Origin of the sequence: Aromatoleum anaerobium (assembly GCF_012910705.2) — a bacterium.
Classification (GTDB): domain Bacteria; phylum Pseudomonadota; class Gammaproteobacteria; order Burkholderiales; family Rhodocyclaceae; genus Aromatoleum; species Aromatoleum anaerobium.
In genome coordinates this window covers 447260-562602 of the sequence record NZ_WTVG02000038.1, presented here as the reverse complement: position 1 = coordinate 562602, position 115343 = coordinate 447260, and the positions used below count along the sequence as shown (strand labels likewise).

Genomic DNA, 115343 nt, shown 5'->3' with positions numbered 1-115343 from the left:
GCAACGCGACGATGGGCAGCGGCGTCGACAAGCGCGCGGTGGCGAAATCGGTGTACCACGTGCTCGTCGGCCTCGCGACGCTCGACGAGGCGCGCGTCGCGTCGCCCTCGGGCGGCTACGACGTGCTGCCGGCGAACCGCGACCTCGCCGGTGCCGAAGTCGAACTCGTCGGCCTCGAACGGCGCGAGAACCGCCTGCGCGACGCGCTCAGGGACTTCGGCGCCGACTACGACCTGGTCCTGATCGACTGCCCGCCGTCGCTGTCGATGCTGACGTTGAACGGACTGTGCGCGGCCCACGGCGTCATCATCCCGATGCAGTGCGAGTATTTCGCGCTCGAAGGCCTGTCCGACCTCGTCAACACGATCAGGAAAGTGCATTCGAACCTGAATCGCGAACTGGGCATCACCGGCCTGCTGCGCGTCATGTTCGATGCGCGGATGACGCTGCAGCAGCAGGTTTCCGCGCAGCTCGAGAGCCATTTCGGCGACAAGGTGTTCCGCGCCATCGTGCCGCGCAACGTGCGCCTCGCCGAAGCGCCAAGCCACGGCATGCCGGGCGTCGTGTTCGACAAGGCAGCCAAAGGGACACAGGCCTACATGGCCTTCGCCGCCGAGATGATCGAACGTGTCAGGACCCTGTGATCGATCATGAAACCGAGCGAAGCCCTGCGCCGCCACCGTGTCGAGATCCTCGCGCTCGCGACCCGTCATCGTGCGTACAACGTACGCGTGTTCGGATCGGTGAGCCGCGGCGACGACCGCGACGACAGCGATCTGGACCTGCTCGTCGAATTCGGTCCCGACGCGAGTCTGTTCGATGCTTTCGCGCTTCAGGAGGAACTCGAATCGCTGCTCGCGCTGAAGGTCGAAGTGGCAACGCCGGGCGGCCTGCACCCGTTGATCCGGACCGAAGTGATGCGCGAGGCGAGGCCGCTGTGAGCCGAAAGGAGCTCATTCATGATTATTTCGAGGTCGCCTGGACCTGGTGTGGAACACCGCGACCCGCGAGATTCCGGCATTGATTCCGTTACTGGAAAAACTCGGCAACCTGCCCATTAAAGACGTTTGAAGATGACCCGACCCAAACTCAAAGGCCTCGGCCGCGGCCTCGACGCGCTGCTCGCCGGGAACCAGGACGACGACGCCGAGCGCGGCGAACTGCAGGCGCTCGCGGTCGGCGACCTGCGGCCCGGCAAGTACCAGCCGCGCACGCGCATGGATCCGGGCTCGCTCGAGGAGCTCGCGGCATCGATCAAGGCGCAGGGCGTGATGCAGCCGATCCTCGTGCGGCCGGTCAACGGCTCGGCGTACGAGATCATCGCCGGCGAGCGGCGCTGGCGCGCGGCGCAGATCGCCGAGCTCGCCGATGTGCCGTGCCTGGTGCGCGAGATCCCGGACGAAGCGGCGCTGGCGATGTCGTTGATCGAGAACATCCAGCGCGAGGATCTCAACCCGCTCGAGGAAGCGGGCGGCATCCAGCGCCTCATCGACGAGTTCGGCATGACGCACCAGCAGGCGGCCGATGCGGTCGGGCGCTCGCGGCCGGCGGCGTCGAACCTGCTGCGTCTGCTCAATCTCGCCCGCCCGGTGCAGGAGCTGCTGATGGCCGGCGACATCGACATGGGCCATGCGCGCGCGATGCTGCCGCTCGACGGCGCCGGCCAGATCCAGCTCGCGAACCACGTCGCGGCGCGCGGGCTGTCGGTGCGCGACACCGAGCGCCTCGTGCAGCAGATCCTGAATCCGCGGCAGAAGAAGGCCGAGCGCGAGCCCGATCGCGACCTGCTGCGGATCGAAGAGGAAATCGCCGACGTGCTCGGCGCGACCGTCAGGATCAAGACGAACAAGAAAGGCGCCGGCGAAGTGACGATCCGCTTCGGCAGCCTCGACCAGCTCGACGGACTGCTCGAGAGCCTCGGCACATCGAAGCGGGGCGGGTAGTAGGCGGCCGCCCGGTCGCCCCGGGGCGCGCGGAGATGGGCAGAGATACGGCTCCGCATTGACTTGCTCGGGGCGTGTACCAGAATGTCAGTGGCACGGCCCGCGCGGGGTGCCGCGCCGAAGCGGCAAGCGGCAGAAGGGCGCACCTCAATTCCGGCATGGAGGACGGCGATGATCTTCCGGCAGCTCTTCGAACCGCTGTCGAGCACCTACACTTACCTGCTCGGCTGCGAGGATACCGGCGCGGCAGTGCTGATCGACCCGGTCGTCAACGCGATCGAGCGCGACCTCGCGCTGGTCGCCGAACTGCGGCTGCGGCTCGAACTCACGCTCGACACGCACATCCACGCGGACCACATCACCGCGGCGCGTCATCTGAAAGAGCGCGTCGGCAGCCGCATCGCCGCGCCCGCGATCGACCGGCTGCCGTGCGTCGATGTGCCGGTCGAAGAGGGCCGGCCGGTCGCGGTCGGCAGCGTCCGGCTTGCGCCGCTGCACACCCCCGGTCACACTGACGGCCACTTCGCCTACGTATGCGGCGACCGGGTCTTCACCGGCGACGCGCTGCTGATCGACGGCTGCGGCCGCACCGACTTCCAGAGCGGCGACCCGGCGGCGCTGTACCGCAGCGTGCACGAGAAACTCTTCACGCTGCCCGACGAGCAGCTCGTCTATCCGGCGCACGACTACCAGGGCCGCCGCGTGTCGTCGATCGCGCAGGAACGCGCCCGCAACCCGCGCCTCGGCGGCGAGCGCACGCTCGACGAGTTCCGCCGCATCATGGCCGAATTGAAGCTGCCCTACCCGAAGTTCATCGACTACGCCGTGCCCGGCAACCGCGAGTGCGGCGTCTGTCCGCAGGGCCTGCCCGATGAACTGAAGGCCTACTGCGGGCGCATGACCGAAAGCCGGCAAGGCTGAACCGCCGCCGGCGGCGCGCGCACCCCGGCCCCCAGCGGCCGGTGCACATTGACGGGCGGCAGTGCCGCCGTCTCCGGCACTCCCCGCAACTCCCGCAACTCCCGCAACTCCCGCAGCCGCGGCGCGCTTCGGTCGATGGCGGCCGTGCCCTCGTTGCCGCCGTTCGAGAAATCGCTTGACTTCCCCTCCTTGAAGGCCACAATACCATCCATATGGATGGCGGGGAGATGGTAATGAGCGTGCATGAGCTGCGCCCGAAGGCGGGAGAGACGACCGAGAAGATCACCATCAATCTCGGGGTCGTCGACCTCGGGCAGATCGATCTGCTGGTACAGGAGGGCTTTTATTCGAACCGCACCGACTTCATCCGCACGGCGATTCGCAACCAGCTCGTCACGCATAACGAAGTGATCCGCGACACGGTCGCGCGCAAGGCCTTCGTCCTCGGCCTGCAGCACTACACGCGCCGTGATCTCGAAGCGGTGCAGGCGGCCGGCGAGCGGCTCGACATCCAGGTGCTGGGGCTGGCGAGCATCGCCGCCGACGTGCCGCCCGAACTCGCGCTCGCGACGATCGAATCGATCGTCGTGCTCGGCGCGCTGCATGCCAGCGCAGCGGTCAAGGCCGCGCTGGCGGACCGGATCAGGTGACCGCTTTCGCGGTCCGCAAGGAGATTCAACCCATGAATGCCCGACTCAACCCCAATCTGCTCAACCCCGACCTGCTCGAAGCCACGCGGCTGACGCGTGCCGGTCAGCTGCTCGAAGCGACCGCACTGATCCAGCGCGCTCTCGGCGGGCGGTTCGCGCCGTCGCCTGCCACCGAGGCGACGCCAGCCACCGGTACGCCGGCCGCGCACCGGGCGACCGAGCCGCCGCTCGAAGGCAGCTGCCGCGTCATCGACATCGGCCCGTTCGTCGCGGACGCCGAGCCGGCGCAACGGGAACCTGCCGACGCCGCAGCCAAAGCCGGGGAGCCGGCGGCAGAAGCTGTCGTCCCGCCGCTGGCTGAGCGCCTGGGTGCTACGCTGCGCGACAAATTGTTCAAGCTTCGCGGCGCTGTCCCGGCGTTCGAGCCGATCGTCCCCGGCCATGTGCCGGGTCATGTTCCCGAGGCGGTGCCGGACGGCGCGCGCTTCATCAGCGCCTCCTACACGAACGCCGCCGGCACGCGCAGCTACAAGCTGTATGTGCCGAGCAACTATTGCGGCGAGCCGTTGCCGCTGGTCGTCATGCTGCATGGCTGCACGCAGAACCCGGACGATTTCGCCGCCGGCACGGGCATGAACGAGCTTGCCGAGCGGGAGCCTTGCCTCGTGCTTTATCCCGCGCAGTCGGCGGGGGCGAACGGGTCGAAATGCTGGAACTGGTTCAAGCCTTCGGACCAGCGCGCGGAGCACGGCGAGCCCTCGCTGATCGCCGGGATGACGCGCGAAGTCGCCGCAAGCTACAACGCCGATCGGCGACGCATCTACATCGCCGGCCTGTCGGCAGGCGGCGCGATGGCGACGACGATGGCGGTGGCCTACCCGGATCTCTACGCTGCTGCCGGCATCCATTCGGGCCTGCCGCATGCGGCCGCGCACGATCTGCCGTCGGCGCTCGCCGCGATGCAGCAGGGAAGCGCGCGCGCGGCCGGTATCCGGGCGACGGGCGCCGGGACGGGCCGGGAAACGCCTCACCCGGTGCCGGTCATCGTCTTCCACGGCGACCGCGACACGACGGTTCATCCGCGCAACGGGGAGCAGGTGATCGTCCAGTTTGCGCCCGCGGGTGTGCGCACCGGATCAACCGGAGCAGGGTCGAAACCGCGAGCGAGCATCGAACGGGGTCAGGTGCCGAACGGGCGTGCCTACACCCGGACGACCTATCACCATCCGAACGGCTCGCCGCACGTCGAGCAGTGGACGGTGCATGGCGCCGGCCACGCGTGGTCCGGCGGCAGCTCGCGCGGCTCCTACACCGACCCGCAGGGCCCGGACGCGGCGAAGGAAATGCTGCGCTTTTTCCTCGCCCATCCGGCTGGCGGCAAAGCGGCGCCGGAAGGGGGACAGCCCCAATAATCGACGGTCCGCACCCCGGCGCCTGCTTATTCGGCGTCGGTGACTTCCTGTTTGCGCGGACGGCGACTGCGCGAAGCGGGCTTGCGCGCCGCCTGGGCGAGCGTTTCGGTCGTCGCTGCGGGAGCAGGCGATTCCGCGGGCACCGGGTTTTCGATCGGCACGCCAGCTTCCGCAGGGGGCTCGGCGACCGCCGGCACGGGCGTTTGGGTCTTCTTTGCCGCCGGCTTGCGCGGGCCGCGTCCCTTGCGCCGTGCTTCCGGCTCGCGATGCGCTTCCACCGGCACTGGAGTTCCCTCCGCGACTGCCGGTTCGGTCAATTCCTGCGCCGGGATCGTCGCAGGTTCTTCGGCCACGATGAGCGGCGGCTGCGCGGCGAACGGCTGTGCCTGCACCGGTGCGGCAGGCGTTTCCGGCTCTGCGGCCTCCTGCGCCAAGGCCGGCGCCGCCGGCTTTACGGCCGGCTTGCGACCGCTGCGCGTCCGGCGCCGCGGCTCGTGCTGGACGGCCGGCTCCGCGAGGGCCGGCTCCGCGACGGCCGGCTCCGTGACGACGTCGGGCGAAACCGGCACTTCGAGCGATGCGACGTCAGCCGCCTTGCGGCCTCCGCGCCCGCGTCGCGACTCGTGCCTGCCGGCGCTCGCCGGGGCGCGCGCCTCGGTGACGACCTCGACGACGACCGGCGCCGGCTCGGCCCCCGCCTCGTGGGCTGCGGCGCCGCCGTTGCTGCGATAGACGTAGGCGCCGGACTTCTCGTCGCGGCCGAATTCGAGCAGGCCGCGCGCCTGCGCTTCTTCGAGCAGGTTGCCGAACGCGCGGAAGCCGTAGTACGACTCGTTGAACCCGGGTTTGCGGCGCTTGATCGCTTCCTTGAGCATCGACGCCCAGATCTTGCCGCTGTCGCCGCGTTCGGCGACCAGCGCGTCGAACGTATCGACGGCAAGTTCGATCGCCTGCGTCTTGCGTGCTTCCTGCTCGTCCTTGCGGCCTTTTTCCTCGTCGGGCGAGCGCTTCGCCGCGGGCTGCGCTTCACGCGTGTCGCGCTTGGCCGCCGCACGCTGGCTCTCGCGCACCAGGTCGTCGTAGAAGATGAATTCGTCGCAGTTCGCGATCAGGAGGTCCGACGTCGATTGCTTGACGCCGACGCCGATCACCTGTTTCGCGTTCTCGCGCAGCTTCGACACCAGCGGCGAGAAGTCGGAGTCGCCGCTGATGATGACGAAGGTGTTGACGTGGGATTTCGTGTAGCACAGGTCGAGCGCGTCGACAACCAGCCGGATGTCGGCCGAGTTCTTGCCCGACTGGCGCACGTGCGGGATCTCGATCAGCTCGAAGTTCGCCTCGTGCATTGTCGCCTTGAAGCCCTTGTAGCGGTCCCAGTCGCAATACGCTTTCTTGACGACGATGCTGCCCTTGAGCAGCAGCCGCTCGAGCACGCGCTTGATGTCGAACTTCTCGTAATTGGCGTCGCGCACCCCGAGCGCGACGTTCTCGAAGTCGCAGAACAGCGCCATGCTGGCGGTTTCGTGCGGTGATGCCATGATTTTCTCCAGTGAAGCCCGTGGCGGTACGGTGATAAACGCTGTTTTCGCGATTATCTCCGAAGCGGGCCTGCCCGGTGACGGCGATCGCTCACCGGCGCCAGCGGCGCGGCGGGACCGCAGAGGGCGGTGTCTCCCTCCTCAGCGCGTGGCCCCGGCCTTCTGCCCGAGCATGTCGGCGAGGCCGCCCATCACGGCGAGGTTGGCCGATTCCATCGCCGCGAGCGCGCGCAGCGCTTCGTCGAAGCGGCCCGCATAATACAGGCTGATTGCGCTGCGTGCGTGCGTGTGGACCGCGCGGTGCGGCGCTTCGAGCGCGGCGTAGCCGGGCAGGCGGGCGAGGCGCGACTTGCCCTCGCCGTCGTAATACCACTGGCCGAGCCGGCATTCGGTTTGATCCGGCAGGTTCTCCGGGCTGACGCGCGAGAGGCCGAGAAACACCTTGTACACTTCGAGCTTCAGCGTGAGCTCTTCGAGGTTCGCAAGCTCGACGTTGGCCAGCAGCGCCGACTCGGCAACCGCGCTTTCGATGCGCTGCGACAGCCCGAGCAGGTGCTGCATGCTGTGCATCGCCTGCTCGCTTTCACTGGAGAAGCGCGACGCATCCTGCGCGCCCAACTGCATGACGCGGCGCGCGGTCTCGGTCTCGGTCTGGATCGTGCCGACCAGGCCGGTGATTTCGGTGGTCGCGTTCGCGGTGCGTTCGGCGAGCTTCTTGACCTCGTCGGCGACGACGGCGAAGCCCCGGCCCGCGTCGCCGGCCCGTGCGGCCTCGATCGCGGCGTTCAGCGACAGCAGGTTGGTCTGGTCGGCGATCTCCTTGATGAGGCGCACGATGCCGCCGATCTCGCCGGCGCTGCGGTACAGCCCTTCGACGTTGCGCGATGCGTCGCCGATGCGCGTGACCATTTCCTGCAGGTTCGTCGCCATGCGCTCGAACGCGACGCGGTTCGCGTCGGACCGTCCGGCCGCTTCGGTGGCCGAGAGCTTCTGGTCGTTGAGCGTCGCGGTCAGGCCGAGAAACGACTGCCGCACGCCGCCGAGCGACTCGCCGAACGAGCCGAGGTTGCGGAACACCTCGCCGAGGGTGGCGCGCTCCCGCCGCAGTTCCGACAGTTCGGCCGCAAGGGTGGTGCGTTCGGTTTCGACCGCCGCGAGCCTCGCCTGCAGGCGGGCGTTCTCCTCGGCAAGCGCTGTCCGTTGGGTTTCGGCCTGATGAAAGGCTTTCTTGTGGGTCGCAAACAGCATGGCGTTTTTCCGCGATCGAAAAAAAATGGGCAATAGCTGAGCAGTCTAGTCAGCTATTGCCGGAGTGTCTTGACCGCGCGCAATAATCGCCCGATGTCCGTGATGGAACGCACAGAGGCGGAATTTGACGTCCGCCCGGCGGAGCGTGCGCGAGCATCGCGAGGGGCGGCATACGTGCGACAAGTCGTCCGCGGCGAGGTCAAAAGGCGTGCGCCTGCATCGGGCGGCGCGGGACTGGAGCGAGGAATGCGGAAACTTTCCGAGTACGTCGAGATGGCGGCCACCGAATACCTGCACGAGACGGGCAGGGTCGAACTCGATCCGCACTGGATCGCCGAGTTCTTCCAGGACCAGGGCGTGTTCGACGCCTATCCGCTGCTCGATCTCGTTGCGTTCCATGCGCTCGTGCAGAAAGCGCTGGACGTCAAGTCGGAGCGCGCGAACAAACAGGCGCGGCGGCACATCGAGAAAGTCATGGAGGTCGTCAAGCGCCGGCGGCGCAAGTGACGGCCCGTGGGGTAGTGCGAACGCGAGTGGCGAAAAGCGCTCGTAGACGACTACGGGATGCACGATAGACTGGCTGGAAGGCGACGCGGACCGAGTTCATCAGTTGCTGTCGCGCCAGAAGGAGATGACCCAGGGTGAGCCGATCCGGAATATTCGGACTTTTTTCTGTTTTCCTGAGCCGCGTGGCGGGTGCGGGACGCGGGCGCGCGGTGGTTTTCTGCCTCGCGGTGCTGGGGGCGGGGGCAGCGGCGGCCGAGCCGCTGTGGTTCGACGGCCGGCGGCCGAATGCGCAGGCGTGGCAAGCCGTCGAGATTCTGGCGGCCGCTGCCGAGGATGGGCTCGACGCGCGCGATTACGATGCCGAAGCGCTGCGCCGCGCCGTTGCCGATGCGGCCGACGGGTGGGCGTGGGCAGACGAGGACGTGGCGCGGCTCGACATCGCGCTGACGGCAGCGATGCAGCGGTACCTGACGGACTTGCGTTTCGGTCGCGTCGACCCGCGCCAAGTCCATGCGAATTTCGTCGCGCCGGCAGCGGACGGTTTCGATCCCCTCGCCTACCTGTACGCCGCCGTGATCGAGCGCCGCCTGCCGGACGCGGTGCGCCGTGCCGCGCCCGTGCTGCCGCTTTACGCGAACGTGCGCGAAGCGCTGCGGCGCTACCGCAACCTGGCGCGCGATCCGTCCGGGACTGCTCCGTGGCTCGCCGCGCTGCCGCGCCCGCCGCAGCGCAAGCTGGAGCCGGGGCAAGCGTATGCAGGCATGCCTGTCCTGGTGCAACGCCTGGTCGCGCTCGGTGACCTGCCGGCCGCCACGCCGGTGCCGCTGCGCTACGAGGGCGCGGTCGTCGAAGGCGTCAAGGCTTTCCAGCGGCGCCACGGACTCGTAGAGGACGGCGTTGTCGGCAAGGCGACGCTCGAACAGCTCGACGTGTCGCCGGCCGCGCGGGTGCGGCAGATGGAGCTGACGCTGGAACGCCTGCGCTGGACGCCGCTGCTGCAGGGGCCGCGCATGATCGTCGTCAATGTCCCGGAATTCGTGCTGCGGGCCTACGAGGCGCGCGATGGCCGGGTCGAAGTCAAAGCGAACATGAAAGTCATCGTCGGCAGCGCGCTCGACACGCGCACGCCGCTTTTCGACGAGGACATGCGCTTCATCGAGTTCAGTCCCTACTGGAACGTCCCGCCCTCGATCGCCCGGACGGAGACGATTCCCAGGCTGCGCCAGGATCCGGCCTATCTGCACCAGCAGGGCTTCGAATTCGTCGCCGGCGACGGGCAGGTGATCACGACGTTCGCGCCGGAATACCTGGATGCGGTGCTGCGCGGCGAGATGCGCATCCGCCAGCGGCCGGGACCGGCCAACGCGCTGGGCGACATCAAGTTCATTTTTCCGAACAACGACAACATCTTCCTGCACCACACGTCGACCCCCCGCCTCTTCGGCAAGGACCGGCGCGATTTCAGCCACGGCTGCGTGCGCGTCGAAGAGCCGGTGGCGCTGGCGAGATTCGTGCTGCAGGATGACCCGGAGTGGAGCGAAGAGCGCATCCGCGCGGCGATGGCCGAGGGCGTGTCGAAGACGCTGCGGCTTCGCGAACCTTTGCCGGTGGTGATTGCCTACAGCACGGTTCTGGTCAAAAGCGACGGTCTGGTCTATTTTTTCCGCGACATCTACGGGCACGACAAATTGCTCGATGCCGCCCTGCAGCAGCCCGCCCGCAGCGGCCAGCCGCCCTTGGCGCAGCACCAGGGGCGCGACACCCGATACTGATACTGATACTGATACTGACCCTGGAACTTCGAAGATGAAGCAGACCGTGCCTTCCCGACGCCATTTTCTCCGTCAATCCGCCAAACTGGCCGTCGCCGGCGCGGCGCTGCCTTTCGCGCGGCCGGTGAGCGCTTCGGTGCGCGACGCGCGCAGCCTCGCGTTCGACCACACTCATACGGGCGAGCGCGTCTCGGTCGTGTATGCCGTCGGCGAGCGATACGTGCCCGAAGCGCTGACGACGCTCAACCGTTTCATGCGCGATCATTACTCCGGCGAAGTCGGCCACATGGACCCCAGGCTCTTCGATCTCCTCTACCGGCTGAAGCTCACGCTCGGCTCGCGCGAGTCGTTCCAGGTGATTTCCGGCTACCGCTGTCCGGCCACCAATTCGACGCTGCGCAACACGCGCGGCGGCGGCGTCGCCAAGCGCAGCCTGCACATGGACGGCAAGGCGATCGACGTGCGCATCGCGGACACGCCGCTTGCCGATCTGCGCGACGCGGCGCTGTCTCTCGGGGTCGGCGGCGTCGGCTACTATCCGCACGACCAGTTCGTCCACCTCGACACGGGCCGCGTGCGCAGCTGGTAAGCCGGCGGCGACGGGGCGGTGGCGCATCGAACGGGGCCTCGGTGGATAAGCATCCGCGCGACGATATTTCGGCGAGGGCGGGCCGTGACAGCGAAATGCTGCGCTGCGGTGGTTATCATGCGCCACGTCCAACGAAGGCCCGCCCATGATCACGCTCAAGAACGTCACGCTGCGCCGCGGTGCCAAGGTGTTGCTCGACACCGCTTCCGTCACGCTCAATCCCGGCGAAAAGATCGGCCTCGTCGGCCGCAACGGCGCCGGCAAATCCAGTCTGTTCGGGCTGCTCACCGGCGTGCTGCACGAAGACGCCGGCGATTATTCGATCCCGTCGCAGTGGCGCATGGCCCAGGTCGCGCAGGACATGCCCGAAACCGCGCAGAGCGCGACCGACTTCGTCATCGACGGCGACACGGTCCTGCTGGCTGCCCGCGCCGAGGTGCACGCCGCCGAGGCCAGCGACGATGGCATGCGCATGGCGCATGCCTACATGGCGCTCCATGACGCCGGCGCGCACGATGCCGAAGCGCGGGCGCAGGCGCTGATTCTCGGGCTGGGTTTTCGCAGCGCCGAGCTCGCGAACCCGGTCAACAGTTTTTCCGGAGGCTGGCGCATGCGCCTGCAGCTCGCGCGCGCGCTGATGTGCCCGTCCGATCTGCTGCTGCTCGACGAGCCGACGAACCACCTCGACCTGGACGCGCTGGTGTGGCTCGAAGCGTGGCTCAAGCGCTACGCCGGCACGCTGGTCGTGATCAGCCACGACCGGGAGTTCCTCGACGCGGTGACGCAGGTCACGCTGCACATCGACAACGCCCGGCTGCTGCGCTACGGCGGCAACTACAGCGCTTTCGAGGACATGCGCGCCGAGCAGCTGGCCTTGCAGCAGTCGGCGCTGGCCCGGCAGCAGGACAGGATCGCCCACCTGCAGAAGTTCATCGACCGCTTCAAGGCCAAGGCGAGCAAGGCGAAGCAGGCGCAAAGCCGCGTCAAGGCGCTGGAGCGGATGGAGCGCATCGCGCCGGTCCTCGCCGATGCGGAGTTCAACTTCGAATTCCAGGAACCGGCCAACCTGCCGAACCCGATGCTGTCGATGCACGACGCGAGCTTCGGCTATCTGCCGCCGCCGGATGCAGCGGCCGGAACCGCGCCTGTCGTCATCGTGCGCCACATCAACCGCTCGGTGCACGCCGGCCAGCGCATCGGCATCCTTGGCGCGAACGGCCAGGGCAAGTCGACGCTGGTCAAGACCGTCGCCCGCACGCTCGACGTCATCGGCGGCGAGATCACCGAAGGCAAGGGCCTGAACATCGGCTATTTCGCCCAGCAGGAACTCGACGTGCTGCGCCCGCAGGACACGCCGCTCGAGCACATGATACGGCTTGCGAAGGAAACCCTCGCCAGCGGGCGCAGCGGCTGGATCGCCGCGCGCGAACAGGATCTGCGCAACTTCCTCGGCACGTTCAACTTCAGCGGCGACATGGTCAAGCAGGCGGTCGGCACGATGAGCGGCGGCGAAAAGGCGCGGCTCGTGCTGTGCATGATCGTCTGGCAGCGCCCCAACCTGCTGCTGCTCGACGAGCCGACCAACCACCTCGACCTGGCGACGCGCGAAGCGCTCAGCGTCGCGCTCAACGAGTTCGAAGGCACCGTCATGCTGGTCAGCCACGACCGCGCGCTGCTGCGCGCAGTGTGCGACGAGTTCTGGCTGGTGGCACGCGGCGGCGTCGAGCCGTTCGACGGCGACCTGGACGACTATCAGCGCTACCTGCTCGACGAGGCACGACGATCGCGCGACACATCGGCGAGCGCGCGGCAAAAACGGGCCGCGTAGCCCACCGCACGATTCCCGCATCCGCTTTGCAACCACGACAGAGGCAAGCCATGTTGATGACCACGACTCCGACCATCGAAGGCAGGACGATCCGCAGCTATCACGGCGTCGTCGCCGGCGAAGCGATCATCGGCGCGAATGTCTTCAAGGACATGTTCGCCGCCGTGCGCGACATCGTCGGCGGGCGTTCGGGCGCGTACGAAAAGACCTTGCGCTCGGCCCGCGAAACCGCTTTCGCGGATCTCGCCGAAGCGGCCAGCCGGCTCGGCGCGAACGCCGTCGTCGGAGTCGATATCGACTACGAGGTGCTGGGCGAAAAGAACGGCATGCTGATGGTCGCCGTCAGCGGCACGGCGGTGACGCTCGAGTAGGCGCTTCCGCCGCCGCGAGGGCCTCGCCGATCGCCGCGAGGCCCGATCCAAAAAAGAAAGCCCGAGCGCTTGCGAGCCCGGGCTGAAATCCACACCAAAGGAGGAGGGTGGAGGAGACAGGCGAAGAATAGCCGAGCGGATTGTGCGACGCAACATAAAATTTCTGTTGGCTCGATTAGCTGGATGTATGGCGATACGCGCGGCGACCAGGGCAAGAAGACAACTCCGATGCTGCACCGCAACCCGAATGCCGCCAGCTCTCGCCGGGCATCGCGCTTGCCTTGCTTCCTCTCCCGACGAAGGGGAGCAAATCACCTTGGAGACGGCCATGACAAGCCAGGCGGAAAAGTCATCGGGAGCGGGACGGGCGGTCGAGATTCCGGTCGGTGCGGTGCGGTTGGCGGGCGAGCTGACGATTCCGCAGGGCGCGGCGGGCATTGTCCTTTTCGCCCACGGCAGCGGGAGCAGCCGTCACAGCCCGCGCAACCGCTTCGTCGCGCGCTTCCTGTGCGATGCGGGGATCGGCACGCTGTTGTTCGATCTGCTGAGCCTCGACGAAGAGGCCGTCGACGCGCGGACGGCCGAACTGCGCTTCGACATCGGGCTGCTCGCCGGCCGCCTCGGGGAAGCGACGCGCTGGTTGCGGCGCCAGCCCGACACGGGCGATCTTCCGTTCGGCTATTTCGGCGCGAGCACCGGCGGGGCCGCGGCGCTGGTCGCGGCCGCGGCGCTCGGCGACGAGGTGAGGGCGGTGGTGTCCCGCGGCGGCCGGCCGGATCTGGCGGGCGACGCGCTCGAAGCGGTGCGCGCCGCGACGCTGCTCCTCGTGGGCGGACGGGACGAGCCGGTCATCCGCATGAACCAGGAAGCGTACGCCAGGCTCTCCTGCACGAAGACGCTGACGATCGTCCCCGGCGCGACGCACCTTTTCGAGGAGCCCGGCACGCTCGAGGTGGTCGCGCAGCACGCGGCGGCGTGGTTTCGGCGGCACTTGCCGCAACCGGTGTGAAAGGATGCAGCACGAACGAGCGCTTTCGGAGCGGCGGGGACGACGGGTTCCGGCCGTGCGATTCCTGCTCCGCGCCCACGCTGTCCCGGCAAAGGCAGTGAAACTCACCGGATGCGATCAGCGCCCTGTCTTGGCAAGGTGATGACCGTGCCTTCGCTTCGTTGGTCGGCGCCGCCGTAGCGCCTGCCGTTTTGCACGTCGACCACGACCGCCTGTACGGATCCGATCGATTCGTTGCAGAAAGGGACGCCCGCCACCTCGGGCAGGTCATGACCGAGCTCGGCGAGCTGCCGCAACGAATCGGGCGGCAGCCCGCTCTCGCACCGCACCGCTCCCGCTGCGGACGTGACGGACAGTCGGGGCGCGTCGATCGCCTGCTGGATGTCCATGCGGTGATCGACAAGATTCAGCGTGATGTTCAGCACCGTGTTGATGATCGTCGGCCCTCCTGACGCGCCGTAGGCAACGAGCGGTTTGCCGTCCTTGAAGAGGATCGTCGGCGCCATCGACGAGAGCGGCCGCTTGAACGGTCCCGCATCGTTGGCGCCCGGATTGCCGGTGGAGGCGCTGAATTGCGGCGTGAAGTTGAAGTCGGTCAACTGGTTGTTGAGCAGAAAACCATAGCCCGGAACGAGGATGCCGGTTCCCCACGTGTGCTCGGTCGTGCTCGTGTAGCTGACGAAGTTGCCGGCTGCGTCGACGACCGAGAAGTGGGTTGTGTGCATGCCTTTCTCTTCCTCCACCGGCACCTGCGGCAGCTCGCCGTGAGAGCGGGGGGTCGGCGCATCGCAGGCGCGGGGGTCACCGGCGAGCGGCGTGGCCATGCGCGAACCGGCGCCAATGAAGGCGCGCCGCGTCGCGAGAAAGCATTCGGACAGCAGTCCTTTCACAGGCACGGCAACGAAGTCCGGATCGCCCATCCATACCGCCCGGTCGGCAAACGTCAGCCGCATTGCCTCGATCATCGCGTGCAGCGCATGGCGCCCGCCGAAGCGCCAGCCTTTGCCGCCGCTGCCGATCGGGAACGGCTCGAGGAGCTCGAGCATCATGAGCAGCGACAGCCCGCCGGACGAGGGCGGTGGCATCGACTTGATCGTGTACCCGCGGTAGTTGCCTTCGACCGGCTGCCTCACGGCGACGTCATAAGACGCGAGATCGCCGGCCGTCATGCGCCCCGCGCCGGCAGGGCCGATCTGCGAACGCAGCTGCACGTCGAGGATGGCGCGGGCGATGTCCCCCCGGTAGAACGGGTCGATGCCGTCGCGGGCGATCAGGCGGAACGTCCGCGCCAGCGCCGGCTGGACGAGCAGATGCCCTGCGGGCAGCGGGCTGCCGTCCGGCAGGCGGAAAATCGCCCGCGTCTCCGGCTGCAGCGTCGTGCGTACGTTGTACGTGTCGGCCGCGAGGACGCGGTTGATGCGGAAACCCTCTTCCGCGAGCCGGATCGCCGGCGCGAGGGTGGCGGCGAGCGTCATGCTCCCCCACTGGCGCAGCGCGTAATCGATCCCCTTCAAGGTGCCGGGAACGCCGATCGAATGCCCGCTGGTGGACGCGGCGAGGAAAGTCTGTCCGACGAACATGTCGGCGCTGGCCCCCGCCGGAGCTTTCTCGCGCGAGTCGACGATGAACGTGCGGTTCTCCGCGGCGAGATGCACCATCATGAAACCGCCGCCGCCGATTCCGGAAAATTGCGGCTCGACGACATTCAGCGCGAACTGGATCGCGGCCGCCGCGTCGATCGCGTTGCCGCCGGCTGCGAGAATCCGTGCGCCGGCTGCGGCGGCGAGCGGATGCGACACGGAAACGACGCCGCGGGAAGAACCGGCGCTTCCCGCCGACGGGTCGGCAGCCCGCTCGGCGTCGATTTGCGGTACGCCGATCGACGTTGCGGGCCCTGCTCCGCCCTCGGCCGCGAGCGCCAGCGGGGGCAGCACCGCAGTGGCGACGAACAGTGCTGCGCCGAGCCGGGCAAGGTACTTTGCCAGGTTCATTCGCTTCATCGTTTCCTCCTCCGCCGGATGGCGTGGCCTGTCCCGACTCGAAACGGACGTCGTTAAAGAGTAGCCCCTTGGTGGAGAAGCGGAAGCATGGCTTGTCACACGATAGCGATCTTGGACTGCGGACGCAGCTGGGCATCAACACCAGTGCTGCGATCGACGCCGGCGCCGGTGATCAACAGCATTCTTGTTGTTCCTTTTCCGTAGTTTGCGAAGAAAACACCCGCTCCAGCGTCGCGGGCAGCAGCGCGGCGTTGGCTTTGCGGATGGCAGCGTGTTTGGCCTTGAGGGCGGCGACCTCGGCCTGCAGGCGGTCAAAGGTTTGCTGCGTGGCCAGCGGGGGCATGGGTACTTCGATGGCCATCAGCTTTTCCAGCCCCAACGTGCGGTTGCGACCAGCCCCACCAGGCGACGCCTCTCCGACCTTCAGCATTCCTTCGTCGGTCAAGAAGTAGTACCGCAGGAACTCGGCTGTAGTCAGATCGGAGGCTGCCCGGCAGGTGATGAATCGATGGGAGCCGAAGCGGCCAGTATCTTCGGGTTGGGCGATGGCAATCGCACCTTCCCAGGCGAACACGTTGGAGAACAGGAGGTCGCCCGGTTCGATTCGATACAGTCGCTTGGTGCCGACCTCGCTGCCGGACAGTGGCGGCTTGTGGAAGGTGCCTTTGCCAAAGGAGCGGATGCCCAGTTCGGGGTAGCTGCCATCGAGGGCAATGGACTGCTCACGCCGAACCAGCGGCGCCACCTCCGCCATCGGCCGCAGCGGTGCGTCGGCAATGGCGTCGCGGAAACGCAGGGCTAGCAGGTGCTCGGCGTCGCGCTCGACGGCATCCAGATGCGCTTCGACCTGCCGGGTTTTCTCGGCCAGCGCGTCGAGGCGGGTGACGAGGGCTTGTTGTTCGGCCAGGGGCGGCAGGGGAACTTGAATCTGCCCCAGCTTTTCTACGCCCAAGGTTCTGTTTCGCCCCGCACCGCCAGGCGATGCTTTCAGAACCTGCTCGCGACCCTCCGGTGCTGTGGTCAGGTAGAGCTTGAGGAAAGTGGCGTTGGCTCTGTCGGCATCAACGACGCAGGTAATGAAACGATGCGATCCAAAACGCCCGGCATCCACTGGTGAGACTACCGCGATGGCGCCCTCCCAAGCGAATACGTTTGAGAAGACCAAATCACCCGGCTCGATTCGGAACAATCGCTTGGTGCCGACATCAGCTCCGGAAAGTGCTGGTTTGTGGAACGGCCCACGACCGAACGAGCGAATGCCCAGTTCGGGATATGCCTGGTCTTCGCGAATGTCCACCGGGCGCCGAACAATCGGCGCAATGTCTCCAAGGGCGACTTTGGGCCACGCCTTCATTCGCCGCCCTCCGCATCGCCACTGCGCCCGATCCGCCGCGCCTCCAGTTCCCGCCGCGTCTTGTCCAGTTCCTCGGCCAGCAGCTTTTCATCCGGCAGCACGGTCTGGTATTCGGCGGCCAGCACCTTGTTGGGCAGGCCCTCCAGCGCGTAATGCGCCTCGTTGCTGCCTTTGCTTGCGCACAGGATCAGGCCTACGGGCGGGTTTTCATCGGGCTTCATCCAGTGCTCGCGGGCGTAATTCAGGTACAGGTGCATCTGGCCGGCATCGGCATGGCTGAACTTGCCGATCTTGAGGTCGATGATCAGCAAGCACTTGAGCCGGCGGTGGAAGAACAGCAGAACGACACGAAACCAGGAATCGTCCAGCCGCAGGCGGCGCTGGCGTCCGACGAAGGCGAAGTCGTCGCCCAGTTCGAGCAGAAAATCAGCGAGGTGCTGGATCAGCGCTTCTTCCAGCTCTGCTTCGGAGTATTCGTCCTTGAGGTTGAGAAACTCCAGCACGAACGGGTCCTTGATCGCCTGTTCGGGGGTAACGAGGTCTTCCGGCTGGGCCACTTCGGCTTTTTGCAACATTGCTGCCTTGTTGCGCGACAAGGCGATGCGTTCGTAGAACTGGCTATTGATCTGGCGATCCAGTTGCCGCACGGACCAGCCGCAGCGCAAAGCTTCGGTTTCGTAGAAGGCACGGCCTTGCGGGTTCTTGACCGACAGCAGGCGCACGTAGGCTGACCAAGGCAGTGGGAAGGCACGGGCCAGAGAGGACAAGTCGATGGAATTCCGAGACAGCGATTCGGAAATCTCGTCTTTGACCGATCTTACAGACACTGCCTGCAAGATCGGGGTGGTGGCGGATTTGCCAGACAGTGTCTGGCGAATCTGGTCCAGGGACCAAGTCATGTAGAAAAGCCGCATTTGCTGCAAGTTCTGTCGGCTGAACCCCCGCCCAAAGCGGCTGGAGAGATCCGCGGCGAGACGAATAAGCAGCGCTTCACCATAGATGGCCCGCTCCTGCCCCCCCTGTTCAAACTCGACGATGCGCCGGCCGATTTCCCAGTAGGTGGCCGTCATCAGGGCATTCACGCTGCGGGCGGCGGCGCGACGGGCGGCTTCCAGCAGGGCGACGATGTCGCCGTGGATGCCGACGTAATCGGCGCTGGCCGGGGTCAAATCAGTCATGCCTGCACCTCGTTGACCAGTGCCTCGATCTCGCCCAACAGGCGCATCACTTCGGCCTCGTGGCTGCGCATGGAGGCGATCAGGTCTTTCGGATCGGCATGCTCGAGACCCGATTTGGCATTCGGGTTCTTCAGGTCCAGGTTGTAGATGGGCCAATAGAGGGCATCGCCCTCGGCCTGCGCGGCTCGGGCGGTCTGATCAAAGGCTTGCTGCTCAGCCTTCAAGGCGCGCAGTTGTTCTTGCAGTGCGCGCTTTTCGCCATTGGCTGCCGCTTGAACCGATTGCTCCAGCTCGCGGATGGGCTTGCCCAAGGCCATGGCCGCATTGCGTTCGCTTTCCGCTCGCTGCCAGTGCTTTGTTGCGGCTTCGACGGCGGCGGCACGTTTGGTGGCGAAATCCACTTTCCACGCCTGCGGCCCCTCCTGGCGGTCGTTCCACCAGGCTAGCGCCGGCGCGAATTCTTCGAACTGCAGGGGCGCGGTCTTGCTGTACTTCTTGCGGCCCTCGGGTAGCGGCAGCTCGTAGTACCAGATGGTGTCCGTGGGGCCGCCACGCTCGAAGAACAACAGGTTGGCGGGGATGTCGGTGTAGGGCGCAAACACCCCTTGCGGCAGGCGCACGATGGTGTGCAGGCGGAATTCCTTGAGCAGCTCCTCCTTGATCACGGCGCACACGCCATCGCCAAACAGGGTGCCGTTGGGCACGACCACGGCGGCGCGGCCCCCGCGTGCGGCAGGTTTGCCACCGGGCACCAGCGCGCCAGCCACCCTGAGCTTCCTCATGATGTATTGCAGGAACAGCAACGCAGTTTCCGCCGTCTGCATATTGGGCGGGAAGTTGCGCTTGATACCGACCTCTTCCTCGCCGCCGAAGGGCGGGTTGGTGAGGATCACGTCCACGCGCTCGCTGTGGCCGATTTCGTTGATCCGGCGGTCCAGCGTGTTGCCGTAGGCGATCTGCGGCGCCTCCAGGCCGTGCAGCAGCAGGTTCATCTGCGCCAGCATGTAGGGCAGCGGCTTGGCTTCCTGCCCGTAGAGGGTGTCGCGCTGCAGGCGACGGCGCTCGTCGGGCGTGGTGACTTGGGGCGCAACGTGGTCGTAGGCTTCCACCAGAAAGCCGCCGGTGCCGCAAGCGGGGTCGAGGACGGTCTCATTCAGGCGTGGACCGGTGACCTGCACCATGAAGCGCACCACTGGGCGCGGCGTGTAGAACTCGCCGGCATCGCCCGCCGCGTCGCGCATTTCGCGCAGCATCGACTCGTACAGATGCGACAGGGTGTGGATTTCCTCGCTGGCGGAAAAGTGGATGCCGTTGATCTTGTTCAGGATGTCACGCAGCAGGTAGCCGCTGACCATGCGGTTCTGCACGCCCTTGAACACATTGGCGATGACTTCGCGCTGGCTGCCTTTTTCGCCTTCACCGGCCAGGCCGCGCAGGTAGGCGAACAGGCCCTTGCCTGTGCTGCCATCGGCCCGGACGGTGATGTCCTGGCCGATGAAGGCCAGCAGTTCGTCACCGGCGATGCCGTCTTCTCGGGCGGCCCAGTCACGCCAGCGGTACGGGGCTTCGATGATGGGCTGGTAGCGCTTGCCGTCGAGTTCGGCTTCTTCCTCGTGAACGATTTCAAGATCGTCGAGGAATTTGAGGAACATCACCCAGGTGAACAGCGGCAGGCGGTCCACATCGCCATTGAGGCCCTTGTCTTTGCGCAGGATCTTGCGGGCAGTGCCGATCAGTGCCGAGAGGTTTTCGCGGGTGGTGAGAGGCGCCTTGGCCAAGCGCTTCGCGGGGGGCTTCTTTTCGGCGGTGCTGGAGGATGCGGCTTTGGCCATTGGTTCGGATTTTCGTTATGGGTACAGGGCGGTCTGCAGTCGGGAGACGGCGTCCTTCATGCCGCGCACGCCGCCGAAGTGGCGGGCGGCGATCTCGGAAGGGCTACCGTAACGGTCGAAGGGCTGGACTTTCATCAGCTCGGACAGCGCATTGAATTGGAGGATGCCGCGCTCGATGTAACGGTCGAGCAGCAGCGTCAAAATTTCGCGGGCGGTATCGCCGTAATGCGAGAACAGGTCTTGCGCCTCCCGAGTTCGACGTGCGCCGTGCAAAGTCGGCGCTTTTCCAGCGGGTGCGAATCCCGCCCGGCCTCTTTCGCTCCGGCCGGAAGCAATCGGAGCAGTCATGGAGGTAACGAAATGGCTGAAGCCTTCGGTGTAGAGGGTCACTAGGTGACTTGGCGAGCACGCAGGCCGCAACGTGAGTGAACGCTGAGCACGCCTCGAAAAGGGTGATGCACGGGCCGACCTGCCAGTCGATGCGGGGAAGGTTGCCACTGCTGGAGAAGTGAGCGAAACATGCATCCAGCAGCCGTGCCGGGGTATTGGCGGTGGCATGCGTGAAAGAGGAAAGGCGCACGAAACACGGGAAGTCCTCGGTTGCGGAGGTGGGAGCCTCCAGCAGGGTGCCGGTGACGGCAGGACTTGGTGACCGAGGATGGCGGAGGGGCCCGTAGTACCGGGGAAGCCGGGTAATGCCGGTGGAGGGAAGGGGCCCTGGTTCAGGATCAACGCAGGAAGTGGCGAGGGCAGGAGATTGGGAAACCTATCAACTCCGATCAGCGTTCAGAAGCTGCAGGCGGCGTTACATGCGAAAGCGAAGGCAGAACCCGAGTTTCGATTCTACGCACTGTACGACAAGCTGTATCGACTCGATGTGCTGACCCATGCGTACGATCGGTGCCGCGCCAACAAGGGCGCTCCGGGTCTGGATGGGCAGACGTTCGGCGATATCGAGCGGTACGGTCGGGAACGATGGCTGGGGGAACTGGCGCTGGCGCTCAGGGATGAGACGTACCAACCGGAGGCAATCAAGCGGGTCTTCATACCGAAAGCAAATGGGAAGCTGCGGCCGCTGGGCCTCTCGAACCTGCGGGATCGGGTGTGCATGATGGCCGCGGTTCTGGTGCTCGATCCGATCTTCGAAGAGGATCTGGCGCCTGAGCAATATGCTTACCGGGCGGGATGCAGTGCGCACGATGCGCTGTCGGCGGTCAAGACAGGGTTGTGCAATGGCTTCCCGGAAGTGGTGGATGCGGATCTGTCCGCTTACTTCGATACCATTCCCCATCACGAACTGATGTTGTGCGTGGCACGTCGCGTCGTTGACCGAAAGGTACTCGGGCTGGTCAAAAGCTGGCTTGAATGCGCCGTAGTCGAAATCGATCGACAGGGCCGGATGACACGCACGACGAACAGTCGTGACGGTGGGCAAGGTATTCCACAAGGGGCGCCGATCAGCCCTTTGCTGGCCAATCTTTATATGCGCCGGTTCATCCTTGGATGGCAGCGCTGGTCAGCCAGTCGGACACTGGACGCTCGGATCGTCAATTATGCCGATGATCTCGTGATCCTGTGCCGCAGGGGCACCGCCGACAAGGCGCTTGCAGCGATGCGAGTGCTGATGGGGCGCCTCAAGCTGACGGTCAATGAAGAAAAGACTCGCACCTGCCATGCTGGACGGGCGTACTTCGATTTCCTGGGTTACACCTTCGGACGGTATTACTCACATCGGACTGGCGGCGCCTACCTGGGCCTGCGACCTTCGAAAAAGAGTATCCGGCGTCTCATCGAAAAGTTGAGGCACCTCACCGATCCAAGGTTTGGCTGGCAGGAAACCACGGAGCTTGTACAGAACCTCAATCGGACGCTGACGGGTTGGGCCAACTACTTCAGTATCGGCACGACCAGCAGCGCATACCGTGCAGTCGAGGCGTACTACGTAACGCGGTTTCGCCGGTGGTTGCTCAAGAAACACAAGTCTCGACGCAATGGAATGCTCGCCTATCCCTACGAGTACCTGTTCGAAACTTTGGGTCTGGTCCGGCTATCCGGGCGAACGAGCAACCTGCCGTGGGCGAAGGCATGATGTCCTGTCCGAGAGCCGGATGCGGGAAATCCGCACGTCCGGTTCGATGAGCGGGATGTGGAAACGGGGTTATGGCAAGGCTACTAGGGCACCGTCAGACGAAAGGGACGGACAACAGACAAGCCGATCCTACTGCCACCGCGCCACATCTCGACTCTACAGTTCAGGCCCAAAATGCCCGTTTTTGAGAAACCCGCCCCAGTAGTCATGCGGGTTTCAGCCCGATTTTCCCGAAAGTTTTGTGGTGGCACGTTTGTAACAGAAACAGCCTTTCTTGACGTCGTATGCAGTACTGCTAAAGTGGCGGCATGTTCGTCAAGATCACCACCTCCGGCGGCCGCCGCTACGTCCAACTCGTCGAGTCCTACCGGGATGATGCCGGCCGGGTGAAGAAGCGCACTGTGGCGACCCTTGGCCGACTCGACCAGGTGGCCGGTGAGCTGGATTCCGTGATCAACGGACTCCTCAAGGTCTCCGGCCGGGATCCAATGGGCGAGCGCCCTTCGGCCCCTTCGGTCGCGTTCGAATCGGCCCGCGCGCTGGGCGACGTGTGGGCGCTGACCGAACTGTGGAAGGATCTCGGGTTCGGCGCGCTGCGTCGCGTGTTTCGCCGTACGCGCCACACGACCGACGTCGAGGCGCTCATCCGCGTGATGGTGCTCAACCGCCTGTGCGATCCGGACTCCAAGCTCGGCGTGCTGCGCTGGCTCGAGACGGTGGCGCTGCCCGAGGTCGACGTCAAAACCGTTACGCATCAGCAACTGCTGCGCAGCATGGACGCGCTGATGGATCACCAGGCGGCGGTCGATGCGGTGGTGACCGGCCTGCTGCGCCCGCTCGTCGATCAGGACCTGTCGGTCGTCTTCTACGATCTCACCACGATCCGCGCCGAGGGACTCACGACCGTGGCCGGTGACGTGCGCGCCTTCGGCATGGCGAAAGAGGGGCTCATTGCCCGCCAGTTCATGCTCGGCGTGGTGCAGACGGCCGAGGGGCTGCCGATCTATCACGAGGTGTTCGCGGGCAACGCCGCGGAGACGACGACGCTGCTCCCCACGCTCGCCACCGTGCTCGAGCGCTTCCCCGAAGTGCGCCGGCTCATCCTCGTGGCCGACCGCGGGCTGCTGAGCCTGGACAACCTGGAGGCGCTGGAGGCGGTGCGACTGGCGAACGGCGCACCGCTCGAATTCATCATCGCCGTTCCGGGGCGCCGCTATCACGAGTTCGCCGCGTTGCTCGACCCCTTCCAGCGCGCGCACTGCGCGCAGGCCGCCGAGGAGGTGACCGGCGAGCTCGCCTGGCAGGCGCGCCGGCTCATCGTTGCCCACGATCCGGCCACAGCGGCGCAGCAGACGGCGCGGCGCAACGAGCAGATCGCCGCGCTCGTCAGCCAAGGCGAAGCCTGGGCGGGCAAGCTCGTCGAGCAGGACGGCGGGGTCAAGCAGCGCGGGCGCAAGCTCTCGGACAGCGGCGCGAAGGCGCGCTTCTACCACGCGGTGTGCGAGGCGCACCTCTCCAGGATCATCCGCGTCGACCTCAAGGCCGAGCTCTTCTGCTACGAGATCGACGAGACGGCCCGCGGGCTGGCCGAACTCATGGACGGCAAGCTCCTGCTCGTCACCAACACGAAAGATCTCGCCCCCGTCGAGGTCGTGGCCCGCTACAAGGCGCTCGCCGACATCGAACGCGGCTTCAAGGTGCTGAAATCCGAGATCGAGATCGGGCCGGTCTATCACCGGCTGCCCGAGCGCATCCGCGCGCACGCCTCGATCTGCTTCATGGCGCTCATCCTCCACCGGATCATGCGCACGCGCCTTCGTGCGGCGCGCGCCAGTCTCACCCCCGAGCGGGCGCTCGAGCAGCTGCATCGCATCCAGCATCACCGCATTCGCCTCGGCGGCGCCGAGCCGGTGACGGGCGTCTCTTCCATCAACGCACACCAGAGCGAGGTCCTCAGTGCCCTGCGGGTGAAGAAGCCGGTCGCACCGCAGCAGCTGACGCTGTTGTAGGGGCACGTTTGAAAATCGTTCTTAATGAAATCAGATAGTTACGAGATTAACTGTCGAACTCGGGAGGTCGTGGCCCGCTACAAGGCGCTCGCCGACATCGAACGCGGCTTCAAGGTGCTGAAATCCGAGATCGAGATCGGGCCGGTCTATCACCGGCTGCCCGAGCGCATCCGCGCGCACGCCTCGATCTGCTTCATGGCGCTCATCCTCCACCGGATCATGCGCACGCGCCTTCGTGCGGCGCGCGCCAGTCTCACCCCCGAGCGGGCGCTCGAGCAGCTGCATCGCATCCAGCATCACCGCATTCGCCTCGGCGGCGCCGAGCCGGTGACGGGCGTCTCTTCCATCAACGCACACCAGAGCGAGGTCCTCAGTGCCCTGCGGGTGAAGAAGCCGGTCGCACCGCAGCAGCTGACGCTGTTGTAGGGGCACGTTTGAAAATCGTTCTTAATGAAATCAGATAGTTACGAGATTAACTGTAGAGTCGAGATGTGGCGCGGTGGCAGTAGGATCGGCTTGTCTGTTGTCCGTCCCTTTCGTCTGACGGTGCCCTAGTAGCCTTGCCATAACCCCGTTTCCACATCCCGCTCATCGAACCGGACGTGCGGATTTCCCGCATCCGGCTCTCGGACAGGACATCATGCCTTCGCCCACGGCAGGTTGCTCGTTCGCCCGGATAGCCGGACCAGACCCAAAGTTTCGAACAGGTACTCGTAGGGATAGGCGAGCATTCCATTGCGTCGAGACTTGTGTTTCTTGAGCAACCACCGGCGAAACCGCGTTACGTAGTACGCCTCGACTGCACGGTATGCGCTGCTGGTCGTGCCGATACTGAAGTAGTTGGCCCAACCCGTCAGCGTCCGATTGAGGTTCTGTACAAGCTCCGTGGTTTCCTGCCAGCCAAACCTTGGATCGGTGAGGTGCCTCAACTTTTCGATGAGACGCCGGATACTCTTTTTCGAAGGTCGCAGGCCCAGGTAGGCGCCGCCAGTCCGATGTGAGTAATACCGTCCGAAGGTGTAACCCAGGAAATCGAAGTACGCCCGTCCAGCATGGCAGGTGCGAGTCTTTTCTTCATTGACCGTCAGCTTGAGGCGCCCCATCAGCACTCGCATCGCTGCAAGCGCCTTGTCGGCGGTGCCCCTGCGGCACAGGATCACGAGATCATCGGCATAATTGACGATCCGAGCGTCCAGTGTCCGACTGGCTGACCAGCGCTGCCATCCAAGGATGAACCGGCGCATATAAAGATTGGCCAGCAAAGGGCTGATCGGCGCCCCTTGTGGAATACCTTGCCCACCGTCACGACTGTTCGTCGTGCGTGTCATCCGGCCCTGTCGATCGATTTCGACTACGGCGCATTCAAGCCAGCTTTTGACCAGCCCGAGTACCTTTCGGTCAACGACGCGACGTGCCACGCACAACATCAGTTCGTGATGGGGAATGGTATCGAAGTAAGCGGACAGATCCGCATCCACCACTTCCGGGAAGCCATTGCACAACCCTGTCTTGACCGCCGACAGCGCATCGTGCGCACTGCATCCCGCCCGGTAAGCATATTGCTCAGGCGCCAGATCCTCTTCGAAGATCGGATCGAGCACCAGAACCGCGGCCATCATGCACACCCGATCCCGCAGGTTCGAGAGGCCCAGCGGCCGCAGCTTCCCATTTGCTTTCGGTATGAAGACCCGCTTGATTGCCTCCGGTTGGTACGTCTCATCCCTGAGCGCCAGCGCCAGTTCCCCCAGCCATCGTTCCCGACCGTACCGCTCGATATCGCCGAACGTCTGCCCATCCAGACCCGGAGCGCCCTTGTTGGCGCGGCACCGATCGTACGCATGGGTCAGCACATCGAGTCGATACAGCTTGTCGTACAGTGCGTAGAATCGAAACTCGGGTTCTGCCTTCGCTTTCGCATGTAACGCCGCCTGCAGCTTCTGAACGCTGATCGGAGTTGATAGGTTTCCCAATCTCCTGCCCTCGCCACTTCCTGCGTTGATCCTGAACCAGGGCCCCTTCCCTCCACCGGCATTACCCGGCTTCCCCGGTACTACGGGCCCCTCCGCCATCCTCGGTCACCAAGTCCTGCCGTCACCGGCACCCTGCTGGAGGCTCCCACCTCCGCAACCGAGGACTTCCCGTGTTTCGTGCGCCTTTCCTCTTTCACGCATGCCACCGCCAATACCCCGGCACGGCTGCTGGATGCATGTTTCGCTCACTTCTCCAGCAGTGGCAACCTTCCCCGCATCGACTGGCAGGTCGGCCCGTGCATCACCCTTTTCGAGGCGTGCTCAGCGTTCACTCACGTTGCGGCCTGCGTGCTCGCCAAGTCACCTAGTACCTCTGCACACAGAATTTGACAGGTTGATGGTCGGGCGAGCGCAGGAGGGGCAGGGCTTCGGGCGGGGCGAGGAGTCGGATGCTGCGTGCGACTCCAGGCTGTCGGCTGAGGAGTCCCAGGCGCTCGAGCGTGAGCACCATCTGATGCACCGAGGGTGGCGTGATGTGGAAGTAGCGTTGCAAGTCGGCTTCGGCCGGCGGCCGGCCGAGCACCTGAGTGTACGCATAGATGAAGGCGAGGTACTGCCCTTGCACCGGTGTGAAGCGCGGTGACGAAGGGGTGAGTTCCGCGTCGGAGTTCTGGCTCATTTGTTGTCTCTCCAGATTTTGGAGGGGCCGCGATGAATGTACGCTACCGGGTCGAATTGAGCCAAGCCGAACGCGACGAATTGAGGATGCTGCTGGGCGGCGGCAAGGCAGCGGTGCGCAAGGTGAAACGCGCGCAGATCCTGCTGGCGGCCGATGCCGGAGCCGGCGACGAGGAGATTGCCACGAACGTCGGAGTGGGCAGCTCGACGGTCTATCGGACCAAACGCCGCTTCGTGCTGGGCAGCATCGAAGCGGCGCTCAGCGACGAGCCGCGCCCCGGGGCGGAGCGCAAGCTCACCGGCAAGGAAGAGGCGCTGCTGGTCGCCACGGCATGCACCAAGCCGCCAACGGGGCGGTCGCGCTGGACGCTCGAATTGCTGGCGGGGGAGATAGTCAAGCTCACCGAGCACGCGAGCCTGTCACGCGAGACGGTGCGCCGCCGCCTGGCGGAGAACGAGCTCAAGCCTTGGCGCCAGAAGATGTGGTGCATCCCGCAGGTCGACGGTCACTACGTTGCCCGGATGGAGGACGTGCTCGACCTCTACGCTGAAGTCCCCGATCCCGAGCGCCCGGTGGTCTGCTTCGATGAAAGTCCCACCCAGCTCATCGGCGAGGCGCGCCAGCCCATCCCGGCGATGCCCGGACAGCTCGAGCGCTACGACTACGAGTATCGCCGCAACGGGACCGCCAACCTGTTCGTCTTCCTCGACGCGCACCGGTCCTGGCGCCGGGTCAAGGTAACCGAGCAGCGCACCGCGCGCGACTTCGCCGAATGCATGCGCGAACTGGTCGACTGCCACTATCCGCAGGCCGAGCGTATCCGTGTCGTCCTCGACAACCTGTCGACCCATACGCCCGGCGCGCTCTATGAAGCCTTCCCGGCGCCCGAAGCTCATCGGTTGCTGCATCGTCTGGAATTCCATTACACCCCCAAGCACGCCAGCTGGCTCAACATGGTCGAGATCGAAATCGGGGTGCTGCGCAGCCAGTGCCTCGACCGGCGCATCGGCGACCGCGACCGACTCGTCAGCGAAATTGCAGCTTGGGAGCAGCAGCGCAACGCCATCGGCGCTCGCATCCACTGGATGTTCACCACCGACCGCGCCCGGAGCAAACTGGCCCGCGCTTACCCGCACCCAGCCAAACAGTCATAACCTCTGTGCAGAGGTACTAGTACCTCTGCACACAGAATTTGACAGGTTGATGGTCGGGCGAGCGCAGGAGGGGCAGGGCTTCGGGCGGGGCGAGGAGTCGGATGCTGCGTGCGACTCCAGGCTGTCGGCTGAGGAGTCCCAGGCGCTCGAGCGTGAGCACCATCTGATGCACCGAGGGTGGCGTGATGTGGAAGTAGCGTTGCAAGTCGGCTTCGGCCGGCGGCCGGCCGAGCACCTGAGTGTACGCATAGATGAAGGCGAGGTACTGCCCTTGCACCGGTGTGAAGCGCGGTGACGAAGGGGTGAGTTCCGCGTCGGAGTTCTGGCTCATTTGTTGTCTCTCCAGATTTTGGAGGGGCCGCGATGAATGTACGCTACCGGGTCGAATTGAGCCAAGCCGAACGCGACGAATTGAGGATGCTGCTGGGCGGCGGCAAGGCAGCGGTGCGCAAGGTGAAACGCGCGCAGATCCTGCTGGCGGCCGATGCCGGAGCCGGCGACGAGGAGATTGCCACGAACGTCGGAGTGGGCAGCTCGACGGTCTATCGGACCAAACGCCGCTTCGTGCTGGGCAGCATCGAAGCGGCGCTCAGCGACGAGCCGCGCCCCGGGGCGGAGCGCAAGCTCACCGGCAAGGAAGAGGCGCTGCTGGTCGCCACGGCATGCACCAAGCCGCCAACGGGGCGGTCGCGCTGGACGCTCGAATTGCTGGCGGGGGAGATAGTCAAGCTCACCGAGCACGCGAGCCTGTCACGCGAGACGGTGCGCCGCCGCCTGGCGGAGAACGAGCTCAAGCCTTGGCGCCAGAAGATGTGGTGCATCCCGCAGGTCGACGGTCACTACGTTGCCCGGATGGAGGACGTGCTCGACCTCTACGCTGAAGTCCCCGATCCCGAGCGCCCGGTGGTCTGCTTCGATGAAAGTCCCACCCAGCTCATCGGCGAGGCGCGCCAGCCCATCCCGGCGATGCCCGGACAGCTCGAGCGCTACGACTACGAGTATCGCCGCAACGGGACCGCCAACCTGTTCGTCTTCCTCGACGCGCACCGGTCCTGGCGCCGGGTCAAGGTAACCGAGCAGCGCACCGCGCGCGACTTCGCCGAATGCATGCGCGAACTGGTCGACTGCCACTATCCGCAGGCCGAGCGTATCCGTGTCGTCCTCGACAACCTGTCGACCCATACGCCCGGCGCGCTCTATGAAGCCTTCCCGGCGCCCGAAGCTCATCGGTTGCTGCATCGTCTGGAATTCCATTACACCCCCAAGCACGCCAGCTGGCTCAACATGGTCGAGATCGAAATCGGGGTGCTGCGCAGCCAGTGCCTCGACCGGCGCATCGGCGACCGCGACCGACTCGTCAGCGAAATTGCAGCTTGGGAGCAGCAGCGCAACGCCATCGGCGCTCGCATCCACTGGATGTTCACCACCGACCGCGCCCGGAGCAAACTGGCCCGCGCTTACCCGCACCCAGCCAAACAGTCATAACCTCTGTGCAGAGGTACTAGTGACCCTCTACACCGAAGGCTTCAGCCATTTCGTTACCTCCATGACTGCTCCGATTGCTTCCGGCCGGAGCGAAAGAGGCCGGGCGGGATTCGCACCCGCTGGAAAAGCGCCGACTTTGCACGGCGCACGTCGAACTCGGGAGGTCGTGGCCCGCTACAAGGCGCTCGCCGACATCGAACGCGGCTTCAAGGTGCTGAAATCCGAGATCGAGATCGGGCCGGTCTATCACCGGCTGCCCGAGCGCATCCGCGCGCACGCCTCGATCTGCTTCATGGCGCTCATCCTCCACCGGATCATGCGCACGCGCCTTCGTGCGGCGCGCGCCAGTCTCACCCCCGAGCGGGCGCTCGAGCAGCTGCATCGCATCCAGCATCACCGCATTCGCCTCGGCGGCGCCGAGCCGGTGACGGGCGTCTCTTCCATCAACGCACACCAGAGCGAGGTCCTCAGTGCCCTGCGGGTGAAGAAGCCGGTCGCACCGCAGCAGCTGACGCTGTTGTAGGGGCACGTTTGAAAATCGTTCTTAATGAAATCAGATAGTTACGAGATTAACTGTCGAACTCGGGGCGCCTGCTTTCTGGCGAGCTCGGCGCGTTGGCGGCGCGTGAGCAGCGGTGCATTCCAGGCCAGGTGGCACAGCACAGCAGGTCGAAAGGGTCGGCATCGGGTTGTTCGCCGCTGGCGGCCAATTCTTCGAAGCTGATGCCGCGCTCGGTCAACTCGCGCAACACTTCGCTGCGCGTATCCGGATTGGCCCAGGCCGATTGCAAAGCCTCACGCGTCGGGTACAAGGTGCGCACGGCACGGCCGGAGTACTCGGTATACTTCACCACCTGCAGCTTCTTGCCGTCGGTGTCGAGGTCATAGACGAGATGACCAATGACCTCGACCTCGGCTGGGGCCGTTGAGCGAAATGTGCGTAATGCAATGCCTTCAACCATGAAGCTCAATAGCGGCAATGGAACACAACGGAATTTCCGCCAGCGCAGCTGGTTATACTTTTCCCACACCTTCCGCCAACTCGTTGGCAATCATTTCCGCCTGTTTCAGCACCGTTTCCGTCGCCAGCAATTGCATGTCGGGCGGGTAGCCGAACTGGCGCAGGGTGCGCTTCACGATCACCTTCAGCTTGGCCCTCACGCTCTCCTTGATCGTCCAGTCTATGCTCGCGTTCTCGCGTACCCGCTGGGTTAGCACCACGGCCAGTTCCCGCAACTGGTCCTGCTGCATCAACTCGCGGGCACTGTCGTTGTTCGCTACGGCGGTATAGAAGGCGTATTCAAAATCGGATAGGCCCATCTGCCGTGCCTCGCCATCCGAGGTCACGATCTCCTTGCTGATCTTGATCAGCTCGTCCATCACCTCGGCGGCGGTCAGGATCTTGTTCTGGTATTTCTTGATCGCCGTCTCCAGCATCTCCATCAGCGAGCAGCTCTGGACCAAATTCTTGCGGGCGCGGCTTTTCAGCTCTTCGGTGAGCAATTTTTTCAGCACCTCGAGCGCCACGTTCTTGTGCTGATAGCCCTTCAACTCGGCCAGGAATTCGTCCGAGAGGATGGAAATGTCCGGCTTCTTGATACCGGCAGCGTCGAAGACATCGATGACCTGTTCCGAAACCAGCGCCTGGTCGATCACCTGGCGGATGGTGGTTTCGATCTCTTCATCGCTGCGCCCTTCGCCAGTGCTGTCGAATTTGACCAGCCGTGCCTTCACCGCCTGGAAGAATCCCACCTCGTCTTTCGCATCCAGCGCCTGCTCATGGGGCACGGCGATGGCAAAGGCTTGCGATAGGGCCGACACTTCGTTGAGGTAGCGTTTGCGGCCATCCTCCAGCCCGAGGATGTGTTCCTCCGCCGCCAGGATCAGCGACAGCTTTTGCGCGGTTTCGGCCTCGAAGTAATTCTCGTAGGCGAAGCCGTGATACATGGCCGAGATCACCTCGATTTTCTCCAGCATCAGGGCTACCGCCTGCTCCTGCGCCAGGGTCGGGTCGCCCTTGCCGCCGGCATCGGAATAAAACGACAGTGCCTCCTTGAGATCGGCGGCAATGCCCAGGTAGTCCACCACCAGCCCGCCGGGCTTGTCCTTGTGCACCCGGTTCACACGGGCAATGGCCTGCATCAGGTTATGGCCCTTCATCGGCTTGTCGATGTAGAGGGTGTGCATGCCCGGCGCGTCGAAGCCGGTCAGCCACATATCCCGCACGATCACCAGCTTCAGCGGATCGTCATCGTCCTTCATCCGCTCCGCCAGCAACCTCCGCTGTTCCTTGGTGGTGTGGTGCTTGGCCAGCACCGGGCCGTCACTGCTGGCTGCCGTCATCACTACCTTGATGGCACCCCGGGCCAAATCGTCGGAATGCCAGTCGGGCTTGAGCTTGACGATCTCCCCATACAGTTCGGCGGCAATACGCCGCGACATGCTCACCACCATGCCCTTGCCGGCGAATACCGCCTGCCGCGCCTCGAAGTGGCTGACGATATCCCGGGCGATGTTGCCGATGCGCGCCTCGCTGCCGATCAGCGCCTCCATCCGGGTCCATTTGGCCTTGGCCTTTTGGGTCTCGGTCAGTTCGCCCTGATCCAGTTCCTCGTCCAGTTCGGCGATCAGCTTCTTGCCTTCGTCGCTCAAGCCCACCTTGGCCAGGCGACTTTCGTAATAGATGCGGACCGTCGCGCCGTCTTCCACCGCCTGGGCGATGTCGTAGATGTCCACATAGTTGCCGAACACCGCCTGCGTGTTCACGTCGGATTTCTCGATGGGCGTGCCGGTGAAACCCAGATAGGTGGCATGGGGCAGCGCATCGCGCAGGTATTTGGCGAAACCGTAGACCACCTTCTTGCCGATCACTTCGCCGTCGGCATTCTTCTCGTCCACGGTCTTGGCGGCGAAGCCGTACTGGGTGCGGTGTGCCTCGTCGGCGATCACCACGATATTGCGGCGTTCGGACAAGCGCTCGTAGACGTTGCCCTCCTCGGGCTGGAATTTCTGGATGGTGGAAAACACCACACCGCCCGCCGCCACCTTCAACAAGGCCTTCAAGTGCTCCCGGCTCTCGGCCTGCACCGGCTCCTGGCGCAAGAGCTGTTTGGCGGCGGCGAAGGTATCAAAAAGCTGGTCGTCCAGGTCGTTGCGGTCGGTAATCACCAGCACCGTCGGGTTATCCAGCGCCAACACGATCTTTCCGGTGTAGAACACCATCGACAGCGACTTGCCCGACCCCTGAGTGTGCCATACCACGCCAGCCTTTCGGTCTCCCCTGGGCTGCTTGGACACCCCCGGCAGGCCGTAACTGGCTGGCTCCTGCCGCGCGGCAAGCGGCTCGCTCATGTCGGCCGCCCGCATGGTGGAGGCCACTGCCGCATTCACCGCGTAATACTGGTGATAGGCCGCCAGCTTCTTCACCGTGGAAATTGTCACCACACCGGTTTTCGGGTCTTCTTTCCGTCCCTTCTCGAAGACGATGAAATGGCGCAGCAAATCCAGCAGCGTGGCCTTGTTCAGCATGCCGATGATCAGGGTCTCCAACTGGCTGACCAGATGGGAGGCCTCCGCCTTGCCGTCGGCGCTCTTCCAAGCCATGAAGCGCGACAGCCCCGCCGCAATGGAGCCCGCCCGGGCCTCCAGCCCATCCGAGATCACCGCGAAAGCATTACAGGCAAACAGGCCGGGAATGCTCTGCTTGTAGGTTTCGATCTGCTGCCAGGCCGCCTTGATGGTGGCGTTCTCGTCGGCGGCGTTTTTGAGTTCGATCACCACCAGGGGGATGCCGTTGACGAACAACACTAGGTCGGGCCGCTTGTTCTGGTGGTTCTCGATGACCGTGAACTGGTTGACAACGACGAATTCGTTGTTCTCCGGGCGGGCGAAGTCGAACAGCGATACTCGCTCTCCCCGTTCGCCGCCATCCTTGTGCAGGCTCACCGGTACTCCTTCGGTGAACAAGCGGTGGAGCGTCTCATTATTGGTCAGCAGATCCGGCGAGTGGACGCGCCGCAACTCCTTGATCGCCGCTTGAAGCACATCCGCCGGCAGCCTGGGATTGATGCGCTCGACCCCCTGCTCCAGCCGCCCGATCAACAGCACCTCGGCGTAGTCGCTTCGCTCCGGCCTGTCGCCGTCGGGAGCGATATCCGGCCCGTGGAGGCAGGCGTAACCCAGATGCTCGAACTGCTTGATGGCGAACGCCTCGATGGCGGATTCGGTCAGTTTGCCCGTCATGCCCGGCCCATCCCCTTATTGTTTTCTCTTGGCGCACAAGGCTAGAAGAGAAGAATGAATGGCTAAGTGACTGTTATTTCAAGTGTCTGCAATGTATCTTCTTGTAAGGTTCTCGTAAATTCTCATCCCCGTCCTGCATTTACGAGAGCCCACGACGGTTGTGCATCGCTGCCCCGGTTGACGATCCTGTTCTGCCGCCGCAGTTCGCTGATCAGGTTCCCCACCTTGTTCTTGCGCTGCTTGTCGTCCATCCAGTCGGGCAGCTTGTTCCACAACAGTTCGTCGATGTCCTTGCGCGTCAGCGAGCCATGCTCTCGCGCCGCCTTGCAGATCAGATCCAGGTAATACTGCTTGTCGAACGCCCGGTTCTTGCTGTAGTTCGCCTTCTGACCGGTCTTTTGCGCGACGGGCTGGGCGATGTAGAAATTCGGCTTGCGGCCCTCGATGAGCGCCTTGGCCTTCAACAACTTCTCCTCGCCGTCATCCAGCGGCTGGCGCTTCTGCACCTTGTCCAGGGCCATGATCTCCTGCAGCGACAGCGCCCCGTTGCCTGCCAGCAGGCGCGCATAGTCCATATCCAGCACCTTGCCGGTCAGCGTCACCTTCACCCGGGTGTCGGACAGGTCGTAATCCGGCATGGGGAAAAAGCGCTGCCGCTGGAAGAGGAACAGCTTGCGGATGCCGCCGCCCGCCGTATCGACCATCTTCAGGTTGAACATGGCGGTGGCCAGGAAACGGTTGCGGTAATGCTCCTCCGGCGCGTCCTCCATCACCACCCGCCGCACGTCGCCGGGCACGAAGCTGCCCAGGTTGGTGAAACTCAGACTCTCTTCCCGTTCGACGACGTTGATGCGGCCGGCCAGCGTGTAGTCCTGATGGGCAATGCAATTGTTCAGGGCCTCGCGGATGGCATAAGGCTCGTATTGGTCGATTTCCTCGGGAAACAGCGTGCCTTCGCGGATGTAGCGGTATTTCAGGTTGCGGATCTTGGCGTACACCTTGTCCACGGCCAGCAATAGCGGCATGCCGAACAGCGCGTAATCGCGGTCGTTGCCCTGATGGTCCTTAAGCAGCCAGCGGATCTTGGCCTCCGCCGGCAGCAGAAAATGCTCGGCCTCTTCCTTCCCCAGCAGCAACAGCGCGGCGCGGGTGATGCGCCCCTTGATGGTCAGCTTCGCCTTATTCAGGAAGGTCGCGTCGTCCCAGCCGTCCACTTCGACGGCCTTGTCCGGGAACTTGCTCTTGAAGTTCCGCCGGGCCACCCGCAACGCCTCTTCGTCCAGATCGGCCAGGCCCGCATCGGGGACGAGCACCGCGCTCCAGTCCTCCACCGTCGACTGGGCGCGGATGCGCTCGATTTCCTCCAGGTTCAGCGGCGACAAGGCCTCGCCGTCCCGGCCGTAGTAATGTCCGTCGAAAGCGACGGGCAGTCCCCTGGGTGCGGCGGGAATCTCGAACAGGACCACCCGCCCCCGGGGATGCTGCACCTCATGGATCTCGACGAAGGTGATGCGGTTGGTGGTCTTGTTGGCGATTTCCTCTTTCAGGCTGTCCAGATCCTTGCGGGCGGGACGGAAATTGGAACCCACCACCTGACAGTGGTTGTTGACGCCGAACACCAGCCAGGCCGCCGGCTGGCGCTTCAGATTGGCCTCGTTGCAGAGCGCCGAGAAATACTTGCCCAGCTTGGTGAAGTCGTAGCCGTTCCTGGCTTCCTTGAACTCCACCACCTCGTTCTCGGCGGGCAGGGCCAGCAGGGTATCGAGCTTGGCGGCGGGGTCCATGGAATGGGCTTTCATTTCCCCGCCTCGGTTTCTTCTTCCGGCTCAGATGCCAGGAAGGACTTGTATTCGGTTTCGTAAGCCTGGAAATCCACGTTGAACAAGATTTCACTGGCGGGGTACGAGTAATCGCCCATTTCGAACTCGCCGTAGGCTTCATCCCAGAATGTGTTGAAGTCTTCCGCCGTGCCGTAGTCGAGCGGCGGAACCGCGTCGGCATTTTTACTCGTGGCTATCTCATGGTCTTTCCGCTCTTCGAAGGCGCGGATCAAGAAGACCGCCACGGCCAAGGTGCTGGCAATCAGAAACTCTCGCGTCAGCAAGTCGACCTTGTTGTTGCGTTCTCGCAGTTCATCGAGAGACTTACCGTGCGAGGTCGGGCTGATTTCATTGCGGAGATTGCCAAGCTCCTGCCCGATGTTTGCCAATGATCCCGAAACCTTGCTCACCAGGCTTTCGCCCGGGTAGCCCAGCGCCACGAATGCCCGCTTCAGCACGGCATTGATGCTGGGCGAACTCCCCAACTCAACCACCTTGGCACTGCAGATCTCTTTCCCGATGCTTTCCAGCAAGGCCTTGGCGTTCTCGACCGAGATGCTGAAATCCGATTCGAGGTGACCTTCCATCCTGTCAATGTACTGACCGAGCTCCTTCCAGCGGCCATATTGCTCGATCGTGGCGCGTAGCTTTTCCATCAGTAGGCCACTCTTACTTCACCGCTCATGAGTCTGGGGAGAAGGCCGTCGCGGAGGGTTTCAAGAGTATCGATCTGCTGGCAGTTAAATATGACTTTGTCATTTATCTGCTTGGCCTCACTTTCAAACTTATCAACCAAACCGTCAGCCGAAATCGTGATTGACAAGGCATGAAAGTCCGACTTGCTGATTGATCCGAAAACTGTTCCCTCATCATCGAATTGCCTGATATCAGACATTAATGATCGGAGTTTGAAATACGTGTATGTATAGTAGGAGTTATCTCGCTTATAGCGAAAAGCGGCCACTCCTCGGCCAATACAACACTTAGTCTTTGCCATATTCTGAGCACCAACCGGTGCGCGAACACTAATCAGAGTGTCCAATGGATTAGCGAATCTCGTTGGCTCACTCGTATAGATGCGCTCTTTCGGAAAGCGAAATCCAAAGTCGGCGTTTCCTTGGAACATGGGCACGCCAATCCCATCCTCGTTGAAAGAGTTTCCAGACGGCGATTGACCCATGGTGAAATCAAATTCATCACCTAGAGTTCCTTCTCTTGCATCTTCTCCAGAGCCTTCATCTAACCACTGGCGGAACAGGGTTTCGGCCATGGCTTCGAGGGTTTTGTTCTGACGGTGCAGCAGGTCGATTTTGTTGTCGAGGCTGCTGAGCACTGCTGCGATCACTTCTTGTTCCGTGGGCGACGGCACGGACGCCGGAAGCAGATGGACGTGGTTTCTATTCAGCGTTGGGTTTGAGGAGCCAACGTCATAAACGCCAAGATCAAGAGACTTCAGATAATAGAAAATGAATCGAGGCACATTTCCATGAAAGTCTCTTACCCAAAGAGTGGTGTCATGCGGCCAGAAGTTGTTCTCCAAGTAAAACACTGAGCCTAGTGTTCCCTTGCGCCCGATCACAACACCGGGTCCTCTCACCTGCCATTCCCGGTGATAGCTTTTCACTCCGGACGAGGAAACGACAGGATATTTACCGTCTGTTTGTTGGGCTTGCGTGATATCAAAGCCTCTCTGAAGAGTAACAACTTGACCCAGCGTGCACGGTTGCCAGCCACTCATACCGTCACCTTTGCCAAATTCTCGACAATGGCGTGGTTCAACTTCTCTTCCTCCACCAACTGCGCCTCGAACTCCGCCTTCAGCGCCGCAAAGCGTTCAGCGAAGTTAAAGTCGTCCTCCTCGTCGGGCAATCCGACGTAGCGCCCCGCCGTCAGCACGTAGTCCAGTTCCGCCACCCGTGCCAGGGGCACGGAAGCACAGAAGCCCTTCTCGTCCGCGTACTCGCCCGCTCCGGTGCGCCAGGCGTGGTAGGTAGCGGCGATCTTGCCGATGTCGTCGTGGCTGAGCTCGCGGGTGCGGCGGTTGATCAGGTGGCCCAGGTTGCGGGCGTCGATGAAGAGGATTTCGCCCTTGCGCGGGTGGCCATTGCCGCGGGCTCGGTTCATGAACCATAGGCCCGCCGGGATCTGGGTGTTGAGGAAGAGCTTGGCGGGCAGGTTGACGATGCAGTCGATGAGGTTGCCGTCGGCGATCAGCGCCCTACGGATGTCGCCTTCGCCACTGGACTTGCTGGTCAGGGCGCCCCTGGCCAGCACCACGCCGGCCTTGCCGTTGGGCGCGAGATGGTGGGCGAAGTGCTGCAGCCAGGCGAAGTTGGCGTTGCCCACCGGCGGCACGCCGTATTGCCAGCGGCCGTCCTTGCGCAGCAGTTCGCCGCTCCAGTCGCTGACGTTGAAGGGCGGGTTGGCGATGATGAAGTCGGCCTTCAGGTCCTTGTGGGCGTCGTTGAGGAACGAGCCTTCATTGTTCCATTTCACCTGCGAGGCGTCGATGCCGCGAATGGCGAGGTTCATCTTGGCCAGCCGCCACGTGGTCTGGTTGCTCTCTTGGCCGTAGATGGAGATGTCGCTGACTCTGCCCCGGTGCTCTTCGACGAAGCGTTCCGACTGCACGAACATGCCGCCGGAGCCGCAGCAGGGGTCGAAGACTCGGCCCTTGTAGGGTTCCAGCATCGCCACCAGCAGTTCGACGATGCTGCGCGGGGTGTAGAACTGCCCGCCCTGCTTGCCTTCGGCCAGGGCGAATTCGCCGAGGAAGTACTCGAATACGTGGCCCAGCACGTCCCGGCTGCGGGCCTTGGCATCGCCCAGAGCGATGTTGCCCACCAGGTCGATCAGCCCGCCCAGGCTCGCGGGGTCGAGGTTCTGCCGGGCAAAGACCTTGGGCAATACGCTGCCATCTTTTCTGAGGACCGGATTTTCCTTCTCGATGGCGTCCATGGCGGCATCGACATGGGTACCGACGTCTGGCTGCTTGGCCTTGGCCAAAAGATAGGACCAGCGTGCCTCGGGCGGCACGAAGAAGACGTTTTCCGCCTTGTATTCGTCCTTGTCCTCTGGGTCGGCCCCGGCGTAGTCGCCCTCGCCGGCCTGGAGTTTGGCGAAGAGCACCTCAAAGGCGTCGGAGATGTATTTGAGGAAGATGAGGCCCAGCACCACATGCTTGTACTCGGCGGCATCGATGTTCTTGCGCAGCTTGTCGGCGGCTTTCCAGAGCTGTTTTTCGAGCGGTTCTTCCTTGGTTTCTCTTGCCGCGTTGCTTTTTGCCATCGGGATTTTGATCCATCAATTCAGTTATTCGTGTACTAAAAAACGGGGGTTGGCCGATGCATCCTGAATGCAAGTTCGAGAAGCATCAATCCCGACTTCAAACGCTCGACTTCGCGCAATCATACTTGCCCGAATCAAATTTTGGCAGGTAGATGAATGACAAGAAGTACCCGAAAATGACAGCTTTCGGGCCGAAGTTATATGAGCGGCCAATTGCCGCTATTCGGGATCGATATTGCAATTCACCTCTTACGGGGCGCGGCGTGCCAAAAAAAAGAGGTCCGTTTTCTGGACCTCATTTTCGTTGGCTTCAATATTCCAAGAAGCCTGCAGCAGCACCATCAGACATCGATATTCCTCGCATACAACGCATTCCCCTCGATGAACGCCCTTCTCGGCTCGACGTTGTCGCCCATCAGCGTCGTGAAGATCTCGTCGGCGGCGATGGCGTCGTCGATCTGGACTTTCAGCAGGCGGCGCACGGCCGGGTCCATCGTCGTTTCCCACAGCTGCTCGGGGTTCATTTCGCCGAGGCCCTTGTAGCGCTGCTTCGTCAGGCCGCGTTCGACTTCACTGAGGAGCCAGCGGATCGCTTCGGAGAAGCGGGTGATCGGGTGGCTTTTTTCGCCGCGGCGGATTTCGGCGCCGGGGCCGATCAGGTCGGAGATCGCTTCGGCGGCGGTGCGGATGCTGCGGTAGTCGCCGGTGACGAGGAATTCCTCGTCGATCCACGCGAGGCGCAGGTTGCCGTGATGCATGCGCTCGATCGCGAGGCGCCAGCTCTCGGCTTCGTCGTGGTATTCGGGGCGGATCGTCACGCTGGCCGGCAGGTGCGGCTGGATGCGGGCGGCCGAGTCGCGTGCGGCGGCTTCGTCGTCGAGGCTGACAGCGAGGTTCTGCGCGAGCATCGCGTGCAGCACCGCGGGGTCGACGTAGCCGGCGAGGCGGTTGATGACGGCTTCGGCGAGCAGGTAGCTGCGCGCCAGCCCGCCGAGGGCTTCGTCGGCGATCGGCGCGGCGCCTTCGCGCGGCAGCAGCACCGCGCCGTCGAGTGCGAGCTTCAGGAGGTGCTGGTTGAGCGCGTTCTCGTCCTTGATGTACATCTCGTTCTTGCCGTGCTTGATCTTGTACAGCGGCGGCTGCGCGATGTAGATGTGGCCGCGCTCGACGAGCTCGGGCATCTGGCGGTAGAAGAAGGTCAAGAGCAGCGTGCGGATGTGCGCGCCGTCGACGTCCGCGTCGGTCATGATGATGATGCGGTGGTAGCGCAGCTTCTCGGGCTTGTAGTCGTCCTTGCCGATGCCGGTGCCGAGCGCGGTGATCATCGTCGCGATTTCCTGGCTCTGCAGCAGCTTGTCGAAGCGCGCTTTCTCGACGTTGAGGATCTTGCCCTTCAGCGGCAGGATCGCCTGGAACTTGCGGTCGCGACCCTGCTTGGCGGAGCCGCCGGCGGAGTCGCCCTCGACGAGGTAGATTTCGCACAGCGCGGGGTCTTTCTCCTGGCAGTCGGCGAGCTTGCCCGGCAGACCCACGCCGTCGAGCAGGCCCTTTCTGCGCGTCATTTCGCGCGCCTTGCGGGCGGCGTCGCGCGCGCGTGCGGCTTCGACGATCTTGGCGCAGATGGTTTTCGCGTCGAGCGGGTTTTCCTGCAGGAAGTCGGTGAGCTTGCTGGCGACGACTTCCTCGACCGCCGGGCGCGCCTCGCTGGAGACCAGCTTCATCTTGGTCTGGCTGGCGAACTTCGGGTCGGGCATTTTCACCGACAGCACGCAGGCGAGGCCTTCGCGCATGTCGTCGCCGGTGATGTCGACTTTCGCCTTCTTCGCGATCTCGTGTTCTTCGATGTACTTGTTGATGACGCGCGTCATCGCCGCCCGGAGGCCGGTGAGGTGGGTGCCGCCGTCGGCCTGCGGAATGTTGTTGGTGTAGCACAGCACCTGTTCGGCGTAGCTGTCGTTCCACTGCATCGCGACCTCGACACCGAGCTCGGCGTCGTGGCCGTGGCCGGTCGGGATGCGCGTCGTGCCCGCGGCGTAGAACACGGTCGGATGCAGCACGGTCTTGGTGCGGTTGATGTATTCGACGAAGCCTTTCACACCGCCGGCGAAGGCGAAGTCCTCTTCCTTGCCGGTGCGCTGGTCGATGAGGCGGATCTTGACGCCGTTGTTGAGGAACGACAGCTCGCGCAGGCGCTTGGCGAGGATGTCGTAGTGGAACTCGATGTCGCCGAAGATCTCGTCGTCGGCGAGGAAATGCACTTCGGTACCGCGCTTCGTCGTCTCGCCGGTGACGCGCAGCGGGCTGACCTCGACGCCGTCGACGATCTGGATCAGGCGGTCCTGCGCGACGCCGCGGTGGAACTCGATCTGGTGCTTGCGCCCGTCGCGGCGCACCGTCAGGCGCAGCCACTTCGACAGCGCGTTCACGCACGACACGCCGACGCCGTGCAGGCCGCCGGACACTTTGTAGCTGTTCTGGTTGAACTTGCCGCCCGCGTGCAGCACGCACATGACGATCTCGGCCGCCGAGCGCTTCGGCTCGTGCTTGTCGTCCATCTTCACGCCGACCGGGATGCCGCGGCCGTTGTCGGTGACGGAAATCGAGTTGTCGGAATGGATCGTGATGACGATGTCGTCGCAATGGCCGGCCAGCGCCTCGTCGATCGCGTTATCGACGACTTCGAACACCATGTGGTGGAGCCCGGTGCCGTCGGAGGTGTCGCCGATGTACATGCCGGGGCGCTTCCTGACGGCCTCCAGCCCTTCGAGCTGCTGGATGCTGGATTCGTCGTAGGCGCCGGGTTCGGGGGTTTGCGGTAGGACTTGCGGTTCGGACATGGTCATCTCTGTGATTCATCAAAGAACGCGCCCCCGGCCGCACGGGGGCGAAAAAGTCTGCGGGCGGCGGGGCGCCGGGTCGGTCAGATCCGCATCGGCATGACGACGTACTTGAACGTGGCGTTGCCGGGCAGCGTCACGAGCGCGCTCGAGTTGCCGTCGTTGAAGCGCCACTCGATCTTGTCGTTGGTGACGTTGTTCAGCACGTCGAGCAGATAGGTGACGTTGAAGCCGATGTCGAGCGGGTCGCCGTGGTAATCGACTTCGAGCTCTTCGAGGGCTTCTTCCTGTTCGGCGTTGGTGCTGGCGATCTTCAGGCTGCCGTCGCCGAGCACGAGGCGCACGCCGCGGAACTTCTCGTTGGTCAGGATCGCGACGCGCGACAGCGTCGCCAGGAGCGGCACGCGGTCGAAAGTCAGCAGCTTCGGGTGGTTCTGCGGGATCACGCGCTCGTAGTCGGGGAACTTGCCGTCGATCAGCTTCGACACCAGTTCGATCGGGCCGAAGCGGAACACGACCTGGTTGCCGGCGAGGATCACTTCGAGCGGGTCCTCGCTGTCGGCGAGCTGGCGCGCGAGTTCCATGACGGTCTTGCGCGGCAGGATCACTTCGGTGTGCGGGACGTCGGCGGCCAGCGGGTTCGACGCGAACGCCAGGCGATGGCCGTCGGTCGCGACCATGCGCAGTTCGCTGCCGCTGGCAATCAGCAGCAGGCCGTTGAGGTAATAACGGATGTCCTGCTGCGCCATCGCGTAGGCGACCTGGGCGAGCTGGCGCTTGAAGCTCTTCTGGCTCACCGAGAAGCGCGTCGCGTCGCCATCGGGCAGGTTCATGCGCGGGTAGTCGGCGGCCGGCAGCGTCTGCAGCGCGAAGCGGCTGCGGCCGGCTTTCACGGTGAGGCGCTTATCGTCGAGCGTGACCGTCACGTCGCCTTCGGGCACCGCGCGCAGGATGTCCTGCAGCTTCCTTGCGGCGACGGTGATCGAGGCGTCTTCGCCACCAATGTGGCCGGCCGTGGTGGTGCGGATCTGGATCTCGATGTCGGTCGCGAGCAGCGTCAGCTGGTCGCCGTGCTTCTCGATCAGCACGTTCGACAGGATCGGCAGCGTGTGGCGTTTTTCGACGATGCCGGCGACCGACTGCAGCGGGGCGAGGAGCGCGTCGCGGGTGGTGGTGAGCAGAAGCATGGCGTCAGAGTCTTTCCGGTTTGGATTAGGTTGTTCCGGGCTTGGCGCGGGGCGCAATCAAAAGGGCTGGGGCTGGGGCTGCGGTGTTCATCCCCTGAGGACCTGGGTGAGCACGTGGACGTCGTGGTTCAACTGGTGATCGCCGAGGCGCAGCTCGGCGATCGTGCGGCAGGCGTGCATCACGGTGGTGTGGTCGCGCCCGCCGAACGCTTCGCCGATCGCCGGCAGCGACATCGGCGTGAGGTCCTTCGCGAGCCACATCGCGACCTGGCGCGGACGGGCGATGACGCGCGTGCGCTTCTTCGAGTGCATGTCGGCGACCTTGATCTTGTAGTAGTCGGCGACCGTCTTCTGGATGTGCTCGATCGTCAGCTGGCGGTTGTGCGCGTTCAGCAGATCCTTCAGCGCATCCTTCGCGACTTCGAGCGAGATACCGCGGCCGTGGAAGCGCGCGAACGCGACGACCTTGTTCAGCGCGCCTTCGAGCTCGCGCACGTTCGAGCGCAGGTTCTTCGCGATCAGGAAGGCGACGTCGTCGTGCAGGTCGACGCGCAGCGCCTCGGCCTTCTTCTGCAGGATCGCGACGCGCATCTCGAGCTCGGGCGGCTCGATCTGCACGGTGAGGCCCCAGTCGAAGCGCGAGATCAGGCGGTCTTCGAGGCCCTGGATGTCTTTCGGGTAGGTGTCGCAGGTGATGACGATCTGCTTGCGCGCTTCGGTCAGCGCATTGAACGCGTGGAAGAACTCTTCCTGCGTGCGGTTCTTGTTGTTGAAGAACTGGATGTCGTCGATCAGCAGGAGATCGAGCGAGCGGTAGTAGCGCTTGAACGCGTCGAAGCTCTTCTGCTGGTAGGCGCGCACGACGTCGGCGTAATAGTCCTCGACGTGCACGTAGCGGATCACCGCGCGCGGGTTGTGACGGTACACGGCATTGCCGATCGCGTGCACGAGGTGGGTCTTGCCGAGGCCGACGCCGCCGTAGACGAACAGCGGGTTGTACGACGTGCCGGGGTTCTGCGCGACCTGCATCGCCGCGGCGCGCGCGAGGTCGTTGGCGCGGCCGGTGACCAGCGTGTCGAACGTGAAGTCGGCGTTCAGACGCGTCTTCTCGTAGGCGAGGGCTGCCGCGGTGACGACGGATTCGGGCTCGGCCGGGCGCGTGACGACGGCCGGTGCGGCAACCGTGGCTGCAGGCGCCTGCGAGGGAGCCGGGGCAGGGGCGGGGGCAGCGACGGGCGCGCTGCCGACGGCCGGGCGCGCGGCCGGGCGTGCCGCGCCGGCGGCGGGCAGCACGAGTTCGATTTCGATCGGTGCGCCCTGGAACTCGGCGCCGAGTTCGCCGATCCGGCGCAGGTAGCGCTCCCGCACCCACTGCAGCACGAAGCGGCTCGGTGCGACCAGCCGCAGCGCGGCGCCGGCGCCAGCCTGTTCTTCATCGGCGTGCAGCGTCTTGATCCAGGTGTTGAACTGCTGCGGCGGCAGTTCGTGTTCCAGGCGCGACAGGCAGAAGGACCAGAGATCTTGGCTCACGGATTCGACGGTTTGGGCTTGCGGCACGGTTTTCAAAGCGTACCCTCTCCACTGTTCACCAAGGCGGCGAAAAGACGGCGGCAGCTTGATGTGGGTTATAGGGACGCTTTCGCGGAAGTGAAGGCAGAGCGCGGTGCAGGGACGCTGCTCGTGCTCTGTGATCGACCGAAAGCGGAAACGCGGATTCTACCCCCCGCGGCAAAAGTTATCCACAGGTCGGGGCAAAAATTGTGCTTGACAAACAGTGCATTATCCAATTAAATCTCGCGTTTGACCCAAATACTGGCAGACCGAAATGAAACGCACCTATCAGCCTTCCGTCGTCCGTCGCAAGCGCACCCATGGATTCCTGGTCCGCATGAAGACCCGTGGCGGTCGCGCAGTGATCCGCGCCCGTCGTGCAAAGGGCCGTCACCGTCTCGCCGTTTGAGGTGAGCAGCCGGCCGGGCGTTGACCAGCGATTCCTCGACGCCTACAGGTTACGAAAAACGGATGAGTATTCATCCGTTTTTGCTTTTCGGCGGGCCTTCAAGGGGCGGTTTTTCATCGCCCATTATCGTCCCAACGAACTCGGGACGGCGCGCCTGGGCGTCGTCATCGCGAAGAAACTGGCGAAACGGGCCAACGTGCGCAACCTGCTGAAACGCATCGTGCGCGAACAGTTCCGCAAGGCGCGGCCCGCGCTTGCGCACCATGACCTCATCGTGCGGCTGCATGCGCCGGTGAAGATGGCGACGCGTGCGATGATCAACGACGATGTCGTGAATCTGCTCGGGCGGTTTCGCGAGTGATGAAAGCGCTGGTGCTCGGCCTGCTGCGTGTTTACCGGTACGGGATCAGTCCCATGCTGGGCCGTAACTGCCGTTTTCATCCCTGCTGCTCCGAGTATGCGCAGGAAGCTGTCGAGCGCCATGGCGCGATGCGTGGCGGCTGGCTTGCGCTCAGGCGGGTGGGCCGTTGCCACCCATTCCATCCCGGCGGGTATGATCCCGTCCCCTGAACAATTTCAGATCGAACAATAATCCGATGGATCAGCGCCGCCTCGTACTCTTCCTCGTCTTCTCCCTTTCCCTCGTGATGCTGTGGAATGCCTGGCTGAAGCAAAGCCAGCCCGCGCCGGTCGCCGTCACTGCGACCGCGGGTGTCGAGGGTGCCGGCGTGCCGACTCCGACGACCGGTGTTGCGCCGGGGGCGGCGACCGCCGTGCCGGGCGTGCCCGGCGTGGCGACCGCTTCGACCGCGCCGCGCATGGTGGTGCGCACCGACCTGATGGTCGCGGAAGTTTCGGCGCAGGGCGGCGACATCGTCCGGCTCGAACTGGCGAAGCACAAATCGACAGCCGACAAGACGAAGAACTTCGTGCTGTTCGACGACGGCACGATCCACCTGTATGCGGCGCAGTCCGGGCTGATCGGCGAGGACCTGCCGACCCACAAGACGACGTTCAGTCTGCCGCAGGGCGAACAGGTCATGAAGGAAGGCGAGGACCGTCTCGTCGTGCGGCTCGAGGCGCCGGAGCAGGATGGCGTCAAGGTCACGAAGGTGATGACTTTCCATCGCGGCAACTATCTCGTCGAAGTTGCCTACGAGATCGTGAACAGCAGCGAGCGCACCCTTTCGCCCCACGCGTATTACCAGCTCACGCGCGACGGCAAGCCGGCCGAGTCGGTCGAGGCGTTCGGCGTCACGACGTTCACCGGCCCGGCGTTCTACACCGAGGCCGAGAAGTTCCAGAAAGTCCAGTTCGAGGAAATCGCCGAAGGCAAGGCGAAGTTCATCAAGAAAGCCAGTGACGGCTGGATCGCGATGGTCCAGCATTATTTCGTCAGCGCGTGGCTGCCGCAGGGCGGGGCGGAACGCGAGTTTTTCGCGCAGAAAGTCGGCAACGACCTGTATTCGGCCGGGGTGATCGTGCCGGTGGCGGCGATCCCGCCGGGACAGAGCGGACGCGTCGAGGCGAGCCTCTACGCCGGCCCGCAGGAACAGGACAAGCTCGAAGATATCGCGCCCGGGCTCGACCTGGTCGTCGATTACGGCTGGCTGACGGTGATCGCCGCGCCGCTGTTCTGGGTGCTGTCGTGGATCCACAGCATCGTCGGCAACTGGGGCTGGGCGATCATCATCGTGACGATCCTGATCAAGCTGATGTTCTTCCCGCTGTCCGCCGCGAGCTACAAGTCGATGGCGAAGATGCGGGTGCTCGGCCCGCGCATGCAACGCCTGAAGGAGCTGTACGGCAACGACAAGGCGAAGATGCAGCAGGAAATGATGGAGATGTACCGCAAAGAGAAGATCAATCCGCTCGGCGGCTGCCTGCCGATCCTGGTGCAGATCCCGGTGTTCATCTCGCTGTACTGGGTGCTGCTCGGCAGCGTCGAGATGCGGCAGGCGCCGTGGCTCGGCTGGATCCAGGACCTGTCGGCGAAGGATCCGTACTTCATCCTGCCGGTGATCATGGGCGCGTCGATGCTGATCCAGATGAGGCTCAACCCGACGCCGCCCGATCCGATCCAGGCCAAGGTCATGATGGCGATGCCGGTCATTTTCACCTTCATGTTCCTGTGGTTCCCGTCGGGCCTGGTGCTGTACTGGGTTGTGAACAATATTCTGTCGATCGCACAGCAATGGCAGATCACGCGGATGATCGAAGGTGAGAAGTCCGGCGCCAAGCCTGCCTGACACCATCGCGGCGGTCGCGACCGCGCCGGGGCGCGGCGGCATCGGAGTCGTTCGCGTCTCCGGTGCGGCGCTCGCGCCGTTCGCCCGTGCGCTGACGGGCCGGCTTCCTGAACCCCGCCACGCGGCGTTCACGCCTTTCGTCGACGCCGGCGGCAAGCCGATCGACGAAGGCATCCTGCTCTATTTCCCGGCGCCCCATTCGTTCACGGGCGAGGACGTCATCGAACTGCAGGGGCACGGCGGGCCGGTCGTGCTGCAACTCGTGCTCGCGCGCTGTCTCGAACTCGGCGCGCGGCTGGCCGAGCCCGGCGAGTTTTCGCGCCGCGCATTCCTCAACGGGAAAATGGACCTCGCCCAGGCCGAGGCGGTCGCCGATCTGATCGAGGCGTCGACGGTCGCGGCGGCGCGCTCCGCGGTGCGTTCGCTGTCGGGCGCGTTCTCTGACGAAATGCACCGGCTCACCGACGCGCTGATCGACCTGCGGATGCTCGTCGAAGCGACGCTCGATTTTCCCGACGAAGACGTCGAGTTCCTCGAAAACGCCCGCGCCCTGGAGCGGCTCGACGCGATCCGCGTCAAGCTCGAAGGGGTGCTCGAGCGCGCGCGTCAGGGAGCGCTGCTGCGCAGCGGGATGAACGTCGTCCTGGTCGGCCAGCCGAATGTCGGCAAGTCCAGCTTGCTGAACTGCCTCGCCGGCGACGAGCGCGCGATCGTCACCGACATCGCCGGCACGACACGCGACGCTGTGCGCGAGACGATCGCGATCGAGGGCATTCCGATCCATGTCATCGACACGGCCGGGCTGCGCGAAACAGCCGATCCGGTCGAGCGCCTGGGGGTCGAGCGGACCTGGCGCGAGATCGCGCGCGCCGACGTCATCCTGCGCATCGTCGATGCGCGAGTCGGTCCGCAGCCGGGTGACGAGGCGATCGATGCGGCGCTGCCGGAAGGGGTGGAGCGGATCACGATCTTCAACAAAATCGATCTGTGCGGGCTCGAGCCGGCGCGACTGCAGCGGGACGACGGCGTTGCGATCCATCTGTCCGCACAGCTCGGGCTCGGCGTCGATCTGCTGCGCAGCGAGCTGCTGAGGGTGGCCGGCTGGCACGCGCATGGCGATGACGTCGTGCTTGCGCGGGAACGCCATCTTGTCGCATTGCGCGAGGCGCTGACGCACGTGGTCGCGGCGCGATCGCAGTGCGGCGCGCTGGAATTGTTCGCGGAGGAACTCCGGCTGGCCCAGGTCTCTATCGGCGAGATAACCGGAGAGTTCTCGTCCGACGACCTGTTGGGAGTGATTTTTTCGCGGTTCTGCATCGGCAAGTGATCGGCGTGCAGTGCCGGTGCCGAGCGGCCAATCGATTCGACGCGGCAGCCGTTTCCATGCATCTTGCTGTTCCACGTGAAACAGGCCCGCATTGATGGGCGAGCTCGAAACGCTGCTGTTCTTTCTCGGGCTTGCCGCTTTTCTTGCCGGCTTCATCGATGCGGTGGTCGGTGGAGGCGGGCTGGTGCAGATCCCGGCGCTGTTCACGGCTTTCCCTGCGAGCCTGCCGGCGACGCTGTTCGGCACCAACAAGCTCGCGAGCATCGTCGGCACGAGCAGTGCGGCGATACAGTACGCGCGGCGGGTTGCGATTCCATGGCGGGTCGCGTTGCCGGCTGCGGCGTCCGCGCTCGCCGGAGCATGGTTCGGGGCGCGTGCCGTAGCGTATCTGTCGCCGGCGGTGCTCAAGCCCGTGATCCTGCTGCTGCTGATACTGGTTGCAATCTACACGTTCATTCGCAAGGACTTCGGCACAGCAGCAGATGCAACGGTCGAACCGCAACACGCGACCGCACTGGCCGTGCTGATTGGTGCGAGCGTCGGGTTCTACGACGGGTTCTTCGGGCCGGGAACCGGAAGCTTTTTGATCTTCCTGTTCGTCCGCTTCCTGGCGATGGACTTTCTCCGCGCGTCCGTGACGGCGAAGATCGTGAATGTCGCGACGAACCTCGCAGCGATCGCGTTCTTCACTTCGCACGTCGCAATCCTGTGGCAGGCCGCCGGTGTAATGGCGTGCGCCAATCTCGCCGGCGCGCTCGTCGGTTCGCGGCTCGCGCTGCGTCACGGCGCGGCGTTCGTACGAAAAATGTTTCTCGGGATCGTGGCAACGCTGATCGGAAAGATGCTGTTCGATATCGTCGTCGCAGGGTGATGGGGGGTATGAAGGTTTCACGTGGAACACGTTTCTGCGCTTCGTCCGGTCAGGCCCGAATGGTGGACATGTCATTGCCTGGTCATATTGCTCCCCAGCGTGCGAGCGAGGCCGAAGGATTGTCCTCATTCAACGACGCACGGATAAACGCCTTGCCGGGCGCGGAATTATCGCCCTGCAGTATTACAATGGCGCGACGCGCTGCATCACACAGATGTTGCCAAATTACCTGCGCACTTCGCCTCGCGTAGCTTGCGGGGCAGAGTGCCATCCAGCAAAGTTCCGATTCCCGTGACCATTTCCTCCCGACCGGCCAAAGGCCGCCCCGTGCTTCCGAGCGACGGTCTCGGCTATGCCCTGTTGCAGGCGGCGTCTCTCGTCGAGGCGGTCCTTGGGGGCGCCAATCTGACCGAGGCCTACGAACGGCTGCTGCGCGCGAATCCCGGCTGGCCGGATGCAACGCGCGGCGCGGTTCGCGATCTGGCGTGGGGGACGCTGCGCGACTACGGGCGCGGCGATGCCGTCCTGCGCCGCCTGTTGCACAAACCGTTGCCGGTCGCGCTGCACGCTCTGCTGCTGGTTGCGCTGCACCGGCTCGAGCACCGTCCGGATCAGGCGCACACGGTCGTGGACCAGGCGGTCGATGCGGCCGCGGTGCTCGCGCCGGGCCTGAAAGGCGTCGTCAACGGCGTGCTGCGCAAGCGCCTGCGCGACGAACACGAGCTGGCGTGCCTCGTCGAGGCGGACGAAGCGGCGCGCTACCGCCATCCCGCGTGGTGGGTGGCGCAGCTGCGGGCTGCCTGGCCCGACGACTGGGAGGCTGCGCTCGAAGCGGGCAACCAGCGCCCCCCGATGGCGCTGCGGGTCAATCGCACGCGAGCGAGCGTGGAGGCCGTCGAAGCGGAACTGCGCGAAGCGGGAATCGGCTGCCGGCGGCTCGCGAACGACGCGCTGGTGCTCGACAAGCCGGTACCGGTGGCGGGCCTGCCCGGTTTCGCGAGCGGGCGCGTCTCGGTGCAGGATGCGGGAGCGCAGTGGGCGGCGCGGTGGCTGGATCTGGCGCCCGGCCAGCGGGTGCTCGACGCGTGCGCGGCGCCTGGCGGCAAGGCTGCCCATATCCTCGAGACGATGCCGGTCGAGCTTGTCGCGCTGGAGCTCGATCCGAAACGCGTCCAGCGCATCCGCGACAACCTCGAACGCCTCGGCCTGCACGCGCAGGTGCTGACTGCCGATTGCCGCGCCCTCGACGCGTGGTGGGATGGCCGGCCGTTCGACCGCATTCTTGCCGATGTTCCCTGTTCGGCGTCGGGTGTCGCGCGGCGGCATCCGGATATCAAGTGGTTGCGGCGACGCGAGGATGTCCGCCGCTTCGCCGCCCAGCAAGCCGGGATCGTCGACGCACTGTGGCCGACGCTGGCGCCCGGCGGCAGGATGCTTTACGTCACCTGCTCCGTTTTCGATGAAGAAAATACAGCCCAGATCACGCGGCTGAGTGCGCGCCATCCCGATCTCGAACGGCTCGAGATCGACGGCAGCCTCGAGCGACAGTTGCTGCCCGGTATGGATCATGACGGTTTTTTCTACGCGCTCCTTGGCAAGCGTCGCTAAGCTGCTGCGGGCCGCGCTGCTCGCGCTGCTCCTGGGCCTGCTGCCGCTGCCGGCAGTCGCGGAAGGGGATATCGGCTACGCCGAGATCGTCGCGAGCGAAGAGGGCTACGTGGTCAACGCCGACATCAACCTCGACCTCAACCAGCGCCTGGCCGATGCGGTGACCCATGGCGTGTCGCTGTATTTCACCGCCGAATTCATCGTCGAGCAGCCGCGCTGGTACTGGTTCGACGAGGCTATCGTCGAGCGCGCGCTGAACTTCCGCCTCTCGTACCACGCGATTACGCGCAGCTTCCGCCTGTCGGTCGGCAATTTCCACCAGAGTTTCGACACGCTGGATTCGGCCGTGAGGACGATGCTGCGGATCCGCAACTGGCAGATCGTCCCCGTCGACGAACTCGATGCGGGCGAATCCTATCGCGCGGCGTTGCGCTTTTTCCTCGACACGAGCCTGTTGCCGAAGCCGTTCCAGGTCACCGCGCTCGGCAGCCGGGACTGGAACCTGGGAACGGACTGGATGCGGTGGACGTTCCTCGCCGGCGGCCCGAGATGAAACGTGTCCTGCTGATCGTCGTCGCGGCGGTCGCCGGCATCTCGCTGTTTCTGCTGGCGTCGGCGAGTTCGAACACCGATCTGTTCGCCAAAAGCTATCCGTATCTGCTCGCGATCAACGGCGCGGTCGCCGTCGCCCTCGGCGGGCTGGTCGGTTTCCAGCTGCGCGCGCTGTGGCGCGAGTACCGCGATCGCCAGTTCGGTTCGCGGATCAAGTACCGGCTGATGCTGATGTTCGCCCTGATGGCGCTGGTCCCCGGCATCATCGTCTATGCGGTATCGCTGCAGTTCGTCGTCCGCAGCATCGAGTCGTGGTTCGATGTGCGGGTCGATTCCGCGCTCGAAGGCGGCATCGCGCTGGGGCAGAACGCGCTCGACTACCTGGCTTCGCAGATCGGTGACAAGGCCCAGGACATGGCGCTGGAACTCGAAGGCATGGCGCCCGTTTCGCCAACCTTGCTGAATCGCCTGCGCGAACGCGCCGGTGTCAGCAGCGCCTCGGTGATCGGCTCCAACGGCCAGGTGCTGGTGACCGTGTCGGGCGAATTCGGCGGTTTCCTGCCTGATCTCCCGACCGTCGCGCAGCTGCGCCAGGCGCGCCAGACGCAGCGCTATCACATCGTCGATACCCGGCCCGGGGACGGGCTGAGGATCCGTGTCGTGGTGCCGATTCCGTCGCGCATCCTCAGTGCCGAGTCGCAGTATCTGCAGCTGACGCAGCCGGTCCCCGAAACCTTTGCGCGCCACGCCGAAGCGGTCCAGGAAGCGTACCGCGAATACCAGCAGCTCACGCTCGGCCGTAGCGGACTGAACCGCATCTACACGCTGACGCTGACGCTGACGCTGCTGCTCGCGCTCCTTGCCGCGGTCGCGGTCGCGTTCATCCTGTCACGCCGCCTCGTCGCGCCGCTGCTGATCCTCGCCGAAGGCACGCAGGCCGTGGCGCAGGGTGACTTCAGCCCGCGCCAGGCGCTGCCGGCGCACGACGAGCTCGGCGTGCTGACCCAGTCGTTCAACCGCATGACGCGCCAGCTTGTCGAGGCGCGAGATTCTGCCGATCGTAACCGCGCGGCAGTCGAGTCGGCGCGGGCCTATCTCGAAAGCGTGCTCGCGAACCTGTCGACCGGCGTGCTGGCGTTCGCCGGGGACGGCACGCTGCGTGCCGCGAACGCCGGGGCAATGGCGATCCTCGAGGACGAACTGACGGGGTTCGAGGAGGTGCCGCTGGCGCAGTGGCCGCGCCACCAGAGCTTCCGCGATGCGCTGCTGAAAGGTTTCGATGAACATGACGGCGACTGGCACGAGCAGGTGGAACTGCCCGGCGCCGACGGCAGCACGCAGACGTTGCTGATCCACGGCGCGCGCCTGCCGACCGCCTCAGGGGGCGGTCTCGTCGTCGTCTTCGACGACATTTCCCGGCTGGTCGCTGCGCAACGCACCGCCGCTTGGGCGGAGGTCGCGCGCCGGCTCGCGCACGAAATCAAGAATCCGCTGACGCCGATCCAGCTGTCGGCCGAACGCCTGGCCTACAAGCTCGCCGACCGGGTCGATGCGGAAGGGCGGGAGATACTCGAGCGGGCGACGCGCACGATCATCAACCAGGTCGAGTCGATGAAGAATCTCGTCAATGGGTTCCGCGATTATGCGAGACTGCCGGGCCCGGTCATCGGCAGCGTCGACCTCAATGCGCTGATCGCCGAGATCCTGAATCTCTACGAGAGTTCGCCGGTGCGCGTGCGCGCCGAACTCGAGCGCGGCCTGCCTGCCGTGGCGGGCGATGCGACCCAGTTGCGCCAGGTCATCCACAATCTGCTCCAGAATGCCGAGGATGCGCTGGCCGAGCAGGGCGACGGCGTCGTGACGCTCGTCACGCGCGGGGAAGGGGACAGCGTTGTGTTGCTGATACGGGATAACGGCCCGGGCTTCCCGGCGACCGTGCTGGCCCATGCGTTCGAGCCGTACTTCACGACGAAGAGTCGCGGGACGGGCCTCGGCCTCGCGATGGTGAAGAAGATCATCGACGAACATGGTGGAGAAATCCGCCTGATGAACAGAGACTCCGGGGGCGCCGAAGTCCGCATTCGCTTGCGGCTCGCATCTCCGACCAGCGACAAGTGAACAATGGCGAACATACTCATAGTTGACGACGAAGTCGGCATCCGCGAGCTGCTCTTCGAAATACTCAGCGACGAAGGGCACGACATCGTGCTCGCGGAGAACGCTGCCGCGGCCCGCATCGCGCGCAACGCCGCGCGCCCGGACCTGGTGCTGCTCGACATCTGGATGCCCGACACGGACGGCATCACGCTGCTGAAGGAGTGGTCCGCCAACGGGCAGCTGACGATGCCGGTGGTGATGATGTCCGGCCATGGCACGATCGACACCGCGGTCGAAGCGACGCGCATCGGGGCGATCGACTACCTCGAAAAGCCGATCGGGCTGCAGAAGCTGCTCGCCGCGGTCAAGCGCGGGCTGCAGCGTCCGGCCGCACCGGGCGCGCCGTCGCCGCTGACGCTCGCGGCCTTTACCCGTTCAGTGCCGCTGCGCGAGCTGCAGCGGCTGGTCCAGCAGGTCGCGGTGACGTCGCGCGTGCTGCTCTTGCGCATCGGCGCCGGCAGTCTCGCGGAGCTCGCGGCGCGCAGCTTCCAGGCGAAGGGGGCGCCCTGGCTGGATCTGTCCACGGTCTCGCCGCCGCTCGACGTCAACCAGCTCCAGGCCTGCCAGGGCGGCGTCCTGTTCGTGCCCGAACTGTCGCGGCTCGCGCGTACGCAGCAGAAGAACCTCGCGTTCGCGCTCGAGCGCCTCGAGCGCTACGACCTGCGCCTCGTCGTCGCGACCGACCACACGCTCGACGCGCTGGTCCGCGAGGGGTGGGAGGAGTCGCTCGTGGCGCGCCTGTTCGAGGTCAGCCTCGCGCCGCCGTCGATCGCCGATGTGCGCGACGACCTGCCCGAACTCGCATCGCAATTGCTGCTGCATCTGGTCGAGGCGGGCGAGGTGCCGCGCCGGCAGTTTTCGACCGGAGCCCTGAACACGTTGCGCGCGCAGCCCTGGAGCGGCGGATACAACGAACTGCGCGCCGCGGTGAAGTCGCTCGCGCTCGGCACGCTCGAAGAGGAGATCGGCATCGCCGACGTTCGGCGGCTGCTGATCCCGTCCACCGAAGGTCATGTCGGCGTGTCCCTCGACCAGCCGCTGCGCGAGGCGCGCGAAGCGTTCGAGCGCCTGTATTTCGAGCATCACCTGCGCCTCGAAGGCAGCAACATGACCCGGCTGGCCGAGAAAAGCGGGCTCGAACGCACCCACCTGTATCGCAAGCTCAAACAGCTCGGCCTGCAGGCCGGACGCCGGAGCGAGGAAAATTGAACCCGGTCGGCGCGGCGAAATCCGGCTTCCCGGCCGATGACGGGCGCGTGCCCGCAATGCGCCACAGGAGATCCCGGCGGTGAAGATCATCATCCTCGGCGCCGGGCAGGTCGGCGCTTCGGTCGCGGAAAACCTCGTTTCCGAAGCCAACGACATCACGCTCGTCGATACCAACGCCGAGCATCTCGAAATCCTGCGCGACCGCCTGGAACTGCGCACCGTGCTCGGCAACGGGGCGTCGCCGCAGGTGCTGCGCGACGCCGGTGCCGATGACGCGGACCTGTTGATCGCGGTGACGCAGTCGGACCAGACGAATCTCTGTGCGTGCCGCGTCGCGAAGACTGTGTTCAACCTGCCGACGCGCATCGCGCGACTGCGCTCCAGCGATTTCGTCGAGCATCCGGAGCTGCTCAACAGCGACAACTTCGCGGTCGATTTCTCGATCTGCCCGGAGCAGATCGTCACCGACTACATCAAGCGCCTGATCGCGTTTCCGGAGGCGCTGCAGGTGCTGGAATTCGCCGACGGGGTGCTCAGCCTGATCTGTGTCAGCGCGTTCGAAGGCGGGCCGCTGGTGGGCCATCCGCTGAAGGCGCTGCGCTACCACATGCCGAATGTCGAGGTGCGGATCGCCGCGATCTACCGCCATGGCGAACCGCTGCTCCCCGAAGGCGATACGACGATCCTGCCCGGCGATGAAGTGTTCTGCCTCGCCGCGACGGTGCATATCCGCCAGGTGATGCGCGAGTTGCGCCGCTCGGACCGGGTGACGCGCCGCATCATGATCGCCGGCGGCGGCAACATCGGGTTGCGGCTCGCGCGCTCGATCGAGGCCGACTACAACGTCAAGGTGCTCGAAGTCGACAAGCACCGCGCCGAGGCCATCGCGACGCAGCTGAGGCGGGCGCTGGTGCTGCGTGGCGACACCACCGACGAGAAGCTGCTCGAGAACGAAGGCATCGACGAGATCGACCTGTTCCTCGCGCTGACCAACGACGACGAAGACAACATCATGTCGACGTCGCTCGCGAAGCGGATGGGCGCGCGCCGCACGCTGGCGCTGATCAACCGCCGCAGCTATGCCGACCTGGTGCAGGGCGGGCCGATCGACATCGCGATCTCGCCGGCGCAGACCTCGATCGGCTCGCTGCTCGCGCACGTGCGGCGCGGCGACGTGGTGGCCGTGCACAGCCTGCGCCGTGGCGCGGCCGAAGCGCTGGAGATCATCGCGCATGGCAACGAGAAGGACTCGAACGTCGTCGGCCGCGCGATCGAGAACATCGCGCTGCCGAAGGGCGCGACGATTGGCGCGATCGTGCGCGAGGAGCGGCGCCCCGACGGCAAGGTGATGCGGCGCGGGGTCGTCATTCCGCATCACGACACCGTGATCGAAGGCGGCGACCACGTGATCGTCTTCTGCACGCACAAGAAGCTCGTGCGCCAGGTCGAGAAGCTTTTCCAGGTCGGCTTCACGTTCCTGTAGACCATGCGCAGCTATTTCCCGGTCCTCAGCGCCCTCGGCCTGATCGTGACGATGTTCGGCGTGCTGATGGGCTTTCCGCTCGCAGTGTCGTTTTTCCTCGACGACGGCGCGACCCGCGCGTTCGATGACGCAGTGCTTCTGACCTGCGCCGCCGGGGTCGTGCTGTGGGCGCTGACGCGCCGCGTCAAGCGCGACCTGAAGCCGAGCGACGGCTTCCTGCTCGTCGCGCTGACGTGGGTCGTGACGCCGGTCTTCGGCGCGATTCCGCTGTTCGGCTATGTGCCCGGTCTGTCCGTCATCGACGCCTACTTCGAGGCAGTGTCGGGCCTGACCGCGACCGGCGGGACGGTCCTCAGCGGCCTCGACCGGATGCCGATCTCGATCAACCTGTGGCGCACCTTCATGCACTGGATCGGCGGCATGGGCGTCATCGTGCTGGTGGTCGCGATCCTGCCGCTGCTGGGTATCGGCGGCCGGCAACTGTTCCGCGCCGAAGTGCCGACGCCGATGAAGGAGTCGAGCCTCACGCCGCGCATCACCGAGACGGCAAAAGGCTTGTGGACGGCGTACATCCTGCTCACCGCCGCCTGCGGGCTGAGCCTGTGGCTCGCCGGCCTCGACGGCTGGGAGGCGCTGATCCACGCGTTCTCGGTGACGGGCCTCGGGGGTTTCTCGAGCAAGGACGCGTCGCTCGGCCATTTCAACAGCGTGCCCGTCGAGATGGTCGCGATCGCGTTCGCGCTGCTGGCGGGACTGAACTATGCGACGCACTACCTCGCGCTGGTGCGTCGCAACCCGCGCCCGTACCTGTCCGATCCCGAGTTGCCGTTCTATTTCGGCGTGCTGCTCGCGAGCGTCGCGGTGCTGACCGCCTACCTGATGAGCGTCGAGGCGCATGCCGATTTCCTGACGACGCTGCGCTACGTCGCGTTTCATGTCGTGTCGATGTCCACCTCGCTCGGGCTCGCGACCTACGACTACACGCTGTGGCCGATGTTCGCGCAGATGTGGATCCTGTTCCTCGGCAGCTTCATCGCCTGTTCCGGTTCCGCCGGCGGCGGCATCAAGATGATGCGGGCGATCATCCTGTACAAGCAGGTGTACCGCGAGATCGTCCGCTCGCTGCATCCGAACGCGGTGCACCCGGTGCGCCTGGGGATCCAGCCGGTGTCGGAGGACATCCTGCACGCGGTGCTGGGCTTCAGCTTCATGTACATGGTGAGCATCGTCGCGTTGACGCTGGTGCTCGCGGCCACCGGCCTCGACATCATCACCGCCTTTTCCGGGGTTGTCGCATGCCTCAACAACACCGGCCCCGGACTCGGCGCGATCGGCCCGGCGTCCAATTACGCGGGCCTCAACGATTTCCAGACCGCGACACTGGCGTTCACGATGATTCTCGGGCGGCTCGAAATCTTCACGCTGCTCGTCGTGCTGACCCCCGTTTTCTGGCGGCGTTGAGGCGGACCCGCCGCGCCACAGCAGACCGGGGTCGGCATGACGCCGCAAAACGCGGATAATCGCGCTTTGCCTCGAACCGGCAGACTAAAGGATGTAACCGTGAGCCGTCTCCAGAACGATACCTTCCTGCGCGCGCTGCTGCGCCAGCCCACCGACTACACGCCGCTCTGGATGATGCGCCAGGCCGGGCGTTACCTGCCGGAATACTGCGAGACGCGGCGCCGCGCCGGCAGTTTCCTGAACCTGTGCAAGAGTCCGGCGCTCGCCTGCGAAGTCACGCTGCAGCCGCTGGCACGCTACGACCTCGACGCGGCGATCCTGTTCTCGGACATCCTCACGGTGCCGGATGCGATGGGACTGGGGCTGTACTTCGCCGAAGGCGAAGGCCCGCGCTTTGAGCGCCCGCTGCGCGACGAATGGGAAATCCGCAACCTGGTCGCGCCCGACCCGCACGCCGAACTGCAATACGTCATGGATGCGGTCGCCGAGATCCGCCGTGCGCTCGGTGGCAGCGTGCCGCTGATCGGTTTCTCGGGCAGCCCGTGGACGCTTGCCTGCTACATGGTCGAAGGCGGTTCGTCCGACGACTATCGCCGCATCAAGACGATGGCCTACACCCGGCCCGACCTGCTGCATCACGTGCTGCGCGTCACCGCCGACTCGGTCGTCGCCTACCTCAACGCGCAGATCGAATCCGGCGTGCAAGCGGTCATGGTGTTCGATTCCTGGGGCGGCGTGCTGTCGGAAGCGGCTTATCGCGAGTTCTCGCTGCCGTACCTCGAGCGCGTCGTCGCCGGCCTGATCCGCGAGCGCGATGGCGAGCGCGTACCGAGCATCGTGTTCACCAAAGGTGGCGGCCTGTGGCTCGAGAGCATCGCCGCGATCGGCTGCGATGCGGTCGGCCTCGACTGGACGATGGATATCGGCCGCGCGCGCGCGCTCGTCGGGGACAAGGTCGCGCTGCAGGGGAATCTCGATCCGGCGATCCTGTTTGCGCCGCCCGAAGTGATCGCGACCGAGGCGAAGCGGGTGCTCGACGCGTTCGGCCCGCACCCCGGGCATGTGTTCAACCTCGGCCACGGCATCTCCCAGTTCACGCCGCCCGAGGCGGTATCGGTGCTCGTCGACACCGTGCATCAGCACAGCCGCAAATTGCGCGGCGGACGCTGAGGGCGGTAGCGGAAACTGCCGCGCACCCGCCCGCCGCGCTGCTTCGGGCGGTTTCCGTTCTGGGCAGCGGCGGCCATCGATGACATAGGAATGGCCGGTTCTGCCTTACGTCGAGCGGCTGCTGTCAAGGAGAAAATATTTAGAAACAGCTTGACTTATGCACACCGCACCGTTCCGGATTGAAACTACACAACAAGCGTTCGCGATATTACAGGTCGCTAATAAGTCCATGAAAAATATGAAGAAAAATTTTGCCCACTGTTAAGGCAAAGTGACTGAATGGCTTGTGGCGTACCGGTTTCAGGACATTTCACCCAAGCTGTTCACAAAGTTATCCACAGAATATGTGGACAAGCCGATTAAGGGTTATCCGGTAGATATTTAGTTGGGTTTTCCATGTGAAAACTTAGCTATCTCCAGCAAGCTTTTGATTTCAAAAGAAAGACCTATGAAGGTATGAATCAGACATGCGGATCGTTCGCGTTTCCCTGCCGGTTCCTCTGCCGCAACTCTTTGATTACACGTCTGAAGATGCGACCGAAGGGGATATCGGACGCTGCATCCGCGTACCGTTCGGGCGCGGCGAGAAGAGCGGCGTCATCGTCGCGATCGCCGACGATTCCGCGATCGACCCCGCGCGGCTGAAAGCCGTACGCCACATCCAGCGCGAAGTCGCGCCCCTGCCACGCGACTGGCTCGAACTCGTCGCGTTCGTCGCGCGCTATTACCACGCGCCCCCCGGGGAAGTCATCGCGCTGGCGCTGCCGCCGGGCCTGCGCCGCGCGGACGCGGTCAGCGACCGCGAATCGGATCCGCTGCTCGACGTCGGTGATGTAGGCCGCGCCGCCCTTGCGGCGCCGCGGCGGCCGAGCCGGGCGCTCGCGCTGCTGCGTGATTTGGTCGCGCTGGGCGTCGTGCGGCACAGCGTGGCGCGGGCGCTGCCGTCCGGTGACGCGCTCGCCGACGCGCTGCGCCGTGGCTGGATCGTCCCCGTGCGGCGCGCCAATCCCGCCGACGCCGCAGGCGAACTGCCGCAGCTGACGGCCGAGCAGGGCGCGGCGATCGACGCCGTGCTCGCCGCCGGGCCGGGCTTCGTGCCGTGGCTGCTGCAGGGGGTCACCGGCAGCGGCAAGACCGAGGTCTATCTGCGCCTCGCCGCCCGCACGCTCGAGGCCGGGTGCCAGGTGCTGATGCTGGTGCCGGAGATCGCGCTGACGCCGCAGCTCGAAGCGCGGGTGGCCGGCCGCTTCCCGTCGGCAACCGTGATCAGCCTGCATTCGGGACTCGCCGCAGGCGCACGTTCGCGTGGTTTCGTGCAGGCGCTCGAAGGCCGTGCCGACATCGTGCTCGGCACGCGGCTCGCGGTGTTCGCCGCGCTGCCCCGGCTGGGGCTGATCCTCGTCGACGAGGAGCATGACGCGTCGTACAAGCAGCAGGAAGGCGTGCGCTATTCGGCCCGCGACGTCGCCGTGTGGCGCGCCCGGCAACGCGACGTGCCGATCCTGCTCGGCTCGGCGACGCCGTCGCTCGAGAGCTGGCAGCACGTGCGTGCCGGGCGTTACCGCGGCCTGCGCCTATCCGCGCGTGCGGTGGCGAGCACGCTGCCGGCGGTGCGGCGCATCGACACGCGGCGCGTGCGCCTCGACGAGGGCCTCAGCCCGGCGCTGCAGGCGGCGATCGGCGAGCGCCTCGCGCGCGGCGAGCAGAGCCTCGTGTTCATCAACCGTCGCGGTTACGCGCCGGTGCTGTCGTGCCCCTCCTGCGGCTGGGTCAGCCAGTGCCCGCACTGTTCGGCGAACCTGGTCGTGCATCTCGCCGACCGCCGGCTGCGCTGCCACCATTGCGGCTGCGACAGCGCGATCCCGCGCGTCTGCCCGGTATGCGGCAACCAGGACATCCAGCCGTTCGGTCGCGGCACGCAGCGCGTCGAAGCGCGGCTGGTCGAGCTTTTTCCCGGCGCCCGGGTGCTGCGTGTCGATCGTGACTCGGCGCGCACCCGGAAGCAGTGGGAGGCCATGCTCGCGACGATCGCCGCCGGCGAGGCCGACATCCTGGTCGGCACGCAGATGATGGCGAAAGGGCATGATTTTCCGCAGCTCACGCTGGTCGGCGTGGTCGGCGCCGACGCCTCGCTGCACGCGGCCGACTTCCGCGCGCCGGAGCGCCTGTTCCAGCAGCTGATGCAGGTTGGCGGCCGGGCCGGACGTGCGCACCTGCCCGGCGAAGTGCTGATCCAGACCGAATATCCCGAACATCCGCTGTACCGCTGCCTGGTGCGCCACGATTTTGACGCCTTTGCCGCGCGTGCGCTCGATGAGCGCCGCCAGGCGGGGTTCCCGCCTTTCACCCATCAGGCGATGCTGCGCGCCGACGCGCCGGCGCTCGACGACGCGATGAAGTTCCTCGCCCATGCCCGCCGCCTCGCCCAGGACAGTGCGCCGGAAGGTGTGCAGGTGTTCGACGTGGTGCCGATGCGCATGACCCGCCTCGCCCGCCGGGAGCGCGCGCAGCTGCTCGTCGAGGCCGGGGAACGGGCGCGGCTGCAGGAATTCGTCGGTCGCTGGATCGGCGTGCTGCGGGCCCAGCGGCTGACGCGTGAGCTGCGCTGGCAGCTCGATGTCGATCCGCTCGACGTCTGACGAGGCTGCCCGGCAGGGCTTCAGCGGGGATTCGTGCGCAGCGCGCTCACCGCGTCGCGGTAACGTTCCAGCGCTTCGCTGCGGCACGTCGCGCTGACTCCGAGATCGCGCACCAGCCCGTCGCACAGGCCGTAGCACCAGCCATGAATCATCACCCGCTGGCCGCGTTCCCAGGCTTCGCGCAGCACCGAGGTCTGGCTGACGTTGACGACCTGCTGCATCACGTTGAGCTCGCACAACTGGTTGATGCGCTGCAGCGGATCCTCGATCGCTGCCAGCATCGTCTCATGCAGGTCGCGCACGTCCTGCACATGGCGCAGCCAGTTGTCGATCAGGCCGAGCCGGCTGTTGTTGAGCGCCGCCCCGACGCCGCCGCAGCCATAGTGGCCGACGACGAGGATGTGCTTGACCTGCAGCACGTCGACGGCGTACTGGATGACCGACAGCGCATTGAGATCGGTATGGACGACCACGTTTGCGACGTTGCGGTGAACGAAGACCTCCCCCGGCGCGAGGTCGATGATCTGGTTTGCCGGTACGCGGCTGTCGGAGCAGCCGATCCACAGGTATTGCGGCGACTGCTGGTTCGCGAGGCGGCGGAAATAGGCGGGATCCTCGCTGCGGATGCGCTCGGACCAGTTGCGGTTGTTGGTGAACAGCTGATCGATTTCGTGCATCGTTTCGTCTCGGCAGTGATTAGGGGGTCCAGATGTCGAGTGCTTCGAGCTGGCGGGTCGCCGCTTCGGCCCAGCCGCGGTTCGCGGTCGGGTTGGCCGGGCTCGGGTGGAGGATGCGCGCGATGCGCAGCGCCCGGCCGGCGAGCACTTCCGCGGCCCGGTTTTCCGCCCACGCGCCGACGCCGATCACCCATTCGGGCTCCAGCGCCTCGACGACGCGGCGCAAATGCTCGTCGCAGGCCGCGAGCAGGGGCCCGGATTCGGCGGGGGGAAGCTTGTCCGGCGTGAGGTTGCGGCCTTCGGCGAAAAACGCCAGCGGACAGTAGTTGGCGACGAAGTGGCTGGCGAAGAACGCTTCCGGCGTGCCGAAGCGTTCGCGGAACAGGCCCCACAGGCGACGCCCGCTGACTTCGGAGCGCGGGCACGCGAAGCCCTCGATCGGACGCTTCGGGTTTTCCACGGCCGGTTTGCCGACCGGGCCGGCGAGGCCGAGCCAGTCGCGCACCGCCGCGACTTCGCCGAACGGCACGCCGGTCTGGGTCATGCCGAACGGGCCCGGATTCATGCCGATGAACAGCACCCGCTTGCGCCCGGCGCCGTAGCGGCGCAGGTAGCTCTCGTGGATCGTCCACGCGTAGTCGAGCGGGTTGTAGACGTGGCTGACGGGAGGCGCGAAGCGCAGGCCGTCGACGTCGCGGGCCAGCGCGCGGGCCGCGGCGATCAGGGCGCGGACGGAAGGGTCGGTGGTCATGGCGTGTGGCCTGTCAGGCGCGGCCCGGCATCGCGGCGACCGCTTTCGCTTCGCCGTTCCACGGCGCGACTTTAAGTAGCAGCAGCATGCCCGGAATGGCGAGGAAGAAGCATGCCCAGAAGAAATCGTACCAGCCCATGCGTTCGACGAGCCAGCCGGCCGAGGCGTTGATGAACGTGCGCGGCATCGCCATCAGGCTCGTGAACAGCGCAAGCTGCGTCGCAGTGTAGGCCGGATGCGTCGTGCGCGCCATGTACGCGACGAACGCGGTCGTGCCAAGGCCGACGCCGACCGCTTCGCCGGCGATGACGATCGCGAGCACTGCGAGGCGGCCCGCGTCCGACGGCATCGGCCCGAGCCACGCGAGCCAGACGAAGCCGAGGATCGTGACGACCTGCACGAGGCCGAACAGCCACAGCGCGCGGTTGATGCCGAGCCGCAGCATCCACAGCCCGCCGAGGATGCCGCCGATCACCGACGGCCACAGGCCGGCGTTCTTCGCGACGATGCCGATGTCGGTCTTGCTGTAGCCCATGTCGAGATAGAACGGCGTCGCGAGCGCGGTGCACAGCGAGTCGCCGAGCTTGTAGAGGAACAGGAACGCGAGCACGAGCAGCGCCGAGCGCACGCCGTGGCGGCCGAAGAACTCGCGGAACGGCTCGACGACGGCCGCGCGCAGCGTGCGCGGCGTGCCCGCCGCTTCGCGCGGCTCGGCCGAGAACATCGTCATCGCGACGCCAGGCAGCATGAACAGCGCGGTGATCACGAACACCGGCCCCCACGCGAGGTGGTCGGCGAGGATCAGCGACAGCGAGCCGGGCACGAGGCCGGCGACGCGGTACGCGTTCACGTGGATCGCGTTGCCGAGGCCGAGCTCGATCTCGGGCAGGATCTCGCGCCGGAACGCGTCGAGCGCGATGTCCTGCGTCGCCGACAGCAGCGCGATCGCGGCGGTCAGCCCGACGACGAGGCCGAGGTCGGTGACGGGCGACAGCTGGCCGAGCCACGCGATCGCGGCGACCAGCCCGAGCTGCGACACCAGCATCCAGCCGCGGCGCCGGCCCAGCCACGGCAGGATGCCGAAGCGGTCGAGCAGCGGTGCCCACAGGAACTTCCACGTGTAGGGGAACTGGATCAGCGCGAACGCGCCGATCGCTTTCAGCGACAAGCCTTCGGTCTTCAGCCACGCCGGCACGAGGTTCAGCAGCAGGTACAGCGGCAGCCCCGACGCGAAGCCGGTGAAAATGCAGATCAGCATGCGGCGGTTGAGCAGGACTTCGAGCCAGGCGGGGCGGCGCAATTCGGACACGAGGGGACACTCGGCGAGGGGTGGCGGGCATTATCCCAGATTGCGCCGGCGATCCGCGTTGCCGTGGCGGGGGTGGAGACCGAAGCCCGGTCAGGCGGTCCGCCACACGCTGCGCAGCGAGTTTTCCACGACGTCCGCCGTCACCGGGCGGCTGAAATGGAAACCCTGCAGCTCGTCGCAGCCGAGTTCGCGCAGGCGCGCGACCTGGACTGCGGACTCGACCCCTTCGGCGATCACCGAAAGCCCGAGGTTGTGCGCGAGCGACACGGCCGCGGCCACGATCATCGCGTCGTTCGCGTCGTGCTCGATGTCGGACACGAAGGAGCGGTCGATTTTCAGGTGATCGAGCGGGAACAGCTTGAGGTAGGACAGCGACGAATGCCCGGTGCCGAAATCGTCGATCGCGATGCGCACGCCGAGATCCTTCAGCGCTTGCAGCAGCGCGACCGCTTCGTCCGGGTTGTCCATGACCGCGCTTTCGGTGATTTCGAGTTCCAGCAGTCCGGGGCGCAGGCCGCTCGCCGCAAGAATTGTCGACACCGTGTCGACGAGGCATTTTTCGCGCAGCTGGCGCACTGACAGGTTGACCGAGATGCGCAGCTGCGGCAGTCCCGCGTCGAGCCACTGCCGCGCCTGCCGGCAGGCCTCGCGAAGAACCCACGTGCCGATCTCGACGATGACGCCCGTTTCCTCGGCAAGCGGGATGAAGCGCAGCGGGGCGATCAGCCCGTCCTCCGGGTGACGCCATCGCACCAGCGCTTCCAGCCCGGTGAGGTGCCCGTGGCGCGAGTCGAACTGGGGCTGGTACCACAGCTCGAATTCGCCGCGTGCCGCGGCGCCACGCAGCTTGCGCTCGAGATCCAGTCGCGCGGTCGCGGCGCGGTTCATCTCGTCGGTGTAGAACTGGAACTTCGCGCGCCCGGCGGCTTTGGCGTGATACATCGCGGTGTCGGCGTTGCGCATCAGCGCCGCCGGGTCGGCGCTGTCGTCGGGAAACAGGCTGATGCCGATCGACGGTGTCGTATGAAGTTCGGTGGTGTCGACGCAATACGGGGCGGAGAGCCGCGCGAGCAGCTTCGCCGCAACGTGCGTGACGTCGTGGGCGCCGCCGATGCCTTGCAGCACGACGACGAATTCGTCGCCGCCGAGGCGCGCGACAGTGTCCGTTTCGCGCACCGCGTCGCGCAGGCGCAGCGCGACCTGCTTCAGCAGTTCGTCTCCGACCGGATGGCCGAGAGAGTCGTTGATGTGCTTGAAGCGATCCAGATCGAGGAACATCACCGCCAGCCGCTGGCCGTTGCGGCGCGCGTCGGCGACCGACTGCTGCAGCCGCGCGGTCAGCGAGAAGCGGTTCGCGAGGCCGGTCAGCGTATCGTGGTAAGCCAGATGCTCGATATCCGCCTCGGCGCGCTTGCGGGCGGTGATATCCGAGAAAATCGCGATGAAATGCGTGATCTCCCGCGTCTCGGGGTCGCGCACGCCGTTGATCATCAACGTGCGCGGGTAGCGCTGCCCGTCGCAGCGCAGGCCTGTCGTTTCCCCCGACCACGAACCGTGCGCGCCGACGATCGCCCACACCGTGCGCGAATCCGGCCCGCCTGCGCCTGCGCCCTCGCCGTCGTCACTGCCCGGGCGGAAGCAGGTGCCTTGTGCCGCGGCTGCCGTGACCCCGGTGATCTCGGTGTAGGCAGGGTTGACCGAAACGATGCGATGGCCGAGGTCGGTGATGACGATCGCCTCGGGGCTGTTCTCGAACACCTTGTCCGCGAGCTGGAGCCGCTCTTCGTCGCGCTTGCGGGCGGTGATGTCGGTGTAGGTCGTGACAAAGCCGCCCTGCGGCAGCGGCTGGCCCTGGACGAGCAGTACCGTGCCGTCGCGCCGGCGGCGCTCGAAGCTGTGCGGAGCCGGATGAAGCGCGCGGGCGAGAAGATCGGTGACGATCTGGTCCGGGTCGCCGGGGCCGTACTCGCCGCGCGCGGCGTTGTAGCGGAACAGCGTTTCGAGCGACGGCAGACCGCCGGCAAACAGGTGTGGCGGGAAATCGAGCAGGCGCTTGAATTCCTCGTTGCAGGCGACGAGTTGCTGCTCGTGGTTGACGAGCGACACGGCGCACGGAATGTTGTCGAGGATCGTCTGCAGCATTGCCGCACGCTGCACCACTTCATTTTCGCCGGAGTCGTCCGCGGCGACGGGGGCGTTGGCTGTCATGAAGGTGCCCGCCTTGGCCGCGCCGGAAAGCCGCCCGGCAGTGACGGCTTCGCGGCGGCGACGGTAACGGCGATATATCGGCAGTCCTCCGCCGAGCAGCGCCGCCAGCGTCAGCACTCCGGCGCCAAAACCGGCGACGGCCGGCGCGGGAACCGCCGGGGCACCGCTCTCCAGGGTCGCTGCGGCCGATGCGAGCACGAGACCGGCCGGTGCAGCGAGAACGATGGACAAGGTGAACGAAAGGAGAACCGTCTTGTGCGAAAACATGCCGGGAGGTTATGAGCGGTTGGGAGGTGTTGCCATCCGGAGCCCATCCGCGCAGGACCAGCCCAGTCCGGGGCGATTCTGACAGCCCGTTTCCAGGCTTACAATCCTGCACTGCAACGATACGTTTGCGTATGGGCTTGCCGGCGGCACAGCGGCGCCCGAGAATGCGGATTCGCGGCAATCCAATAACCATTGAGAGGGGAGACGAACATGAGCCAGCACGTCCTTGTATCGTTCGGCGCGGGACACGAATACGAATTCACGGTGCACGAGGCCGACACGGCGGGCCTGGCGAAGGATCAGGCGCGTGCCTGGCTGTCGCAGGAGTTCGAGACGCTCGAATGCACGCCGTCGAACCCGATGGGGAAGATTCTCGCGCTCGACATGATCCTCAACGTCGCGAAATATGGTGGCGAAGAGCGCTTCAGGCAGGCCGGCGAGTGGGCCCGGCGCTTCGCGGCGGTCACTGCTGTCGCGCTCGGGCGCCCGGTGGTCAAGGTGGATGTCGCGAACTTCGTCGTCGGCTGAGCACTTGCGCTCTGCCGTAGCGGCCGCGCCGTACGTCCGCGCCGCCGCGCACGGCAGCCGGTTCAGTCGGGGCGGCCGAGCCGATACACGGCGACGCTGGCGAGGAAGTTGGGCTCTTCCTCGATCAGCCTGCTCTCGTCGAAAGCCAGGCGCTCGCGCACGACGATGCCGTTCATCGCGCACAGCGCGTCGAAGTCCGCGATCGTGAAAAAGCGCACGTTCGGCGTGTTGAACCACTGGTGCGGCAGGCTTTCCGAGACCGGCATGTGGCCGTTGAGGATGCTCTGGCGGTGGCGCCAGTAGCCGAAGTTCGGAAAGCTGACAACCGCTTCGCGCCCGACGCGCAGCATCTCGGCGAGGATTCCCTGGGTGTTGTGCATCGCCTGCAGCGACAGGCTCATGATGACGTGGTCGAAGAAACCGTCCTCGAGGCCGGCGAGGCCTTTTTCCATGTCCATCTGGATCACATTGACGCCGTTGCGGATGCAGGTCAGCAGCTTGTCCGCGTCGTTCTCGACGCCGTACCCCTGCACTTGGCGGACTTCGGCGAGGTGCCTGAGCAGGCTGCCGTCGCCGCAGCCCAGATCGAGCACCCGCTCGCCCGGCGAAATCCACTTCGTGATCACTTCGTAGTCGTAGCGGTAGGCCATCGTCAAACCTTGATGCGGTCGAAATAGGCCGCAAGCAGCCCGTGGTAATGCGCGTCGTCGAGCAGGAACGAGTCGTGCCCGGCGTCGCTCTCGATCTCCGCGTAGCTGACGTTGCGGCGGTTGTGCAGCAGGCTGTAGACGATCTCGCGGCTTCTCGCCGGCGAGAAGCGCCAGTCGGTCGAAAACGACACGACAAGGAAGTCCGCCGTCGCGCGCGCCAGCGCCGCGCGCAGGATGCCGCCGTGCTCGAACGCGGGGTCGAAGTAGTCGAGCGCCTTGGTCGTCAGCAGATAGGTATTGGCGTCGAAGAAGCCGGCGAACTTGTCGCCCTGGTAGCGCAGGTAGGACTCGATCTCGAACTCGACGTCATAGCTGTACACCGCCTTGCCGTGGCGCAGCGTGCGGCCGAATTTGTCGGCCATCGCGTCGTCGGACAGGTAGGTGATGTGGCCGAGCATGCGCGCGAGCTTGAGCCCGCGTGCCGGTACGACGCCGTGCTCGTAGTAATGCCCGCCATGAAAATCGGGATCGGTCAGGATCGCCTGGCGCGCGACTTCATTGAACGCGATGTTCTGCGCGGTGAGCCGCGGCGCCGACGCGACGAGCACCGCGTGCGCGATGCGCTCCGGGTACTGCAGCGCCCACGACAGCGCCTGCATGCCGCCGAGGCTGCCGCCGACGACCGCGGCGAAGCGTTCGATGCCGAGCCGGTCGGCGAGCCGTGCCTGGGCGGCGACCCAGTCCTCGACGGTGACGAACGGGAAATCCGCCCCCCACGGTTTGCCGCTCGCCGGATTGATCGCGGCCGGGCCGGTGGTGCCGTAGCACCCGCCGAGGTTATTGACGCCGATGACGAAGAACTTGCGCGTATCGAGCGGCTTGCCGGGCCCGACGAGGTTGTCCCACCAGCCGACGTTGGCGGGGTCGTCCGCATAGTGGCCGGCGACATGGTGCGAGCCGGACAGCGCGTGACATACCAGCACGGCGTTGCTGCGCGCGGCGTTGAGCTCGCCGTAGGTCTCGTACACGAGTTCGTACTCGGGCAGGGCATCGCCGCTGCGCAGCGGCAGCGGCTCGGCGAAATGCGCCCGCTGCGGGACGACGGCGCCGACGGATTGGGGTTGGATCATGTTGTTCGCTGTAGACAAAAAAACCCAGCCGGCTGGGAAACGCGGACTGGGTCGCCCTCGCTTTAGCCGGATTTATTGAGCGCCCGCAAGCTGTGGTTCAAATCGGCGCGTGAAGGCGAAAAATTAGCGTGGCCGTGCGCAATTGTCAAATTCGCCACACGAGCGGCTCATGCGGCGAACGCGATGCGGTCGCGCCCCTCGTGTTTGGCGAGGTACAGCGCATCGTCGACCCGTTTCATGAATTCCGTCAGATCCTCGCCCGGGTGGTAGCTGCCCACGCCGAGCGAAACGGTGATGCGCAGCTCCCGGCCGTCGATGGTGAACGGATCGCTGCCGACGCAGGCGCGCAGCCGCCGGGCGTTGTCGCCTGCGGCGCACGGGTCCGTGTCCGGCAGCATCACGAGGAACTCTTCCCCGCCCCAGCGCGCGCATACGTCGTACTCGCGCACCGACGCGGCGAGGCGCGCGGCGACGGCCGTCAGCGCCTGGTCGCCGAACTCGTGCCCCCAGGTGTCGTTGATGTCCTTGAAGTGGTCGATGTCGATGATCATGATGACGAACGAGCGCCCGCCCCGCTGGGCGCGGACATGCTCCTCGCGCAAGCGCATCAGCGCATGGCGCCGGTTCGGCAGCCCGGTGAGGGCGTCGCGATGGGACAGCCATTCGAGGCGCTGGTTGAGTTCGCGCAGCATGCCCTGGTACTGGTCGCTGATGCGCACGATCTTTTCGAGCCTGCGCAGCTGGCGCCGGTAATTGACGGCATGGTTGGCGCCGCGGTCGCGCTCCGCGGCCTGGTAGTGGTCGCTGATGCGGGTGATGCGCTCGAGTTGGTGGAGGTGGTCGGAAAAGGCGTTGTAGAGCTCGGCGAGCGGCGCGCGCAACGGATTGTCCCGGTGTTCGGCATCGGTCAGCAGCGCATCGATGCGTTCGGTCAGCGGGCGTTCGCCGGGCGGCAGGGGAAATCCTGAACTCATCGCTAGGAACCGGGAATGATCTCGAAGGGGAAGCTGTAGTCTTCCTTGAATTCGGCAGCCAGATCGGCGACGCGCTCGTTGTCACGGTCGTAGCGCCAATTCACCTCGACCGGCTGCCCCCGATCGTGCGCGTCCTGGAGGGCGTCGAAGATGTCCATCATCGCACGCACGCTGCTCGTGTTGAGATACAGCAGTTTCAGCTCGAGCGTCAGTGGCTGCAGGAGCTGGCCGAGAAAGCCGGCGATCCAGTCGAGGACCGGCTGGAACAGTTCGAAGGAATTTTCCGGATAGGAATCGCCGCTCATTTCCAGCCGCCCGGCTGCGCGGTCGGTGCGGATGAGGGGAGTCGATTCGGTGGCGGGAATCTCGAAATCGTTCACTTCGGACCTCAGTTCAAATCACCACGCGCAGGCTGAAGAAGGCGTGTTGGGAGTCAAGGGGTTTTACGCCGCAGGCGAGCGGCTGGCTCGCGCGGCGCGCCAGGTCGATCAGCCCGAGCCCGGCGCCGGTCTTCGCCTCCGGGTCGCGGGGCTTGCGCATCTGGGTCTTGAACGCGGCTTTCAGCGCGGCCTTGTCGAGTGCGGCGAGTTCGCCGATGCGCGCGACCAGCGTCTCGCCATCGTCATGGAGCACGACATTGCCGGCACTGACCACGTAATGCCCCGCATCGTCGCGGGAAACGATGATCGTCGCTTCGGCTGCGGCCCCGCTCACGCCGCTCGAGGCGGCGTAGTGGCGGATGTTCTGGCTCAGCTCGATATATGCCGAAAAAACGTCGGTGATCGCCGAGGGGGATTCGGCGAGCCCCTCCATGTGCTTGCGCAGGGCCTTGCCGATCTCCTCCATCAGCGTGGCCGAGAACGGGCCGTTGAAGCCCAGCATGATTCCCTGGCGCGAGAACGCTTCGCGCAGGGACAACACATCCACCTCTTCCATTCTCACCCCCCGGAAACAGGGTCGGGCGCGGCGGCCCGACCGGGAACACGAAAACCGATCACCGCGATGTCATCGCGCTGCGGACAGCTTCCCTGGTGATCGGCGAGGCGTCGCCGCAGCGCTTCTTCCTGGCTCTTCATCGGCTGCGCCGCGATCCCGCCCAGCGCGTCTGCGAAGCGGCGATTGCCGAAGCCGTAGCCGCGTTCGCCCCCGGCCTGGTCGAGGAACCCGTCGGTAGTCAGATAATACGTGCAGCCGGGGCCGTCGGCGAGGACGACATTCTCGTGAATCGCGCGCCGCCGCTCGCCGATGCTGCGCCGGCTGCCGCGAATCTGCTCGCACCGCGTGCCCTCGCAGCGGTAGAGGTCGGCGTGCGCGCCGGCGAAGGTCACGCGTCCGGTCGCGAGGTCGACGTGGCACAGGCCCACGTCCATGTTGGTCGCGAGGTGGCGGTCCGGCGCATCCCCCGGCAGCAGCGTGCGCGTCGCACTGTCCATGCGCTTCAGCAGGGCGGCGGGATCCGACAGTCCGAGCTCCTGGACGGCCAGGTCGAAGCCGGCGTGCGCGATCATCGTCATGAACGCGCCGGGCACGCCGTGCCCCGCGCAATCGACGATGCCGACGAGGAACTGTCCCGGCGCTTCGCGGAACAGGTAGAAATCTCCGCCGACGGTGTCGCGCGGCTGCCACAGCACGAAGTGGTCGTCGGGCAGCGCGCGCAGCAGCTCGCGGTGCGGCAGCATCGCGTGCTGGATCAGGCCGGCGTAGCGGATGCTGTCCTGGATCTGCCGGTGGGTCGCGGCAATGCGGTCGCGCGCCTGGGCGAGATCGCGGGTGCGCTCGGTGACGCGGTTTTCGAGCTCGCTGGTGTGAGCATCGATCTGGCGCGCCATGCCGTCGAAGGCGCGCGTCAGGGAGCCGAGTTCGTCGCTGCGGCGCGTGTGCAGGCGCTGGCGGTAATCGCCCGCGGCAATGCGCCGCGCGGAGTCGGTCAGCCGCACCAGGGGGCGCAGGATCAGCCGGTCGACGCCCATGCTGACGGCAGCCGCGAACAACAGCAGCAGCGCGATCGCGCCGAGCGCGAGCGGCCACAGCACGGTTTCGTCGATGACCTGCGCGGCGCCCAGGTCGACGGCGGTGATCACGTACCAGTCGAGCTCCGGCACGTAGGCCGCACCGAGGACGCGCGGCTGGCCCTGCAGATCGACGCGCAGGACGTCGCCACCGCTGCCCGGCGCCTCGCGCAGGCCCGCGAGCATGCGGTCCAGCGCTTTGCGCTCCGCGCCGTCCTCGACGAGCCCGTGCAGCGTGCGCCGGGGGGCCGCCTTCGTCAGCGCCGCGTACTCGATCAGGGACTGGTCGGGATGGGCGAGGATCGCGCCGTCGCCGTTGATGATGAAGTTCGTGACGCCCGAATCGACGGTGCCGACGAAGGTGGCGAGAAAGCGCGTGAGGTCGAGGCCCGAGCCGGCCAGGCCGAGAACACGCCCGCCTTCGTCTTCGCGCACCAGCACGTTGAACCAGACTTTCGTGACCTTGAGCTTTTCGTCGACGTTGACGTTCAGCGCATACGGGCGCGCGTCGCGGACGGTGGCGAAATACCATCCATCCTTGGGGTCGCCGCGCTGCAGCGTGTAGCTCGGCTTCACCCAGGCATCGGGCGCGCTGCCGTCGCTGAAGTAGTAGTGCCCGCTGTCATGGGCGATGAGGAACACCGAAGCGTCCGCGAACGCCCGCCGGAATCGTTCCGCATCGATGCCCGCCTGCCCCGGGTCGTTCCCGTCGCGCAGGAAGCGCCGCACGCTTTCGAGTTCGGCGAGCCGCTGCGACAGGCTCAGTTCGCGCGTGATCAGCGTCACCAGCTTCTGCGCCTGCAGCAGCGCGTGGTTGCGTGCGAAGCCGGCGCCGAAATGATCGCGGAAGGCGTCGAGGCCAGCCCGTCCTGCCAGCAGCGCGAACAGCAACAGCAGCGCGAGCAGCGCCGCGAGCCACAGGCCCGATTTCCACCGCAATCCCAAATCCGCTCCCCCCTGTTGTCGCGGTAGTGCGCCGCCTTACCCTGCCAGTCGCAGCACGGCTTCGCGTATCTTCGACTGCTCGTCCATCTTCAGGATGCGCTGCACGCGCGGCGCGAGTTCGCCGACGTCGGCGCGCAGCACCTGCTGCTTGATCTCGAGGATGTTGCCCGGATGCATCGAGAAATTGCGCAACCCCATGCCGAGCAGCAGCAGCGTATAGACCGGGTCGCCGGCCATCTCGCCGCACACCGACACCGGCAGGCCGAAGCGCGCGCCGGCCTGGATCGTGCCGCTGATCAGCTTCAGCACTGCCGGGTGGAGCGGGTCGTACAGATGCACCACGGCCTCGTCCGAGCGGTCGATCGCGAGCGTGTACTGGATCAGGTCGTTCGTGCCGATCGACAGGAACGACAGGCGGCGGATGAACATGCCCAGGGCAAGCGCGGCCGCCGGCACTTCGATCATGCCGCCCACGGCGAGCCGTTCGTCGAACTTGACCCGTTCGGCGCGCAGTTCGACCTTGGCTTTTTCGATCAGCGTCAGCGTCTGGTCGATTTCGTGCGCGTGCGCGAGCATCGGGATCATGATCTGCAGCTGCCCGTGCGCCGAGGCGCGCAGCAGCGCGCGCAGCTGCGTCTTGAACATCTGCGGTTCGGCGAGCGAATAGCGGATCGCGCGCAATCCGAGGGCCGGGTTCGGTTCGAAGCGCGCGCCGACGCCGTTGAGCGCCTTGTCCGCGCCGACGTCGAACGTGCGGATCGTCACCGGCTTGCCGGGCATCGACTTCAGCACCGCGCGATACGCTTCGTACTGTTCCTCCTCGTCGGGCAGCGCGTCGCGGCCGATGAACAGGAACTCGGTGCGGTACAGGCCGACGCCGTCGGCATTGACGGCCTTGACCTGGTTGAGGTCCTTCGGCCCCTCGATGTTCGCCAGGAGGTTGACGTTCTCGCCGTCGAGCGTCGTCGCGCGCGTGTCCTTGAGCCGGTTGAGCTTCGAGCGCTCGACTTCGAGCTCGGTGCGGCGCAGCCGGTATTCCTCGACGATATGTTCGTCGGGTCCGACGATGACGACGCCGCGCGTGCCGTCGATGATCAGCAGCTCGTCCTCCTCGACGAGCTGGCGGATGTGGTGCAGGCCGACCACCGCCGGGATGCGCAGGCTGCGCGCGACGATCGCGGTGTGGCTGGTCGGGCCGCCGACGTCGGTAACGAAGCCGCCGATGTTGTGGTCGCGGAAACCGATCGTGTCGGCCGGGGACAGATCGTGCGCGACGACGATCGTGCCGAGCCCGTCGCGGCGTTTCGGCGGCAGGTGCCCCGGATGGCCGAGCAGCACCTTGACGAGGCGTTCGACGACCTGCACGACGTCGGCCTTGCGTTCGCGCAGGTACGGATCCTCGATCTGCTCGAACTGCTCGACGACGTGTTCCATCTGCTGAACGAGTGCCCACTCGGCATTGCAGCGACGCGCTTCGATCAGTTCGCGCGCGGCGTCGACGAGCATCGGATCGGACAGCATCATCAGCTGCAGATCGACGAAGGCGCCGACCTCGCTGTGCGACTGGCCGGCGGTCGCAGCGGCCTTGAGGCCGATCAGCTCGCCCTGCACCGTCGCCACCGCTTCGTCGAGGCGGTCCATTTCCTCGGGCAGGTATTTGCTCGCGACGTGGTAGTGATTGACCTCGAGCATCGCGTGCGAGACGAGATGGACGTGGCCGATCGCGATGCCCTGTGAAACCGGCAGGCCGTGGATCGTGAACGGCATGGCTTACTCTCCCTCGCCGAATCGGTCCGCGATCAGCTCCAGGATTGCCTCGAGGGCGGCGTCCGCATCCCGTCCCGACGTATCGACGACGATCCGCGATCCTTGCGCGGCGGCCAGCATCATCACCCCCATGATGCTTTTGGCATTGACGCGGCGGCCGTTGCGCTCGAGCCAGATGTCCGCGCCGTAGCTGCTCGCCGTCTGCGTGAGTTTCGCCGACGCGCGCGCGTGCAGGCCCAGTTTGTTGATGATTTCGGTTTCAGCTCTCGGCATCGCGGGTCCGCCTGGTCACTGGATGTGCACCACGCCGTCGCAGCCGCCCGAGACGGCGCGCTGCACCAGCGTGTTCATGTCCCGTTCGCGGTAGGTCAGCACGCGCAGCAACATCGGCACGTTGACCCCGGCGATGATCTCGATGCTCCCCGGCACCGCCAGCTTTGCCGCGATGTTCGACGGCGTCGCGCCGAACACGTCGGTCAGCACCAGCACGCCGTTGCCGCTGTCGGCCCACGCGAGCATCTGGCGCGCGAGCGGCAGCATGTCGACGGGATCGTCCTGGGCGGAGACGCCGAGCTGTACGGTTTGCCTGGGGCGTTTGTTGAGCACATGGCTCGCACACTGGATCAGCGATTCGCCGAGCGTGCCGTGCGTGATGAGGAAGATGCCGATCATGATGGACGAGGGAAGTGTTTCGGCGATTGTAGCCGACGAAGGCGCAGCTGCTGCGAATGCCGTCGTGAAGCCTTCCGGCCCCGGCGCTGCGGCGCATTGCCGGGACACAAAAAAACCGCCCTCGCGGGCGGCTGTCGTCCGGTCGCGAGGCCGTCGGCGCTCAGCTCACTCGAGCCCCTGGCTCGCGAGGTATTCCTCGTAGGTGCCGCGGTAGTCGGTGATCGTGCCGTCGAGCCGGATCTCGATGATGCGGGTCGCGAGCGAGGACACGAACTCGCGGTCGTGCGAGATGAAGATCAGCGTGCCGGAGAACTTCTCGAGGCCGGTGTTCAGCGACTCGATCGATTCCATGTCGAGGTGGTTCGTCGGCTCGTCCATCAGCAGCACGTTCGGCCGCGACAGCATCAGCTTGCCGAACAGCATGCGGCCCTGTTCGCCGCCGGAAATCACGTTGACCGGCTTTCTCACGTCGTCGCCGGAGAAGAGCAGCCGGCCGAGCGTGCCGCGGATCAGCGTCTCGAGATCGCCGCCCTGCGAGTCGATGGTGACGCGGGCGTACTCGGCGATCCATTCGGTCAGGCTCTGCGTGCCGGCGAATTCGGATGCATGATCCTGCGCGTAGTAGCCGGGTTTGGCCTTCTCGGCCCATTTCACGGCGCCTTTCTGCGGCGTGAGGCCACCCGCCTCGCCGCCGACGAGCAGCTTCATCAGCGTCGTCTTGCCGACGCCGTTCTCGCCGATGATCGCGACCTTCTCGCCGGCCTCGATTGCGATCGAGAACTTGTCGATCAGCGGTTTCATCATGCCGTCATAGGCGAACGACAGGTTCTGCACTTCGCAGGCGAGGCGGTGCAGCTTGTCCTTGTCGTCGTAGTCGAAGCGGATCCACGGGTACTGGCGGCTGGACGGCTTGACGTCTTCGGGTCTGAGCTTGTCGATGAGCTTGAGGCGGCTCGTCGCCTGCTTGGCCTTCGACTTGTTGGCCGAGAAGCGGCGCACGAATTCCTGCAGATCCTGGATCTTTTCCTTCGCGCGGGCATTGGCGGACTGCTGGCGCTGGCGCGCGAGGGTTGCCGCTTCCATGTAGTCGTCGTAGTTGCCGGCGTACACGGTGATCGTGCCGTAGTCGAGGTCCGCCATGTGCGTGCACACCTGGTTCAGGAAGTGGCGGTCGTGCGAGATGATCACCATCGTGCTGTCGCGCTGGTTCAACACGTCCTCGAGCCAGCGGATGGTGTTGATGTCGAGGTTGTTCGTCGGTTCGTCGAGCAGCAGGATGTCCGGGTTCGCGAACAACGCCTGGCACAGCAGCACGCGCAGCTTCCAGCCCGGCGCGACGTTCTTCATCGGGCCGTTGTGCAGCTCGGTGCCGATGCCCACCCCGAGCAGCAGCTCGCCGGCGCGCGCCTCGGCGGTATAGCCGTCGTACTCGGCGAACTTGCCTTCGAGCTCGGCGGCGTGCATGTAGTCGTCTTCGGTCGCCTCGGGGTTCGCGTAGATCGCGTCCTTCTCGACCATGCAGGCCCACATCTGCTCGTGGCCCATCAGCACCACGTCGAGCACGCGCACGTCCTCGAAGCCGAACTGGTCCTGCCTGAGGTAGGCCATGCGTTCATGCGGATCCTTCGACACGTTGCCGGCGGACGACTCGAGTTCGCCGCACAGGATCTTCATGAACGTCGACTTGCCCGCGCCGTTGGCGCCGATCAGGCCGTAGCGGTTGCCCCCGCCGAATTTGACGGAGACATTCTCGAACAGGGGCTTGGCCCCGAACTGCATGGTGATGTTGGCTGCAACGAGCACGGCGAATCCTGATTTTCAGATAAAACAAAGCTTTGCATTATAGCGCAGAAGGTTGCGACGTGCCGGAGCCGCCGCCGCAGTGTGGAATCTGAGCCCATTTTTTGCATACGGATCTGGTGCCGCGGCGTTGTCGGCGTCAAACTTCCAGCATGTCGCCGATCCGCCAGCTGCCGCCCTCCCCGCTTGCCGCGCTTCGCACGGTGGCCCTGGGCATCGGGCTGCCCCTGTTCGGCGTCGGATTGCTGATGGCGGGGCTGCTCGGGATCGTGTCGTATGGCGTCCTGCCCTCGGTGGAGTCGCTGCGCAGTCGCGACTGGCAGCCGGTCGAGGCATCGATCGAATCCGTGAGCCTGCATGGGCCGCCGTCGAGTCTGCATCCGCCGCTCGATTCGGTGCACATCCGCTATCGCTACCGCGTCGGGGACACCGACCATGACGGCGTCCGCTACGACCCGCACGACGGGCAGTACGCGCACGACTCGAGCCAGTCGATCGTCGCCGGCCTGCAGGCTTCGCCGAGAATCACGGTGTGGGTGAATCCCGCCGACCCGGGCGATGCGATGGTGTTCCGGGAGCTGCGGTGGGCGGTGTTCCTCTTCACGTTCCCGGCACTCGCGCTCGCGCTGGCGGGCGGGCTGATGCTTTTCGTTGGCATGCTCGTGTGGAGCCAGGCGAAGCCCGGCGGGCGGCCGGGCAAGCCCGACCAGCCTTAGCCGGGCGAGTACGCTACAAAAAACGGGCGATGAAGCACGGTGCCGCGCCGCGGACAGCAGCCGGCAGCGGCAGCCATACGCGCCGCCCGGCGCCGGGGACGCGTCCGACAGCTGCGCCGGCCGCATCCTCGAGACGTTCGAGGCGCACCGTGTCGTTGCCGCCCGGATGCACGAACTCGATCCGGTCGCCGACGCCGAAAGCGTTTTTCACCTCGACTTCGGCGAGGCTGCGCGCCATATCGAAGCCGAGTACTTCGCCTACCAGCAGGCTGCGCCCGGATTCGGAGTGGCCGCGCAGGTAGTTCTGGTGGTCGGGCGTGTGATGCCGCTCGTAGAACCCGTCGGTGTAGCCACGGTTCGCCAGTCCTTCGAGCTCGCCGAGCAGGCGCACGTCGAACGGCCGGCCGGCGACGGCGTCGTCGATCGCGCGGCGGTAGGCCTGGCTCGCGCGCGCGACGTAGTACGGGCTTTTCGTGCGGCCCTCGATCTTCAGCGAATCGATGCCGATCGCGACGAGCCGCGCGACGTGCTCGACCGCGCGCAAGTCCTTCGAGTTCAGGATGTAGGTGCCGTGCTCGTCCTCCTCGACCGGCATCAGCTCGCCGGGCCGCGTGCCTTCCTCGATCAGCCACACGCGCTCACTCGCCGCGTGCCGCGGGCCGCCGCCGAGTCCCGCGAGCTGCGGCACGCGGCGCACGTCGCCGCTGTCGTCCTCGGCCGCATCGTGGACCTTGTAGTCCCAGCGGCAGGAGTTCGTGCAGCTGCCCTGGTTCGGGTCGCGGTGGTTGAAGTAGCCCGACAGCAGGCAGCGGCCCGAGTAGGCGACGCACAGCGCGCCATGCACGAACAGCTCGATCTCGACCTCCGGGCAGGCGTCGCGGATCTCGGCCACTTCGTCGAGCGACAGTTCGCGCGACAGGATGATCCGCTTGACGCCGACCGAGGCCCAGAAGCGCACCGCTGCGTAGTTCGTCGTGTTCGCCTGCACCGACAGGTGGATGTCGATCTCCGGCCAGCGCTCGCGCACCATCATCATCAGGCCGGGGTCGGCCATGATCAGCGCGTCGGGGCCGAGCGCGACGACCGGTTCGAGGTCGGCGAGAAAGCTGCGGATTTTCGTGTTGTGTGGGTAGATGTTGTTGACGAGGTAGAAGGCCTTGCCCGCGGCGTGCGCCTCGTCGATGCCCTGCGCGAGCGCCTCGATCTTGCCAAAGCTGTTGTTGCGCACGCGCAGCGAATAACGCGGCTGGCCGGCGTAGACGGCATCCGCGCCGAACGCGAAAGCGGTGCGCATCATCTGCAGCGAACCGGCGGGGGCAAGGAGTTCGGGGACGGGCGTAACGGGGCTGGCGGTCATGGTTTGGGCGTCTGGCAAACCGGCATTCTAGTGGTCCGCAGGCATGACGGAAATCGGCGCTCCGATCCTGAACGCTCCGGGGCCCGGCCAACGGCCGCGCCACGACGGGCGCCTGCGCGCCTGCGCTCTCCGTCAGTGCCGGGTGACCGGCACCGACAGCGGTTCGGCCGGCCACACGCCGCGTGCGATCGTGCGGGCATCCTGCAGCACCAGCCAGCTTTGCTGGCGGTAATGCGGCAGCGGCCGGGTCGCGTTGGCGAGTGCCTGCGCGCTGTCGGCGGCGACGATTCCCAGCGGGGTGCCGGATGGCAGGCGCAGCGTCCAGGCGCGGACCGTACCGCGGTGCGCGACTTCAGGCGGCGCGAGCGGCAGATCGTGGCGCGCGAGCCAGCGGCCGATCCAGGTTTCGTCCCCGATCACGAGCAGCGGGTCGGGGCCGGGCGCGACGTCGGCCGCGTGCGGGGAGGCGGCATGATCGAGCAGCCGGTCCGCGAGTGCGTGTGCCGCCGACGTGAACTCGTTGTCGCCGAGCGTCAGCAGTTCGGTGCGCCGGTCGAACTGCAGTTCGCGCAGGGTCGGCGGCGTTTCGCGGCGATCGAGGCGCCGCAGGATCAGGCTGTCGGGGTCGAGCGTGACGCGCATCGCGCTGTCGCCCGGATCGAGCTCGATCTCGAAGTCCTGCCGTGCCTGCTCGAGACGCACGCGGCGCAGCGTCGGCCCGGCGCGGGTGTCGATCCGCAGCGGAACCTCGAGCACGTACGGCGGGACGTTCTGCGCGAGCGTCACACCGACGCCGTCGCCCGCATCGCGTCCGCCGCTCAGCGCGATTTCGGCGAGGCCGGTGCGATCGAGCCACTGGGTGAAGAAAGGTTCGAGCAACTGGCCGGAGGCCGCTTCGAACGCGACGCGCAGGTCGTCCCAGTCGGCGACACGGAAGCGCTGCGTCTGCCAGAAGCGCCGGATGGCGCGATCGAACGCCGGCTCGCCGATGCGGTCGCGCAGCATCACGAACATCATTGCCGCCTTGCCGTAGCCGACCGCCTGGTCGAGGCCGTGCGTGCGCGAGGTGAAGGCCGCCAGAGGCCGGTCGGCGCCCGATGGAATACCCGACAGGTCCCTCAGCCAGCCCTGGCGCATCGCGCGCGCCTTGTCGGCGCCGGCGCGCTCGGCGTAATGGTAGTCGGCCATGAAGGTCGTCAGCCCTTCGCTCCAGTTGCCGCTCGCGTAGTCGGGATAGACGCCGTTGCCCCACCAGTTGTGCAGCACCTCGTGGCCGAGCGACGTGTCCTTGATGAACGGCAGCTTCAGCACCTCGATGCCGAGATAGGTCAGCGTCGGCATGCCGAAGCCGGTCGGCGTCGGACTCGACACGACGGCGAAGCTAGTGAAGGGATAGGGGCCGATCCAGCTTTCGTACAGCGCGAGATAGTCGCGTACCGCGTCGAGATAGCCGGCGGCGAGCGGCGCGAGCTCGGCATGGAAATAGGTGCGCAGCACGATCGGCCGCCCGTCGCTCGAGCGCACGTGGCGCTCGGTGATGCGGTACGGGCCGGCGATCAGGTCGATGCCTTCGGCGGGGTGCGGGAAGTCGAACCGGGCGACAACCCGCCCGCCGCGCGCGGACTCCGACTGCAGATGGCCAGCGACGAGGCCGTGCTGCCCTGCGGGAAGATCGAGGTTGAGCGTGAACGCGTGCAGCAGCCCGCGCCCCCCGCGCACGACCAGCGGATACCAGGCGCTGGACGACGGCAGGAAGCTCCCGCGAGGATCCGCAACGGGTTCCTGCGTGTCGAGCGTATCGCGGTGTTCGACGCCGGGCGCAAGGCCTGCGAGCGTGCCGTGCCAGGACAGCGCAAGGGTGCGTCCGGCCACTCCCGCGGGAACCGACCATTGTTCCACTGCGCCGTGACGGTGCGGCCGGAGCTCGACGGGCTCACCGTCGATGCGCAGCGGGCCGGCCTCGAAGCGGATGTTCAGCAGCAGCTCGAACGCGGCTTCGCTGTCGATCGTGATCTCGGCCTCGCCGGACAGTTCCTGCCGGCCGGGGTCGAGGCGCACGGCGAGCCGGTAGGAGGCGGCCGGTTCGCTGGCCGCAGCCGCCCCGATCGGCGGCATCTGCGCCGAGGCGGGATTCAGGATCACCGGAAGCGGCAGCATGATCAGCAGTGAAAGGGCGTGAAACATTCGTCGGCGGCTCGCAGCGTCGCTCAGCATCCGTGCAACCGGGCAGAAACACCCGGCGCGCGTTCCCCTGCGGGACACGGACGGTGCTCCGGCATGCGCACGACGCGGGCGGTGTTGCTGGGCGCGGAGTGCGCCGATGCGGTCTGCTGGGTCACGGTCGCGCTCCTGACGAGGCAACATCGGGCAACGAGCCCGACCAATTTTGACGCAGGCGGAAGCGGGGAGGTTCCGGCCGATGATTGTCCAGCCGGAAAAAGCTCCGGCGCCCGAAGGCGCCGGAGGGTCGAACGCAGAGGTGCACGCAGCTGAGGACGACAGCCGCGAGGCCGCCGTCGCGGGAAAATCAGGCGCTCTTCTTGTGCGTTGCAGCGGCGTTCGTTTCGATCGCCTTGATCGCCGCGTCGGCCGTCGCGGCGACGTTGGCTTCGGTGATTTCGACTGCCTGCCGGGTGGCCTTCGTCACGCTGTCATAGGTCGAGTTCGCCGCCGCAATCGCCGAGCGCATCGCGGCGACTGCCACCTCGCCACCCCCCGGCACGGCCTGGGCCGCTTTCTCGATGGCAATGATCGCAAGCTTGTTCGCTTCGGCGAACTGCAATTCGTAAGGCTTGAGGCACTCTTCGAGGCTCTGCGCGACGATCTCGTAGCCGCTGCGATAGTACGCGAGCGATTTTTGCGCGAGCGGCTGGGCGAACGACGACTGCAGGTCCAGAATTTCCTTCGGATTCTTCGCCGCAAGCAGTGCGCGGACGAATCCGCTGCCGTCTTCCAGCGCGGAACGCGCCGTGTTCAGGTTCAGGGCAATCAGGCGTTCGACGGACTCGAAGGCGGTGGTCGCGGATTTCAGGTACGTGTCGAGCGCGGGCTTGGCGAGGGCGCTGAGCTGGTCGGGGGTCTTGGTCATGGCAGGCTCCTGGAGGGGTCGAAACATTCGGCAATCGCAGGCAGGCCCGACGTCGGGGAGGCTCATCCTGCTGCAGTGCACAATTCCATTGTAGTCGCAAGGCGCGACGGGTCAAGATGTTTTGTGCATTGCAACATTTGTTAACGAAGTACCGGTTCAGGCGTTGCTGCCGAAACCGATCGGCGCCGGCGCCAGCTTCAGGATCCGCTGGTATAACGCTTCGGCTTCTTCCCGCGGCTTGATGCCGAACAGCGGGTTGTCGTTCTCGCGGAACGCGACCGCGATCTGGGCCCACTGCTCGGCATCGAGCACCCGTTCGGCGATCGGCAGAAAGACGTCTTCCTCGGTGCGCAGGTGCTCCCATTCCAGTTCCGCGTAGCGGTCGGCGGCAGCGAAGAACGCGTCGCGCGCCTCGCTGTCGCCACCCTGGAAAGCGACGAGCTGCTTCTTCAGCTCCTCGACCATCGGATAGCCGAGCGCATGCTCGCGCTCGAGCCGCGCGATCAGGCCATCGGCTTCGCGCGTGCGGTGCCGCACCGCGGCGAACAGGTACTTGTCTTCCTTGGGATGGTGCCAGCGGTCCGGATAGGACACGATGTAGTCGAGGATCGCGCGCAGCACCGCGAAATTCGGCGCCGCTCCCCGGCGCATCTCCTTGACGAGGTAGCGCAGCGAATACAGCACCGCGCTGATCGCGAGGTGCTCGTCCCTGATGATCTGGATGGCTTCCGGTTTCACGGCTGGACCTTTTTTCCCGGGCGGGACGGATTACACCCGCTCGATCGCGAGCGCGATACCCTGGCCGACGCCGATGCACATCGTCGCCAGGCCGAACCGCCCGCCGGTGGTTTCGAGCTGGTTCAGCGCGGTCGTCACAAGCCGTGCGCCGGACGCGCCGAGCGGATGGCCGATCGCGATCGCGCCGCCGTTCGGGTTCACATTCGTGCCGTCGTCCGGCAGGCCGAGCTGGCGCAGCACCGCCAGTCCCTGCGCGGCGAACGCTTCGTTGAGCTCGATCGTGTCGAAGTCGCGCACCGACATGCCGAGTCGCGCGAGCAGCTTCAGCGTTGCAGGCGCCGGGCCGATGCCCATGATGCGCGGCGCCACACCGGCCGCGGCGCTGCCGAGGACGCGGGCGCGCGGCGTGAGGCCGTGGCGCTTGACCGCCGCTTCGGAAGCCAGCAGCAGCGCACATGCGCCGTCATTGACACCGGAAGCGTTGCCGGCGGTGACGCTGCCGTCGGGGCGCACGACGCCCTTGAGCTTTGCGAGCGTCGCCAGCGTCGTGTCCGGACGCGGATGCTCGTCGGCGGCGAGCACGAGCGGCTCGCCTTTCTTGCGCGGCACTTCGACCTTCACGATCTCGCGCTCGAAAAAACCGCGTTCGGCAGCGGCGGCCCAGCGCTGCTGGCTGCGCAGCGCGAATGCGTCCTGGTCGGCGCGGCTGACGCCGAAGTCGGTGGCGACGTTCTCGGCGGTCTCGGGCATCGAGTCGATGCCGTATTGCGCTTTCATCAGCGGGTTCACGAAGCGCCAGCCGATCGTCGTGTCCTCGATTTTCGCCGTGCGCGAGAACGCGCTGTCCGCCTTGCCGAGCACGAACGGCGCCCGGCTCATGCTCTCGACGCCGCCGGCGATCATCAGCTCGGCCTCGCCCGCAGCGATCGCGCGCGCGGCCATGCCGATCGCGTCGAGGCTGGAGCCGCACAGGCGGTTGATCGTGCTGCCGGGCACTTCGACCGGCAGGCCGGCGAGCAGCGCGGCCATGCGCGCGACGTTGCGGTTGTCTTCGCCGGCCTGGTTGGCGCAGCCGTAGAGCACGTCGTCGACGGCCTGCCAGTCGACGGCGGAGTTGCGCTCGACGAGCGCCTTGATCGGCAGCGCGGCGAGGTCATCGGCGCGCACGCCGGACAGCGTGCCGCCGTAGCGGCCGAACGGGGTGCGGATCGCGTCGCAGATATAGACGGGGCGGGTCATGGCGGCTTTTCCTTCGGGGGTCAGTAGGTTTCGACGTGGAAGCGTGCGTTGGCCAGCAGCTTCGGCCGCAGCGCCTCCCAGTCCGCGCCGTTCGCGCGACAGATGTCGCGGAACGCTTCAAGCACGCCCGATTCCATGCCTTTCAGGCCGCAGATGTAAATGTAGCAGTTGTCGTCGTTGAGCATCCGGAACACCTTGTCGGCGCGCTCGCGGATCGAATCCTGCACGTATTTCTTCGGCTCGCCGGGCACGCGCGAGAACGCGAAGTTGATGTCGATGAAGTCCTTCGGCAGCTTCTGCAGCGGGCCGAAGTACGGCAGCTCGGCCGGCGCGCGCGCGCCGAAGAACAGCACCAGCTCGCCGCCTTCCTGCTGCGCGAGACGGCGGCGGCGGCGCTCGGTCATCGCGCGCATCGGCGCCGAGCCGGTGCCGGTGCAGATCATCATGATCGACGAGCCGGGATGGTTCGGCATCAGGTAGGTCGAGCCGTAAGGCCCGGTGACCTGCACCTTGTCGCCTTTCTTCAGGTCGCAGATGTAGTTCGACGCGACGCCGCGCGCGGGCTTGCCTTCATGGTCCTCGGTGACGCGTTTGACCGTCAGCGCGAGGTTGTTGTAGTGCGGACGCTCGCCGTTGCGCGGGCTCGCGACCGAGTACATGCGCAGCAGGTGCGGGCGGCCCTTGTCGTCGGTGCCGGGCGGGATGATGCCGATCGACTGGCCTTCGAGCACCGGGAACGGCGTCGAGCCGAAATCGAGCACGACGTGATGGATGTCGCTCGAAGCGTCCGCGTCGGTGAGCCGGTAATTGCCGGTGACGGTCGCCGTGATCGGGCGCGTCGGCGCATACAGGTTCACGTACGGATGCGACGCGGACCACGGCGCGAGCGCCGGGCCGCCCTGGCCGGCAGTGGCGACGTCGGTGATGTGCTGCACTTCGGCCGGCAGTTCGTCGTCGGGGCGCGCGACGGCGAACGGCGCGTCGACCTTGTCGAGCTCGGTGGTGTCGGGCAGCACGTCCCACTTGAACTGTTCTTCGAGGCTGTACGGCTTGACGCGTTCGACGTTGCGCCATGAATCGATCGCGCCGGTGGGGCACGGCGGCACGCAGGCGAGGCAACCGTTGCAGATATCGAAATTGACGACGTAGTTCAGGTTGTCGTGCGTGATCGCATCGACCGGGCAGGTCTCCTCGCAGGTGTTGCAGCGAATGCAGATTTCCGGGTCGATCAGATGCTGCTTGGCGATTGCGTGCTCTACGGGCGCGTTCATGGCTGTCTCTCTCCACTGGGGCGGGGGCGGGCCTGCGCCCGTCCCCGTTTTTGCGATGGCTTAGTTGAAACGCACGTACTCGAAGTCGATCGGCTGGTTGTTGATGCCGCGCCCCGGCGCCGCGATCCAGTTCGCGAACTTGCCGCGCTCGACGCATTGGCCCATCAGCGAATGCACGTACAGGCGGTCGCTCTCGGTCGGCAGCCAGTTGCTGTGCTGGTGCGTCCATTCGGCTTCGGACAGCAGGCGGCCATCCGGGCTGACATGCGAACCGGCGAACATGCCGATGCGGCGGTTGAAGCCCTTGTGCGGCAGCGTGAAGCGGAAGTTGAAGCCGAATTTCGCCGGGATGCGGTTCCAGCGGTCGATGCCGGCCTGCACGTCCGCGATCCAGTCGTCGCGCAGCCGCTCGTTCAGCGCCGACAGCGCCGGCACCTGGCGGGTCAGGATCTGGTCGCCGGCGACGTCCATGACCTGGTATTCCGAGTTCTGCAGCGTGTGGTCATCGGCGATCTTCTCTTCCTCGAAGCGCCCTTTCAGACCGTTCGTGTAGTAGGTCGCGGCGTTCGACGAGATCTCGGCGCCGTACAGGTCGCTGGTGACGCTGTAGTGGAAGTTCAGGTATTTCTGCAGCGTCGGCAGGTCGATGACGCCGGCGGCGCGCAGCTTCGCAGGATCGTCGGTGCCGAGTTCCTTCATCATCTCGCAGGTGCGCTGGATCACGCGGGCGACGCCCGATTCGCCGACGAAGAGGTGGTGCGCTTCCTCGGTCAGCATGAACTTGCAGGTGCGGGCGAGCGGGTCGAACGCCGATTCGGCCAAGGAGGCGAGCTGGAACTTGCCGTCACGGTCGGTGATGAACGTGAACATGAAGAACGACAGCCAGTCCGGAGTCTTCTCGTTGAACGCAGTGAGGATGCGCGGGTTGTCGGCGTCGCCCGAACGGCGCTCGAGCAGCGCTTCGCCTTCCTCGCGGCCGTCGCGGCCGAAGTGCGCGTGCAGCAGGTACACCATCGCCCACAGGTGGCGGCCTTCCTCGACGTTCACCTGGAAGAGGTTGCGCAGGTCGTACAGCGACGGCGCGGTGAGGCCCAGGTGGCGCTGCTGCTCGACGGATGCCGGCTCGGTGTCGCCCTGCGTGACGATGATGCGGCGCAGCGTCGAGCGGTATTCGCCCGGCACTTCCTGCCACACGTCCTGGCCTTTGTGCTCGCCGAAAGTGATCTTCTTCTGGCCGTCCTGCGGCGCAAGGAAAATGCCCCAGCGGTAGTCATGCATCTTGACGTGGCCGAAATCCGCCCAGCCTTTCGGGTCGACGCTGACCGCGGTGCGCAGGTAGACCTCGTAGTTCGTCGAGTTCTCCGGGCCCATGTCGTCCCACCAGTTCAGGAACGACGGCTGCCACTGCTCGAGCGCGCGCTGAAGCGTCTTGTTCTCGGACAGGTTGACGTTGTTCGGGATGCGTTCGCTGTAGTTGATCATCTCTGTGCTCCTCGGGGTGTTTTGTAAGTATGGGCTGCGTTGTGTTTAGACGCGGTTCCAGTCGAATTGCGCCTTCTTGCCGGAACCGAAGAGCTTCAGCGCGCCGGTCGGGCCGACCGCGTTCGGGCGGTTGAAGATCCAGTTCTGCCACGCCGACAGGCGGCCGAAAATCCGCGTGTTCATCGTCTCGACCGGGCCGAAGCGCAGATTCGCTTCCAGGCCGGTCAGCGCGTCCGGCGACAGCGCGGCGCGTTCCTCGATCGCGATGCGGATCTCTTCGGCCCAGTCGAGATCGTCGGGGATCGCGGTCACGAGGCCGAGCTCCATCGCTTCGGCGGGGCTGAGCAGGCTGCCTTCCTTCGCCTTCGCGGCCGCCACCGGCGCTTCTTCCTGGTAGAAGCGCGCGTCGATGCGCGACAGGCCGTTGGCCATCGGCAGTGCGCCGAAATTCATCGCCGACAGGCCGATGCGGTTTTCGGCGTCGGCGGCGTCACGCATGTAGCTGCGGTCGGCGGCGAGCGCGATCTCGAGCAGCGTGCCGGCGAAGCACGAGCCCGGCTCGATCAGCGCGTACAAGCTGCGCGACGACACGTCGATCCGCGACAGCGTGCGGCGCAGCATGCCGAGAGTTTCGCGAACGAACCAGTTGTCCTGGTTCTCGATGATCGTCGCGTCGATGTCGAGCACGACCTGGGCGTCGCCCGTCGTGCGCAGCTGCCACAGGCCGATGTCGAGGTGGTTCGTGCGCAGGTTCAGGATCGCGTCGTCGAGTTCGCGTGCCATCTTGAGCGGCCACCAGTTGATGCCTTCGGCTTCGATTTCGGCGGCGGTCTTCGCGGTCACGGATGACGGGGCGCGCACGGTCAGCGTCACGGTGCGGGCGGCCGCATCGATCGCGGCATCGACGAATTCGTAGTGGTAGCCGTTTTCGTCGTCAGTGCGCTCGAGGCGGGTCAGCTGCACGCCTTTCGCGTTGGCCGGGCGGTCGGACTGCGCGGCGAGCGCTTCGGCGCGCGCCTTGATATGCTCGGCGAACTGCTGCTGCTTGACGACGTCATCGACGAGGCGCCATTCCTTCGCGCGGTTGCCGCGCACGCCTTCCGAGATCGTGCAGAAGATGTCGGCGTGATCGCGGCGCACACGGCGCTTGTCGGTCACGCGCGTCAGGCCGCCGGTGCCGGGCAGCACGCCCAAGAGCGGCACTTCAGGCAGCGACACCGACGAGTTGCGGTCATCGACCAGCACGATCTCGTCGCATGCGAGCGCCAGCTCGTAGCCGCCGCCGGCAGTCGTGCCGTTGCACGCGGCGAGGAACTTCAGGCCCGAGTACTGGCTGGAATCCTCGATGCCGTTCCTCGTCTCGTTGGTGAATTTGCAGAAGTTCACTTTCCACGCGTGGGACGACAGGCCGAGCATGTAGATGTTCGCGCCGGAGCAGAAGATCTTCGGCTTGCCCGACGTGACGACGACGGTGCGCACTTCCGGATGCTCGAAGCGCACGCGCTGCAGCGCGTCGTGCAGCTCGATGTCGACGCCGAGGTCGTACGAGTTGAGCTTCAGCTTGTAGCCCGGCCGGATGCCCGCGTCCTCGTCAATGTTCAGCGTCAGCGTGGCGATCGCGCCGTCGGTCGCGAGCGACCAGTGGCGGTACTTCGACGGCTCGGTACGGTAATCGACGCGCTCGACGGCGGTTTCCTGGTTCTTCGCGATTGCTTCCATCTCTGTCTCCTCTTCTCTCGTGGGGGGGTCAGCTCAGTACGAGCTGGCGCAACTTCATGAAACTTTGATCGACCGTCTCGCCCGTCGTATCGAGGACGGTGTCGGCCTTCGCATACAGTGGCTCGCGGGCGTCGAGGATGCGCTTGAGGTCATCCATCGCCTCGTCGTTGCCCGCCATCGGCCGCAGGTCGCCCTGTGCCATGACGCGCGCCATGTGTTCTTCCGGCTGCGCCTTGACCCAGATCGTCAGGCAGTTCGACAGCAGCAGTTCGAAAGTCTCGGGCTGCGACACGACGCCGCCGCCGATCGAGATCACGGCGCGCGGATGCTCGCGGATGACGCGTTCGAGCGTGCGCTTCTCGATGCGGCGATACCCCGACTGGCCGTACAGCGCGAAAATCTCGCGCCCCGGGATGCCGGTTTCCTTCTCGATCTCGCGGTCGAGTTCGACGAACGGCATGCCTTCTTCGCGCGCCAGCCGTCCGCCGAGCGTCGACTTGCCGGCGCCGCGCAGGCCGATCAGCGCGATGCGCTTCCTGCGCACCGCTTCCTCATGGCCGAAGTCGCGCATCAGCCGGAACACCACTTCTTCGAGGCGGTGCTGCGGCAGGCGCTCGAGAAAGCGGCGGATCAGGCGGCGTTCGACGGTGTCTTCGGTCTCCGGTGCGAGCAGGTCGGTCAGCGACACATCCAGCGCCCGGGCGATGTTGTCGAGCAGCACGATCGACACGTTGCCTTCGCCGCCTTCGAGGTGCGCGAGGTGACGTTCGGAGACGCCGGCCTCGCGGGCCACGAGCTTGCGGGTCATGCCGCGCCGGTCCCGGATCTCGCGCACCCGCCGGCCCAGCGTCGGCAGCAGCGTGGAGGTGCCGGCGACGCTGTCGTCACGGTGATCCACTGGGTTCGCATCAGGGTCGGTCTTGAAGCTCATTTTGGTTCCTGTCGTGCAGTTGCCGGTGCTGTTGGGTTGAACAATAGTGCAGGCGTTAAGGAGCGTCAAGAGGTAAAGTGCATTTTGTTTTGTGTGATGATGAAATCGATTGCCGAAACACTATAGCAACAATCAGAAAATAGCGCTGCCTTGACGAGGAAAAGTGCAGTCTGGAATGAGCTATCGAGCAAAATGATGCAGTAAAGTTCTTGACGAAGGATAAGGCGCGTGTATTCTATTTCCACGAGTTGCGCCCGGCGCGCGACCACCCAACCCGTCATCGACCCTTGAGCATCCGGGTGCGATGCACAAACAAGAGGACGAGGAGACAACGTGAAACTGGCTAATTACGTATACGGGCAATGGCTCGAAGGCGCCGGCGACGGCATCGCACTGCAGGATCCGGTCACCGGCGAGGAGCTGGTGCGGGTCTCGTCCGAAGGCATCGATACCGCGCGTGCGCTGGAATTCGCCCGCAGCACCGGCGGACCCGCGTTGCGGGCGCTCGGGTATGAAGATCGTGCGGCGCTGCTCGGCGCGATCATCGAAGTCCTGAGCGCGAAACGTGCAGAATATTTCGACATTGCGCTGCGCAACTCCGGCTCAACGGAAGCGGACGCCGCGTTCGACGTCGATGGCGCGATCTTCACGCTGAAAAGCTACGCGCGTGCCGGCAAGGCGCTCGGCCCGGCGCGTCACCTGAAGGAAGGCGCGCGCGTCGCGCTGGCGAAGACCGACGCATTCCAGGGCCAGCATTTCCTGATGCCGCTCTCCGGCGTCGCGGTGTTCATCAACGCGTTCAACTTCCCGGCGTGGGGCCTGTGGGAAAAAGCCGCCCCGGCGTTGCTCGCCGGCGTGCCGGTGCTCGTCAAGCCGGCGACGCCGACGGCGTGGCTGACGCAGCGCATGGTCGAGGACGTCGTCAAGGCCGGCATCCTGCCCGCGGGCGCGCTGTCGATCGTGTGCGGCTCGGCGCGCGACCTGCTCGACCACGTCGGCGAATGCGACGTGATTTCCTTCACCGGCTCGGCCGACACCGCGGCGCGCATGCGCACGCATCCGAACGTCGTCGCCCGCTCGGTGCGCATCAACATCGAAGCCGACAGCATCAATTCCGCAATCCTCGGGCCCGATGCGCAGCCCGGAACGCCCGAGTTCGATCTCGCGGTGAAGGAGATCGTGCGCGAGATGACGATCAAGACCGGGCAGAAATGCACCGCGATCCGTCGCGTCTTCGCGCCTGCATCGACAAGCCGGCCGCTCGCCGATGCGGTCGCCGCGAAGCTCGCCTCGTACCGCGTCGGCAATCCGAAGAGCGAAGGCGTGCGCGTCGGGCCGCTCGTCAGCCGCGCGCAGCAGGCCGCGGCGCTCGAAGGCCTGGCGAAGCTGCGTGAGGAATGCGAGACGGTGTTCGGCGGCGGCGCGGATTTCACCCCGGTCGATGCCGATCCGGCCGTCTCGGCGTTCGTGCAGCCGACGCTGCTGTACTGCGACAAGGGACTCGACGCCCGCCACGTCCATGACATCGAAGTGTTCGGGCCGGTCGCGACGATCGTGCCGTATGCCGACACGGCAGCGGCGATCGCGCTTGCGCGCCGCGGCCGCGGCTCGCTCGTCGCGTCGGTATATTCGGGCGACGCGGCGTTCCTCGCCGAGCTCGTCCCCGGCATCGCCGACCTGCACGGGCGCGTGATGGTCGTCGATGCGGCGGTCGGCGCGAACCACACCGGCCACGGCAACGTCATGCCGACCTGCCTGCATGGCGGGCCGGGGCGCGCCGGCGGCGGCGAGGAGCTCGGCGGCCTGCGCGCGCTGGCAACGTACCACCGCCGCTGCGTCGTCCAGGGTGGCCCGGCGCTGCTCGAAGCGCTGTCGCGCGACGCGGCCGACGCCGCGCTGCTCGGCAGCTGAAACCAGCTATAAATAATAAGATTTGCACCTCCAATCCCGACAGGAGACCCCGACGATGATGACAGCCGAAAACTTCCGCGCGCTGATCGCGAACGTGACCGCACAGATCCAGGGCCGGCCGCTCGACAAGCCGCTCGACGCATTCCTCAACGAACGCTTTCCGCCCGGCGGTGCGGAGTTCGACGCGATTGCCGCCGCGTGCCGCGACGCCGTCGCCGCCGGCTGGATGTGCGAGCGCGAGCACGGCGGCATCAAGTTCGGCCGTGTCGTCAAGCCGTGCCCGGAGATCCACGGCTTCAGCGTCGACGTCGTCGAGATGTCGGACGTCGTCGGGCCGCAGCACGCGCACCCGAACGGCGAGATCGACATGATCATGCCGCTCGAAGGCGACGCGAAATTCGACGGCCACGGCGCCGGCTGGTTCGTCTATGGCCCGGGCAGCGTGCATCGCCCGACCGTCAGCGGCGGCCGCGCGTACGTGCTGTACCTGCTGCCGCAGGGCGCGATCGAATTCACCCGCGCGGCGGCCTGAACCCGCGCATCCGGTCGACAACCGCAGCGCATTCCCGCCCGCCGGGATCGCTGCCGGCGAGGGCTTCAAACCAGGGAAAGCACCGGCGCCAGGACCGGTAACGGACGACACGACCCGGCACGAGCCGGGCAAACGGAGGAAAGACAGAATGCACATGCTCAGTGCGGCGCAGCCCGGCGCGGGTTCGCCGAAAATCACCCTGCCGCGCGACTACAACGCGGCCGACGACCTGATCGGACGCAACCTTGCTGCCGGGCGCGGCAGCAAGGTCGCGTTCATCGACGACGCCGGCAGCTATACCTATGACGAACTCGCAGCGCGCGTGAACCGCTTCGCCAACACGCTCGGCGCGCTCGGCATCATGCGCGAGCAGCGCATCCTCGTGTGCGTCCATGACACGATCGACTTCCCGACGGTGTTCCTCGGCGCGATCAAGGCCGGCGTCGTGCCGGTCGCGGTCAACACGCTGCTGACGCAGTCCGACTACGAATACATGCTCGGCGACAGCCGCGCGCGCGTCGCCGTCGTGTCCGCGCCGCTCGCCGAGACGTTCGCGCCGCTGCTCGACCGCGTGCCGACACTCGAGCGCCTCGTCATCGCCGGCGTCGATCCTGCACAGCAGCGCGACGACTCGCTCGCCACGCTGATGGACGGCGCTTCCGACCAGTTCCGCAGCGCGCCGACGACCTGCGACGAACCGTGCTTCTGGCTCTACTCGTCCGGCTCGACCGGCGCGCCGAAAGGCACCGTGCATGTGCATTCGAGCCTGATCCAGACTTTCGAGCTGTACGCGAAGCCGATCCTCGGCATCCGCGAGGACGACGTCGTGTTCTCGGCGGCAAAGCTGTTCTTCGCCTACGGGCTCGGCAACGGCCTGACTTTCCCGCTCGCGGCCGGCGCGACCGGAGTGCTGATGGCCGAGCGGCCGACGCCCGAAGCCGCTTTCAGGCGGCTGCGCGAGCACCGTCCGACGATCTTCTACGGCGTGCCGACGCTGTACGCGTCGATGCTCGCGAGCCCGGACTGCCCGGCGAAAGGCGAACTTGCGGTGCGCGTCTGCACGTCGGCCGGCGAAGCGCTGCCGGAAGACATCGGTCGGCGCTGGACGGAACGTTTCGGCGTCGAGATCCTCGACGGCATCGGCTCGACCGAAATGCTGCATATCTTCCTGTCGAACCGTCCGGGCGAAGTGCGCTACGGCACGACCGGCAAGGCCGTGCCGGGCTACGAGCTGCGCCTCATCGACGACGCCGGTTTCGTCATCGACGGCGCGAACGAACCGGGCGAACTGCAGATCGCCGGGCCGACCAGCGCCGCGATGTACTGGAACAACCGCGCGAAGAGCCGCGACACGTTCCAGGGGCCGTGGACGCGGAGCGGCGACAAGTATTCGCGCACCGCCGACGGCTACTACATCTACGCCGGGCGCAACGACGACATGCTCAAGGTGAGCGGCATCTACGTGTCGCCGATCGAAGTCGAATCGTGCCTGATCGAGCACGAGGCGGTACTCGAAGCGGCGGTCGTCGGGCACGAGGACGACGACCAGCTGATCAAGCCGAAAGCCTTCATCGTCCTCAAGCCGGGCGTGCGCGGCACGCCGGCGCTCGCCGAATCGATCAAGCAGCACGTCAAGGCGCAGCTGGCGCCCTACAAGTATCCGCGCTGGATGGAGTTCGTCGACGAGCTGCCGAAAACCGCCACCGGCAAGATCCAGCGCTTCAAGCTGCGCGCGCAGGGCGCGGGGCGTTGATGGCGCGTCGCCCGGGTCGTAAAGGATAATGGGACGACATAGTCCCATTATCCCGATGACAGGAGGAACGATCAGTGAAGCATTCGCAACGACAGTGGCGCGGCCTTGCCGGCGCCGTCGCCGCAGCCAGCATCGCCGGCACGGCATTGCTGCCGGCGCTCGCGCAGGGCGCCGACAAGGTGAAGGTCGGGCTGCTGCTGCCGTACACCGGCACTTACGCGGCGATCGGCAACGCTATCACGAACGGCTTCAAGCAGCATGTGGCCGAGCACGACGGCAAGCTCGGCGGGCGCGAGGTCGAATACTTCATCGCCGATGACAAGTCGGACCCGGCGACGGCGACCGAGAACGCGAGCAAGCTGATCAAGCGAGACGGCGTCGATGTGCTCGTCGGCACGGTGCATTCGGGCGCCGCGCTGGCGATGGCGAAAGTCGCGCGCGACACGAAGACGCTGCTGATCATCCCGACCGCCGGCAGCGATGAGCTGACCGGGTCGCTGTGCGCGCCGACCGTGTTCCGCACTTCGATGTCGACGTGGCAGCCGGCGTACGCGATGGGCAAGCTCGCGGCTGAGCGCGGTCACAAGAACGTCGTCACGGTGTCGTGGAAGTACTCCTTCGGCGATCAGTCGGCCGCCGGCTTCAAGGAAGCGTTCGAGCAGGCCGGCGGCAAGGTCGCGAAGGAGCTCTTCGTGCCGTTCCCGAGCGTTGACTTCCGCCACCTGCTCGACGAGATCGCGAATCTCAAGCCGGATGCGGTGTTCGCGTCCTTCGTCGGCAGCGGCGCGGCGAAGTTCGTCAAGGACTACGACGCGGCCGGGCTGAAGGCGAAGATCCCGCTGTACGGCACGGGCTACCTCACCGAGGGCACGCTCGACGCGATGAACGGCGCCGGCGAAGGCGTGCTGACGACGCTGCACTACGCCGCCGGCCTGCCGAACGCGAAGGACAAGAGCTTCCGTACGGCGTATGCCGCAACGTACAACACACAACCGGACGTCTATGCGGTGCACGGCTATGACACGGCGCAGCTCTTGGGCGCAGGCCTCGAAGCGGTCAAGGGCGGCAAGCTCGACCAGGCGGCGATGATCGCCGCGATGGAGTCGGCGAAGATCGACAGCCCGCGCGGCGCGTTCACGATGTCGAAAGCGCACAACCCGGTGCAGGACGTCTACCTGCGCAAGGTCGAAGGCCGCGAGAACAAGCTCGTCGGCGTCGCGCAGAAAGCGCTCGCCGATCCCGCGCGCGGCTGCTCCATGTAAGAAGCGCGGTCCGTTTTCATCCCCGCCGGTCCGCATGTTCCGGGCGTCCAGCGCGGCCCGGTGCGCAATAACCACCGGTTCAGGAAACATCGGGAGTTCGAAGTGAAACAGGTTCAAGTCGGCGATACGCGCCTCGAGTACGTCCGCCTGCCGTCGGCGCATCCGCGCGAAGGCGCCCCGGCGATCGTGTTCCTGCACGAAGGCCTCGGTTCGGTCGCGATGTGGCGCGACTTCCCGCAGAAAGTCGCGGACGCGACCGGCTGCGAAGCGCTCGTCTATTCGCGCGCGGGCTACGGCCGCTCCGATCCGGCCCGGCTACCGCGCGACACGCGCTACATGCACGACGAAGGCCTGCACGTATTGCCGGCGCTGCTCGCCGCGCTGGGGCTCGAGCGGCCGATCCTGTTCGGCCATTCCGACGGTGCCTCGATCGCGCTGATCTGCGCCGGCGGCACCGCGACGCCGCTGACCGCCGTCATCGTCATGGCGCCGCACGTGATGGTCGAGGACATCTCGGTGTCGAGCATCGAGCAGGCGAAAGTCGCGTGGCAGACGACTGACCTGCGCACGCGCCTGGCCAAGCACCACGCCGATGTCGACGCGGCTTTCCGGGGCTGGAACGACATCTGGCTGCACCCGGATTTTCGCGCGTGGAACATCGAGGAATACGTCCCGCGCATCCTCTGCCCGGTGCTCGCGATCCAGGGCGAAGACGACGAATACGGCACGATGGCGCAGATCGAGCGCATCGCCGCGCAGGCGCCCGACGTCGAACTCGTCAAGCTCGCCGACTGCCGCCATTCGCCGCACAAGGACCAGCCGGCCGCCGTTATCGACGCCGTCGGCGAATTCGTTTCCCGCATCCTCGAGGACTGAACATGGAATTTGTATGCAAGAAATCCATCCGCTTCCACCACTGCGACCCGGCCGGAATCGTCTTCTACCCGCAGTGCCTGGTGCTGTGCAACGAAGTCATCGAGGACTGGTTCGATGAAGGCATCGGCATCGACTTCTACAAGCTCCACGCCGACATCCGGCGCGGCGTGCCGATGCGCCACCTCGAAGTCGATTTCATCGCACCGAGCATGCACGGCGACGACCTGACGTTCACGCTGGCGGTGAACCGCATCGGCAACACGTCGATGGACATCACGACGACCGCCGCGATGGGCGACGAAGTGCGCTTTCGCGCGAAGCAGACCGTCGTCTGGGCCGACCTCGGCGGTGCGCCGCGCGCGACGCCGATCGAGGGTGAATGGCGCGAGCGCTTCAGCCGCTTCCTCGCGTCGTCCTGAGCCCGAACGCAAGCCAGACAAAACAGCAACACCACAAACAGACCCGCCCCCGACCCCTACCCACAGAGACAAGGACCGACATCATGGCCACGTATCAATGCACCGCGTGCTATTTCCCGTACAACGAAGCCGACGGCCTGCCCGACGAAGGCATCCCCGCCGGCACGAAGTGGGAAGACGTGCCCGCCGACTGGGTGTGCCCGGACTGCGGCACGCCGAAGGACAACTTTACCGTCGTCGAGGATTGAAAGCCCGGGACGGTTTCACACGGATGAAGGATCGGATGAGGCGCAATCGTGAGCACGAGCATGATCGATGAAAAGCAGCGCAGCGCGGGCGCACGCCCGGGCAAGGGATCCCGCGAAAGTTCGGCGGACCGGGCGCGACGGCGCGAGCCGTTGCCGCCGTCTGCGCGGCTCGCCGCGTCGGCCGCGCTCGCCGGCGAGACGCCGCGCGCCGACCGCCTGATCGAATACCTGCATCGCCTGCAGGACGAGCATGGCGCGCTGTTCGCCGACCATCTCGCCGCGCTCGCCGAGGCGCTGCAGCTCGCACGCGCCGAAGTCTATGAAGTCGCGAGCTTCTATCACCATTTCGACATCGTCCGCGCCGGCGAAGCCGCGCCGCCGGCGCTGACGGTGCGCGTGTGCGAGTCGCTCGGCTGTGCGATGGCGGGGGGCGTCGAACTTGCCGCGTCGCTCGCGACCCGGCTCGGCGCCGACGTGCGCGTGCAGCGTGTGCCCTGTGTCGGGCGCTGCGACTCGGCGCCGGTCGCGGTCGTCGGGCAGAAGCCAGTGCTGCACGCCGATGCCGACAGCGTCGCCGCGGCGGTTGCGAGCGGCGAGCGCGACGAGCCGCTGCCCGACGCGATCCGTTTCGACGCCTACCGCGCGGCCGGCGGCTACCGGCTGTGGCAGGCCGTGCGCAGCGGTGAAATCGCAGGTGATACGGTGATCGCCGCACTCGACGCCGCCGGCCTGCGCGGCCTCGGCGGCGCGGGCTTCCCGGCCGCGCGCAAGTGGCGCACGGTGGCTGCGCAGCCCGCGCCGCGGCTCATGGCGGTGAATATCGACGAAGGCGAGCCGGGCACGTTCAAGGACCGCCATTACCTCGAGACCGATCCGCACCGCTTCATCGAAGGCATGCTGATCGCCACGCACGTCGTCGGCATCGACGGCATCTGGATCTACATCCGCGACGAATACCCGGCGCTGCGCCGGTTGCTCGCCGGGGAGCTCGACCGCGTGCGCGCCGCGTGGCCCGATCTGTCGCCGATCGAGCTGCGCCGCGGCGCCGGCGCGTATGTCTGCGGCGAAGAGTCGGCGATGATCGAGTCGATCGAAGGCAAGCGCGGCATGCCGCGGCTGCGCCCGCCGTACGTTGCCGAAGTGGGCCTGTTCGGTCGCCCGACGCTCGAACACAACCTCGAGACCCTGTGGTGGGTGCGCGATATCGTCGCACCCGCGCTTGCGGGCGGACCCGACCCGTTCGCGAGCCGTGGCCGCAACGGTCGCCAGGGGCTGCGCAGCTTCTCCGTCAGCGGCCGCGTTTTGAGGCCCGGCGTCGTCGTCACCGACGCCGGCATCACGCTGCGCGAACTCGTCGATGAACACTGCGGCGGCATGCTGCCGGGCCACGAGCTGTACGGCTATTTCCCCGGCGGCGCGTCCGGCGGCATGCTGCCGGCGCGCCTCGCCGACGTGCCGCTCGACTTCGACACCCTTGGCGCTTACGGCTGCTTCATCGGCTCGGCGGCGATCGTCGTGTTCTCGCAGTTCGATCGCGCGCGCGTGCTCGCCGAAAACGCGATGGAATTCTTCGCCCACGAATCCTGCGGCCAATGCACGCCGTGCCGCGTCGGCACCGCGAAAGCGGCCGAACTGATGAAACAGCCGACGTGGGACGCCGCGCTGCTGACCGAACTCGGAACATTGATGATGGACGCTTCGATCTGCGGCCTCGGCCAGGCTGCGCCGAACCCGATGCAATCCGTGCTGCGCTTTTTCCCGCACGAAGTCGGCGTCGCCGGCGAGAACGAGGAGGGCGCGGCATGAACGCTCCGACGAACCCGGTCCGCTTCGAACTCGACGGCCGCGAGATCGATGCGCAACCCGGCGAGACGATCCTGCTCGCGGCGCGCCGTGCCGGCGTCGATATCCCGCACCTGTGCTACACGGACGGCATGCGGGCTGATGGCAACTGCCGCGCGTGCGTCGTCGAGATCGACGGCGAGCGCGTGCTCGCGCCGTCCTGTTGCCGCGCACCGAAACCCGGCATGAAGGTGAAAGCGACGAGCGACCGCGCCCGCGCGTCGCAGCGCCTGGTGCTCGAACTGCTGCGCGCCGACGTGCCCGCCGCCGCCGAGAAGCCCGACTCCGAGCTCGCGCACTGGTGCGACGAACTGGGCGTCGTCGGCTCGCGCTTCGCGCCGCGCGCGCAGCCGCTGCCCGATCGCAGCCACCCCGGCATCGCGGTCGACCTCGCCGCATGCATCCAGTGCACGCGTTGCGTGCGCGCGTGTCGCGAAGTGCAGGTCAATGACGTCATCGGGCTGGCCCGGCGCGGCGCGGACACCGCGATCGTGTTCGACTTCGACGATCCGATGGGCACGTCCTCGTGCGTGGGCTGCGGCGAATGCGTGCAGGCCTGCCCGACCGGCGCGCTGCTGCCGGCGGCACTCGCGGATTTTCCGGGGCAGACTGCCGGCGAACCCGTCGCGGTGCACGGTGCCTTCGCCGAGAAGCCGGCGCCGGTCCCCGCACCCGTCGAGCCGGCAGCGCCGGTTGCCGAGCCGGCGATGCGTGCGATCGATTCCCTGTGCCCGTACTGCGGCGTCGGCTGCCAGATGACCTACCACGTCGCCGGCGACGGCCCGGCCGCGAAGATCGTCCACGTCGAAGGCCGCGATGGCCCCGCGAATGCCGGGCGGCTGTGCGTGAAAGGACGCTACGGCTTCGGCTACCCGCGCCACGCGCACCGCCTGACCACGCCGCTGATCCGCCGGCCCGGCATCCCGAAATCGGTCGATCTCGACCCGGCGGCGCCGCTCGCCGCGTTCCGCGAAGCGACGTGGGACGAGGCCCTCGACTTTGCCGCGGCCGGCCTCGCGCGCATAAAAGCCGCGTACGGCCCGCACGCGCTCGCCGGCTTCGGCTCGGCGAAAGGCAGCAACGAGGAAGCGTATCTGTTCCAGAAGCTCGTGCGCACCGGCTTCGGCACGCACAATGTCGACCACTGCACGCGGCTGTGCCACGCATCCTCGGTCGCGGCGCTGCTCGAAGGCATCGGCTCGGGCGCGGTGTCGAACCCGGTGCGCGACGTCGAATTCGCCGACGTGATCGTCGTCATCGGCGCGAACCCGGCGTCGAATCACCCGGTCGCGGCGTCGTTCATGAAGAACGCTGTCGAGCGGGGTGCGAAGCTCGTCCTGATGGACCCGCGCGAAACCCCGCTCGCGCGCCATGCGTACCGTTACCTGCAGTTCCGCCCCGATGCCGACGTGACGCTGCTGTTGTCGCTCGCGTGCGTGATCATCGAGGAAGGGCTCACCGACGAGGCCTTCATCGCGGCGCGCACGACCGGCTTCGACGCGTTCCGCGCTGCGGCGCTCGCCTACCCGCCCGAGCGGGTCGAGGCGATCACCGGCATCGCCGCCGAGACCGTGCGCGAAGTCGCCCGCCTCTACGCGCGCGGCCCGAACAGCATGATCTTCTGGGGCATGGGCATTTCGCAGCATATCCACGGCACCGACAACTCGCGCTGCCTGATCGCGCTCGCGCTGATGACCGGCCAGATCGGCCGCCGCGGCACGGGACTCCATCCGCTGCGCGGCCAGAACAACGTGCAGGGCGCCTCCGACGCCGGCCTGATCCCGATGATGTTCCCGGACTACCAGCGCGTCGCCGATCCGGCGATCCGCGCGCAGTTCGAGGCGCTGTGGGAGACGCCCTTGTCCGACGTGCCGGGCCTCACCGTCGTCGAGATCATGGACGCCGCGCTCGCGGGCGATATCCGCGGCATGTATATCGAAGGCGAGAACCCGGCGATGTCCGACCCCGACCTCGCGCATGCGCGCGCCGCGCTCGCCGGGCTCGAGCACCTCGTCGTGCAGGATCTGTTCCTCACCGAGACGGCGATGCTCGCCGACGTGATCCTGCCGGCCTCGAGCCTGATGGAGAAGACCGGCAGCTTCACGAACACCGACCGCCTCGTGCAGTTGTCGCGCCCGGTGCTGCCGCTGCCCGGCGACGCGCGCCCCGACTGGTGGATCATCCAGCAGATCGCGCAGCGCCTCGGCCTCGCGTGGAACTACGCCGGTCCGGCGGAGATTTTCGACGAACTGCGCCGGGCGCTGCCGAGCTACGCCGGCATCACGTGGGCGGCGCTCGAAACCGAAGAGGCCGTCGTCGCGCCGAAGTTCGCCGTGGACGAGCCGTCGCAGCCGGTGCTGTTCGAGGCCGATTTCCCGACTTCGAACGGCCGCGCGCGCTTTGTCGCGGTCGGGCCGCTACCGGCGGCCGAACTGCCCGACGCCGATTACCCGATGGTGCTGACGACCGGGCGCGTGCTCGAACACTGGCACACCGGCTCGATGACGCGCCGCGCCGACGTCCTCGACGCGCTCGAACCGCTGCCGTGGTGCTCGGTGCATCCGGACGACCTCGCCGCGCAGGCGCTTGCGTCCGGCGCAAGTGTCCGCCTCGAGACGCGGCGCGGCGCGATCGTGCTCGAGGCGCGCGCCGACGAAGCGGTGCAGCGCGGCTCGGTGTTCATGCCGTTCTGCTACGTCGAAGCGGCGGCGAACCTGCTGACGCAGCCGGCGCTCGACCCGTTCGGCAAGATCCCGGAGTTCAAGTACTGCGCGGTCAAGTTGAGCGCCGAAAGCCGGGCGCAAGCGTGATGCATGAGGATGGCCGCGGCGTGGCAGCGGCTATCCTCCGGTATTTCGTGCGATCATGCGCGCTCCCGTCCGCAGCCGAAGCATTTCCGTCCCCGCAATGACTACCGAAACCCGTTCCGAAGCGCAGCTCGACGAGCAAGCCCCTGAAGTCGAAGCGCAGACCGCCGAAGCGACCGCAGCCGAAGCGACCGCCGAACCGCAGCCCGGCGCGAAGCGCCCGCACCTCGACGCACGCGGCCTGCTGCTGAAGCTGCAGGAAGCGTCGCCGACTTTCCGCGACGTCAAGCCGCTCGCGCTGCGCATCGACAAGGCCATCGCCGCCCGCTTCCCCGATCTCGACCGCAAGGTGATCCGCAGCGCGATGCGCCTGCACACCGCCTCGACGCGCTACCTGAAAGTCATGGAGAAGGCGACGGCGCGCTTCGACCTCGACGGCAAGCCGGAAGGCGAAGTCACCGAAGAGCAGCGCGTGCACGCGAAGCAGACGCTGAAGGAGCGCTTCGCCGAATCCGCCAAGCGCAAGAAGGACGCGCTCGAAGCCGAAAAGGCGAAGCGCGAAGCCGAGGAAGCCGAACGCCGCAAGGCCGAGAAGCTGCAGCAGCTGCTGGGGAAGTTCGCGAAGGGCTGAAGCGGGGCGCGTCGCTTTCGGCTACGCCGGGCGCGCGACCTAGCTGCCAATCTCGCAGGTAGGGCGCGGTGCGTCCCTAGAGCGTGTTATGAACTTGCTTCCAGTGCCAGCCAGGACGCGGCCTTGGGCAGCATGAGGATGCAGAAGACGACGAAATGCAATCCGGCCAGCACTTGCGGCATCCGCTCGAAATCCCGACTCAGTCGTCTGAATCGGGACAGCCACCCGAAACTGCGCTCGACGATCCAGCGCCGGGGCAGCAATACAAATCCCTTCTTCGCCTCGGGAAGTTTGACGATTTGAAGATCGATACCCGCCGCCTTGGCCGCTTTCCGAGCTTCGTCGCCCGTGTAGCCTTGGTCGGCCCACGCCACTTTGACCGTTTCGCCCGTGGCTTGCTGCACCGCCTCGCACAGGTCCTTGACCTGCGCGCGCTCCTGTTCATCGGCCGGCGTGACGGTCAGCGCAATGAGTTGCCCCAGCGTATCCACGGCCATATGTACTTTGCTGCCCCGACGCCGCTTGTAGCCGTCGTAGCCGGCACGCGGCCCGCTTTCGCAGCTGCTTTGCAGCGTTCGCCCATCGAGAATCACGGCACTGGGCTGGGCCTTGCGACCGTCGCCGACTCGGATGATCGAACGCATGTCGCTCACCATCGCCTCGAAACAGCCCGCATCGTTCCAGCGGCGAAACTGCTGATACACCACCTGCCAGGGCGGAAAATCATTCGGCAAAAGTCGCCACGGCGCGCCGGCCCGAGCCAGCCAGCGCAACGCGTTGAACACTTCGCGCAAGGGGTAGCTGCGCTGCGGCGCCTGCTCGGTCATCAGCGTCAGATACGGCGCCACGAAATGCCACTCCTCTTCACTGACATCGCTCGGGTAGGGTTTTCTGCTCACAGTGATCAAAAAACATCAACTATATCAGCTGCATAAGTTCATAACACGCTCTAATAAGGCTGATCCGTGCCCGCGCGGCAGCGCCCAGAGCAGCGGTGGCCTTCTTCGCCGCGTGGAGCGTGCTGTCCAACATCTTCTGCACGCTGCTGATCCTCACCGTCCGGCCGTTTCGCCTCTTCGATCAGATCGAGGTGCTGGAAAATGGCGAAAAACCCGGACTCAAAGGCCGCGTGATCGATATCAACCTGATCTACACGACGTTGCAGGAAATCCCCGTCGAACAGACCGAAACGGTCCTGCGAGTGCCGAACAGCCTTTTCTTCCAACGCACGATCCGCTGCTGGGGGCGGACAGGGGAAGGGGGATGAGCCGGTTTCGTGCGCGGTGCCCGGCGTGTCGGTGCAGCGGCGCGGCCAGTTCGATGAACTGCTGCAGATTGCGCCTTGGCCAAGCCGGGACGGTCGGCTCGTGTGCCACTCATCTCTGAATACCACAGCGCCAAGGATCCTCGTTCCCGGTTGTCTAATATCCCCACTCCTCATGCCGCACCGGCAGCTGGTTCAGCTGCTTGCGCAGGTGCTCCCATTGCGGCAGGAAGAGTGCCATCAACGCCGTGAAACGGGCGTTGTGAGTCGGCTCCAGCAGGTGCGTCATCTCGTGCACCAGGATGTATTCGAGGCACTGCGCTGGTTTCCTGGCGAGGTCGGTATTGAGGCGGATCGCGCACGACGCCGGGTTGCAGCTTCCCCACTTGGTCTTCATGCGCTGCACGAATACGCGCCCGACCTTTACGCCCATCACGGGTTCCCACTTGGCAATCAGCTCGGGCACGGCAGCGCGGATCTGCTCGCGATACCAAGCCTCCAGAATCGCCTGGCAGTGCGCCTCGTCCGTGCCGGGGCGCACCTGCATCACCAGCTTCGCGTGCTCGAGTTCGATGGCGGGCGCAGCGTCCTTCTCGACGCGCTTGAGCAGGTAGCGCCTGCCCCAGACGTAGTGGCTTTCGCGATCGAGGTATTCGCGCGGTGCTTCGCGCTCCTGCGCCTGCATCTTGCGCTGCTGGCTCCTGATCCAGGCGAGCTTCGAGATTACGAAGACACGGATCGTGTCCGGGTTCATCTGCCGGGGTGCGGCAATGCGCACCTTGCCCTGCGGTGGCAGCACGCTCAGGTGCAGGTTCTTGATGTCCTTCCTGATCACTTCGATCTGCATGTCGCCCAGATCGATTCGCGCCACCATCAGTACTCCTTCTGCGCAAAGATGATCGGGTAGAGGCGATTCACGGCGTCGATGTCCTTGAGCACTTCGTAGAGGGCCTGCTTCACCATCTGCTCCTTAGCCATCACGCCGCGCCAGCCGTCCGGACGCTTCTGCTTCACCGCCTGGTCGAGCTTGAGCGCGAGATCGAGCGCGGCATCCTTATCGACGTAGGGCGCATCGGGCTCTGCCGCCTTTTTCGGCGACGTGTAATCGGTCAGGTTGTTGTAGAGCGCCAGCCGCCCCGGCGTATCGAGCTGCGCAGGGGTACCCGGCCCCTTGCCGGCCTGCACCTTGGCGGCCAGTTCGGCGATGCGCTTCAGGTATTCCTCGTACTCGATGGCCTTTTCCTTGCGCAGCTTGATGATCTCGTCGAGCAGCGCGGACATCTTCTCGTAGTACGCGGGGTCGGTCAGGTGCTCCTTGATGACCTTGCTGCGGACATTGTTCTCGATGCTCTCCGCAATCGCGTCCTTGTTGCCTTTCAGCCCGCCGAACTGGCTGGCGATGGCGCTCGCGATGCCCGTGTTCACGATCAGGTCGAGCAGGCCCAGGTTGTCGAAAGGCGAAATCTTGCGCGGCGCCGAGGCCTCGATGTAGGTGTCGATCAGGTGGCGCATGTCGGCCTCGAAGGGCTTGAGGTCGAGCGTTTCCCCGGCGGCCTTGCGCACGATCTCGCGCAGGTCGAGATAGTGCTTTTGCATGCGCTTGATGCGTTCGATGTCGGCCGCACCATAGCCGGCCGGCTCAAGTTCGTCGGCGATGTTCGCATAGGCGCGGATCAGCGCCACCACGCCCTTGTAGAGCGCCGCACGGTGCGGCCCGCGCGCGGCCAGATCGGAGGGAATCTCGGTGTTGCCGCAGAAGTAGTGGATGTGCTCCAGCTCGGTCCTGGGCGGCTCGACCGGCTCGCACAGCAGCGCCAGGGCCTCGATCGCCGCATCCAGCCGCTCGCGGCCCAGCTTCAGGCGATCCTTCACCATCACCTCGGGGTCGGCGCCGCCTGCACTGTGGTCCAGCTCGGACGTGTAGACCGCAATCGCGTTCTCGACCTTGTTGAACAGATCCTTGTAATCGACGATGTAGCCGAAGTCCTTGTCCTCGCCGTCGAGACGGTTGGTGCGGCAGATGGCCTGGAACAGCCCGTGGTCCTGCATCGACTTGTCGATGTAGAGATAGGTGCACGGCGGCGCGTCGAAGCCGGTCAGCAGCTTGTCCACCACGATCAGGAGCTTCATGTTGGCCGGCTCCTTGATGAACAGCGCCTTGACCTTCTCTTCGTAGGTCTCGGTCCTGGTCATGCCGGAACTGGCCTCGACGTCCTTCAGCAGCTCGGTGTAGGTGTTGTAGATGAACTGCTTGTCGGTCTCGGTGTTGGCGCCGATTTCCTCCAGCGTCACATCCTTCGCCTGCGGGTTGTACGAGGTCACCACCGCGCAGCGCCCCTTGAACGGCGTCTTCCGGAACAGCGCGAAGTACTTGCATGCCTCGTAGATGCTGGAGGCCACCAGGATCGCGTTGCCGCGCTCGCTCGACAGGCGCGGCTTGACGGCGAAGTCGAAGATGACGTCGGCCACCACGCGGTCCATGCGCGCCTTCGAGCTGAGCACGTTCTGCATCGTGCCCCACTGCTTCTTCAGCTCGTCCTTCTGCCAGTCGTTCAGCCCCTTGGTCTTGGTCTCGAACCATTGGTCGATCTGCTCGCTGGCGCCCAGCTTCTGGTCGATGTCGCGGGCCTCGTACACCAGGTCCAGCACCACGCCATCCTCCACCGCCTCGCTGAATTTGTAGGTGTGGATGTAGCCGCCGAACACTTCCAGGCTCGTCGCCTTGTCCTGCTTCAACAGCGGCGTGCCGGTGAAACCGATGAATGCGGCATCGGGCATCATCGCCTTCATCACCCGATTCAGCCTGCCGCTCTGGGTGCGGTGGCATTCATCCACGAACACGAACACCTCGCCCACCGTCGGGCTGGGCTGCGCCTCGAGCTCCTTGATGAAGGCGTCGAACTCGCGATCCTTCCTGCCGCGCGCATCCGGCCCGAACTTGTGCACCAGCGAGCACAGCAGCCGCGGCCTGGCCTGCCCGAGCTGGCGCATCAGGTCGCGTCCGCTGCTGCTGCGGCAGATGGTCTCGCCGGCCTCGGTGAACACGCGCTCGATCTGCTTGTCCAGCTCGTCGCGGTCGGTGATGATCGCCACGCGCGCATGGGGGTTGGTCTCGAGAATCCACTTCGCCAGCAGCACCATCAGGATGCTCTTGCCCGCGCCCTGGGTGTGCCAGATGATGCCGCCTTTCTTCTGCCGCACATGTTGCTGCGCGGCCTTGATGCCGAAGTACTGATGCACGCGCGGCAGCTTCTTCACGCCGCCGTCGAACAGCACGAAATCGTGCAGCAGCTCGATCAGCCGCTGCTTCTCGCACATCTTCAGCAGGTACTTGTCGAGCTTGAAGCGGCTGTTGTCGGCCTCGTCTTCTTTCCACTTCAGGAAGTACTTTTCCTCGGTCTTGATGGTGCCGTACTGCAAGCCCTCGGAATCGTTGCCGGCGAAGATGCACTGCACCGTGCTGAAAAACCACGCGTTGAATTCGGGCAGCTGGTTGGAGAGGCTCTGGCGGATGCCGTCGCCGATGCTGACCCGGCTGCTCTTCAGCTCGAGCACGCCGATCGCAATGCCGTTCAGATAGAGCACGACATCCGGCCGGCGTTCATGGCCGCCTTTCAGCGTCACCTCTTCGGCCAGCGCGAAGTCGTTGTTCTGCGGTTCGCGCCAGTCGATCAGGTGCACCGTCTCGGTCGGCTTGCCGGCTTCGGTCTTCACTGGCACGCCGTAGCGCAGCAGGCCATACACCGCCTGGTTGTTGCCGTAGAGCGTGCGGCCGTGGTTGTCGGCCTCGCGGCGCAAGATGTCGAGCGCCCGGCTGATCTGGGCCTGCGCGTAGCCCGCGCCGCTCAGCCAGGCCGTCAGCAAGCCTTCCTCGATGTTGCTGTTGCCCGCCCGGTCGCTCCAGTCGCCCAGGTAGCGATACTGCAACTCGTCGCGGAACAGGGCGGTGACGCGGTTCTGCGTCGCCCGCTCGGGCTGGCCGATGCCGCTCATTTCAGTACCTCCCAGTGGCCGCCCTTGGCCGAGCCGATGCGGCGCAAGCACCCAAGTGCCTTCAGCTTGGCCAGGTTGTCTTCCACCTTGCGGGCGGAGATGCCGATCCGCTCGGCCAATTCCCGCGCCGACAGGCGATTGTCTTGGTTCAGCAGCGTCAGGATATGGCGCTGGTTATCGGTCAGTCTTTCACCGGCGTTTTCACCCGCGCTTTTACCAGCGTTTTCTCCGACCTTATCTCCGACCTTATCTCCGCCCATGGCTGCAGCGAGATGTGCCGGATTGGCCCTGAATGTCAGCATCAAACCGGACATGCTGAAGTCGTAGATCGGCGCCTCGATCCCGTGCTCGCGGCACTCGCGGGAGATCTTCTCGATGCCGCGGCCCCACGATTCGATATAGCTGGCCCGGAAGAACGCATTGGCCCTGATATCGCTCATTCGGGCGTCCTCAGGAATCTGCGGTGTCGCTGGCAGCGAAATCGAGATCGCCTTGCGGGTTGCGCGGCGGCCAGCAGCCGGCGCTGCTCTTCTCCTCGAACCAGCGGTGCATTGCGGCGTCTTCGACCGCGTATTCGCCGCGGGCGGATTTCCATACCAGCGGCGGCGTGCGCTGGCGCAAGGCTTCAAGGGCGTTCTGTGCGCGCTGGGCGCTGACCGATCCGCCCGTCTGCGCACGATAGAACTTCAATGCTTCCGCGTCATAGGGGCGAAAGCGCGACCCCTGTTCCAGCATGCGCCACAGCACGGCCTGTTCCAGCGGCCTGAGGCCAAGGTAGTCGGATTCCATCTGCGCCTCGTCATCGCGCTGACGCTGCCGTGCCGCCTCCAACACGGCGGGCTCGAAGCGTCCGGTGATGCCGGAAAGCGGGCTCAGCGCCTGGCCCAACGCCTCCATGAAAAACTGCGGCCGATTGCCGAAACTCTCGAATGCGGCTTGCAGCGTCGCGGCATCCACCGGGCGCAAGTCCGGGCGTTGTTCCACGATCAACTCGGCAATGAAGGCGATGAAATCCGGCCCCAGCGGCGGCATGCGCTGGATTTGCGAACCGTAGAACGGCGCCGCATTGGTGTTGACCAGACGCAGCAGCTTGTCCCGATCCGAGCCGGACATCACCAGCATCAGGTTCACCTCGCCGGGGCGGTTCATCTGGTCACGCGCCGACTTCAGCGCCGACATGGCGTTCTCTCCCGCCTCGCTGGTCAGCGCGTGCTGGGCTTCGTCGATGATCAGCGCCACCGGTTTGCCGGCTGTTTCGTGCAGCGCCCTCAAGGCATCGACCAGCGTCAGCCCGTCGAGCTTGCCGATCTTGCTGGTATCGACCTGCAACCAGCCTGCGAGACTCACTTTCTCGAGGCCGGCCTTCTTCGCCGCCTTGGCCACCATGCCCAGATGGGGCTGCAAGGCCCGGCCAATCGCGGCGGCGATCAGGGCGCCCGGGTCGCGCGCCGTGTCGGCCCACAAATCGACATACACCACCACGACGCCAGCGCGCTCCAGCGCCGGGCGCAAGTCGCCTTGTAGAAAGGTGGATTTGCCGGTACGGCGCGGCGCAGCCAGAAACAGCCCGTTGTGGGCATCGCTGAAACCCGCCCGGCCTTGCAGGGCGGTGACCAGTTCGTCGGCCAGCGGAGTACGGGGGTAGGAGATCATCGCTTTATGTTGTTTTATCTGGATTGCGATAATTTATCCCCGTGAAGATAAAAGTCAATAAGCGCCCCTGGCCGGGGCTACGGTCAGACCAGTCGTATCCGCCCCGTCAGCAATTCCTGCATCATGCCCTGCTTGAGGCTGCAGGCCTTGGCGAGCCTGGCCTCGAGCGCGGCGGTCTCGGCGTCCATGTCGGCGAGGACGGTGGCGATGGCGGTTTGCTCTGGAACCGAAGGATAAGGAACGACCAAGGAGCGGATGATCGTTAGATTGAGGCCGCCGCGCCCGCCGTCACCAGTCGAAAGCTCGCGCAGTTCATCGTAACGGTTGTCGAGGTTGTAGTAGAGATAACGCGAGTCAAAGGATTCATTCGGGAATATCGCGGCAATAGATTGATTGGTGCAAAGCGACACAAGATTTATCGCGACCGTTCCACGAGTCTTTCCCTGCCCGGCAAGTCCAATCAGAACACAGTTTGCTGGTATCAGCTTCGTGCTGGAGTTTCGCAGTCCCTCTTCGGTAATTCTCCCTTCTACCTCGGTCACTGTGTTGAGGTTAAGTTCGCCCGAATTCATCCATCGGATCGAACCACCCCAATATGCCGGGACCCTTGTACTTGGCGTCCCTCCAGCGGTGCAGTCAGTAAATTCGCCTATCAATTTGTAGTCCCACTCCCCCGCAAACCCCGGCAGGCGCTTATGGCCGGTGAGCAGTTCCTGCATCGCGCCTTGCTTGATCTGGCGCTTCTTGGCGAGCAGTTGCTCCAGCGACTCGATCAGCGCATCCGCAGCGCTCAGGGCTTCGGCGATGGTTTCTTGCTCTGCGTTGGTGGCGGGGATCCCGATCCGAACAGCATGCAAGATCGATTGCGTTACCAGAGGGAGGTCATTGCGATTCTTCAGATCGTTCAATCCCGCGGCCGCCAGCGCTCGTGCGAGGAAGGGTACGTACATCGGGCGATGAAGCGATCTTGGGTACAGCGCATTGTCAGTCACCCAAGAAGGCCCGCTGGTTATGAAAACCTGCCCGCACCGCTGCCCTACGCGGCCGATGACGACTGTGGGGTTCTGCACGAGCGCAGATTTCGTGAATCCCGCGATGCCGTTGCCGCCGTAGACAGGCACCGGGGCGTCAGATGACTCCGGACCGAGCATCGCGATACTGATTCTGGCGCCAGATGAGAACGTTCCGATGCATCCAACTGAGACTACTTCCCAATCATCGGGAATCAGTCCGACCTCAGTCTGCTTGTAAGCCGGCTTCGCCAGATACCTGGCGCCGGGTTCCTTCACTTCCATGCGAACCCCATCTTCTCCAAGTGGCGGTTCACGCGGGCTTCCAGCTCCGCGACGCGCCCGGCCATCTGCGGCAGCGGCGTTTCATAGCGCTCGGCGAGTTCCTTCACGCGCCGGGTCAGCGACTGGCTGACGCGGTCCATCTCGCCGTGGATCGCGGCATCCAGCGCGGCGAGCCATTTGTCATCGACCACGAGGGTCTTGATCTCGGCCTCGCCGAGCTTCGGGTAATGGGCGTAGGCCAGCGCATCGAGCTCGGCCTCGGCTATCTTGAGGCGCTTCTTGAGCGCGGCCTCGTTCGCCGCGAGTTGCAGCCATTGCTCGAGCACGGCCAGCTCGTCGGCCGCGTCGGCATCCTTGCCGCCCAGTTTCCCAATTTCCTTGATGCGCTCTTTCACGCCGGCGACGTTGATCTTGTCGAAGCCGGCGAACGCGCCATCTTCGCTGGTATGTTCCTCTTCCAGCTCGGCGAGCTCGGCGGCAGCCGCTTCGAGGTCGGCGCCCAGTTGCTCGACGGCGGTCTGCTCGGCGGCGAAGTAGCGGGCGACGAGGGTTTGCTTGGGCACGAGGTCGCAGGCCCAGCCCTTGTCCTTCTGCCTGCCTTTCTTGTCGGTCTCGATCACGCGGTAGGTCTGCGCCTGCCAGCCGTCAGCGGCGATCAGGTAGCAGTCGTCCTGCATGGTCTCGGCCCAGTAGTCCATCAGGTGCTGGTAGATGTCGTAGGGGTCGAGCAGCGGTCGGTCGGCGAACGCGTAGAGCAGGCTCTCCGACATCTCTTCGATCAGGTCCTTCGGGTGAAAGCCCGGCGCCAGGGTCTTGAGCGCGGCGGCGCTTTGCGCGCGCCAGACGGCGAAATGCGCATCGATGCCGGCGATGAAGGCCGCGAACTCGGCATGGCCGTGGATGCTGGCCTTGATCGCGGACTTTTCCACCGCCAGGTCGAGGTAGCCCGGGCGTCGAGCCTTGAACAAGCGCGCCTTGAGCTGCGGGCAGACCGCCCAGTAGCGCGACAGCGCTTCGACGTCCGCCGCCGGGATGCCGCCCTTGAGGTGGCCTTCGATGTCCTGCCTATCCTCGGCTTCGCTGCCGTCGATGTAGCGCGGCAGGTTGAGGTTGTAGTCGTTCTTCTCAATCTCGGCCAGGCCGACCATGCGCGCGTACTTGGGGTCAGCTCCGTCCTGGCGGGTGAAGACGTCGACGATCTTGTGGAGGTCCTGCTCGCGCAGCCGGTTCTTGGGGCCGTCCTTCATGTAACCGCCGCTCGCATCGACCATGAAGATGCCCTTCCGCGCCTGGGCATCCTCCTTGTCGATTATGACGATGCAGGCGGGAATGCCGGTGCCATAGAACAGGTTGGCCGGCAGGCCGATGATGCCCTTGATGTAGCCGCGCCTGACCAGGTTGCGGCGGATGTCGGCCTCGGCGTTGCCGCGGAACAGTACGCCGTGCGGCAGGATGCAGGCGCCCTTACCGGTGCTCCTGAGCGAACGCACGATGTGCAGCAGGTAGGCGTAGTCGCCCTGCTTGGCCGGCGGCGCGCCGAAGGTCTGGAAGCGCTCGTAGGGGTCGTGCAGCGGGTCGAGTCCGTTGCTCCAGCGCTTGTCCGAAAACGGCGGATTGGCGACGACGTAGTCGAAGGTCTTCAGCGCTTCGCCGTCCTTGAACTTGGGATCGGCCAGGGTGTTGCCCTGCATGATCAGCGCGCCGGGGTTGTCGTGCAGGATCATGTTCATGCGCGCCAGGCCGCTGGTCGCCGCATCCTTCTCCTGGCCGTAGAGCGTGACGTCGGCCTTGGCGGCGTCGCCGACTTTCAGCAGCAGCGAGCCCGAGCCGCAGGTCGGGTCGTACACGGTGGTGTCGTTGGTCGTGCCGGCGCCGCCGATGCCGATGATCTTGGCCATGATGCGGCTGACTTCGGCCGGGGTGTAGAACTGGCCCTTGCTCTTGCCGCTTTCGGTGGCGAAGTGGCGCATCAGGTATTCGTAGGCGTCGCCGAGGATGTCGTCGCCGTCGGCGCGGTTCTTCGAGAAATCCAGCGCCTTGTTCTCGAAGATGGCGATCAGGTTGGTGAGCCGATCGACCATCTCCTTGCCGCTGCCGAGCTTGGCGGCATCGTTGAAGTCCGGCATGTCGGCGAGCTTGTTGGCGTTCGCGAGCGGGGCAATGATCTTCTTGTTGATCTGGTCGCCGATGTCGGCCTGCCCTTTGAGCGCGACCATGTCGCGGAATGACGCGCGGGGCGGGATCTGGATCGGCGCGAAGGGCACGTCGGCGTACTTGTCGCTGACGTACTTGATGAACAGCATCACCAGCACATAGTCTTTGTACTGGCTGGCATCCATGCCGCCGCGCAGCTCGTCGCAGGACGCCCACAGGGAAGAGTAAAGCTCGGATTTCTTGATGGCCATGACGTTCTATCGATTTGTGGTCGCGAGCCCTTCGGCGCGCCCGCAAGGATACTGCGAGATCGCGCGCGTGGAGCGCCCGTCGGACGGGTTGATGGCGGCCGGGCCAGGGTCACTCCGTCCGCTGCGCGAGCAGCCGCGCTGCCCTCTCCGACGTGACCAGGATCAGCTTCATGCTCGCGCGCGTCGCGCCGACGAAGAGCTTGCGCACCGTCAGCTCGTCGAGCGCGTCGAAGTCGATCTCGGTGAAGATCACGCACGGCGCGGCCTGGCCCTTGAAGCGGTACACCGAGTCGATCAGGAAGTCGCCTTCCGAGTAGACCGGGTTGCCGAGCAGGTCGTAGCTGCCGGTGAAAGCTTTCAGCCGGTGCGCGCCGAGCCGCTCGTACGGCGTGAACAGCGAGTGCTCGCGACCGCGGAACGTGAGCGTCGCGATCATGCCGCGGCGAAAGCCGAGGCCGATCGCGCGGGTCATCGCGCGCTTGGTCTGCTCGACGAGCGCGGTCTCGTCTTTCCACGTCAGGAGCTCGACCCCCGAGCCGCCGAGCGGGCTGGCGGCTTCGAGCGCGTGCGGCAGCGGCAGCGCGCGGTTCAGCGTGTCGATGATGTCCGACGGGCTGCGGTAATTGCGCTCGCTCGTGATGCGCACCCAGCCCGGCAGCGCGACCTCGGGCCGGCCGTAGAGGTTCTGCAACGGATCTTCGAGCCACCACGCGCGCCCCCCGGGGCGCAGCAGGCGCAGCAGCGCGTCGCGCCACTCGTCGCGGAAGTCCTGGCCTTCGTCGACGATCAGCTCGTCGAAATGCCAGTCCTCGCCGGGGTCGAGTTCGCGGAACGCCTGTTCGAGGCGCGCGAACACGTCCGGCTGCGAGAAGTCCGGCACTGCCCCGTGCGCGCGCAGCACACGGTCGCACAGCTGGTGGTAGGTCGCGACGCCGCCGCCGGATGGCGCGATCAGCGCGATGTGGTCGGCCAGCGGGCGGTTGTAGCAGACGTACAGCGGCCGGCGTCCGGCTGCGAGCGCGTCGCGGAACACTGCCATCGCGAGTTGCGTCTTGCCGCTGCCGGCGGTGCCGGTCACGCGCAGCCGGAACGGTTCCATGTCGATGCGCCGCGCCCATTCGGCGAGGCCGCCGGCGAGCCGCGTGTACAGCGCCTCGGCCTGGCCGATGAACGCGTTGACGTCCGGCACGAGTTCGAGCTGGTCCGCGAGGAAGCGGTGGACGTTGTCGAGCACGACGCGGTCGCGCGGCCCTTCGCGCAACAGGCTCTGCACGATCGCGGCGAGATGTTCGCGTCGGCCGGCGTCAACGATCCGTGCCGGATCGACGCCGGCGCTGCCGGGCTGGCGAACGGTGTAGTCGGGGCAGTACAGCAGCGTCTCAACGTCCGCCTGGTGACCCTTGAGGAAAGCGGCGAGGCGTTCGCGCAGCTGCCCGGCGCTGCGCGCCATCGCCACGCCGACGTGGCTCTTTTCCTTCGCGTAGGTCTTGACGAGTCCTTGCGGCGTTTCGTCGAGAAAGCCGGATTTTTGCTCGATCAGCAGCAGCCGCCCGGTCGGCCCGAGGACGACGAAGTCGATCGCGCCGAACAGCGCATGCTCGCGCTCGACACGCGTCCAATGCACGCCGTGATAGACCGCGTGGTCGTCCGGCAGGCCGGCGGCGAGCGTCGCGAGCGTGTCGAGCTCACGCGCGAGCCTGCCCCTCGCGGGCATCTGTCGCCATCCCTCCGGGTAAATGCGTGCCATCCGCTCGATCCGTCGCGTGTCGGGCAGCGGGCATGGTACTCCGGCCCGCCGCCCGTGCGCGTCAGCCGCTGCGGATCTCGATGCGCCGCGTTTTCGCGCGGGCGGCCTTCGGCAGCTCGATCCTGAGCACCCCGTTGCGGTAAGTTGCCTTCGCGCCGCCGGCCTCGACCGGCGACGGCAGCGGGATCGCGCGGTGGAAGCTGCCGTATGCGCACTGGCGTACGCGGTAGCGGCCTTCGGTCGCCTCGTGCTCGTAGCGCTTTTCGCCGCGAACGATGAGCACGTCGCTGCGCACCTCGAGGTCGAAGTCGTCCTTCTCGAGGCCGGGCGCCTCGACGCGCACGACGAGCTTGTCGTCGTCCTCGAAAACGTCGCCGGCGAGCAGCGCCCAGGTCGCCGCCGGGAACTGGGCAGATTCTGGCGCGCGCGCGTCGGCGGCGGACGCGGCCTTTCCCGGGCCGAAATGCGTCAGCGCGCCGGCAGCGCGATCGCGCAGCTGCCGCCATCCGTCGGCGACCGACTGCCATGCCTCCTCGAGACCGTGCTTGAACTCGGCCATCCTGTTCATCGTGACACCTCCTGTCGATCGTCGCGGCCCGCGCTCATACGATCTTGACCTCGATCTTGCGGGGCTGCGCGTGCGCGTGCTTCGGGATGCGCAGCGTCAGCACACCATCCTTGAACTGCGCGTTGACCTTGTCCGTGTCGAGCTCCGAACTCAGTGTGAAGGCGCGGCGGTAGCGCGGCAGGTGCAGCTCGGCATAGACCGCTTCCATGTTCGCGGGCGTCTCCGGCGAAATCTCGCCTTCGAGCTGCAGCGTGTCGCCTTCGACGCGCAGCGTCAGCTTGTCCTTCGCGACACCGGGCAGGTCGGCGAGC

At 65.8% G+C, this 115343-nt stretch carries 94 protein-coding genes and 4 pseudogenes (2 of these 98 running past the window's edge); 45 read left to right on the top strand and 53 right to left on the bottom strand.

The features are described from left to right. The 4 genes from GO606_RS11580 to GO606_RS11565 all read left to right on the top strand — a co-directional run. Positions 1–644: the 3' portion of a ParA family protein gene (locus tag GO606_RS11580; RefSeq protein ID WP_169116920.1), read on the top strand. Its footprint begins 127 nt before the window's first position; only the last 644 of its 771 coding nucleotides appear in the window; the start codon falls outside the window, past its left edge; it ends in the stop codon at positions 642–644. A gap of 6 nt (positions 645–650) precedes the next feature. Continuing rightward, positions 651–941, top strand: a complete 291-nt coding sequence (locus GO606_RS11575) for a nucleotidyltransferase family protein (RefSeq protein WP_169116921.1) — start codon at positions 651–653, stop codon at positions 939–941. Positions 942–1073: 132 nt separating this feature from the next. Continuing rightward, a complete protein-coding gene (locus GO606_RS11570; protein WP_169116922.1) occupies positions 1074–1943 on the top strand; it encodes a ParB/RepB/Spo0J family partition protein in 870 nt (289 codons plus the stop codon). Between the two features lie 171 nt (positions 1944–2114). Continuing rightward, on the top strand, positions 2115–2864 hold the full coding sequence (locus GO606_RS11565; RefSeq protein ID WP_169116923.1) for an MBL fold metallo-hydrolase: 750 nt from the start codon (positions 2115–2117) through the stop codon (positions 2862–2864). Here the strand turns inward: GO606_RS11565 and GO606_RS11560 are convergent. Beyond that, positions 2828–3109: a hypothetical protein gene (locus GO606_RS11560; RefSeq protein ID WP_169116924.1), complete on the bottom strand. Its 282-nt coding sequence runs from the start codon at positions 3107–3109 to the stop codon at positions 2828–2830. The two genes, GO606_RS11565 and GO606_RS11560, sit on opposite strands and share 37 nt — an antisense overlap. Here GO606_RS11560 and GO606_RS11555 point away from each other — a divergent pair. Then, entirely contained in the window at positions 3098–3514 is a 417-nt protein-coding gene (locus GO606_RS11555; protein ID WP_169116925.1) for a CopG family transcriptional regulator, read from the top strand. The two genes, GO606_RS11560 and GO606_RS11555, sit on opposite strands and share 12 nt — an antisense overlap. Positions 3515–3546: 32 nt before the next feature. After that, positions 3547–4926 (top strand): extracellular catalytic domain type 1 short-chain-length polyhydroxyalkanoate depolymerase, encoded by a 1380-nt coding sequence (locus tag GO606_RS11550; protein WP_169116926.1) that lies wholly within the window; start codon positions 3547–3549, stop codon positions 4924–4926. 26 nt (positions 4927–4952) lie between these two features. Here GO606_RS11550 and GO606_RS11545 read toward each other — a convergent pair whose 3' ends face one another. Next, positions 4953–6464, bottom strand: a complete 1512-nt coding sequence (locus tag GO606_RS11545; RefSeq protein ID WP_169116927.1) for an NYN domain-containing protein — start codon at positions 6462–6464, stop codon at positions 4953–4955. Positions 6465–6605: 141 nt separating this feature from the next. Further along, the gene (locus GO606_RS11540; protein ID WP_169116928.1) at positions 6606–7712 is read right to left on the bottom strand and encodes a methyl-accepting chemotaxis protein; all 1107 of its coding nucleotides are present in this window, start codon (positions 7710–7712) and stop codon (positions 6606–6608) included. A gap of 246 nt (positions 7713–7958) precedes the next feature. Between GO606_RS11540 and GO606_RS11535 the strand changes: the two genes are divergently transcribed. From GO606_RS11535 to GO606_RS11510, 6 genes are all read left to right on the top strand, one after another. After that, complete coding sequence (locus GO606_RS11535) at positions 7959–8219, top strand: hypothetical protein (protein WP_169116929.1); 261 nt, start codon at positions 7959–7961, stop codon at positions 8217–8219. 134 nt (positions 8220–8353) lie between these two features. Further along, complete coding sequence (locus GO606_RS11530; RefSeq protein WP_169116930.1) at positions 8354–9991, top strand: L,D-transpeptidase family protein; 1638 nt, start codon at positions 8354–8356, stop codon at positions 9989–9991. Between the two features lie 34 nt (positions 9992–10025). Further along, the gene (gene mepK / locus GO606_RS11525) at positions 10026–10580 is read left to right on the top strand and encodes a peptidoglycan L,D-endopeptidase MepK (RefSeq protein WP_169116931.1); all 555 of its coding nucleotides are present in this window, start codon (positions 10026–10028) and stop codon (positions 10578–10580) included. Between the two features lie 145 nt (positions 10581–10725). Beyond that, complete coding sequence (locus GO606_RS11520; RefSeq protein ID WP_169116932.1) at positions 10726–12408, top strand: ABC-F family ATP-binding cassette domain-containing protein; 1683 nt, start codon at positions 10726–10728, stop codon at positions 12406–12408. A 50-nt stretch (positions 12409–12458) separates the two neighbouring features. Beyond that, positions 12459–12779, top strand: a complete 321-nt coding sequence (locus GO606_RS11515; RefSeq protein WP_169116933.1) for a heavy metal-binding domain-containing protein — start codon at positions 12459–12461, stop codon at positions 12777–12779. Positions 12780–13107: 328 nt separating this feature from the next. Next, entirely contained in the window at positions 13108–13788 is a 681-nt protein-coding gene (locus tag GO606_RS11510) for a dienelactone hydrolase family protein (protein WP_169116934.1), read from the top strand. Between the two features lie 104 nt (positions 13789–13892). On the opposite strand, the gene ggt is transcribed toward GO606_RS11510, so the two are convergent. The 5 genes and pseudogenes from ggt to GO606_RS22110 form a co-directional block, all read right to left on the bottom strand. Further along, positions 13893–15788 carry a gamma-glutamyltransferase gene (ggt, locus tag GO606_RS11505; protein ID WP_169116935.1) on the bottom strand — a complete coding sequence of 632 codons (1896 nt, stop codon included), beginning with the start codon at positions 15786–15788 and terminating at the stop codon, positions 13893–13895. A gap of 172 nt (positions 15789–15960) precedes the next feature. After that, complete coding sequence (locus GO606_RS11500; protein WP_169116936.1) at positions 15961–17142, bottom strand: restriction endonuclease subunit S; 1182 nt, start codon at positions 17140–17142, stop codon at positions 15961–15963. Next, positions 17139–18320: a PDDEXK nuclease domain-containing protein gene (locus GO606_RS11495; protein WP_169116937.1), complete on the bottom strand. Its 1182-nt coding sequence runs from the start codon at positions 18318–18320 to the stop codon at positions 17139–17141. The genes GO606_RS11500 and GO606_RS11495 overlap by 4 nt, the downstream gene beginning before the upstream one ends. Then, positions 18317–20152 carry a class I SAM-dependent DNA methyltransferase gene (locus GO606_RS11490; protein ID WP_169116938.1) on the bottom strand — a complete coding sequence of 612 codons (1836 nt, stop codon included), beginning with the start codon at positions 20150–20152 and terminating at the stop codon, positions 18317–18319. Before GO606_RS11490 ends, GO606_RS11495 begins: the two co-directional genes overlap by 4 nt. Positions 20153–20167: 15 nt before the next feature. Further along, positions 20168–20404, bottom strand: a pseudogene (locus tag GO606_RS22110) (type I restriction-modification enzyme R subunit C-terminal domain-containing protein); the annotation flags it as partial. Positions 20405–20909: 505 nt separating this feature from the next. Between GO606_RS22110 and ltrA (GO606_RS11480) the strand changes: the two are divergent. The 3 genes and pseudogenes from ltrA (GO606_RS11480) to GO606_RS11470 form a co-directional block, all read left to right on the top strand. Further along, positions 20910–22241 (top strand): group II intron reverse transcriptase/maturase, encoded by a 1332-nt coding sequence (gene ltrA, locus GO606_RS11480; RefSeq protein ID WP_246979511.1) that lies wholly within the window; start codon positions 20910–20912, stop codon positions 22239–22241. A 308-nt stretch (positions 22242–22549) separates the two neighbouring features. After that, positions 22550–24250, top strand: coding sequence for an IS1634 family transposase (locus GO606_RS11475; protein WP_246979512.1), 1701 nt, complete (start codon positions 22550–22552; stop codon positions 24248–24250). A 63-nt stretch (positions 24251–24313) separates the two neighbouring features. Then, positions 24314–24676 (top strand): annotated as a pseudogene (locus tag GO606_RS11470) (IS1634 family transposase); the annotation flags it as partial. 212 nt (positions 24677–24888) lie between these two features. Here GO606_RS11470 and ltrA (GO606_RS11465) read toward each other — a convergent pair. Both ltrA (GO606_RS11465) and GO606_RS11460 read right to left on the bottom strand, forming a co-directional pair. Beyond that, entirely contained in the window at positions 24889–26220 is a 1332-nt protein-coding gene (gene ltrA / locus GO606_RS11465) for a group II intron reverse transcriptase/maturase (RefSeq protein ID WP_246979511.1), read from the bottom strand. 364 nt (positions 26221–26584) lie between these two features. Continuing rightward, the gene (locus GO606_RS11460; protein WP_246979211.1) at positions 26585–26899 is read right to left on the bottom strand and encodes a LexA family protein; all 315 of its coding nucleotides are present in this window, start codon (positions 26897–26899) and stop codon (positions 26585–26587) included. A 32-nt stretch (positions 26900–26931) separates the two neighbouring features. Here GO606_RS11460 and GO606_RS11455 point away from each other — a divergent pair, with 32 nt between their 5' ends. Further along, on the top strand, positions 26932–28053 hold the full coding sequence (locus GO606_RS11455; protein ID WP_169120929.1) for an IS630-like element ISAzo9 family transposase: 1122 nt from the start codon (positions 26932–26934) through the stop codon (positions 28051–28053). 16 nt (positions 28054–28069) lie between these two features. Here the strand turns inward: GO606_RS11455 and GO606_RS11450 are convergent, their stop codons facing one another. After that, positions 28070–28384, bottom strand: a complete 315-nt coding sequence (locus tag GO606_RS11450) for a LexA family protein (protein ID WP_246979211.1) — start codon at positions 28382–28384, stop codon at positions 28070–28072. A 32-nt stretch (positions 28385–28416) separates the two neighbouring features. Between GO606_RS11450 and GO606_RS11445 the strand changes: the two genes are divergently transcribed. After that, a complete protein-coding gene (locus GO606_RS11445) occupies positions 28417–29538 on the top strand; it encodes an IS630-like element ISAzo9 family transposase (protein ID WP_169120929.1) in 1122 nt (373 codons plus the stop codon). A 160-nt stretch (positions 29539–29698) separates the two neighbouring features. Further along, positions 29699–30061, top strand: a pseudogene (locus GO606_RS11440) (IS1634 family transposase); the annotation flags it as partial. Between the two features lie 62 nt (positions 30062–30123). Here the strand turns inward: GO606_RS11440 and GO606_RS11435 are convergent. The 9 genes and pseudogenes from GO606_RS11435 to dnaA form a co-directional block, all read right to left on the bottom strand. After that, positions 30124–30452, bottom strand: a pseudogene (locus GO606_RS11435) (type I restriction-modification enzyme R subunit C-terminal domain-containing protein); the annotation flags it as partial. Positions 30453–30552: 100 nt separating this feature from the next. Then, entirely contained in the window at positions 30553–33780 is a 3228-nt protein-coding gene (locus GO606_RS11430; protein ID WP_169117275.1) for a type I restriction endonuclease subunit R, read from the bottom strand. Between the two features lie 122 nt (positions 33781–33902). Then, positions 33903–35579, bottom strand: coding sequence for an RNA-binding domain-containing protein (locus GO606_RS11425; protein WP_211166498.1), 1677 nt, complete (start codon positions 35577–35579; stop codon positions 33903–33905). Further along, positions 35576–36256, bottom strand: coding sequence for an abortive infection family protein (locus GO606_RS11420; RefSeq protein ID WP_169117276.1), 681 nt, complete (start codon positions 36254–36256; stop codon positions 35576–35578). The genes GO606_RS11425 and GO606_RS11420 overlap by 4 nt, the downstream gene beginning before the upstream one ends. Next, positions 36256–37338 (bottom strand): restriction endonuclease subunit S, encoded by a 1083-nt coding sequence (locus tag GO606_RS11415; RefSeq protein ID WP_169117277.1) that lies wholly within the window; start codon positions 37336–37338, stop codon positions 36256–36258. The genes GO606_RS11420 and GO606_RS11415 overlap by 1 nt, the downstream gene beginning before the upstream one ends. Then, positions 37335–38888, bottom strand: coding sequence for a type I restriction-modification system subunit M (locus GO606_RS11410; protein ID WP_169117278.1), 1554 nt, complete (start codon positions 38886–38888; stop codon positions 37335–37337). The genes GO606_RS11415 and GO606_RS11410 overlap by 4 nt, the downstream gene beginning before the upstream one ends. 341 nt (positions 38889–39229) lie before the next feature. Then, a complete protein-coding gene (gyrB, locus tag GO606_RS11405) occupies positions 39230–41725 on the bottom strand; it encodes a DNA topoisomerase (ATP-hydrolyzing) subunit B (RefSeq protein WP_169117279.1) in 2496 nt (831 codons plus the stop codon). 83 nt (positions 41726–41808) lie between these two features. Continuing rightward, positions 41809–42912: a DNA polymerase III subunit beta gene (gene dnaN, locus GO606_RS11400; protein ID WP_169117280.1), complete on the bottom strand. Its 1104-nt coding sequence runs from the start codon at positions 42910–42912 to the stop codon at positions 41809–41811. Positions 42913–42999: 87 nt separating this feature from the next. After that, complete coding sequence (gene dnaA, locus GO606_RS11395; RefSeq protein WP_246979509.1) at positions 43000–44442, bottom strand: chromosomal replication initiator protein DnaA; 1443 nt, start codon at positions 44440–44442, stop codon at positions 43000–43002. 295 nt (positions 44443–44737) lie between these two features. Here dnaA and rpmH point away from each other — a divergent pair, with 295 nt between their 5' ends. The 14 genes from rpmH to GO606_RS11325 all read left to right on the top strand — a co-directional run bounded on the left by rpmH (position 44738) and on the right by GO606_RS11325 (position 61598). Continuing rightward, on the top strand, positions 44738–44872 hold the full coding sequence (rpmH, locus tag GO606_RS11390; protein ID WP_002926183.1) for a 50S ribosomal protein L34: 135 nt from the start codon (positions 44738–44740) through the stop codon (positions 44870–44872). Further along, the gene (rnpA, locus tag GO606_RS11385) at positions 44841–45233 is read left to right on the top strand and encodes a ribonuclease P protein component (RefSeq protein ID WP_246979508.1); all 393 of its coding nucleotides are present in this window, start codon (positions 44841–44843) and stop codon (positions 45231–45233) included. Before rpmH ends, rnpA begins: the two co-directional genes overlap by 32 nt. Further along, a complete protein-coding gene (gene yidD / locus GO606_RS11380; protein WP_169117282.1) occupies positions 45233–45442 on the top strand; it encodes a membrane protein insertion efficiency factor YidD in 210 nt (69 codons plus the stop codon). Before rnpA ends, yidD begins: the two co-directional genes overlap by 1 nt. Positions 45443–45468: 26 nt before the next feature. Beyond that, positions 45469–47121 (top strand): membrane protein insertase YidC, encoded by a 1653-nt coding sequence (gene yidC / locus GO606_RS11375; RefSeq protein WP_169117283.1) that lies wholly within the window; start codon positions 45469–45471, stop codon positions 47119–47121. Beyond that, positions 47093–48448 carry a tRNA uridine-5-carboxymethylaminomethyl(34) synthesis GTPase MnmE gene (gene mnmE / locus GO606_RS11370; RefSeq protein WP_169117284.1) on the top strand — a complete coding sequence of 452 codons (1356 nt, stop codon included), beginning with the start codon at positions 47093–47095 and terminating at the stop codon, positions 48446–48448. Before yidC ends, mnmE begins: the two co-directional genes overlap by 29 nt. A gap of 94 nt (positions 48449–48542) precedes the next feature. Then, positions 48543–49319 carry a TSUP family transporter gene (locus GO606_RS11365; RefSeq protein ID WP_169117285.1) on the top strand — a complete coding sequence of 259 codons (777 nt, stop codon included), beginning with the start codon at positions 48543–48545 and terminating at the stop codon, positions 49317–49319. A gap of 327 nt (positions 49320–49646) precedes the next feature. After that, positions 49647–50927: a 16S rRNA (cytosine(967)-C(5))-methyltransferase RsmB gene (gene rsmB, locus GO606_RS11360; RefSeq protein WP_169117286.1), complete on the top strand. Its 1281-nt coding sequence runs from the start codon at positions 49647–49649 to the stop codon at positions 50925–50927. Further along, complete coding sequence (locus GO606_RS11355; protein ID WP_169117287.1) at positions 50887–51480, top strand: DUF4390 domain-containing protein; 594 nt, start codon at positions 50887–50889, stop codon at positions 51478–51480. The genes rsmB and GO606_RS11355 overlap by 41 nt, the downstream gene beginning before the upstream one ends. Continuing rightward, entirely contained in the window at positions 51477–53597 is a 2121-nt protein-coding gene (locus GO606_RS11350) for a sensor histidine kinase (RefSeq protein ID WP_169117288.1), read from the top strand. The genes GO606_RS11355 and GO606_RS11350 overlap by 4 nt, the downstream gene beginning before the upstream one ends. Before the next feature lie 3 nt (positions 53598–53600). After that, entirely contained in the window at positions 53601–54845 is a 1245-nt protein-coding gene (locus tag GO606_RS11345; protein ID WP_169117289.1) for a sigma-54-dependent transcriptional regulator, read from the top strand. 79 nt (positions 54846–54924) lie between these two features. Next, the gene (trkA, locus tag GO606_RS11340; protein WP_169117290.1) at positions 54925–56328 is read left to right on the top strand and encodes a Trk system potassium transporter TrkA; all 1404 of its coding nucleotides are present in this window, start codon (positions 54925–54927) and stop codon (positions 56326–56328) included. 3 nt (positions 56329–56331) lie between these two features. Continuing rightward, positions 56332–57789 carry a TrkH family potassium uptake protein gene (locus GO606_RS11335; protein WP_169117291.1) on the top strand — a complete coding sequence of 486 codons (1458 nt, stop codon included), beginning with the start codon at positions 56332–56334 and terminating at the stop codon, positions 57787–57789. A gap of 99 nt (positions 57790–57888) precedes the next feature. Next, entirely contained in the window at positions 57889–58959 is a 1071-nt protein-coding gene (gene hemE / locus GO606_RS11330) for a uroporphyrinogen decarboxylase (RefSeq protein ID WP_169117292.1), read from the top strand. A 467-nt stretch (positions 58960–59426) separates the two neighbouring features. Beyond that, on the top strand, positions 59427–61598 hold the full coding sequence (locus tag GO606_RS11325; RefSeq protein WP_169117293.1) for a primosomal protein N': 2172 nt from the start codon (positions 59427–59429) through the stop codon (positions 61596–61598). Between the two features lie 20 nt (positions 61599–61618). On the opposite strand, the gene can is transcribed toward GO606_RS11325, so the two are convergent. From can to GO606_RS11305, 4 genes are all read right to left on the bottom strand, one after another. Continuing rightward, complete coding sequence (can, locus tag GO606_RS11320) at positions 61619–62275, bottom strand: carbonate dehydratase (protein ID WP_169117294.1); 657 nt, start codon at positions 62273–62275, stop codon at positions 61619–61621. 19 nt (positions 62276–62294) lie between these two features. Beyond that, positions 62295–63026, bottom strand: a complete 732-nt coding sequence (locus GO606_RS11315; protein ID WP_169117295.1) for a uracil-DNA glycosylase family protein — start codon at positions 63024–63026, stop codon at positions 62295–62297. Between the two features lie 13 nt (positions 63027–63039). Beyond that, complete coding sequence (locus GO606_RS11310) at positions 63040–64335, bottom strand: AmpG family muropeptide MFS transporter (RefSeq protein ID WP_343316217.1); 1296 nt, start codon at positions 64333–64335, stop codon at positions 63040–63042. A gap of 90 nt (positions 64336–64425) precedes the next feature. Continuing rightward, complete coding sequence (locus GO606_RS11305) at positions 64426–66810, bottom strand: sensor domain-containing protein (RefSeq protein ID WP_169117296.1); 2385 nt, start codon at positions 66808–66810, stop codon at positions 64426–64428. Between the two features lie 210 nt (positions 66811–67020). On the opposite strand from GO606_RS11305, the gene GO606_RS11300 reads away from it, so the two are divergent. After that, a complete protein-coding gene (locus GO606_RS11300; protein WP_169117297.1) occupies positions 67021–67338 on the top strand; it encodes a hypothetical protein in 318 nt (105 codons plus the stop codon). 62 nt (positions 67339–67400) lie between these two features. Here the strand turns inward: GO606_RS11300 and metW are convergent, their stop codons facing one another. From metW to GO606_RS11250, 10 genes are all read right to left on the bottom strand, one after another. After that, the gene (metW, locus tag GO606_RS11295; RefSeq protein WP_169117298.1) at positions 67401–67988 is read right to left on the bottom strand and encodes a methionine biosynthesis protein MetW; all 588 of its coding nucleotides are present in this window, start codon (positions 67986–67988) and stop codon (positions 67401–67403) included. Positions 67989–67990: 2 nt separating this feature from the next. After that, entirely contained in the window at positions 67991–69118 is a 1128-nt protein-coding gene (metX, locus tag GO606_RS11290) for a homoserine O-succinyltransferase MetX (RefSeq protein WP_169117299.1), read from the bottom strand. Positions 69119–69285: 167 nt separating this feature from the next. Next, complete coding sequence (gene siaD / locus GO606_RS11285; protein ID WP_169117300.1) at positions 69286–70092, bottom strand: biofilm regulation diguanylate cyclase SiaD; 807 nt, start codon at positions 70090–70092, stop codon at positions 69286–69288. Between the two features lie 2 nt (positions 70093–70094). After that, complete coding sequence (siaC, locus tag GO606_RS11280; protein WP_169117301.1) at positions 70095–70472, bottom strand: biofilm regulation phosphoprotein SiaC; 378 nt, start codon at positions 70470–70472, stop codon at positions 70095–70097. A gap of 13 nt (positions 70473–70485) precedes the next feature. Continuing rightward, positions 70486–71028, bottom strand: coding sequence for a biofilm regulation protein kinase SiaB (siaB, locus tag GO606_RS11275; RefSeq protein WP_169117302.1), 543 nt, complete (start codon positions 71026–71028; stop codon positions 70486–70488). A gap of 2 nt (positions 71029–71030) precedes the next feature. After that, the gene (gene siaA / locus GO606_RS11270) at positions 71031–73040 is read right to left on the bottom strand and encodes a biofilm regulation protein phosphatase SiaA (protein ID WP_246979502.1); all 2010 of its coding nucleotides are present in this window, start codon (positions 73038–73040) and stop codon (positions 71031–71033) included. A 42-nt stretch (positions 73041–73082) separates the two neighbouring features. Further along, complete coding sequence (gene ptsP, locus GO606_RS11265; protein ID WP_169117304.1) at positions 73083–74813, bottom strand: phosphoenolpyruvate--protein phosphotransferase; 1731 nt, start codon at positions 74811–74813, stop codon at positions 73083–73085. Between the two features lie 3 nt (positions 74814–74816). Continuing rightward, a complete protein-coding gene (locus GO606_RS11260; RefSeq protein ID WP_169117305.1) occupies positions 74817–75086 on the bottom strand; it encodes an HPr family phosphocarrier protein in 270 nt (89 codons plus the stop codon). Between the two features lie 15 nt (positions 75087–75101). Beyond that, the gene (locus tag GO606_RS11255) at positions 75102–75485 is read right to left on the bottom strand and encodes a PTS sugar transporter subunit IIA (RefSeq protein WP_169117306.1); all 384 of its coding nucleotides are present in this window, start codon (positions 75483–75485) and stop codon (positions 75102–75104) included. A gap of 165 nt (positions 75486–75650) precedes the next feature. Next, complete coding sequence (locus tag GO606_RS11250) at positions 75651–77288, bottom strand: ABC-F family ATPase (RefSeq protein WP_169117307.1); 1638 nt, start codon at positions 77286–77288, stop codon at positions 75651–75653. A 149-nt stretch (positions 77289–77437) separates the two neighbouring features. On the opposite strand from GO606_RS11250, the gene GO606_RS11245 reads away from it, so the two are divergent. After that, positions 77438–78001: a DUF3592 domain-containing protein gene (locus tag GO606_RS11245; RefSeq protein ID WP_169117308.1), complete on the top strand. Its 564-nt coding sequence runs from the start codon at positions 77438–77440 to the stop codon at positions 77999–78001. A 13-nt stretch (positions 78002–78014) separates the two neighbouring features. Here GO606_RS11245 and trhP read toward each other — a convergent pair whose 3' ends face one another. From trhP to GO606_RS11200, 9 genes are all read right to left on the bottom strand, one after another. Then, the gene (gene trhP / locus GO606_RS11240) at positions 78015–79358 is read right to left on the bottom strand and encodes a prephenate-dependent tRNA uridine(34) hydroxylase TrhP (RefSeq protein ID WP_246979500.1); all 1344 of its coding nucleotides are present in this window, start codon (positions 79356–79358) and stop codon (positions 78015–78017) included. 132 nt (positions 79359–79490) lie between these two features. After that, positions 79491–81542 carry a M1 family metallopeptidase gene (locus tag GO606_RS11235; protein WP_169117310.1) on the bottom strand — a complete coding sequence of 684 codons (2052 nt, stop codon included), beginning with the start codon at positions 81540–81542 and terminating at the stop codon, positions 79491–79493. Between the two features lie 343 nt (positions 81543–81885). Next, entirely contained in the window at positions 81886–82446 is a 561-nt protein-coding gene (locus tag GO606_RS11230; protein WP_169117311.1) for a phasin family protein, read from the bottom strand. A gap of 156 nt (positions 82447–82602) precedes the next feature. Further along, the gene (locus tag GO606_RS11225; RefSeq protein ID WP_169117312.1) at positions 82603–83184 is read right to left on the bottom strand and encodes a hemerythrin domain-containing protein; all 582 of its coding nucleotides are present in this window, start codon (positions 83182–83184) and stop codon (positions 82603–82605) included. Positions 83185–83214: 30 nt separating this feature from the next. Then, positions 83215–84423 carry a 3-oxoadipyl-CoA thiolase gene (pcaF, locus tag GO606_RS11220; RefSeq protein WP_169117313.1) on the bottom strand — a complete coding sequence of 403 codons (1209 nt, stop codon included), beginning with the start codon at positions 84421–84423 and terminating at the stop codon, positions 83215–83217. Between the two features lie 20 nt (positions 84424–84443). Then, a complete protein-coding gene (boxA, locus tag GO606_RS11215) occupies positions 84444–85694 on the bottom strand; it encodes a benzoyl-CoA 2,3-epoxidase subunit BoxA (protein WP_169117314.1) in 1251 nt (416 codons plus the stop codon). Positions 85695–85754: 60 nt separating this feature from the next. Beyond that, positions 85755–87176 carry a benzoyl-CoA 2,3-epoxidase subunit BoxB gene (gene boxB, locus GO606_RS11210; protein WP_169117315.1) on the bottom strand — a complete coding sequence of 474 codons (1422 nt, stop codon included), beginning with the start codon at positions 87174–87176 and terminating at the stop codon, positions 85755–85757. Between the two features lie 45 nt (positions 87177–87221). Continuing rightward, positions 87222–88895, bottom strand: a complete 1674-nt coding sequence (gene boxC / locus GO606_RS11205; RefSeq protein ID WP_169117316.1) for a 2,3-epoxybenzoyl-CoA dihydrolase — start codon at positions 88893–88895, stop codon at positions 87222–87224. Positions 88896–88923: 28 nt separating this feature from the next. Then, positions 88924–89826 carry a helix-turn-helix transcriptional regulator gene (locus GO606_RS11200; protein WP_169117317.1) on the bottom strand — a complete coding sequence of 301 codons (903 nt, stop codon included), beginning with the start codon at positions 89824–89826 and terminating at the stop codon, positions 88924–88926. Positions 89827–90159: 333 nt separating this feature from the next. Here GO606_RS11200 and GO606_RS11195 point away from each other — a divergent pair, with 333 nt between their 5' ends. The 10 genes from GO606_RS11195 to GO606_RS11150 all read left to right on the top strand — a co-directional run bounded on the left by GO606_RS11195 (position 90160) and on the right by GO606_RS11150 (position 102107). Beyond that, positions 90160–91737, top strand: coding sequence for a 3,4-dehydroadipyl-CoA semialdehyde dehydrogenase (locus tag GO606_RS11195; RefSeq protein ID WP_169117318.1), 1578 nt, complete (start codon positions 90160–90162; stop codon positions 91735–91737). 58 nt (positions 91738–91795) lie between these two features. Beyond that, positions 91796–92269 carry a 4-hydroxylaminobenzoate lyase gene (locus GO606_RS11190; protein ID WP_169117350.1) on the top strand — a complete coding sequence of 158 codons (474 nt, stop codon included), beginning with the start codon at positions 91796–91798 and terminating at the stop codon, positions 92267–92269. 148 nt (positions 92270–92417) lie between these two features. Further along, positions 92418–94022: a benzoate-CoA ligase family protein gene (locus GO606_RS11185; protein WP_169117319.1), complete on the top strand. Its 1605-nt coding sequence runs from the start codon at positions 92418–92420 to the stop codon at positions 94020–94022. Between the two features lie 74 nt (positions 94023–94096). Beyond that, positions 94097–95284 carry an ABC transporter substrate-binding protein gene (locus GO606_RS11180; protein WP_169117320.1) on the top strand — a complete coding sequence of 396 codons (1188 nt, stop codon included), beginning with the start codon at positions 94097–94099 and terminating at the stop codon, positions 95282–95284. Between the two features lie 102 nt (positions 95285–95386). Continuing rightward, the gene (locus GO606_RS11175; protein ID WP_169117321.1) at positions 95387–96160 is read left to right on the top strand and encodes an alpha/beta fold hydrolase; all 774 of its coding nucleotides are present in this window, start codon (positions 95387–95389) and stop codon (positions 96158–96160) included. Positions 96161–96162: 2 nt separating this feature from the next. Further along, complete coding sequence (locus tag GO606_RS11170; RefSeq protein WP_169117322.1) at positions 96163–96579, top strand: benzoyl-CoA thioesterase; 417 nt, start codon at positions 96163–96165, stop codon at positions 96577–96579. A gap of 83 nt (positions 96580–96662) precedes the next feature. Continuing rightward, positions 96663–96827, top strand: coding sequence for a rubredoxin (locus GO606_RS11165; RefSeq protein WP_169117323.1), 165 nt, complete (start codon positions 96663–96665; stop codon positions 96825–96827). A gap of 48 nt (positions 96828–96875) precedes the next feature. Further along, positions 96876–98633 carry an NADH-ubiquinone oxidoreductase-F iron-sulfur binding region domain-containing protein gene (locus GO606_RS11160; protein WP_169117324.1) on the top strand — a complete coding sequence of 586 codons (1758 nt, stop codon included), beginning with the start codon at positions 96876–96878 and terminating at the stop codon, positions 98631–98633. Then, entirely contained in the window at positions 98630–101479 is a 2850-nt protein-coding gene (gene fdhF, locus GO606_RS11155; protein ID WP_169117325.1) for a formate dehydrogenase subunit alpha, read from the top strand. Before GO606_RS11160 ends, fdhF begins: the two co-directional genes overlap by 4 nt. A 97-nt stretch (positions 101480–101576) precedes the next feature. Further along, the gene (locus GO606_RS11150) at positions 101577–102107 is read left to right on the top strand and encodes a ProQ/FINO family protein (protein WP_169117326.1); all 531 of its coding nucleotides are present in this window, start codon (positions 101577–101579) and stop codon (positions 102105–102107) included. Between the two features lie 86 nt (positions 102108–102193). Here GO606_RS11150 and GO606_RS11145 read toward each other — a convergent pair whose 3' ends face one another. Beyond that, positions 102194–103006 (bottom strand): IS5-like element ISAzo23 family transposase, encoded by an 813-nt coding sequence (locus GO606_RS11145; RefSeq protein WP_169117351.1) that lies wholly within the window; start codon positions 103004–103006, stop codon positions 102194–102196. A gap of 95 nt (positions 103007–103101) precedes the next feature. On the opposite strand from GO606_RS11145, the gene GO606_RS11140 reads away from it, so the two are divergent. After that, positions 103102–103374: a mechanosensitive ion channel family protein gene (locus tag GO606_RS11140; RefSeq protein ID WP_246979497.1), complete on the top strand. Its 273-nt coding sequence runs from the start codon at positions 103102–103104 to the stop codon at positions 103372–103374. 154 nt (positions 103375–103528) lie between these two features. On the opposite strand, the gene GO606_RS11135 is transcribed toward GO606_RS11140, so the two are convergent. The 9 genes from GO606_RS11135 to GO606_RS11095 form a co-directional block, all read right to left on the bottom strand. After that, the gene (locus tag GO606_RS11135; RefSeq protein WP_169117327.1) at positions 103529–104245 is read right to left on the bottom strand and encodes a M48 family metallopeptidase; all 717 of its coding nucleotides are present in this window, start codon (positions 104243–104245) and stop codon (positions 103529–103531) included. Next, positions 104245–107364, bottom strand: coding sequence for a type I restriction endonuclease subunit R (locus GO606_RS11130; protein ID WP_169117328.1), 3120 nt, complete (start codon positions 107362–107364; stop codon positions 104245–104247). Before GO606_RS11130 ends, GO606_RS11135 begins: the two co-directional genes overlap by 1 nt. Continuing rightward, positions 107361–107804, bottom strand: coding sequence for a winged helix-turn-helix transcriptional regulator (locus tag GO606_RS11125; protein ID WP_169117329.1), 444 nt, complete (start codon positions 107802–107804; stop codon positions 107361–107363). Before GO606_RS11125 ends, GO606_RS11130 begins: the two co-directional genes overlap by 4 nt. 10 nt (positions 107805–107814) lie before the next feature. Then, complete coding sequence (locus GO606_RS11120; protein ID WP_169117330.1) at positions 107815–109017, bottom strand: ATP-binding protein; 1203 nt, start codon at positions 109015–109017, stop codon at positions 107815–107817. A gap of 83 nt (positions 109018–109100) precedes the next feature. Next, complete coding sequence (locus GO606_RS11115) at positions 109101–110312, bottom strand: restriction endonuclease subunit S (RefSeq protein ID WP_169117331.1); 1212 nt, start codon at positions 110310–110312, stop codon at positions 109101–109103. Further along, positions 110303–112717, bottom strand: a complete 2415-nt coding sequence (locus GO606_RS11110; protein WP_169117332.1) for a type I restriction-modification system subunit M — start codon at positions 112715–112717, stop codon at positions 110303–110305. Before GO606_RS11110 ends, GO606_RS11115 begins: the two co-directional genes overlap by 10 nt. 109 nt (positions 112718–112826) lie before the next feature. Continuing rightward, positions 112827–114464: an ATP-binding domain-containing protein gene (locus GO606_RS11105; RefSeq protein WP_169117333.1), complete on the bottom strand. Its 1638-nt coding sequence runs from the start codon at positions 114462–114464 to the stop codon at positions 112827–112829. A gap of 61 nt (positions 114465–114525) precedes the next feature. Further along, entirely contained in the window at positions 114526–115032 is a 507-nt protein-coding gene (locus GO606_RS11100; protein WP_169117334.1) for an Hsp20/alpha crystallin family protein, read from the bottom strand. A 34-nt stretch (positions 115033–115066) separates the two neighbouring features. Continuing rightward, a protein-coding gene (locus GO606_RS11095; RefSeq protein WP_169117335.1) for an Hsp20/alpha crystallin family protein crosses the window boundary here: on the bottom strand, positions 115067–115343 show its 3' portion. 101 nt of this gene lie beyond the right edge of the window; only the last 277 of its 378 coding nucleotides appear in the window; the start codon falls outside the window, past its right edge; the stop codon is at positions 115067–115069.

Excerpts from the sequence above, each read along its gene's own strand:
- siaD (WP_169117300.1), bottom strand. The coding sequence starts at position 70,092 with ATGAGTTCAGGATTTCCCCTGCCGCCCGGCGAACGCCCGCTGACCGAA.
- GO606_RS11230 (WP_169117311.1), bottom strand. The coding sequence starts at position 82,446 with ATGACCAAGACCCCCGACCAGCTCAGCGCCCTCGCCAAGCCCGCGCTC.
- GO606_RS11190 (WP_169117350.1), top strand. The coding sequence starts at position 91,796 with ATGACAGCCGAAAACTTCCGCGCGCTGATCGCGAACGTGACCGCACAG.
- can (WP_169117294.1), bottom strand. The coding sequence starts at position 62,275 with ATGCACGAAATCGATCAGCTGTTCACCAACAACCGCAACTGGTCCGAG.
- metX (WP_169117299.1), bottom strand. The coding sequence starts at position 69,118 with ATGATCCAACCCCAATCCGTCGGCGCCGTCGTCCCGCAGCGGGCGCAT.
- GO606_RS11520 (WP_169116932.1), top strand. The coding sequence starts at position 10,726 with ATGATCACGCTCAAGAACGTCACGCTGCGCCGCGGTGCCAAGGTGTTG.
- boxB (WP_169117315.1), bottom strand. The coding sequence starts at position 87,176 with ATGATCAACTACAGCGAACGCATCCCGAACAACGTCAACCTGTCCGAG.
- GO606_RS11450 (WP_246979211.1), bottom strand. The coding sequence starts at position 28,384 with ATGAGCCAGAACTCCGACGCGGAACTCACCCCTTCGTCACCGCGCTTC.
- yidD (WP_169117282.1), top strand. The coding sequence starts at position 45,233 with ATGAAAGCGCTGGTGCTCGGCCTGCTGCGTGTTTACCGGTACGGGATC.
- GO606_RS11365 (WP_169117285.1), top strand. The coding sequence starts at position 48,543 with ATGGGCGAGCTCGAAACGCTGCTGTTCTTTCTCGGGCTTGCCGCTTTT.
- GO606_RS11150 (WP_169117326.1), top strand. The coding sequence starts at position 101,577 with ATGACTACCGAAACCCGTTCCGAAGCGCAGCTCGACGAGCAAGCCCCT.
- GO606_RS11255 (WP_169117306.1), bottom strand. The coding sequence starts at position 75,485 with ATGATCGGCATCTTCCTCATCACGCACGGCACGCTCGGCGAATCGCTG.
- trhP (WP_246979500.1), bottom strand. The coding sequence starts at position 79,358 with ATGACCGCCAGCCCCGTTACGCCCGTCCCCGAACTCCTTGCCCCCGCC.
- GO606_RS11170 (WP_169117322.1), top strand. The coding sequence starts at position 96,163 with ATGGAATTTGTATGCAAGAAATCCATCCGCTTCCACCACTGCGACCCG.
- GO606_RS11135 (WP_169117327.1), bottom strand. The coding sequence starts at position 104,245 with ATGGTGGCGCGAATCGATCTGGGCGACATGCAGATCGAAGTGATCAGG.
- GO606_RS11455 (WP_169120929.1), top strand. The coding sequence starts at position 26,932 with ATGAATGTACGCTACCGGGTCGAATTGAGCCAAGCCGAACGCGACGAA.
- rpmH (WP_002926183.1), top strand. The coding sequence starts at position 44,738 with ATGAAACGCACCTATCAGCCTTCCGTCGTCCGTCGCAAGCGCACCCAT.
- pcaF (WP_169117313.1), bottom strand. The coding sequence starts at position 84,423 with ATGACCCGCCCCGTCTATATCTGCGACGCGATCCGCACCCCGTTCGGC.
- fdhF (WP_169117325.1), top strand. The coding sequence starts at position 98,630 with ATGAACGCTCCGACGAACCCGGTCCGCTTCGAACTCGACGGCCGCGAG.
- GO606_RS11540 (WP_169116928.1), bottom strand. The coding sequence starts at position 7,712 with ATGCTGTTTGCGACCCACAAGAAAGCCTTTCATCAGGCCGAAACCCAA.
- GO606_RS11475 (WP_246979512.1), top strand. The coding sequence starts at position 22,550 with ATGTTCGTCAAGATCACCACCTCCGGCGGCCGCCGCTACGTCCAACTC.
- GO606_RS11350 (WP_169117288.1), top strand. The coding sequence starts at position 51,477 with ATGAAACGTGTCCTGCTGATCGTCGTCGCGGCGGTCGCCGGCATCTCG.
- GO606_RS11430 (WP_169117275.1), bottom strand. The coding sequence starts at position 33,780 with ATGACGGGCAAACTGACCGAATCCGCCATCGAGGCGTTCGCCATCAAG.
- GO606_RS11305 (WP_169117296.1), bottom strand. The coding sequence starts at position 66,810 with ATGTTTTCGCACAAGACGGTTCTCCTTTCGTTCACCTTGTCCATCGTT.
- GO606_RS11185 (WP_169117319.1), top strand. The coding sequence starts at position 92,418 with ATGCACATGCTCAGTGCGGCGCAGCCCGGCGCGGGTTCGCCGAAAATC.
- GO606_RS11570 (WP_169116922.1), top strand. The coding sequence starts at position 1,074 with ATGACCCGACCCAAACTCAAAGGCCTCGGCCGCGGCCTCGACGCGCTG.
- GO606_RS11335 (WP_169117291.1), top strand. The coding sequence starts at position 56,332 with ATGCGCAGCTATTTCCCGGTCCTCAGCGCCCTCGGCCTGATCGTGACG.
- GO606_RS11235 (WP_169117310.1), bottom strand. The coding sequence starts at position 81,542 with ATGTTTCACGCCCTTTCACTGCTGATCATGCTGCCGCTTCCGGTGATC.
- GO606_RS11115 (WP_169117331.1), bottom strand. The coding sequence starts at position 110,312 with ATGGAAGTGAAGGAACCCGGCGCCAGGTATCTGGCGAAGCCGGCTTAC.
- GO606_RS11410 (WP_169117278.1), bottom strand. The coding sequence starts at position 38,888 with ATGGCAAAAAGCAACGCGGCAAGAGAAACCAAGGAAGAACCGCTCGAA.
- GO606_RS11120 (WP_169117330.1), bottom strand. The coding sequence starts at position 109,017 with ATGATCTCCTACCCCCGTACTCCGCTGGCCGACGAACTGGTCACCGCC.
- boxC (WP_169117316.1), bottom strand. The coding sequence starts at position 88,895 with ATGGAAGCAATCGCGAAGAACCAGGAAACCGCCGTCGAGCGCGTCGAT.
- GO606_RS11415 (WP_169117277.1), bottom strand. The coding sequence starts at position 37,338 with ATGAGTGGCTGGCAACCGTGCACGCTGGGTCAAGTTGTTACTCTTCAG.
- GO606_RS11345 (WP_169117289.1), top strand. The coding sequence starts at position 53,601 with ATGGCGAACATACTCATAGTTGACGACGAAGTCGGCATCCGCGAGCTG.
- GO606_RS11315 (WP_169117295.1), bottom strand. The coding sequence starts at position 63,026 with ATGACCACCGACCCTTCCGTCCGCGCCCTGATCGCCGCGGCCCGCGCG.
- GO606_RS11300 (WP_169117297.1), top strand. The coding sequence starts at position 67,021 with ATGAGCCAGCACGTCCTTGTATCGTTCGGCGCGGGACACGAATACGAA.
- GO606_RS11425 (WP_211166498.1), bottom strand. The coding sequence starts at position 35,579 with ATGAAAGCCCATTCCATGGACCCCGCCGCCAAGCTCGATACCCTGCTG.
- siaB (WP_169117302.1), bottom strand. The coding sequence starts at position 71,028 with ATGGAAGAGGTGGATGTGTTGTCCCTGCGCGAAGCGTTCTCGCGCCAG.
- GO606_RS11545 (WP_169116927.1), bottom strand. The coding sequence starts at position 6,464 with ATGGCATCACCGCACGAAACCGCCAGCATGGCGCTGTTCTGCGACTTC.
- GO606_RS11125 (WP_169117329.1), bottom strand. The coding sequence starts at position 107,804 with ATGAGCGATATCAGGGCCAATGCGTTCTTCCGGGCCAGCTATATCGAA.
- GO606_RS11490 (WP_169116938.1), bottom strand. The coding sequence starts at position 20,152 with ATGGCCAAAGCCGCATCCTCCAGCACCGCCGAAAAGAAGCCCCCCGCG.
- GO606_RS11555 (WP_169116925.1), top strand. The coding sequence starts at position 3,098 with ATGAGCGTGCATGAGCTGCGCCCGAAGGCGGGAGAGACGACCGAGAAG.
- yidC (WP_169117283.1), top strand. The coding sequence starts at position 45,469 with ATGGATCAGCGCCGCCTCGTACTCTTCCTCGTCTTCTCCCTTTCCCTC.
- ggt (WP_169116935.1), bottom strand. The coding sequence starts at position 15,788 with ATGAAGCGAATGAACCTGGCAAAGTACCTTGCCCGGCTCGGCGCAGCA.
- dnaN (WP_169117280.1), bottom strand. The coding sequence starts at position 42,912 with ATGCTTCTGCTCACCACCACCCGCGACGCGCTCCTCGCCCCGCTGCAG.
- GO606_RS11420 (WP_169117276.1), bottom strand. The coding sequence starts at position 36,256 with ATGGAAAAGCTACGCGCCACGATCGAGCAATATGGCCGCTGGAAGGAG.
- GO606_RS11515 (WP_169116933.1), top strand. The coding sequence starts at position 12,459 with ATGTTGATGACCACGACTCCGACCATCGAAGGCAGGACGATCCGCAGC.
- GO606_RS11460 (WP_246979211.1), bottom strand. The coding sequence starts at position 26,899 with ATGAGCCAGAACTCCGACGCGGAACTCACCCCTTCGTCACCGCGCTTC.
- gyrB (WP_169117279.1), bottom strand. The coding sequence starts at position 41,725 with ATGTCCGAACCGCAAGTCCTACCGCAAACCCCCGAACCCGGCGCCTAC.
- GO606_RS11100 (WP_169117334.1), bottom strand. The coding sequence starts at position 115,032 with ATGAACAGGATGGCCGAGTTCAAGCACGGTCTCGAGGAGGCATGGCAG.
- boxA (WP_169117314.1), bottom strand. The coding sequence starts at position 85,694 with ATGAACGCGCCCGTAGAGCACGCAATCGCCAAGCAGCATCTGATCGAC.
- ptsP (WP_169117304.1), bottom strand. The coding sequence starts at position 74,813 with ATGCCGTTCACGATCCACGGCCTGCCGGTTTCACAGGGCATCGCGATC.
- GO606_RS11500 (WP_169116936.1), bottom strand. The coding sequence starts at position 17,142 with ATGAAGGCGTGGCCCAAAGTCGCCCTTGGAGACATTGCGCCGATTGTT.
- GO606_RS11560 (WP_169116924.1), bottom strand. The coding sequence starts at position 3,109 with ATGCACGCTCATTACCATCTCCCCGCCATCCATATGGATGGTATTGTG.
- GO606_RS11165 (WP_169117323.1), top strand. The coding sequence starts at position 96,663 with ATGGCCACGTATCAATGCACCGCGTGCTATTTCCCGTACAACGAAGCC.
- GO606_RS11325 (WP_169117293.1), top strand. The coding sequence starts at position 59,427 with ATGCGGATCGTTCGCGTTTCCCTGCCGGTTCCTCTGCCGCAACTCTTT.
- GO606_RS11550 (WP_169116926.1), top strand. The coding sequence starts at position 3,547 with ATGAATGCCCGACTCAACCCCAATCTGCTCAACCCCGACCTGCTCGAA.
- GO606_RS11510 (WP_169116934.1), top strand. The coding sequence starts at position 13,108 with ATGACAAGCCAGGCGGAAAAGTCATCGGGAGCGGGACGGGCGGTCGAG.
- GO606_RS11445 (WP_169120929.1), top strand. The coding sequence starts at position 28,417 with ATGAATGTACGCTACCGGGTCGAATTGAGCCAAGCCGAACGCGACGAA.
- GO606_RS11130 (WP_169117328.1), bottom strand. The coding sequence starts at position 107,364 with ATGAGCGGCATCGGCCAGCCCGAGCGGGCGACGCAGAACCGCGTCACC.
- GO606_RS11110 (WP_169117332.1), bottom strand. The coding sequence starts at position 112,717 with ATGGCCATCAAGAAATCCGAGCTTTACTCTTCCCTGTGGGCGTCCTGC.
- GO606_RS11535 (WP_169116929.1), top strand. The coding sequence starts at position 7,959 with ATGCGGAAACTTTCCGAGTACGTCGAGATGGCGGCCACCGAATACCTG.
- GO606_RS11105 (WP_169117333.1), bottom strand. The coding sequence starts at position 114,464 with ATGGCACGCATTTACCCGGAGGGATGGCGACAGATGCCCGCGAGGGGC.
- GO606_RS11575 (WP_169116921.1), top strand. The coding sequence starts at position 651 with ATGAAACCGAGCGAAGCCCTGCGCCGCCACCGTGTCGAGATCCTCGCG.
- mepK (WP_169116931.1), top strand. The coding sequence starts at position 10,026 with ATGAAGCAGACCGTGCCTTCCCGACGCCATTTTCTCCGTCAATCCGCC.
- GO606_RS11355 (WP_169117287.1), top strand. The coding sequence starts at position 50,887 with ATGACGGTTTTTTCTACGCGCTCCTTGGCAAGCGTCGCTAAGCTGCTG.
- metW (WP_169117298.1), bottom strand. The coding sequence starts at position 67,988 with ATGGCCTACCGCTACGACTACGAAGTGATCACGAAGTGGATTTCGCCG.
- GO606_RS11495 (WP_169116937.1), bottom strand. The coding sequence starts at position 18,320 with ATGACTGATTTGACCCCGGCCAGCGCCGATTACGTCGGCATCCACGGC.
- GO606_RS11245 (WP_169117308.1), top strand. The coding sequence starts at position 77,438 with ATGTCGCCGATCCGCCAGCTGCCGCCCTCCCCGCTTGCCGCGCTTCGC.
- GO606_RS11200 (WP_169117317.1), bottom strand. The coding sequence starts at position 89,826 with ATGAGCTTCAAGACCGACCCTGATGCGAACCCAGTGGATCACCGTGAC.
- GO606_RS11565 (WP_169116923.1), top strand. The coding sequence starts at position 2,115 with ATGATCTTCCGGCAGCTCTTCGAACCGCTGTCGAGCACCTACACTTAC.
- GO606_RS11260 (WP_169117305.1), bottom strand. The coding sequence starts at position 75,086 with ATGCCGAGAGCTGAAACCGAAATCATCAACAAACTGGGCCTGCACGCG.